General features: G+C 68.2%; 114 protein-coding genes, 1 tRNA gene and 6 pseudogenes (1 of these 121 running past the window's edge). 61 read left to right on the plus strand and 60 right to left on the minus strand.

All coding sequences use genetic code 11. The features are described from left to right. Nucleotides 1-70: 70 nt before the first annotated feature. The 4 genes from Q0653_RS07580 to Q0653_RS07595 are packed head-to-tail and all read right to left on the minus strand — an operon-like array spanning nt 71 to nt 2486. On the minus strand, nt 71-1270 hold the full coding sequence (locus Q0653_RS07580; protein ID WP_298943950.1) for a pyridoxal phosphate-dependent aminotransferase: 1200 nt from the start codon (nt 1268-1270) through the stop codon (nt 71-73). 37 nt (nt 1271-1307) lie between these two features. Next, nucleotides 1308-1487: a hypothetical protein gene (locus Q0653_RS07585; protein WP_298944390.1), complete on the minus strand. Its 180-nt coding sequence runs from the start codon at nt 1485-1487 to the stop codon at nt 1308-1310. Then, nucleotides 1445-1807 (minus strand): alkaline phosphatase family protein, encoded by a 363-nt coding sequence (locus Q0653_RS07590; RefSeq protein ID WP_298943951.1) that lies wholly within the window; start codon nt 1805-1807, stop codon nt 1445-1447. The genes Q0653_RS07585 and Q0653_RS07590 overlap by 43 nt, the downstream gene beginning before the upstream one ends. Further along, complete coding sequence (locus Q0653_RS07595) at nt 1692-2486, minus strand: alkaline phosphatase family protein (RefSeq protein WP_298943952.1); 795 nt, start codon at nt 2484-2486, stop codon at nt 1692-1694. The genes Q0653_RS07590 and Q0653_RS07595 overlap by 116 nt, the downstream gene beginning before the upstream one ends. Before the next feature lie 10 nt (nt 2487-2496). Here Q0653_RS07595 and Q0653_RS07600 point away from each other — a divergent pair, with 10 nt between their 5' ends. After that, nucleotides 2497-2739, plus strand: a complete 243-nt coding sequence (locus Q0653_RS07600; protein WP_298943953.1) for a hypothetical protein — start codon at nt 2497-2499, stop codon at nt 2737-2739. 24 nt (nt 2740-2763) lie between these two features. Then, nucleotides 2764-3069 carry a hypothetical protein gene (locus Q0653_RS07605; protein ID WP_298943954.1) on the plus strand — a complete coding sequence of 102 codons (306 nt, stop codon included), beginning with the start codon at nt 2764-2766 and terminating at the stop codon, nt 3067-3069. On the opposite strand, the gene Q0653_RS07610 is transcribed toward Q0653_RS07605, so the two are convergent. Continuing rightward, complete coding sequence (locus Q0653_RS07610; protein WP_298943955.1) at nt 3062-4657, minus strand: isocitrate lyase; 1596 nt, start codon at nt 4655-4657, stop codon at nt 3062-3064. The two genes, Q0653_RS07605 and Q0653_RS07610, sit on opposite strands and share 8 nt — an antisense overlap. A 45-nt stretch (nt 4658-4702) precedes the next feature. Then, complete coding sequence (aceB, locus tag Q0653_RS07615) at nt 4703-6325, minus strand: malate synthase A (RefSeq protein ID WP_298943956.1); 1623 nt, start codon at nt 6323-6325, stop codon at nt 4703-4705. 144 nt (nt 6326-6469) lie between these two features. Between aceB and Q0653_RS07620 the strand changes: the two genes are divergently transcribed. Next, a complete protein-coding gene (locus Q0653_RS07620; RefSeq protein WP_298744895.1) occupies nt 6470-7930 on the plus strand; it encodes an XRE family transcriptional regulator in 1461 nt (486 codons plus the stop codon). Between the two features lie 100 nt (nt 7931-8030). On the opposite strand, the gene Q0653_RS07625 is transcribed toward Q0653_RS07620, so the two are convergent. After that, entirely contained in the window at nt 8031-9560 is a 1530-nt protein-coding gene (locus Q0653_RS07625; RefSeq protein WP_298943957.1) for a PucR family transcriptional regulator, read from the minus strand. A gap of 100 nt (nt 9561-9660) precedes the next feature. On the opposite strand from Q0653_RS07625, the gene gabT reads away from it, so the two are divergent. The 12 genes from gabT to rplA all read left to right on the plus strand — a co-directional run bounded on the left by gabT (nt 9661) and on the right by rplA (nt 21172). Next, entirely contained in the window at nt 9661-11019 is a 1359-nt protein-coding gene (gabT, locus tag Q0653_RS07630; protein WP_298943958.1) for a 4-aminobutyrate--2-oxoglutarate transaminase, read from the plus strand. Nucleotides 11020-11050: 31 nt separating this feature from the next. Further along, a complete protein-coding gene (locus Q0653_RS07635; RefSeq protein ID WP_298744889.1) occupies nt 11051-12409 on the plus strand; it encodes an NAD(P)/FAD-dependent oxidoreductase in 1359 nt (452 codons plus the stop codon). Then, nucleotides 12406-13305 (plus strand): universal stress protein, encoded by a 900-nt coding sequence (locus tag Q0653_RS07640; protein WP_298744887.1) that lies wholly within the window; start codon nt 12406-12408, stop codon nt 13303-13305. Before Q0653_RS07635 ends, Q0653_RS07640 begins: the two co-directional genes overlap by 4 nt. After that, on the plus strand, nt 13302-14867 hold the full coding sequence (locus tag Q0653_RS07645; RefSeq protein ID WP_298943960.1) for an APC family permease: 1566 nt from the start codon (nt 13302-13304) through the stop codon (nt 14865-14867). Before Q0653_RS07640 ends, Q0653_RS07645 begins: the two co-directional genes overlap by 4 nt. Beyond that, a complete protein-coding gene (locus Q0653_RS07650) occupies nt 14864-16330 on the plus strand; it encodes an NAD-dependent succinate-semialdehyde dehydrogenase (protein ID WP_298943962.1) in 1467 nt (488 codons plus the stop codon). Before Q0653_RS07645 ends, Q0653_RS07650 begins: the two co-directional genes overlap by 4 nt. 23 nt (nt 16331-16353) lie before the next feature. Beyond that, the gene (locus tag Q0653_RS07655) at nt 16354-17721 is read left to right on the plus strand and encodes an NAD-dependent succinate-semialdehyde dehydrogenase (protein ID WP_298744884.1); all 1368 of its coding nucleotides are present in this window, start codon (nt 16354-16356) and stop codon (nt 17719-17721) included. Nucleotides 17722-17792: 71 nt separating this feature from the next. Then, nucleotides 17793-18230, plus strand: coding sequence for a pyridoxamine 5'-phosphate oxidase family protein (locus tag Q0653_RS07660; RefSeq protein ID WP_298744883.1), 438 nt, complete (start codon nt 17793-17795; stop codon nt 18228-18230). Nucleotides 18231-18381: 151 nt separating this feature from the next. Continuing rightward, nucleotides 18382-18454: transfer RNA gene (locus tag Q0653_RS07665), tRNA-Trp, on the plus strand. A 48-nt stretch (nt 18455-18502) separates the two neighbouring features. Continuing rightward, nucleotides 18503-18766: a preprotein translocase subunit SecE gene (gene secE / locus Q0653_RS07670; protein WP_298744881.1), complete on the plus strand. Its 264-nt coding sequence runs from the start codon at nt 18503-18505 to the stop codon at nt 18764-18766. A 66-nt stretch (nt 18767-18832) separates the two neighbouring features. Then, complete coding sequence (gene nusG, locus Q0653_RS07675; protein ID WP_298744879.1) at nt 18833-19846, plus strand: transcription termination/antitermination protein NusG; 1014 nt, start codon at nt 18833-18835, stop codon at nt 19844-19846. Nucleotides 19847-20036: 190 nt separating this feature from the next. Continuing rightward, the gene (gene rplK / locus Q0653_RS07680) at nt 20037-20468 is read left to right on the plus strand and encodes a 50S ribosomal protein L11 (protein WP_298744877.1); all 432 of its coding nucleotides are present in this window, start codon (nt 20037-20039) and stop codon (nt 20466-20468) included. Nucleotides 20469-20482: 14 nt separating this feature from the next. After that, nucleotides 20483-21172, plus strand: coding sequence for a 50S ribosomal protein L1 (rplA, locus tag Q0653_RS07685; protein WP_298744874.1), 690 nt, complete (start codon nt 20483-20485; stop codon nt 21170-21172). A gap of 81 nt (nt 21173-21253) precedes the next feature. Here rplA and lysE read toward each other — a convergent pair whose 3' ends face one another. After that, a complete protein-coding gene (gene lysE, locus Q0653_RS07690; RefSeq protein WP_298744918.1) occupies nt 21254-21907 on the minus strand; it encodes an L-lysine exporter in 654 nt (217 codons plus the stop codon). A gap of 72 nt (nt 21908-21979) precedes the next feature. On the opposite strand from lysE, the gene Q0653_RS07695 reads away from it, so the two are divergent. Then, on the plus strand, nt 21980-22867 hold the full coding sequence (locus Q0653_RS07695; RefSeq protein WP_298943966.1) for a LysR family transcriptional regulator ArgP: 888 nt from the start codon (nt 21980-21982) through the stop codon (nt 22865-22867). 1 nt (nt 22868) lies between these two features. Here the strand turns inward: Q0653_RS07695 and Q0653_RS07700 are convergent, their stop codons facing one another. The 5 genes from Q0653_RS07700 to Q0653_RS07720 all read right to left on the minus strand — a co-directional run bounded on the left by Q0653_RS07700 (nt 22869) and on the right by Q0653_RS07720 (nt 27622). Beyond that, nucleotides 22869-23903, minus strand: a complete 1035-nt coding sequence (locus tag Q0653_RS07700) for an NADP-dependent oxidoreductase (protein WP_298943968.1) — start codon at nt 23901-23903, stop codon at nt 22869-22871. Nucleotides 23904-24087: 184 nt separating this feature from the next. Next, nucleotides 24088-24546, minus strand: coding sequence for a MarR family transcriptional regulator (locus tag Q0653_RS07705; RefSeq protein WP_298943970.1), 459 nt, complete (start codon nt 24544-24546; stop codon nt 24088-24090). Further along, nucleotides 24539-26245 (minus strand): MDR family MFS transporter, encoded by a 1707-nt coding sequence (locus tag Q0653_RS07710; RefSeq protein ID WP_298943972.1) that lies wholly within the window; start codon nt 26243-26245, stop codon nt 24539-24541. Before Q0653_RS07710 ends, Q0653_RS07705 begins: the two co-directional genes overlap by 8 nt. A 147-nt stretch (nt 26246-26392) precedes the next feature. Beyond that, the gene (locus Q0653_RS07715) at nt 26393-27088 is read right to left on the minus strand and encodes a YqaJ viral recombinase family protein (RefSeq protein ID WP_298943974.1); all 696 of its coding nucleotides are present in this window, start codon (nt 27086-27088) and stop codon (nt 26393-26395) included. Between the two features lie 150 nt (nt 27089-27238). Further along, a complete protein-coding gene (locus Q0653_RS07720) occupies nt 27239-27622 on the minus strand; it encodes a hypothetical protein (protein ID WP_298943976.1) in 384 nt (127 codons plus the stop codon). A 71-nt stretch (nt 27623-27693) separates the two neighbouring features. Between Q0653_RS07720 and Q0653_RS07725 the strand changes: the two genes are divergently transcribed. After that, entirely contained in the window at nt 27694-28203 is a 510-nt protein-coding gene (locus Q0653_RS07725) for a sigma-70 family RNA polymerase sigma factor (protein ID WP_298943978.1), read from the plus strand. Between the two features lie 95 nt (nt 28204-28298). On the opposite strand, the gene Q0653_RS07730 is transcribed toward Q0653_RS07725, so the two are convergent. The 4 genes and pseudogenes from Q0653_RS07730 to Q0653_RS07745 form a co-directional block, all read right to left on the minus strand. Further along, complete coding sequence (locus Q0653_RS07730) at nt 28299-28541, minus strand: hypothetical protein (protein ID WP_298943980.1); 243 nt, start codon at nt 28539-28541, stop codon at nt 28299-28301. 113 nt (nt 28542-28654) lie between these two features. Then, nucleotides 28655-29119: pseudogene (locus Q0653_RS07735) on the minus strand (carbon-nitrogen hydrolase family protein); the annotation flags it as partial. 259 nt (nt 29120-29378) lie between these two features. Next, nucleotides 29379-29981, minus strand: coding sequence for a cadmium resistance transporter (locus tag Q0653_RS07740; protein WP_078919667.1), 603 nt, complete (start codon nt 29979-29981; stop codon nt 29379-29381). Further along, complete coding sequence (locus Q0653_RS07745) at nt 29978-30337, minus strand: metalloregulator ArsR/SmtB family transcription factor (RefSeq protein WP_006590980.1); 360 nt, start codon at nt 30335-30337, stop codon at nt 29978-29980. The genes Q0653_RS07740 and Q0653_RS07745 overlap by 4 nt, the downstream gene beginning before the upstream one ends. Nucleotides 30338-30618: 281 nt before the next feature. Here Q0653_RS07745 and Q0653_RS14065 point away from each other — a divergent pair, with 281 nt between their 5' ends. The 3 genes from Q0653_RS14065 (at nt 30619) to rplL (ending at nt 32146) form a co-directional block, all read left to right on the plus strand. Beyond that, on the plus strand, nt 30619-31065 hold the full coding sequence (locus Q0653_RS14065; protein ID WP_366521972.1) for a helix-turn-helix transcriptional regulator: 447 nt from the start codon (nt 30619-30621) through the stop codon (nt 31063-31065). A gap of 159 nt (nt 31066-31224) precedes the next feature. Further along, on the plus strand, nt 31225-31713 hold the full coding sequence (rplJ, locus tag Q0653_RS07750; protein WP_261606698.1) for a 50S ribosomal protein L10: 489 nt from the start codon (nt 31225-31227) through the stop codon (nt 31711-31713). A gap of 49 nt (nt 31714-31762) precedes the next feature. Next, on the plus strand, nt 31763-32146 hold the full coding sequence (gene rplL, locus Q0653_RS07755) for a 50S ribosomal protein L7/L12 (RefSeq protein WP_298744853.1): 384 nt from the start codon (nt 31763-31765) through the stop codon (nt 32144-32146). A 63-nt stretch (nt 32147-32209) separates the two neighbouring features. Here the strand turns inward: rplL and Q0653_RS07760 are convergent, their stop codons facing one another. Beyond that, nucleotides 32210-33220 carry a LacI family DNA-binding transcriptional regulator gene (locus Q0653_RS07760; protein ID WP_298744851.1) on the minus strand — a complete coding sequence of 337 codons (1011 nt, stop codon included), beginning with the start codon at nt 33218-33220 and terminating at the stop codon, nt 32210-32212. A gap of 233 nt (nt 33221-33453) precedes the next feature. Between Q0653_RS07760 and Q0653_RS07765 the strand changes: the two genes are divergently transcribed. The 3 genes from Q0653_RS07765 (at nt 33454) to Q0653_RS07775 (ending at nt 37262) form a co-directional block, all read left to right on the plus strand. Beyond that, nucleotides 33454-34791 carry an extracellular solute-binding protein gene (locus tag Q0653_RS07765; protein WP_298744849.1) on the plus strand — a complete coding sequence of 446 codons (1338 nt, stop codon included), beginning with the start codon at nt 33454-33456 and terminating at the stop codon, nt 34789-34791. A 159-nt stretch (nt 34792-34950) separates the two neighbouring features. Beyond that, on the plus strand, nt 34951-36294 hold the full coding sequence (locus Q0653_RS07770; protein WP_298744847.1) for a sugar ABC transporter permease: 1344 nt from the start codon (nt 34951-34953) through the stop codon (nt 36292-36294). Beyond that, nucleotides 36291-37262 (plus strand): carbohydrate ABC transporter permease, encoded by a 972-nt coding sequence (locus Q0653_RS07775; protein WP_298943989.1) that lies wholly within the window; start codon nt 36291-36293, stop codon nt 37260-37262. The genes Q0653_RS07770 and Q0653_RS07775 overlap by 4 nt, the downstream gene beginning before the upstream one ends. Before the next feature lie 130 nt (nt 37263-37392). Here Q0653_RS07775 and Q0653_RS07780 read toward each other — a convergent pair whose 3' ends face one another. Further along, on the minus strand, nt 37393-38046 hold the full coding sequence (locus tag Q0653_RS07780) for a DUF305 domain-containing protein (protein ID WP_298943990.1): 654 nt from the start codon (nt 38044-38046) through the stop codon (nt 37393-37395). Next, nucleotides 38043-38753, minus strand: coding sequence for a DUF3105 domain-containing protein (locus Q0653_RS07785; protein ID WP_298943991.1), 711 nt, complete (start codon nt 38751-38753; stop codon nt 38043-38045). The genes Q0653_RS07780 and Q0653_RS07785 overlap by 4 nt, the downstream gene beginning before the upstream one ends. A 202-nt stretch (nt 38754-38955) precedes the next feature. Between Q0653_RS07785 and Q0653_RS07790 the strand changes: the two genes are divergently transcribed. The 7 genes from Q0653_RS07790 (at nt 38956) to Q0653_RS07820 (ending at nt 49420) form a co-directional block, all read left to right on the plus strand. After that, the gene (locus Q0653_RS07790) at nt 38956-40290 is read left to right on the plus strand and encodes a multidrug effflux MFS transporter (protein ID WP_298744837.1); all 1335 of its coding nucleotides are present in this window, start codon (nt 38956-38958) and stop codon (nt 40288-40290) included. A 21-nt stretch (nt 40291-40311) separates the two neighbouring features. Further along, the gene (locus Q0653_RS07795; protein WP_298943994.1) at nt 40312-40971 is read left to right on the plus strand and encodes a phosphatase PAP2 family protein; all 660 of its coding nucleotides are present in this window, start codon (nt 40312-40314) and stop codon (nt 40969-40971) included. A gap of 10 nt (nt 40972-40981) precedes the next feature. Continuing rightward, a complete protein-coding gene (locus Q0653_RS07800; RefSeq protein ID WP_298943996.1) occupies nt 40982-42913 on the plus strand; it encodes a helicase HerA-like domain-containing protein in 1932 nt (643 codons plus the stop codon). 78 nt (nt 42914-42991) lie between these two features. After that, complete coding sequence (locus tag Q0653_RS07805; RefSeq protein ID WP_298943998.1) at nt 42992-44611, plus strand: SDR family oxidoreductase; 1620 nt, start codon at nt 42992-42994, stop codon at nt 44609-44611. 9 nt (nt 44612-44620) lie between these two features. Continuing rightward, entirely contained in the window at nt 44621-45745 is a 1125-nt protein-coding gene (locus Q0653_RS07810; protein WP_298744829.1) for a hypothetical protein, read from the plus strand. Further along, complete coding sequence (locus tag Q0653_RS07815) at nt 45742-48369, plus strand: multicopper oxidase domain-containing protein (protein WP_298944000.1); 2628 nt, start codon at nt 45742-45744, stop codon at nt 48367-48369. The genes Q0653_RS07810 and Q0653_RS07815 overlap by 4 nt, the downstream gene beginning before the upstream one ends. A gap of 7 nt (nt 48370-48376) precedes the next feature. Further along, entirely contained in the window at nt 48377-49420 is a 1044-nt protein-coding gene (locus tag Q0653_RS07820; protein WP_298944380.1) for a cytochrome P450, read from the plus strand. A gap of 28 nt (nt 49421-49448) precedes the next feature. Here the strand turns inward: Q0653_RS07820 and narI are convergent, their stop codons facing one another. The 6 genes and pseudogenes from narI to Q0653_RS07850 form a co-directional block, all read right to left on the minus strand. Beyond that, nucleotides 49449-50207, minus strand: a complete 759-nt coding sequence (gene narI, locus Q0653_RS07825; RefSeq protein WP_298944002.1) for a respiratory nitrate reductase subunit gamma — start codon at nt 50205-50207, stop codon at nt 49449-49451. Beyond that, nucleotides 50204-50905: a nitrate reductase molybdenum cofactor assembly chaperone gene (gene narJ / locus Q0653_RS07830; protein ID WP_298944004.1), complete on the minus strand. Its 702-nt coding sequence runs from the start codon at nt 50903-50905 to the stop codon at nt 50204-50206. The genes narI and narJ overlap by 4 nt, the downstream gene beginning before the upstream one ends. Continuing rightward, nucleotides 50902-52572, minus strand: coding sequence for a nitrate reductase subunit beta (gene narH, locus Q0653_RS07835; protein WP_298944006.1), 1671 nt, complete (start codon nt 52570-52572; stop codon nt 50902-50904). The genes narJ and narH overlap by 4 nt, the downstream gene beginning before the upstream one ends. Further along, a pseudogene (locus Q0653_RS07840) lies at nt 52572-53993 on the minus strand (molybdopterin dinucleotide binding domain-containing protein); the annotation flags it as partial. The pseudogene Q0653_RS07840 and the gene narH, both read right to left, overlap by 1 nt. 78 nt (nt 53994-54071) lie before the next feature. Continuing rightward, nucleotides 54072-54365 carry a TraR/DksA C4-type zinc finger protein gene (locus tag Q0653_RS07845; RefSeq protein WP_298944008.1) on the minus strand — a complete coding sequence of 98 codons (294 nt, stop codon included), beginning with the start codon at nt 54363-54365 and terminating at the stop codon, nt 54072-54074. Nucleotides 54366-54376: 11 nt separating this feature from the next. Next, nucleotides 54377-54541: a hypothetical protein gene (locus Q0653_RS07850; protein WP_298944010.1), complete on the minus strand. Its 165-nt coding sequence runs from the start codon at nt 54539-54541 to the stop codon at nt 54377-54379. A 458-nt stretch (nt 54542-54999) separates the two neighbouring features. Between Q0653_RS07850 and Q0653_RS07855 the strand changes: the two genes are divergently transcribed. Then, the gene (locus tag Q0653_RS07855) at nt 55000-55332 is read left to right on the plus strand and encodes a cupin domain-containing protein (RefSeq protein WP_298944012.1); all 333 of its coding nucleotides are present in this window, start codon (nt 55000-55002) and stop codon (nt 55330-55332) included. Between the two features lie 54 nt (nt 55333-55386). Then, nucleotides 55387-55620: pseudogene (locus Q0653_RS07860) on the plus strand (DUF488 domain-containing protein); the annotation flags it as partial. Between the two features lie 37 nt (nt 55621-55657). Here the strand turns inward: Q0653_RS07860 and Q0653_RS07865 are convergent. Then, nucleotides 55658-56275: a winged helix-turn-helix transcriptional regulator gene (locus tag Q0653_RS07865; protein WP_298944014.1), complete on the minus strand. Its 618-nt coding sequence runs from the start codon at nt 56273-56275 to the stop codon at nt 55658-55660. A gap of 138 nt (nt 56276-56413) precedes the next feature. Here Q0653_RS07865 and Q0653_RS07870 point away from each other — a divergent pair, with 138 nt between their 5' ends. After that, on the plus strand, nt 56414-56893 hold the full coding sequence (locus Q0653_RS07870; protein ID WP_298744823.1) for a MogA/MoaB family molybdenum cofactor biosynthesis protein: 480 nt from the start codon (nt 56414-56416) through the stop codon (nt 56891-56893). Continuing rightward, nucleotides 56890-57315, plus strand: a complete 426-nt coding sequence (locus Q0653_RS07875; protein ID WP_298744821.1) for a molybdenum cofactor biosynthesis protein MoaE — start codon at nt 56890-56892, stop codon at nt 57313-57315. The genes Q0653_RS07870 and Q0653_RS07875 overlap by 4 nt, the downstream gene beginning before the upstream one ends. Before the next feature lie 18 nt (nt 57316-57333). Here the strand turns inward: Q0653_RS07875 and Q0653_RS07880 are convergent, their stop codons facing one another. From Q0653_RS07880 to Q0653_RS07905, 6 genes are read right to left on the minus strand one after another with little or no spacing between them, the layout of a single operon-like run. After that, the gene (locus tag Q0653_RS07880; protein WP_298744819.1) at nt 57334-57567 is read right to left on the minus strand and encodes a MoaD/ThiS family protein; all 234 of its coding nucleotides are present in this window, start codon (nt 57565-57567) and stop codon (nt 57334-57336) included. Continuing rightward, complete coding sequence (locus tag Q0653_RS07885; RefSeq protein WP_298744817.1) at nt 57567-57839, minus strand: DUF6457 domain-containing protein; 273 nt, start codon at nt 57837-57839, stop codon at nt 57567-57569. The genes Q0653_RS07880 and Q0653_RS07885 overlap by 1 nt, the downstream gene beginning before the upstream one ends. Further along, the gene (locus Q0653_RS07890; RefSeq protein WP_298744815.1) at nt 57836-58462 is read right to left on the minus strand and encodes an NTP transferase domain-containing protein; all 627 of its coding nucleotides are present in this window, start codon (nt 58460-58462) and stop codon (nt 57836-57838) included. Before Q0653_RS07890 ends, Q0653_RS07885 begins: the two co-directional genes overlap by 4 nt. After that, entirely contained in the window at nt 58459-58929 is a 471-nt protein-coding gene (moaC, locus tag Q0653_RS07895) for a cyclic pyranopterin monophosphate synthase MoaC (protein ID WP_298744813.1), read from the minus strand. Before moaC ends, Q0653_RS07890 begins: the two co-directional genes overlap by 4 nt. Nucleotides 58930-58963: 34 nt before the next feature. Further along, complete coding sequence (gene glp / locus Q0653_RS07900; protein WP_298744916.1) at nt 58964-60220, minus strand: gephyrin-like molybdotransferase Glp; 1257 nt, start codon at nt 60218-60220, stop codon at nt 58964-58966. Further along, on the minus strand, nt 60217-61299 hold the full coding sequence (locus tag Q0653_RS07905; protein WP_298744811.1) for a ThiF family adenylyltransferase: 1083 nt from the start codon (nt 61297-61299) through the stop codon (nt 60217-60219). The genes glp and Q0653_RS07905 overlap by 4 nt, the downstream gene beginning before the upstream one ends. Before the next feature lie 109 nt (nt 61300-61408). Here Q0653_RS07905 and Q0653_RS07910 point away from each other — a divergent pair, with 109 nt between their 5' ends. The 5 genes from Q0653_RS07910 to Q0653_RS07930 are packed head-to-tail and all read left to right on the plus strand — an operon-like array spanning nt 61409 to nt 65131. Then, the gene (locus Q0653_RS07910) at nt 61409-61801 is read left to right on the plus strand and encodes a TOBE domain-containing protein (RefSeq protein WP_298944018.1); all 393 of its coding nucleotides are present in this window, start codon (nt 61409-61411) and stop codon (nt 61799-61801) included. A 3-nt stretch (nt 61802-61804) separates the two neighbouring features. Further along, nucleotides 61805-62602: a molybdate ABC transporter substrate-binding protein gene (gene modA, locus Q0653_RS07915; RefSeq protein ID WP_298744807.1), complete on the plus strand. Its 798-nt coding sequence runs from the start codon at nt 61805-61807 to the stop codon at nt 62600-62602. Nucleotides 62603-62613: 11 nt separating this feature from the next. After that, a complete protein-coding gene (locus Q0653_RS07920; RefSeq protein ID WP_298744914.1) occupies nt 62614-63438 on the plus strand; it encodes an ABC transporter permease in 825 nt (274 codons plus the stop codon). Continuing rightward, complete coding sequence (locus tag Q0653_RS07925) at nt 63435-64490, plus strand: ABC transporter ATP-binding protein (protein WP_298944020.1); 1056 nt, start codon at nt 63435-63437, stop codon at nt 64488-64490. The genes Q0653_RS07920 and Q0653_RS07925 overlap by 4 nt, the downstream gene beginning before the upstream one ends. Nucleotides 64491-64534: 44 nt before the next feature. Further along, entirely contained in the window at nt 64535-65131 is a 597-nt protein-coding gene (locus Q0653_RS07930) for a GNAT family N-acetyltransferase (RefSeq protein WP_298944021.1), read from the plus strand. Between the two features lie 19 nt (nt 65132-65150). Here Q0653_RS07930 and cydC (Q0653_RS07935) read toward each other — a convergent pair whose 3' ends face one another. Together cydC (Q0653_RS07935) and Q0653_RS07940 are read right to left on the minus strand one after the other, a co-directional pair. Then, a complete protein-coding gene (cydC, locus tag Q0653_RS07935) occupies nt 65151-66842 on the minus strand; it encodes a thiol reductant ABC exporter subunit CydC (protein ID WP_298744800.1) in 1692 nt (563 codons plus the stop codon). Then, nucleotides 66839-67846 carry an ATP-binding cassette domain-containing protein gene (locus Q0653_RS07940; RefSeq protein WP_298944023.1) on the minus strand — a complete coding sequence of 336 codons (1008 nt, stop codon included), beginning with the start codon at nt 67844-67846 and terminating at the stop codon, nt 66839-66841. The genes cydC (Q0653_RS07935) and Q0653_RS07940 overlap by 4 nt, the downstream gene beginning before the upstream one ends. Before the next feature lie 339 nt (nt 67847-68185). Here Q0653_RS07940 and moaA point away from each other — a divergent pair, with 339 nt between their 5' ends. Further along, a complete protein-coding gene (gene moaA, locus Q0653_RS07945; RefSeq protein ID WP_298944025.1) occupies nt 68186-69271 on the plus strand; it encodes a GTP 3',8-cyclase MoaA in 1086 nt (361 codons plus the stop codon). A 10-nt stretch (nt 69272-69281) separates the two neighbouring features. Here moaA and Q0653_RS07950 read toward each other — a convergent pair whose 3' ends face one another. Next, a complete protein-coding gene (locus Q0653_RS07950; protein ID WP_366521980.1) occupies nt 69282-69752 on the minus strand; it encodes a cytochrome d ubiquinol oxidase subunit II in 471 nt (156 codons plus the stop codon). Between Q0653_RS07950 and Q0653_RS07955 the strand changes: the two are divergent. Both Q0653_RS07955 and Q0653_RS07960 read left to right on the plus strand, forming a co-directional pair. Continuing rightward, a pseudogene (locus Q0653_RS07955) lies at nt 69751-70413 on the plus strand (DUF2867 domain-containing protein); the annotation flags it as partial. The gene Q0653_RS07950 and the pseudogene Q0653_RS07955 sit on opposite strands and share 2 nt — an antisense overlap. 9 nt (nt 70414-70422) lie before the next feature. Next, a complete protein-coding gene (locus Q0653_RS07960) occupies nt 70423-71019 on the plus strand; it encodes a GNAT family N-acetyltransferase (RefSeq protein WP_298745514.1) in 597 nt (198 codons plus the stop codon). A 1-nt stretch (nt 71020) separates the two neighbouring features. Here the strand turns inward: Q0653_RS07960 and cydC (Q0653_RS07965) are convergent, their stop codons facing one another. The 5 genes from cydC (Q0653_RS07965) to Q0653_RS07985 all read right to left on the minus strand — a co-directional run bounded on the left by cydC (Q0653_RS07965) (nt 71021) and on the right by Q0653_RS07985 (nt 77582). After that, nucleotides 71021-72682, minus strand: coding sequence for a thiol reductant ABC exporter subunit CydC (gene cydC, locus Q0653_RS07965; RefSeq protein WP_298944027.1), 1662 nt, complete (start codon nt 72680-72682; stop codon nt 71021-71023). Next, nucleotides 72679-74343: a thiol reductant ABC exporter subunit CydD gene (gene cydD, locus Q0653_RS07970; RefSeq protein ID WP_298944029.1), complete on the minus strand. Its 1665-nt coding sequence runs from the start codon at nt 74341-74343 to the stop codon at nt 72679-72681. Before cydD ends, cydC (Q0653_RS07965) begins: the two co-directional genes overlap by 4 nt. A 35-nt stretch (nt 74344-74378) precedes the next feature. Continuing rightward, nucleotides 74379-75410, minus strand: a complete 1032-nt coding sequence (gene cydB, locus Q0653_RS07975) for a cytochrome d ubiquinol oxidase subunit II (RefSeq protein ID WP_298944382.1) — start codon at nt 75408-75410, stop codon at nt 74379-74381. Between the two features lie 9 nt (nt 75411-75419). After that, nucleotides 75420-76865 carry a cytochrome ubiquinol oxidase subunit I gene (locus Q0653_RS07980; protein ID WP_298944031.1) on the minus strand — a complete coding sequence of 482 codons (1446 nt, stop codon included), beginning with the start codon at nt 76863-76865 and terminating at the stop codon, nt 75420-75422. A gap of 93 nt (nt 76866-76958) precedes the next feature. Beyond that, entirely contained in the window at nt 76959-77582 is a 624-nt protein-coding gene (locus Q0653_RS07985) for an ArsR family transcriptional regulator (RefSeq protein WP_298744787.1), read from the minus strand. A gap of 166 nt (nt 77583-77748) precedes the next feature. Between Q0653_RS07985 and Q0653_RS07990 the strand changes: the two genes are divergently transcribed. Next, the gene (locus tag Q0653_RS07990) at nt 77749-78099 is read left to right on the plus strand and encodes an ASCH domain-containing protein (RefSeq protein ID WP_298944033.1); all 351 of its coding nucleotides are present in this window, start codon (nt 77749-77751) and stop codon (nt 78097-78099) included. A gap of 15 nt (nt 78100-78114) precedes the next feature. Here Q0653_RS07990 and Q0653_RS07995 read toward each other — a convergent pair. Continuing rightward, nucleotides 78115-78885 (minus strand): annotated as a pseudogene (locus Q0653_RS07995) (LLM class flavin-dependent oxidoreductase); the annotation flags it as partial. Between the two features lie 20 nt (nt 78886-78905). Between Q0653_RS07995 and Q0653_RS08000 the strand changes: the two are divergent. Next, on the plus strand, nt 78906-80576 hold the full coding sequence (locus Q0653_RS08000) for a recombinase family protein (RefSeq protein ID WP_298944034.1): 1671 nt from the start codon (nt 78906-78908) through the stop codon (nt 80574-80576). A 395-nt stretch (nt 80577-80971) separates the two neighbouring features. Here Q0653_RS08000 and Q0653_RS08005 read toward each other — a convergent pair whose 3' ends face one another. The 10 genes and pseudogenes from Q0653_RS08005 to Q0653_RS08050 all read right to left on the minus strand — a co-directional run. Next, the gene (locus Q0653_RS08005; protein ID WP_298944037.1) at nt 80972-81739 is read right to left on the minus strand and encodes a GIY-YIG nuclease family protein; all 768 of its coding nucleotides are present in this window, start codon (nt 81737-81739) and stop codon (nt 80972-80974) included. Between the two features lie 32 nt (nt 81740-81771). Further along, complete coding sequence (locus tag Q0653_RS08010) at nt 81772-82929, minus strand: DNA cytosine methyltransferase (protein WP_298944039.1); 1158 nt, start codon at nt 82927-82929, stop codon at nt 81772-81774. Nucleotides 82930-83597: 668 nt separating this feature from the next. Continuing rightward, nucleotides 83598-84539: a tyrosine-type recombinase/integrase gene (locus Q0653_RS08015; RefSeq protein ID WP_298944041.1), complete on the minus strand. Its 942-nt coding sequence runs from the start codon at nt 84537-84539 to the stop codon at nt 83598-83600. Between the two features lie 238 nt (nt 84540-84777). Continuing rightward, entirely contained in the window at nt 84778-85122 is a 345-nt protein-coding gene (locus Q0653_RS08020) for a hypothetical protein (RefSeq protein ID WP_298944043.1), read from the minus strand. Continuing rightward, entirely contained in the window at nt 85119-85445 is a 327-nt protein-coding gene (locus tag Q0653_RS08025; protein ID WP_298944045.1) for a WhiB family transcriptional regulator, read from the minus strand. The genes Q0653_RS08020 and Q0653_RS08025 overlap by 4 nt, the downstream gene beginning before the upstream one ends. Then, nucleotides 85442-85822, minus strand: coding sequence for a hypothetical protein (locus tag Q0653_RS08030; RefSeq protein ID WP_298944047.1), 381 nt, complete (start codon nt 85820-85822; stop codon nt 85442-85444). The genes Q0653_RS08025 and Q0653_RS08030 overlap by 4 nt, the downstream gene beginning before the upstream one ends. A 3-nt stretch (nt 85823-85825) precedes the next feature. After that, nucleotides 85826-86410, minus strand: coding sequence for a hypothetical protein (locus tag Q0653_RS08035; RefSeq protein ID WP_298944048.1), 585 nt, complete (start codon nt 86408-86410; stop codon nt 85826-85828). After that, entirely contained in the window at nt 86407-87000 is a 594-nt protein-coding gene (locus Q0653_RS08040; RefSeq protein WP_298944050.1) for a hypothetical protein, read from the minus strand. The genes Q0653_RS08035 and Q0653_RS08040 overlap by 4 nt, the downstream gene beginning before the upstream one ends. A 91-nt stretch (nt 87001-87091) precedes the next feature. Then, nucleotides 87092-87970 carry a protein rep gene (locus Q0653_RS08045; protein ID WP_366521973.1) on the minus strand — a complete coding sequence of 293 codons (879 nt, stop codon included), beginning with the start codon at nt 87968-87970 and terminating at the stop codon, nt 87092-87094. Nucleotides 87971-88294: 324 nt separating this feature from the next. Next, nucleotides 88295-88555, minus strand: a pseudogene (locus tag Q0653_RS08050) (LLM class flavin-dependent oxidoreductase); the annotation flags it as partial. Nucleotides 88556-88717: 162 nt separating this feature from the next. On the opposite strand from Q0653_RS08050, the gene Q0653_RS08055 reads away from it, so the two are divergent. Then, nucleotides 88718-89668 (plus strand): aldo/keto reductase, encoded by a 951-nt coding sequence (locus Q0653_RS08055; protein WP_298744783.1) that lies wholly within the window; start codon nt 88718-88720, stop codon nt 89666-89668. Nucleotides 89669-89671: 3 nt separating this feature from the next. On the opposite strand, the gene Q0653_RS08060 is transcribed toward Q0653_RS08055, so the two are convergent. Continuing rightward, on the minus strand, nt 89672-90226 hold the full coding sequence (locus tag Q0653_RS08060; protein ID WP_261606678.1) for a DNA starvation/stationary phase protection protein: 555 nt from the start codon (nt 90224-90226) through the stop codon (nt 89672-89674). 84 nt (nt 90227-90310) lie between these two features. Between Q0653_RS08060 and Q0653_RS08065 the strand changes: the two genes are divergently transcribed. The 3 genes from Q0653_RS08065 to Q0653_RS08075 all read left to right on the plus strand — a co-directional run bounded on the left by Q0653_RS08065 (nt 90311) and on the right by Q0653_RS08075 (nt 93721). Beyond that, nucleotides 90311-91045, plus strand: a complete 735-nt coding sequence (locus Q0653_RS08065; RefSeq protein WP_298744780.1) for a sulfurtransferase — start codon at nt 90311-90313, stop codon at nt 91043-91045. A gap of 73 nt (nt 91046-91118) precedes the next feature. Next, nucleotides 91119-92408: an aminotransferase class I/II-fold pyridoxal phosphate-dependent enzyme gene (locus Q0653_RS08070; RefSeq protein ID WP_298744777.1), complete on the plus strand. Its 1290-nt coding sequence runs from the start codon at nt 91119-91121 to the stop codon at nt 92406-92408. Next, the gene (locus Q0653_RS08075) at nt 92405-93721 is read left to right on the plus strand and encodes an LLM class flavin-dependent oxidoreductase (protein WP_298944056.1); all 1317 of its coding nucleotides are present in this window, start codon (nt 92405-92407) and stop codon (nt 93719-93721) included. The genes Q0653_RS08070 and Q0653_RS08075 overlap by 4 nt, the downstream gene beginning before the upstream one ends. Before the next feature lie 321 nt (nt 93722-94042). Here Q0653_RS08075 and Q0653_RS08080 read toward each other — a convergent pair whose 3' ends face one another. The 4 genes from Q0653_RS08080 to Q0653_RS08095 are packed head-to-tail and all read right to left on the minus strand — an operon-like array spanning nt 94043 to nt 97233. Further along, a complete protein-coding gene (locus Q0653_RS08080; protein WP_298944058.1) occupies nt 94043-94951 on the minus strand; it encodes an ABC transporter substrate-binding protein in 909 nt (302 codons plus the stop codon). A gap of 37 nt (nt 94952-94988) precedes the next feature. After that, the gene (locus tag Q0653_RS08085) at nt 94989-95720 is read right to left on the minus strand and encodes an ABC transporter permease (RefSeq protein WP_298744771.1); all 732 of its coding nucleotides are present in this window, start codon (nt 95718-95720) and stop codon (nt 94989-94991) included. Continuing rightward, on the minus strand, nt 95717-96400 hold the full coding sequence (locus Q0653_RS08090) for an ABC transporter permease subunit (protein WP_298944061.1): 684 nt from the start codon (nt 96398-96400) through the stop codon (nt 95717-95719). The genes Q0653_RS08085 and Q0653_RS08090 overlap by 4 nt, the downstream gene beginning before the upstream one ends. After that, the gene (locus Q0653_RS08095; protein ID WP_298944063.1) at nt 96397-97233 is read right to left on the minus strand and encodes an ATP-binding cassette domain-containing protein; all 837 of its coding nucleotides are present in this window, start codon (nt 97231-97233) and stop codon (nt 96397-96399) included. Before Q0653_RS08095 ends, Q0653_RS08090 begins: the two co-directional genes overlap by 4 nt. Before the next feature lie 95 nt (nt 97234-97328). Between Q0653_RS08095 and Q0653_RS08100 the strand changes: the two genes are divergently transcribed. After that, on the plus strand, nt 97329-98726 hold the full coding sequence (locus Q0653_RS08100; protein WP_298944065.1) for an NAD(P)/FAD-dependent oxidoreductase: 1398 nt from the start codon (nt 97329-97331) through the stop codon (nt 98724-98726). Between the two features lie 3 nt (nt 98727-98729). On the opposite strand, the gene Q0653_RS08105 is transcribed toward Q0653_RS08100, so the two are convergent. Further along, complete coding sequence (locus tag Q0653_RS08105) at nt 98730-98957, minus strand: putative zinc-binding metallopeptidase (protein ID WP_261606669.1); 228 nt, start codon at nt 98955-98957, stop codon at nt 98730-98732. Between Q0653_RS08105 and Q0653_RS08110 the strand changes: the two genes are divergently transcribed. The 7 genes from Q0653_RS08110 (at nt 98952) to Q0653_RS08140 (ending at nt 105967) form a co-directional block, all read left to right on the plus strand. Beyond that, nucleotides 98952-100031: a crosslink repair DNA glycosylase YcaQ family protein gene (locus Q0653_RS08110; protein ID WP_298944068.1), complete on the plus strand. Its 1080-nt coding sequence runs from the start codon at nt 98952-98954 to the stop codon at nt 100029-100031. The genes Q0653_RS08105 and Q0653_RS08110 overlap by 6 nt on opposite strands. Nucleotides 100032-100060: 29 nt before the next feature. After that, entirely contained in the window at nt 100061-100606 is a 546-nt protein-coding gene (locus Q0653_RS08115; protein ID WP_261606667.1) for an NYN domain-containing protein, read from the plus strand. A 16-nt stretch (nt 100607-100622) separates the two neighbouring features. Continuing rightward, the gene (locus tag Q0653_RS08120; protein ID WP_298944070.1) at nt 100623-101900 is read left to right on the plus strand and encodes a M18 family aminopeptidase; all 1278 of its coding nucleotides are present in this window, start codon (nt 100623-100625) and stop codon (nt 101898-101900) included. A gap of 170 nt (nt 101901-102070) precedes the next feature. Further along, entirely contained in the window at nt 102071-102688 is a 618-nt protein-coding gene (locus Q0653_RS08125; protein WP_298944072.1) for a PadR family transcriptional regulator, read from the plus strand. A 4-nt stretch (nt 102689-102692) separates the two neighbouring features. Continuing rightward, nucleotides 102693-104390, plus strand: a complete 1698-nt coding sequence (locus Q0653_RS08130; protein ID WP_298944074.1) for an AarF/UbiB family protein — start codon at nt 102693-102695, stop codon at nt 104388-104390. Nucleotides 104391-104473: 83 nt separating this feature from the next. Further along, nucleotides 104474-105691, plus strand: coding sequence for an MFS transporter (locus Q0653_RS08135; RefSeq protein WP_298944076.1), 1218 nt, complete (start codon nt 104474-104476; stop codon nt 105689-105691). A 96-nt stretch (nt 105692-105787) separates the two neighbouring features. Next, a complete protein-coding gene (locus Q0653_RS08140) occupies nt 105788-105967 on the plus strand; it encodes a hypothetical protein (RefSeq protein ID WP_298744749.1) in 180 nt (59 codons plus the stop codon). A 3-nt stretch (nt 105968-105970) separates the two neighbouring features. On the opposite strand, the gene Q0653_RS08145 is transcribed toward Q0653_RS08140, so the two are convergent. Then, nucleotides 105971-107008, minus strand: a complete 1038-nt coding sequence (locus tag Q0653_RS08145; protein ID WP_298944079.1) for a beta-propeller fold lactonase family protein — start codon at nt 107006-107008, stop codon at nt 105971-105973. An 83-nt stretch (nt 107009-107091) separates the two neighbouring features. Between Q0653_RS08145 and Q0653_RS08150 the strand changes: the two genes are divergently transcribed. The 5 genes from Q0653_RS08150 to Q0653_RS08170 all read left to right on the plus strand — a co-directional run bounded on the left by Q0653_RS08150 (nt 107092) and on the right by Q0653_RS08170 (nt 109570). Further along, nucleotides 107092-107736 (plus strand): NAD(P)H-binding protein, encoded by a 645-nt coding sequence (locus Q0653_RS08150; RefSeq protein ID WP_298944081.1) that lies wholly within the window; start codon nt 107092-107094, stop codon nt 107734-107736. Then, a complete protein-coding gene (locus Q0653_RS08155) occupies nt 107733-108560 on the plus strand; it encodes an SDR family NAD(P)-dependent oxidoreductase (protein ID WP_298944083.1) in 828 nt (275 codons plus the stop codon). Before Q0653_RS08150 ends, Q0653_RS08155 begins: the two co-directional genes overlap by 4 nt. Before the next feature lie 206 nt (nt 108561-108766). Further along, nucleotides 108767-109045, plus strand: a complete 279-nt coding sequence (locus Q0653_RS08160; RefSeq protein WP_298744741.1) for a type II toxin-antitoxin system Phd/YefM family antitoxin — start codon at nt 108767-108769, stop codon at nt 109043-109045. After that, nucleotides 109042-109311, plus strand: a complete 270-nt coding sequence (locus Q0653_RS08165; protein ID WP_298744739.1) for a type II toxin-antitoxin system RelE/ParE family toxin — start codon at nt 109042-109044, stop codon at nt 109309-109311. Before Q0653_RS08160 ends, Q0653_RS08165 begins: the two co-directional genes overlap by 4 nt. A gap of 85 nt (nt 109312-109396) precedes the next feature. Further along, nucleotides 109397-109570, plus strand: a complete 174-nt coding sequence (locus Q0653_RS08170) for a hypothetical protein (protein WP_298944086.1) — start codon at nt 109397-109399, stop codon at nt 109568-109570. Here Q0653_RS08170 and Q0653_RS08175 read toward each other — a convergent pair. Next, on the minus strand, nt 109567-110732 hold the 3' portion of the coding sequence (locus tag Q0653_RS08175) for a plasmid pRiA4b ORF-3 family protein (protein ID WP_298744735.1). Its footprint extends 139 nt past the window's final position; only the last 1166 of its 1305 coding nucleotides appear in the window; its start codon lies beyond the right edge, outside the window — the gene reads right to left on this strand; its stop codon occupies nt 109567-109569. The two genes, Q0653_RS08170 and Q0653_RS08175, sit on opposite strands and share 4 nt — an antisense overlap.

The following is a 110732-nucleotide window of genomic DNA, read 5'->3' on the forward strand; positions in this document are numbered from 1 at the left end:
ATCACAGGCACCACTCCGCAGTCGGAGCCGCACCCATCAGCAGACTCAACAACCTGCCTGGACATCACATCTAGGCGAAGAGGCGCTGCAGCCGCTGCACGCCCTCGAGCAGAGCGTCGTCCCCGAGCGCGTACGAGAGCCGCAGATAGCCTGACGGGCCGAATGCTTCGCCGGGCACAACAGCGACCTCTGCCTGATCCAGGATGAAGTCGGCGAGTTCCAGCGACGTGTTCACGGTCGTGCCGGCCCAGTCCCGGCGGAGGAGGCCGGTGACGTCCGGATAGACGTAGAAGGCCCCCAGCGGGTTTGGAACGACGACGCCGGGGATTTTCGCGAGCTCTTCGACGATGAGTTTGCGACGACGGTCGAAGGCCACGCGCATCTCCTCGGCCTCGCTCTGTGGGCCGGTGAGCGCCGCGAGCGCCGCGCGCTGCGCGATGTTGTTCACGTTCGAGCTCAAGTGAGACTGCAAGTTCGCGGCGACCTTCATGGCATCTGCCGGACCCACCATCCACCCCACGCGCCAGCCTGTCATGGCGTACGTCTTGGCTACGCCGTTGACCAGGATCGTCTGTCCGGCGAGAGCCGGCACCGCCTCGACAATGGAGACCGCGCGGGCGCCTTCATACACAAGGTTCTGATAGATCTCGTCGCTGACGACCCAGATCCCGTGTTCGAGCGCCCACTCGCCGATCGCGCGCGTCTCTTCCGCCGTATACACCGCGCCGGTCGGATTCGACGGTGAGACGAACACGAGAACCGTCGTTCGTTCCGTCCGAGCGGCCTCGAGTTGGTCGACGGTGACCTTGTAGTTCTGGCCGGCGCCGGCAAAGACTTCGACGGGCACGCCATCGGCCAGCGCGATCGCTTCCGGGTAGGTGGTCCAATAGGGAGCCGGCAACAAGACTTCGTCGCCCGGGTTCACCACAGCCTGGAAGGCCTGGTAGACGGACTGCTTTCCGCCGTTGGTGACGATGATCTGCGCGGGGGAGACCTCGAGACCCGAATCGCGGTGGGTCTTCGCCGCGATCGCCTCGCGGAGGACCGGCAGGCCAGCGGCAGGCGTGTACCGGAAGTTCGCCGGATCGTGCAGGGCCTCGGCGGCGGCGTCGACGATGAACTGCGGTGTCGAGAAATCAGGCTCCCCGGCCGCGTACGAAATGACGGGGCGTCCGGCCGCTTGGAGAGCTTTGGCTTTCGCATCGACCTTGAGGGTCGCCGACTCGGCGATGGCGGACAATTTGCGGGAGAGCGGGGCGCGTTCGGTCACGCTTCGAGCGTAGTCGGCTGGGGCCGTGGATGCGCGGTCACGGATCGACCGTGCCGAACAGTCCGTCTCCGTAGTTCACGAGCGCGTCATAGGCGTCGCCGTAGGTCTTCGGCACGGCAGAACCGGGGCTGAAGCGCGAGACCAGGAGACCCAGCAGGCCACGCGCGGGCGAGGTCAACGGCCGTCGTTTGTGCACCGCGGTCGTGTGCTCTGCCACCGCCTCGGCGTTGGCTGGTTTCCACAACGATGTCGGCTGTGGCCACGTGTAGGGCTGTCGCGGTGTCGACTCTCACCCGGCGCGCCCGTTGTGGGCGGTGTCGTCGATGGTGGCGCGACGTGGTCGTACGTGCCGCCGTGCTCATCGAAAGTGATGACGAGCGCCGTGTTCATCGCGTCCGAGCCGTCGAGGGTGAGCGTGCTGTCACGCAGCCCCCCCCACGGCGGGTGCATGTCGTTGTGGTTGAAGACCATGCGCGGTTCGACGAAGGAATATGCCCGAAGCGTCCCGTTTCGCACATCGGCATAGAACTGATCCATGTCGCGAAAGTGGGTCTTCCAGTAACGCTCCAACACCGACGCATGCAGCATGCCGGTCAGCGACACGAGCTGGGTGGGGTCGTAGTAGACCGGCCAAGGAGCGGTTGCAGAACGTCTGCGAGGGCACCCCGGCGAACCAACGGTCGTAGGCACCGAACTCGCGCGCGAGGGTCGACAGGACCGGAAGCATGTCGGGGCTGAACCCGCCCATGGCCACGCTGTACTCCTTCGCCGTCGGTTCCTTCCGCTTGCTGATGCGGTAGTTGACGATGTAGTCCTCGACGAAACCGGCGTTCGTGGGGGCCTGTTCCTCGGCGGGTGAGTTGAACGGGGCCTGGATCGGCCCATCCTCGAGGTGAGCATTGCTCGGCGGATCGATCACGCTGAACAGCTGCGTATTGACGTGCGGGTTTGTCTCGCCGGGGTCGGGCTGCGGTTGCTGCATGATCGCGTCGGTCGAGCCGCCGTAAATATGTGCGGGGATCGGTGTGCCATCCGGCCCAGGGTTCGCGTAGGCGCCCTGCGCGAGCCCGTCGAAATCATCCGCGGACTTCTCCTGCGCGGAATAGAGATGTCCGAGCACGTTGTCGAAGCTACGGTTCTCGAACATCACCACGATGATGTGATCGAAACCGGGTGCGTGGCGTGGGGTCAGCGCAGCGAACTCGGGCGGATGCACCGCTGCCGCGGTGGTCACGGCAGCGGCGGCGGCCGAAGCGCCGATCGTCATTCCGGCGGCACCGATTCCCAGCCGGCGGAGAAACTCGCGCCGGCTGGCGCTGGGCGTCGCGACCGACTTCTCGGCGATCGTGCAGTCCGAGAGCTATGCGGGTGCGATTCGAACGGACGCGCCGCTGCTCAACGTCGTCCAGTTCCTCCTCGTCCTCGCGGCGATGCTGGTCGCTGTCGTGCTGCTACCCACCTCGGGATGACGCGGCCTGGGCGCCTTCACGCTCGTGAGCGTCGTGCTGCTCCTCTGGGGCACGTTCGGCCTACAGCACGCGGCGGGCAACATCGTCCATCCCGTCACGTTCTGGCGGTTCGCCCTCATCCCGGCGTTCATCTCGCCCGTGCTGGCGGACAGCTCCTTCCCCAGCGGGGCGATCGCACTGATCTCTCAGGCGACGGTCGCCCTCGTCGGGCTCGGCGCCGTGTGGCTGGCTGTCTGGATCGACCGTTTCCTCGGTGAGCGCGCACACGAAGAAGGGTCGGATGCCGAAGCATCCGACCCTCTCCCGCAGACCGCCGATCTCGTCAGCTGAACTGATTCATCGTGTTGTCCTTGCCGCCGGCCTTCAGCGCCGCGTCGCCGGCAAAGTACTCCTTGTGGTTGTCGCCGATGTCGCTGCCGGCCATGTTCTGGTGGCGGACGGTGGCGATCCCCTCGCGGATCTCGCGACGCTGCACGCCCTTGACGTAGGCGAGCATGCCGTCGTCGCCGAAATAGCCTTTCGCCAGGTCGTCGGTCGAGAGAGCCGCCGTGTGATAGGTCGGCAACGTGATGAGGTGGTGGAAGATGCCGGCACGCGCGGAGCCGTCCTTCTGGAATGAGCGGATCATGTCGTCAGCGAGACGGCCGAGCTCCGTGTCGTCGTAGGCGATGTTCATGAGGTCCGCTCGGTCGTACGCCGACAGGTCCCGACCCTGCTGGGCGAGCGCGTCGTACGCCTGCTGGCGGAAGTTCAGCGTCCAGTTGAACGACGGACTGTTGTTGTAGACGAGCTTTGCCGTGGGGACGACCTTGCGGATCTCGTCGACCATCCCGGCGATCTGGGCGACGTGCGGCTTCTCGGTCTCGATCCACAGGAGGTCTGCGCCGTTCTGCAGTGACGTGATGCAGTCGAGCACGCAACGCTCCTCGCCCGTCCCGGGACGGAACTGGTACAGATTGCTCGCGAGCCGCTTCGGGCGCAGGAGCTGACCGTCACGCGTGATGACCACGTCGCCGTTGCCGAGCTGATCGGACGAGACCTCCTCGACGTCGAGGAACGCGTTGTACTGGTCGCCGAGGTCGCCGGGCTCGTGTGAGACGGCGAGCTTCTGCGTGAGCCCGGCGCCGAGCGAATCGGTGCGCGCGACGATGATGCCGTTGTCGATCCCCAGTTCGAGGAACGCATAGCGAACGGCGGTGATCTTCGCGAGGAAGTCCTGGTGTGGCACCGTGACCTTGCCGTCCTGGTGACCGCACTGCTTTTCGTCGGACACCTGGTTTTCGATCTGGATGGCACACGCGCCCGCCTCGATCATCTTCTTGGCGAGGAGGTAGGTGGCTTCGGGGTTTCCGAAACCGGCGTCGATGTCGGCGATGATCGGCACCACGTGAGTTTCGTAGGTGTCGATCTGCGACTGGATGAACTCGACGGCCGTCTCGTCCCCGGCGACGCGGGCATCGTCGAGCTTCGTGAACAAGAGGTCGAGTTCGCGGGCATCCGCCTGACGCAGAAACGTGTAGAGCTCGGTGATGAGCGCCGGCACCGATGTCTTCTCGTGCATCGACTGGTCGGGCAGGGGCCCGAACTCGGAGCGAAGGGCGGCGACCATCCACCCCGAGAGGTAGAGGTAACGCTTGTTCGTGGACTTCAGGTGCTTTTTGATCGAGATGAGTTTCTGCTGCCCGATGAAGCCGTGCCAGACCCCGAGCGACTGGGTGTAGACGGAGGAGTCCGCGTCATACTCGGCCATGTCTCGGCGCATGATGTCGGCGGTGTATTGCGCGATCTCGAGGCCCGTGCGGAAACGGTTCTGCGCCCGCATCCGAGCCACGTACTGGGGATCGATGGCGTCCCAGCCGGAGCCGATCTGGGTCTTGAGTTCGTCGATGGATCGGACGTCGTCGTCGTAGGTGGTCATGTCGGTCTCTTTTCGGTGAGTCTCTGATCGGAAGGTCGGGCCGGGTCAGTCGGCGTCGACGAGATAGTTCGCGTAGGCGGTCAGGGTGAGGAACGTGGGGAAGTCGTCGCCGAGCGCGACCTCGCGGAAGATCTCCGCGGCGTCGTCGAACCGGTCGCCGCCGGTGCGTGTCACTTCGCCCAGCACCTGCACGATCAGCCCCTCGATGTACTCGCGGGTGATCCTCGTGCCGTCGTCGGTGGAACGGTCCTGATGGATCCACTGCCACACCTGTGAGCGGGAGATCTCCGCGGTCGCGGCATCCTCCATCAGGTTGTCGATCGCGACGGCGCCCATGCCCCGAAGCCACGCCTCGATGTAGCGGATCGCCACCGACACGTTCCCGTACACGCCGGCGGTCGAGATCGGCAGGCCGATGTGCACGTCGATGAGCTGCGACGCCTGCACCCGCACCTCGGGGCGCTGCCGATCGACCTGGTTGGGCCGGTCTCCCAACACCGCGTCGAACTCGGCCTGGGCCACGGGGATCAGGTCGGGGTGGGCAACCCACGTGCCGTCGAAGCCATCGCCGGCTTCGCGCTTCTTGTCGGCGGCGACCTTCTCGAACGCCTGAGCGGTGACCTCCGGGTCGCGGCGGTTGGGGATGAAGGCGCTCATCCCGCCGATCGCGAACGCGCCGCGCTTGTGGCAGGTCTGTACCAGCAGATCGGTGTAGGCGCGCATGAACGGCACCGTCATGGTGACCTGGCTGCGGTCGGGCAGGACGAACCGGGCGCCGCGACCGCGGTAGTTCTTGATCATCGAGAAGATGTAGTCCCACCGTCCGGCGTTGAGGCCCGCGATGTGGTCGCGCAATTCGAAGAGGATCTCCTCCATCTCGAACGCGGCGGGGAGGGTCTCGATCAGCACGGTCGCGCGGATCGTCCCGTGGGTGATGCCGACGTAGTCCTCACTGAAGGTGAAGACGTCGTCCCAGAGCTTCGCCTCTTCGGCCGATTCGATCTTCGGGAGGTAGAAGTACGGGCCGACACCGTTGTCGATGAGCCGCTGGGCGTTGTGGAAGAAGTACAGGCCGAAGTCGACCAGCGAGCCGGATGCCGCGAGTTCACGACCCGACCGGTCGGTCAGCGTGATGTGCTTCTCGGTGAGGTGCCATCCGCGAGGGCGCATCACGATCGTCGGCGTGCGCTCGGCGGTGACCTCGTAGACCTTGCCCTCGGGGCTCGTGAAGGTCAACTCGCCGCGGATGGCATCGCGGAGCGACAGCTGGCCCTCGATGACGTTGCGCCAGGTCGGGCTGGTCGCATCCTCCTGATCGGCGAGCCAGACCTTCGCGCCCGAGTTGAGCGCGTTGATCGTCATCTTCGGGTCGGTGGGGCCGGTGATCTCGACACGGCGGTCCTCGAGGCCGGGCCCGGGCCCGGCGACACGCCAGTCGGCGTCATCGCGGATGTGCGCGGTGTCGGCGCGGAACTGCGGGTCCTGCCCGTTGCCGATCTCGAAGCGGCGGCGCATACGGTCGGCGAGTCGGTCGTGCCGGCGGCCACCGAAGCGGGTGTGGAGTTCGGCGACGAACGCAAGGGCTTCGGGAGTCAAGATCTCGTCGTAACGAGGGCGCATCGTGCCCGTGATCGTGATGGGCGCGGTGCCGGTGGCGGTGGGAGTCATGGCCCTGTCCTTCTGCGTTGATGGTGGCTGTGGCGTCGACCTTGCGGCCTGTGGCATCCACTCTGAACGAAGATTCATCGCAACCGTGGCCAAATCGGCTGTGAAGTTTTGCCATAATTCGCGTTTCATGACACACTTCCCGTCATGACGAACGACGAAGTCCGGTCGGAGCACGTCGCCGATGCCCTCACGATCGGCCGACGGATCCGTCAGTTGCGCACCGCGAAGTCGATGACGCTCGATGAATTGGCGGCATCCGTGGAACGCGCGCCGAGCCAGCTCTCGATGATCGAGACCGGCAAGCGTGAACCGAAGCTCACCCTGCTCCACGCCATCGCCCGAGCACTCGGAACGACGCTCGATCAGCTTCTTGAGGAGCAGCCGCTCGACCCGCGCGCGATGCGGGAAATCTCTCTGGAGCGCGCCATGAAAGGGCCGACGTTCCAAGCGCTCGGCATCGCGCCGTTCCGTATCGGCAAGTCTCTCCCGGACGACGCGCTGCAGGCCATGCTCACCCTGCAGGCGGAGATCGAGCGGCTCACGGACGAGCGGTCCGCGACCCCGGAAGAAGCGCGCCGCGCCAACGTGGAGCTTCGGCACCTCATGCGTCGCCAGGACAACTATTTCTCCGAGCTCGAGGATCACGCCCGCGCGATCCTCGATGCCGTGGACCACCCGGGCGGCCCGCTGACGCAGCGCACGGCGTCTGATATCGCGGCGCACCTCGGGTTTTCCCTGCACTACGTCGCCGATGTGCCGCAGTCGACCCGCAGCGTCGCCGATCTCAAAAACGGGCGGCTTTACCTGTCGAGCACCGTGCCGGCCAAGGGCGACTCCCGCACGGCGGTGCTGCAGGCGCTGGCCAGCCGGATCCTCGGGCACAGTGAGCCGCGCTCCTACGCGGAGTTCCTGCGTCAGCGTGTCGAGACCAACTACCTCACCGGCGCCCTCCTGATTCCCGAGGCGCACGCCGTGCCGTTTCTCCAGGACGCGAAAGCGCGCCGTGCCATCTCGATCGAAGACCTCCGCGACGCCTATTCCGTCTCCTATGAGACCGCGGCGCACCGGTTCACGAACCTCGCCACGCGACACCTCGGAATTCCGGTGCATTTCCTCAAGGTGCACGAGTCGGGCACGATCACGAAGGCCTATGAGAACGACGACGTGAACTTTCCCGCCGATCGGCTGGGCTCGATCGAGGGGCAACTGTGCTGTCGGCGGTGGACGAGTCGGACGGTCTTCGATGTCCCCGACAAGTTCAACCCGTATTACCAGTACACCGATACCGGGAATGGGACGTTCTGGTGCACGGCCCGTGTCGAGGCATCCAGCGAAGGATCACACTCGGTCAGCGTCGGTGTGCGCTTCGACGACACGAGATGGTTCATCGGTCGCGAAACGCCCCACCGGGGGATCTCGCGACACTCGGTCGACGTGTGCTGCCGTCGCCCGCCGGAGGACCTCGAGGCGGCGTGGCGTGACCAGGCGTGGCCGAATGTCCGGACGCCCCGGACGCTCCTGGCGACCCTCCCGACCGGCGCCTTCCCCGGCGTCGACACGACCGACCTCTACGAGTTCCTGGAGGCGCACTCCCCGGCATCCTGACGGCGCGGACCGTGAGACACCTCCTGTGCACCGAGACACCGGCGGTCAGCGCGTGTCTCGGTGCACAACGCGCGTCTCGCGGAAGGAGCGGCGACGCGGGTCAGGCGGTGGCGACGAGCGCAGCCCAGAGCTCGGCGCGAGCGGGGAAGGTCGACAGGTCTACGCCGAGCAGGCTCTGCGCCTGTGCGACCCGTGCGCGCACCGTGTGGCGATGGATGCCGAGGCTCTGCGCAGCGGCATCGATGCGCGCATCGTGCTCGAGCCAGGCCCGGACGGTGGGCAGCAGTGCGGTGCCGTGCGCCTCGTCGTGGAGGCGGAGCGGGGCGAGATGGGCCGTGGCGATCGCGCGCGTGTCCGGTCCGGTCAGTTGGGCCAGGACGCCCTCCCCCGCGAGGTCGTCGAAGCGGGCGACTCTGCCTGCCGCGCCGCGGCGGTCACGCGCGGTCACTGCTTCTGCATGTGCGTGGGCGAACGCCGAGTACGCGCTCGGCTGGGACACGCCGACGGTCGCGTCGAAGAGAGTCGCGAACTGGTCGAACAGTCCCTGATCGTCGGTGGGGGCGGCAATGACAAGGCCTGCGGAGCCGCGGCCGTGGAAGATCGAGCGATCGGTGGTGCGCAACTCGAGCCAATCCGCCGCGGCGTCGGCACGCGCGGCGGCGACGGTGGCCACGGCCACCACCACCGGTGCGGCCGGGAGTGCGCCCCACACTTCACGGGACACCCGGCGGGCGAGACTCGGGTCGTCTGTCAACAGGCTGTGCACGAGCCCGGCCCGCAACACATCGCGGGCGCGGTTGAGGCCGACGTTCTGTTCGAGCGCAAGGCCCGCCATGGCGATGACCGATGTCACCACCCCGCGGCCCTCCAGGTCGAGCTCACCGCCTGCGATGACGATCGCCCCGCGGAGGTGCCCGCCGCGCCCCAGAGTCTGCAGAGTGAACCGCTCGCCGTCGATCTCGACACTCGATCCCGCGCGCGCGCCACGCCGGAGGACGGCACCGACCTCCGCGGCCACCTCGGTCTGCGTCGCGGAGTCCAGGGCGCCGGACGGATGTTCCCGCACGAGGGTCCCGGTCGCATCGAAAAGCCCTGTCCATGCGCCGAGTTGACGCCCGAGTTCGGCCACCGTGGCTCCCAATCCGTCCGGCCGCAGGGCGGCGAGCGAGATCGCGCGCTGAGCGGCCAATGCCCAGGTGCGGCGAGCGTACGCCTGCGCCGCGACCGCCTCGGCGTTCGCGCGGGCGAGAGCGATGAAAGGAGTGCGGTAAGGGACCTCGAACAGCGGCATCCGTTCGGCTCGGCAGGCCTCGGCGAGAGCGGGCGGGATGCCGTCGCGCGCCACCTCCGTACCGAAACCCAGTCCGTGAACACCGCGCACGCGCAAGCGAGTGACATAGTCACCGTAATCCTGGGCCGCGGCATCCGTGCCGAACTGGGTGCCCGTGGTCAGCAGAAGCAGGTCGTCGGCGAGGAAGGGTGTCGGATCGGCGAGATCCGAACTGTGCACCCATCTCAGGGGGGCGTCGAGCGCATCAGGCCGCAGCGACGATTCGCTCGACGCGAGTCGAAGCCCGAGTTCGCGGCGACCGAGCAGGGCGCGCAGCGTCGGCTGAGGATCTTCGCTCATGCGCACCTCCGTCGGTGATGGACGCGACGTACACCGCTGACTCAAGAATGTACACGAGGGCAGGTGTGGGGGCGGGTCGCCGCGGCCTACGCTCACCGGCATGAGCTTCACCGATGCGACTCTGACCACCCCCCTCGGCGGCCCGACCCTGCCGCAGGAACGCCGCCTCGTCACCGCGCTTCCGGGCCCGCGCTCGCAGGAGCTCCTCGCCCGCAAAGCGGCCGCCGTCGCAGCCGGCGTGGGACACACGGTCCCGATCCATGCTGTCGCGGCCGGAGGGGGCGTCGTCGTCGACGCCGACGGCAACTCGCTCATCGACCTGGGGTCCGGAATCGCCGTGACGACCGTCGGCAGTGCGCATCCGAAAGTCGCCGCCGCGATCGCCGCGCAGGCCGCGCAGTTCACGCACACGTGCTTCATGATTTCGCCGTACGAGGATTACGTGGCCGTGGCCGAGGCGCTGAATCGTCTGACGCCGGGCGACCATGAGAAGAAGACCGCGCTGTTCAACTCGGGGGCCGAGGCGGTCGAGAACGCGGTGAAGATCGCCCGGAAGGCTACCGGCCGCCAGGCGGTCGTCGCTTTCGATCACGCGTACCACGGGCGCACCAACCTCACGATGGGACTCACGGCGAAGGCGATGCCGTACAAAAGCGGATTCGGCCCGTTCGCGGGTGAGATCTACCGGGCCCCGATGTCCTACCCCTACCGCGACGGGCTGACGGGTGCGGATGCCGCCGCGCGTGCGATCTCGATCATGGACAAGCAGATCGGCGCCGAGAACCTCGCCGCCGTCATCATCGAGCCTATTCAGGGCGAGGGCGGGTTCATCGTCCCCGCCGACGGCTTTCTCGAGGCGATCGTGGAGTGGTGTCGTGCGAACGGCGTCGTGTTCATCGCCGACGAGGTGCAGTCCGGTTTCGCGCGTACCGGTGTGATGTTCGCGAGCGAGCTGTTCGGCATCGTTCCCGATCTCGTCACGACGGCCAAGGGGATTGCGGGGGGCATGCCCTTGGCGGCGGTGACGGGCCGCGCCGAGATCATGGATGCGTCGCACAGCGGCGGGCTGGGGGGAACCTACGGAGGAAACCCCGTCGCCTGCGCGGCCGCCTTGGCATCGATCGAGGCATTCGAGAAGGACGGGCTGCTCGAGCGTGCGCGCGAGATCGGGGGAATCCTGCGCGCGCGCCTCGAGAAGATGCAGTCCGTCGACCCGCGAATCGGGGAGATCCGCGGGTCTGGCGCGATGATCGCCGCCGAGTTCGTCGACCCGGCCACGAAGGCGCCGGACGCCGCTCTGACGAAGGCCGTCGCCACAGCGGCGATCGCCGATGGCGTGATCGTCCTCACCTGCGGCACGTACGGCAACGTCGTCCGCTTCCTGCCGCCGCTCTCGATCGGCGACGACCTCCTCCATGAGGGTCTCGACGTCGTCGCCGCAGCTCTTGCCGCCGCCTGACAGCATCCGAACCCGAGAACAGGAATCAGCCATGACCGAGATCACCCGGGACGTCGTCGTCATCGGAGCGGGGGCGGCCGGCCTCACCGCCGCACACGAACTGAAGAAGGCCGGACTGTCGGTCGCGGTGCTGGAAGCGCGCGATCGCGTCGGCGGCAGGCTCTGGACCGATGTCATCGACGGCGCCATGCTCGAGATCGGTGGTCAGTGGGTCTCGCCCGACCAGCAGGCACTGATCGACACGATTGCCGACCTCGGGCTCGAGACCTTCAGCCGCTACCGCGAGGGCGACAGTGTCTATGTCGGGCCCGACGGGGTGGCCCACCGATTCACGGGGGAGATGTTCCCCGTCTCGGCCGAGACGGAGCGGGTGATTGCGGAGATCACCGACCGCCTCGACGCGATGGTTGCCGAGATCGACCCGGATCGGCCGTGGGCGCACGAGAAAGCGGCGGAGTGGGACAGCGTGTCGTGGGATGCGTGGCTCCGGGCTCAGACCGACGACGACGAAGCCGTGCGGAACCTCGCCTTTGCCACCGGGTCGGCGATGCTGACCAAGCCCACTCACAGCTTCTCGCTCCTGCAGTCGTTGCTGATGGCAGCCTCGGCAGGGAGCTACTCGCACCTCGTCGACGCCGATTTCATCCTCGACAAGCGCGTCGTCGGAGGGCTCCAGCAGGTTCCGCTGCTGCTTGCCGAGCGTCTCGGTGATGATGTCTTTCTGAACCAGCCGGTGCGGACGCTCGAGTGGTCGGATGCCGGAGTGACCGCGATCGCCGACGGAATCACTGTGCACGCCCGGCAGGCGGTGCTGGCGCTCGCGCCCGTGCTCTATCACCGCATCTCGTTCGTCCCGCCGATGCCCCGGCTCCAGCATCAGATGCACCAACACCTTTCGATGGGGTTCGTCATCAAGGTCCACGCCGTGTACGACCGGCCGTTCTGGCGGGAGCAGGGGCTCTCGGGCACCGCCTTCAGCCCGTATGAGCTGTCGCACGAGGCTTACGACAACACGAACCACGACGACGAGCGCGGCACGCTTGTCGGCTTCGTCTCGGACCGGTACGCGGACGACGTCTTCCTTCTGAGCGCCGAGGAACGCAAGGAGAGGATCCTCGAATCCCTCTCGCACTACTACGGGGCCGAGGCGAAGAATCCGATCGTCTATTACGAGAGCGACTGGGGCTCGGAAGAGTGGACACGCGGCGCGTATGCGGCGAGCTTCGATCTCGGCGGTCTGCACCGCTACGGCTCCGAGCTGCGCACGCCCGTCGGACCCATCCGCTTCGCCTGCAGTGACCTCGCCGGCGCCGGTTATCAGCATGTCGACGGTGCCATCCGTATGGGCCGTCTGGTCGCACAGCAGATCCTGGAGGAGAACCGCACATGACCGCGCACATCGTCGTCGGCTACACCGCGACCAAGACTGGCCGGGATGCCGTGGCCTTCGCCGCGCGCCTGGCCATCGCGACGGGGTCGGTTCTCGACGTCGCGATCATCCTCCCCGCCGACAGTCGGAGCGTCATCACTCCGCCGGATGCCGGCTACGACCGCCTGCTGCGCGAGCAGGCGCAGGCGTGGATCGCGGCCGCGATCGACAAGACGCCCGCCGAGGTCGTCGCGCACGCCCACGTGCGGTCGGCCGAATCGTTCGCCGAGGGGCTCATCACTCTCGCCGATGATCTGGGTGCCTCGCACATCGTCGTCGGCGCGGCCGACGGCGGCCTGCGCGGTCGGCACCGTCTGGGCACGACGACGACGGAGTTGCTCCACTCCTCCGACGTGCCGGTCGTGCTCGTGCCGCGCGGCGCGCGCAAGGTGGCAGCCGACACGGGGGTAACGCGACTGACGGTCGCCGTCGGCACCCGCCCCGGTGCCGAGGCTCTGATGGTGGATGCAGCGGCGCTCGCGGCATCCACCGGCGCGTCCGTGCGCTTGCTGTCGTTGCTGACCGTGGATCTTCCGCCCACCGCGGACACCGGTGCGATCCGACTCGCCGGGTCGACCGAAGCGGAGGAAGTGCTGGCGGCCGCGCAAACGGCGCTACCGGACGGCCTCGTCGTCGAGGTCGTCGTCGCCGACGGCGACAGCATCGAGGATGCCGTCTCCCACCTCGACTGGCAGCCCGGAGAGGTGCTCCTCGCGGGATCGAGCCGCCTCGCGCAGCCGCGCCGGCTGTTCCTCGGCTCCACCGCCGCCAAGATGCTCCACGAAGTCCCCGTCCCCGTCATCGTGGTTCCTCGGACCCATCGCGGCGGCAGCACCCAGGAAGGATCACAGCGATGAGTGCACCCGAAGCCACACCGCTCGTCTCCGGCGCCACCGAGTCACACGGTAAGGGAGGGCTGTCGACCAAAGGCCTGAGCGCCGGCACGATCGGCCTCCTCGGCGCCGTCGTCATCGGCATTTCCTGCATCGCCCCGGCCTACACCTTCACGGCCGCCGTCGGACCGACGGCCTCCGAGGTCGGCGCGCAGATTCCCGCCGTCATCCTCGTCGGATTCATCCCGATGCTGCTGGTCGCCTTCGGGTACCGCGAACTCAACAACCGCATGCCCGACGCCGGGACCTCCTTCACCTGGGCGTCCCGGGCGTTCGGTCCGTGGGTCGGCTGGATGGCCGGCTGGGGCCTCATCGTCGCGACGATCCTGGTGCTGTCCAATCTCGCCGGCGTTGCCGTCGACTTCCTGTTCCTGCTCATCTCGCAGATCACCGGCAACGCCGCCATCGCGGACCTCGCCGCCGAGACGTGGATCAACATCGTCGTGTGCCTGCTGTTCATGCTGGGGGCGACCTTCGTGTCGTACCGCGACATGCAGACCACGCAGAAGCTCCAGTATGTGCTTGTGACGTTCCAGGTCGCCGTGCTGCTGTTCTTCGCGGTCGCCGCGATCGTCACCGCCGTGGGCGGCAACGGCTTCGACTACCAGCCGTTCGATCTGAACTGGTTCAACCCGTTCGCGATCAGCTCGTTCAGCGCGCTCGCCGCGGGCCTGTCGCTGTCGATCTTCATCTTCTGGGGGTGGGATGTCACCCTCACGATGAACGAGGAGACGAAGGACCCTGAGAAGACGCCGGGGCGCGCCGCGACGCTCACCGTCGTCACGATCGTGTCGCTCTACCTGCTGCTGGCGGTGGCGATGATCATGTTCGCCGGCGTCGGTACCGGCGAGCTGGGCCTCGGCAACGCCGACATCCAGGACAACGTCTTCTTCTTCCTCTCCGGCCCGGTCCTCGGCCCGTTGGCGTTCTTGGTCTCGCTCGCCGTGCTCACGAGCTCGGCCTCGTCGCTGCAGTCGACGTTCGTCGGCCCGGCCCGCACGCTCCTGTCGATGGGACACTACGGTGCCCTGCCGCCGTCGTTCGCGAAGGTGAGCCCGCGGTTCTTCACCCCGGGGTACGCGACGATCGTCTCGGCGATCGTGGCGTCGGCGTTCTACGTCGTCATGCGCATCGTCAGCGAGAACACCCTGTGGGACACGATCCTGACGCTCGGCATGATGATCTGCTTCTACTACGGCATCACCGCATTCGCCTGCGTCTGGTACTTCCGCAAGCAGTGGTTCGATTCGGTCCGCAACGTCTTCTTCACGTTCCTGTTTCCGCTGATCGGCGGAATCATCCTCGCGGTGCTGTTCTTCACGACTCTGATCGACTCCATGGATCCCGCGTACGGGTCGGGTGCCGAGATCGGCGGGGTCGGCATCGTCTTCATCCTCGGGATGCTGATCATCGTCGTGGGTGTCGTCATCATGATCTGGCAGGCGATCAAGCGTCCCGCGTTCTTCCGCGGGGAGACGCTGTCGCTCGATGCCCCCGAGAGCCTGAAGAAGAAGGTGCGCCGATGAGTGTGGAGGCTGAGAAGACCCTGCGGGCGTCCCTGCCCACGCAGCTCCTCATCGGCGGACGGTGGACGGATGCAGCCTCCGGCGCCACGTTCCCGGTCTACGATCCGGCCACGGGTGATGTGCTCGCCGAGATCGCCGATGCGAGCCCGGACGACGGCATCCGTGCCCTGGATGCGGCCGTCGCAGCGCAGGAGGCGTGGGCGTCGACCGCGCCGCGCGAGCGCAGCGATATCCTCCGGCGCGCCTTCGATCTCGTGCAGGAGCGCAAGGAAGACCTGGCGCTGCTGATGACCCTCGAGATGGGAAAGCCCCTCGCCGAGGCGCGGGGAGAAGTCGCGTACGGCGGAGAGTTCCTGCGCTGGTTCAGCGAGGAAGCCGTGCGCATCGCCGGCCGGTACGGGCTCAACCCCGAAGGCACGGGGCGCATGGTCGTCTCGCAGCGGCCGGTGGGCCCCTGCTTCTTCATCACGCCGTGGAACTTTCCCCTCGCGATGGCCACCCGCAAGATCGCTCCCGCGCTCGCCGCCGGGTGCACCGTCGTCGTCAAGCCGCCGGAGCTGACGCCCCTCACAACCCTGCTCTTCGTGCAGCTGCTGCAGGAAGCGGGGTTGCCGGACGGTGTTGTCAACGTGGTGACCACCACACACTCCGGCGACCTGTCGGCGCCGATCATCGCCGACCCGCGACTGCGCAAGCTCTCGTTCACCGGTTCGACGCCGGTCGGCAAGAAGCTCATCGCACAGGCTGCCGAGGGTGTCTTGCGGGTGTCGATGGAACTCGGCGGGAACGCGCCGTTCGTCGTCTTCGACGATGCAGATCTCGACAAAGCGGTCGACGGCGCGCTGGCGGCGAAGTTCCGCAACGTCGGGCAGGCGTGCACGGCCGCGAACCGCTTCATCGTGCACACGTCGATCGCCGACGAGTTCGCGCGGCGGGTGACCGAGCGTGTCTCGGCGATGTCCGTGGGCCGCGGGACGGAAGACGGCGTGCAGATCGGTCCCCTCATCGACGAGAAGGCGGTTGCGAAGGCCGACGAACTCGTGACGGATGCCGTGGACCGCGGGGCGCGGGTGCTCACCGGCGGCGAGATCCTCGATGGTCCCGGCACGTTCTACGCGCCCACGGTCGTCGCCGACGTCGTGGCGGGGAGCGCGATCCTGCGCGAGGAGATCTTCGGCCCGGTACTCGCCATCGCGACGTTCACCGACGAGGATGACGCCGTGCGGCTCGCCAACGACACGGAGTACGGACTGGTGTCCTACGTCTTCACGCAAGACCTCGCCCGCGGCCATCGGATGATCGATCGCCTCGAGACCGGGATGATGGGACTCAACGTCGGCGTCGTCTCGAACGCGGCTGCGCCGTTCGGTGGCGTCAAGCAGTCCGGGGTCGGCCGCGAGGGTGGCCTCGAAGGCATCCACGAATACCTGTCCACCAAGTACACGTTGATCCCCGTCGCGTGACGCGGGACGAGATCGGAGAAGCCATGAGCGACTACGCCGTCGTCAACCCCGCCACGGGCGAGACCCTCGCCACGTACGACACGTTCACCGACGCGCACGTGGACGACGCCGTCGCCGCTGCCGAGGAGGCCTACCGCACGTGGGGGCGCACGGCATCCGTCGCGGAGCGCGCGGCGCTCATCCGACGGGTCGCCGAGCTCTACCGTGAGCGTCGGGAGGAGCTCGCCACCACGATCGTGCGGGAGATGGGCAAGCCCCTTGCGGCGGCACTCGGCGAAGTGGACTTCGCCGCCGACATCACCGAGTTCTACGCGGACAACGCCGAGAAGATCATGGCCGACCAGCCCATCGACATCCTCGGCGAGGGGACCGCGGTCATCCGCAAGGCGCCACTCGGACCCCTCCTCGGGATCATGCCGTGGAACTTCCCGTACTACCAGGTCGCCCGTTTCGCGGCTCCGAACCTGTTGGTCGGCAACACGATCCTGCTCAAGCACGCACCGCAGTGCCCGGAATCGTCGGCAGCGATCGAGCGGCTGCACGTGGATGCCGGTTTCCCCGTCGGGGCCTACGTCAACTTGTATGCGACCAACGACCAGGCGGGCGCCATCATCGCCGACCCTCGTGTGCAGGGCGTCTCGCTGACCGGCTCGGAGCGCGCGGGCGCCGCCGTCGCCGAGATCGCGGGCCGGAACCTCAAGAAGGTGGTGCTGGAGCTCGGCGGATCAGACCCGTTCATCCTGCTCTCCACCGATGACCTCGATGCGGCGGTCGATTCTGCCGTCGAGGCGCGCCTGGACAACACCGGTCAATCCTGCAATGCCGCCAAGCGGTTCATCGTCGCAGACGAGCTGTACGACGATTTCCTGGCCAAGTTCACGGCCGGAATGACGGCGGCGACCGTCGGCGATCCGTTCGCTGACGACACCGACCTCGGCGCACTGTCGTCGCTCGTGGCAGCCGAGCGGCTGCAGGAGCAGGTCGAGCGCGCCGTGGCACAGGGAGCCACGCTGGTGGCCGGCGGCACGCGTGACGGCGCCTTTTTCGGTGGGACAGTGCTCGCCGACGTCACGCCGGAAATGGATGCCTACCGCGAGGAGTTCTTCGGGCCGGTCGGCGTGGTCTACCGCGCGACGGATGAGGACGACGCGGTGGCGATCGCCAACGGGACCCCGTTCGGCCTGGGCTCCTACATCTTCACGACCGATCCCGCTCAGGCTGCCCGGGTGGCCGACCGGATCGAGGCCGGCATGGTCTACGTCAACATCGTCCTCGCCGACAGCCCCGAACTTCCGTTCGGGGGCGTGAAGCGGTCGGGGACGGGACGTGAGATGGGGTTGCTCGCTGCCGACGAGTTCGTCAACAAGAAGCTCATCCGCATCGCCGGCTGAGGTGCCCGCACCGGGCATTTTGTCCGGTGCAGGGCCTGTCGGTGCGGCTCCCCGAGGGCCATGATGAAGACATGGACGAGAACACGGATGCCATCACCTTCCTCTCCGACCGGGAGTGCTGGGATCGGCTCAAGGAGCAGCAGCTCGGTCGGCTCGTGACCCACGTCGGCGACGTGCTCGACATCTTCCCGGTGAACTACACGGTCGACGGGGACAGTGTTGTCTTCCGCACCGCCGAGGGCAGTAAGTTGACCGAGCTCACGGTCAACGACCACGTGCTTTTCGAAGTCGATGAGTACACCGACACCGACGCGTGGAGTGTCGTCATCCGTGGCACGGCAGTGCGCCTGGAGACGGCCGAGGAGGTGCGCGCGGCCGACGACCTTCCTCTGACGCCGTGGATCCCCACGCTGAAGTATCACTACGTGCGGATCGTTGCGGCATCCCTGTCGGGACGCGACGTGCGCCGCGGCGAGGAGCCGGATCGGTACGGCGTGCAGCAGTACTGACGGGCCCCCGTCAATTCGCATGCCGCCGGGGCATGACGTACACTCGAGGGAGCAGTTGAAGTCTGTATTCTTTCGCCGTGCCCGCGGAGCGGGACCCCCTCACCCTCGGTCGTGGTGGACGTGCGGACTTCTCCGAGGTCGGAAGATCTCTAGGGCGGTAGCTCAATTGGCAGAGCAGCGGTCTCCAAAACCGCAGGTTGCAGGTTCGATTCCTGTCCGCCCTGCACGCGTCAGCACTCGCTGACACGGAAGTAAGTCACACAGGTGGGTACATGGTTCAGGAAGAGGCGAACGGCGACGTCGTCGCATCAAGCGGCGTGCCCCGCGAGAAGAAGCTGAACTTCTTCCAGCGGATCGCTCTCTTCATCCGCCAGGTTTTTGCCGAGCTTCGCAAGGTCGTCACCCCGACCCGGCAGGAACTCGTCAAGTTCACGGCGGTCGTGCTGGGCTTCGTCGTTGTCATGATGGCGATCGTGTACGGCCTTGACTTGCTCTTCACCTGGGTGGTGCAGGTCGTCTTCGGCGTCCCGTCCTGAGCGAGGCTGAGCCTCCTCGAATGCGCGGCCCGCGGCCGCACGACCCACACATGGAAGAGAACGCACGTGTCTGAAAAGTATGTCGACGACGCCGACTGGGCGACCGCTGCCGAGCAGTCCAGTGAGGATGACGAAGCCCAGGAGGGCAACATCCTCGCGGAGGAAGAGCTCGCTTCGGCCCCGGCCGAGCACGTCGCTGTCCACATCGTCGAGGACGAAGACGGGGGCGACGACAGCGACCTGGATGACATCGACATCGACGACCCGGAGGCCGACGCCATCGTGAACGACGCACTCGAAATCGACAAGGCCGACGAGGCTGAGGCTGCCGCCGAGGTCCTCACCGACTCGCTCGCCGAAGAAGAGGCCGAGCGGGCCGAGCAGGCTGCTGACGAAGTTCTCCCGTACGACGGTCCCGACGTCAACGGAGACCCCGACGCCGCCGAGGATGCTGCGGAGCAGGACCCGTATGAGGCCTTCCGTGCCGACCTGCGCGCGCTCCCGGGAAAATGGTACGTGCTGCACTCGTACGCCGGTTTCGAGCGCAAGGTGAAGGCCAACATCGAGCAGCGCAAGAACACGCTCGAGGTCGAGGAAGACATCTACCAGGTCGAGGTCCCGATGGAGGACGTCGTCGAGATCAAGAACGGTCAGCGCAAGATGGTCACGCGCGTCCGGATTCCCGGCTACGTGCTCGTCCGCATGGAGCTCAACGAAGACACCTGGTCGGTTGTCCGCCACACGCCCGGTGTCACCGGTTTCGTCGGCAACGCGCACAACCCGATCCCGCTCCGCTTCGAAGAGGCTTTCAACATGTTGAAGTCGCTCGTGCAGGTGACCGAGAGCGCCCCCGCCAAGGGCAGCGGCGCCAAGGGTTCGGCCACGCAGGCGCGCAGCGTCATCACCGAGGTCGACTTCGAGGTCGGCGAGACCATCACGATCAAGGAAGGTTCGTTCGCGGGCCTGCCCGGATCGATCAGCGAGATCAAGCCGGAGAGCGGAAAGCTCACCGTCCTTGTGTCGCTGTTCGAGCGTGAGACCCCGGTCGAGCTCAGCTTCGACCAGGTCACCAAGCAGTGAGTCGAGGCGGATCAATGCTGCGGAGCAGCGTTGATGCGCCTGCGACTCAGGTTGAGTAGCCGCCGTCGGCGGCGTATCGAAACCTCATACAGACTTCTCGGGTTTCGGCCCGGGGGAACCGCGATCCGGAGATGCCGGATGCGCGGGAGAACGGATGCCGCCGGTATCCGCTCGAGGAAAGGAAATGAGAATGGCACCCAAGAAGAAGGTGACCGGCCTGATCAAGCTCCAGATCAAGGCTGGCGCCGCCAACCCGGCGCCGCCGATCGGGCCCGCGCTCGGTCAGCACGGCGTGAACATCATGGAGTTCTGCAAGGCGTACAACGCGGCGACCGAGTCGCAGCGCGGCAACGTCATCCCCGTCGAGATCACCGTCTACGAGGACCGCAGCTTCACGTTCATCCTGAAGACCCCGCCGGCCGCAGAGCTGATCAAGAAGGCCGCTGGTGTGGCCAAGGGTTCGTCCACGCCCCACACCACCAAGGTCGCGAAGCTCACCAAGGACCAGGTCCGCGAGATCGCCGAGGCCAAGATGCCTGACCTGAACGCGAACGACATCGAGGCTGCCTCGCTGATCATCGCCGGCACCGCCCGTTCCATGGGCATCACGGTTGAGGGCTGAGGGAGATAACGAACATGTCCAAGTCCAAGGCTTACGAAGCAGCAGCGGCGAAGATCGACCGCTCCACGTTCTACAACGCCACCGAGGCGGTGCACCTGGCAAAGGAGACCGGCTCGAAGAAGTTCGACTCCACGGTCGAGGTCGCGCTGAAGCTCGCTGTCGACCCGCGCAAGGCGGACCAGATGGTCCGCGGCACGGTCATCCTGCCCCACGGCACGGGCAAGACCGCCCGCGTCATCGTGTTCGCGACGGGTCCGGCCGCCGAGGCTGCCATCGCCGCGGGCGCCGATGAGGTCGGCGGCGCCGAGCTCATCGAGCGCGTCGCCGGAGGGTGGGTCGACTTCGACGCCGCCGTCTCGACGCCCGAGCTCATGGGTCAGGTGGGTCGCCTGGGTAAGGTCCTGGGTCCCCGCAACCTCATGCCGAACCCGAAGACGGGCACCGTCACTCCGAACCCGGCCAAGGCCGTCGAGGATATCAAGGGCGGAAAGATCGCCTTCCGCGTCGACAAGCACGCCAACGTGCACTTCGTCGTCGGCAAGGTCTCGTTCACGGCCGAGCAGCTCGAAGAGAACTTCAGCGCGGCGATCGAGGAGATCATCCGTCTGAAGCCCTCCAGCGCCAAGGGCCGCTACATCCAGAAGGGTGCCGTGTCGACCACGTTCGGCCCCGGCATCCCGCTGGACGTCAACGCCTTCGCCTGATCTCACGATCGCGCGAGACAGAAGGGCCTCACCTCTCAGGTGGGGCCCTTCTGCATGCCTTCATTGTGCCGGTTTGACGTGTCAGTGCGGGAGGACCAGGCTGACCGCGATCGCGAACATCACGACGGCGATGATCGCGTCCAGGATCCGCCATGCTCGGGGCGTCGAAAGCACCCGGCTGAGGAAGCGCGCACCGAGGGCGAGTGAGAAGAACCACACCATCGAAGCCCCGATCGCGCCGAGGGCAAAGAGCCAGCGCGCATCGCCGTAGGTGGCGGCCACCGAGCCGAGCAGAAACACCGTGTCGAGGTAGACATGCGGGTTCAGCCAGGTCAATGCGAGACACGTCGCGAGGACGGGGGCAAGCCGCGAGGTCGAGACCTCGGTTCGAGCGCTCACGCTCGGACCGGTCGGCAGACTGCGTGGCGCGGGGTCGATCGACAGCGTGTCGCCGGAAGGACGTATCGCGCGGCGCGCGGCCAGGACGGCATACCCCGTCAGGAACAGCGCACCGGCCCACCGGACGACCTCGATCACGCGCGGCGCAGCCTCGAGGATCGCTCCGAGACCCGAGACCCCGACGACGATCAGGGCGGCGTCCGAGACGGCGCACACCGCCGCAACCGCGAGAACGTGCTCGCGACGGATCCCCTGGCGCAGCACGAAGAGATTCTGCGCGCCGATCGCGACGATGAGCGAGAGGCCGAGGCCGAAGCCGGCGAGGACGGTGGGGATCACATCTCGAACGCTACGGTCGACGGGAGATGAAGTCCAGTTCAGATATCTTCACCTGCGTAAGCTGAGCTCATGCTCCGTGTCCCGGCCGATCTCGCTCTCACGCTGGCTGCGGTTCTCGATGAAGGCAGCCTGGATGCCGCCGCCCGCCGGCTCCATGTGACCCCGTCGGCGGTGAGTCAGCGGATCAAGACGCTCGAGGAGCACGTCGGGCGCGTGCTCCTGGTCCGTGCGAGGCCGGTGCGCCCGACGACCGCGGCGCATGCCGTGGTCCGCTACGCGCGCCAGATCGCGCTTCTCGAGCATGAGGCTGTCGCGGCACTCGGCGGTGCGGATGGGGCACTGCTCAGCATTCCGCTCGCCGTCAACGCGGACTCGCTGGCCACCTGGTTTCTGGCTCCGCTCGCGCGCGTCGCGGAGCGGCATCCGCTCGTGTTCGATCTGCATCGCGACGATCAGGACTTCACCGCCGAGCTGCTGGAATCCGGGACCGTCATCGGCGCCGTCACATCGCGCGCACAGCCCGTCGCGGGATGCCGGGTGAGCGCGCTCGGTACCCTCCGCTATGAGGCGGTCGCGACCCCGGAGTACTCCGCCCGCTGGTTCGCGGACGGTGTCACGGCGCCCGCATTGACGCATGCGCCGCTGATCGATTTCGACCGTCGTGATGATCTTCAGTCCCGTTGGCTGTCGTCATACGGCGTCGATCCGACGCATCCACCCCGCCACCGCGTGCCCGCCTCCCACGACTTCGCGACGGCCACGACACTCGGATTCGGCTGGGCGCTCCTGCCGCGGTTCCAGTCGCAGGCGCACCTGGATGCTGGTCGACTCATCTCGCTGGGCGGGCCACCCGTTGATGTCCCGCTCTACTGGCAGCAGTGGAACCTCGCCTCCGACGTTCTCGATGCCGTCGCCGGCGAGATCATCACCGAGGGGCGACGCGTCCTGACGCACTGAGTCAGCCTTCGCCGATCGACAGGACGACTTTGCCGCGCGTGTGGCCCTTCTCCAGCTCGCGATGCGCGGCAGCGGCCTCAGCGAGGTCGAAGACGCGGTCGACGTAGACCTGGATCGCGCCGGATTCCAGCAGGCGCCCGAGCGTGGCCAACACGCCACCGTCCGGAGTCACCTTGTATGACGTCGCGCGGACACCCGCCGCGGCGGCGGCCGACGCATAGTCGGGCCAGCCACCCGTGGGTACCAATACGTACAGACCGCCGGGGCGGAGCACGGTGAGTGAGCGCGTGCCGGTGTCATCGTGCACGTTTCCGACCAAGTCGATGACAACGTCGACCTCCCCGACGATGTCTTCGAAGCGGGTGCTCGCATAGTCGATCACGACGTCGGCGCCGAGATCACGGAGCCATGCGAGGTTCGTCGCTGAACCGGTGGCTGTCACGTGCGCGCCGAAATACGCGGCGAGCTGAACGGCGAAATGCCCCACACCACCGGACCCCGCGTGGATCAGCATCCGCTGTCCTTCGTGGGCGTGGGCGGTCTCGACCACGAGCCCCCACGCGGTGAGTGCCGCCAGAGGCACGCCCGCGGCCTCGACGTGGGAGAGTGAGGCGGGCTTGCGCGCCACAGACAGAGTGGGGACGACGGCATAATCCGCATAGGTTCCCCCCGTGCGCGGAAAAGCGACCATCCCGAAGACCTCGGTACCGACCGGCAACGGGTGCGCCTCGAACGGGGTCGCGACCACGATGCCGCTGAAGTCGAACCCCAGTGTGCTCGGGAACGACGCGATCGCGCCGCTCACGCCCGCGCCGCTGCGTGTCTTCACATCGATCGGGTTCACGCCGGCCGCCATGACCCGCACGAGCAACTCGCTGATCACGGGGCGTGGGAGGGGCATCGCCACCTCGTGCAGGACCTCGCTGCCGCCCACCGCGTCGAAGACGACCGCGCGCATCTGCTCGGGCAGGGCTGACACGACCAAGGGTGACGGTGCGTCTGCGGGGGATGTCGCCCGTAGCGGCCGAAATCTCATCCTCGCTCCTTCCGCGTGCGTGTCGACGTCGGCAGCACGTGCTGTGTGTAGACACAAGTCAACCGCGTCATTGTCTCGCCGATGTTACGCGGGTGCTACCGGGGAGAGAAGGATCCGCCGTCAGGCCCGGGCGGTGAGAGCGGACGTCGGAATCCGATCCTCGATGTCATCCGGTCACTGGTAGCTACTCCGTCGGCCGGGTACCCGTCGTGAGCGCGTGCAGGAGAGCCGTGAGCCGATGGATGTCGTCGAGCTCCCATTCGGCGAGTGACTCGTGCAGGCCTCTCTCTTGGGGGCGGCGCGCCGCCTCCAGGCGTTCCAGGCCCTGGGGTGTCGCAGAAAGCAGGCTCGAGCGGCCGTCGGACGGATCCGGCGTGCGCTGGATGAGCCCGAGGGTTTCGAGCTCGCGTACGGTCCGGCTGATCTGACCCTTGTCGAGTATGAGCAGTTCTGCGAGCGCCGATGACGTGATGGACTCGCGGCGGACGATCGTCGTGAACAGCTTGTACGCTCCGGGGAGCATTCCGGGGCTGATCCGGTGTGCGGCATCGGAGATCAGCCGCCGAAACTGACCGATCAGTTCCCCGAACTGCGACTCCAGCGCGCGGACGGCGTCGGCGCGCGCCCCGGCATCCTCAGTCATCCGATCCACGCTCCCGGGCTCCCGTGCGCACCGGGCCGGTCGCCGTGAGGGTCGCCATCGCTTCGGGGACCGAGACGGTCGCGAGATCGGCCTCGCCGGCATGCAGGCGTTCGGCGGTCGTCATGGTCGTCAGCGGCTTGTTCGGGAGGAACACGATGGCCAAGAGTGAGATGACGGCGAACGGGACGGCGATCAGGAACGAGTGCGAGATACCGTTCGCGTAGATGTCCTCGAACACGACGCGCAAGGTTTCGGGCATGGCCGACACCTGGGGGAGCGTGCCGGACTGCAGTTGTTCACCCCAGTACTGCGCATTGTCGCCGAGCGTCGCAAGGGCCGCCGAGATGTCGTCCTTCCGGTCGGCGACGAGGTCGATCACGCGAGCGGCGAGCGCGGCGCCCATGACCGACACACCGATCGTGCCGCCGAGGCTCCGGAAGAATGTGACGCCGGAGCTGGCGACACCGATCTCGTCGGGCCGTGTGGTGTTCTGCACGACGAGCACGAGGTTCTGCATCGTCATGCCGACGCCCGCGCCGAGCAGGAACATGTACACCGAGACGAGGACGAAGTTCGTGTCGTAGTGGATCGTCGACAGCATCGTGGAACCGGCGATGAGCAGCACAGCGCCGACGATCAGGTAGGGCTTCCACTGCCCGTACTTCGTGACGAGCGCGCCGACACCGATGGAGGAGATCAGGAGCCCACCGATCATCGGGATCGTCATGAGACCGGCTTCGGTGGGGGTGGCGCCGCGGGCGAGCTGCATGTACTGGCTGAGGAAGACGGATGCTCCGAACATGGCGATGCCGGTGGCGATCGATGCGATCACCGAGAGCGTGAAGGTACGGTTCCGGAAGAGTGTCAGCGGGATGAGCGGTTCCTTCGAACGCAGCTCGACGACGATGAACAGCACCGCGGCCAGCAGTGCGCCGCCGACCATGAGCACGCTCGACAGGCTCCACCAGTCGTTGTTGGCGAGATCGGCCCAGGCGCCCTGCGTCGCGGTTCCCGCGTTGGTCACCCAGATCAGCAGCAGGGAGACCGCCGCCGACAGCAGCACGATGCCGAGATAGTCGATCGAGGTCTTCTTCTGGGGGCGGGCGGGCACGTGCAGCGTCGCCTGCACGAGAAGCAGCGCGCCGACGGCGAACGGCAGGGCGACGAAGAAGTTCCAGCGCCATCCCCAGGCATCCGTGATCAGGCCGCCGAGGAGCGGGCCACCGATCGTGGCGACGGCCATGACCGCGCCGAACAGACCCATGTAGCGGCCACGCTCACGCGGGCTGATGATGTCGGCCATCAGCACTTGGCTGAGCGCGGCGAGGCCACCCGCGCCGACACCCTGCACGGCGCGGAAGGCGATCATCACCTCGGCGTTCTGCGAGAAGCCGGCGGCCGCCGTCGCGAGGACGAAGATCACGATCGCGATCTGGAAGAGGAGCTTGCGGTTCGTGAGATCGGCAAGCTTTCCCCAGATGGGGGTCGAGATCGCGGTCGTCAGGAGGGTCGCCGTGACGACCCAGGTGAAGGCCGTCTGGTTGCCGTCGAGGTCGTGAATGATGACCGGGAGCGATGTTGAGACGACAGTCGAGGCAAGCATCGAGACGAACATGCCGAGGAGGAGGCCGGAGAGAGCCTCGAGCACCTGGCGCTGAGTCATGCGCGGCTTCGGGAGCGCTTCGGAGGATGAAGACATGAAGGGTCCTCTGACAGGAGGGGGGCGGTGATGCGCGACGGTACGCGAGAAGGTTGAGATAGATCAACCGTTGAGACCGGTCAACTATATTCCTGTCGTTGATCCATGTCAACTATCGGGCGATACGTCGAGGGTCGGAGGGAGCGATCAGTCTGCGAGCGCCAGCGCGCGATACGGCTCGCGCGATCGGCGAGGTGCCGCATCCGCCCGTACCGGACGCGGCGGCAGCGGCCGCTGGGTCGTGCGGCGATAGAGCTCATCGATGAGGTCGGTGGCGAGGCCGACGAGCGTGTCGATCTCGGCCTCGTCGCGATCGATCCACGCGCATCGCGGTTCGTCGCCCACGGGGACGAACCCGTCGTGTTCCTCCCACACGACGAGCGTGCGCTCGGCGCCCAGGACGTGCTGCTGCCACCAGATCTGGCGCAAGTAGGTGCGGGGGATCGACCGCCACGTCTTGTTCGTGGTCTTGATCTCGCAGAGCGTCACGCGGCCGTCGGCGTCGACGGCGAGTCCGTCCGGTGTCGCGAGATGACGCTTCTCCACGACGGCGTGAAAGAGGGCGGACGACGGATGGATGCCGTGGGTCGCCGCCACCCACGCGGCGATCTCCGGCTCGCGCCGGCGGCCGTGGTCGGTGTAGGCGTTTCCCGAGAATCCGGATCCGCCGCCGAGCTTCGCGTCGGCGGCGCGAGCGATCGCGGCGGGGCTCGTGAGTCCGGCGACATCGGTCGCGGTGATGCCGCGCGCACGTGCCCGCATCCACCCCACGCGGTCGCGCGAATCGGCGACGACACGTGCCGCGAGGTCCGGGGCTATGCGCGCGATGCCTTCCGGAGTCATGTCTTCGAGGCTAACCCGGGCCCGACCCACCGAAGGACCCGACACTCTGCGCCACGAGCATCTCGCCCGCCCTTCCCCTGCCCGCATACCCACCTCCCGCGGCACTCGTCCGGATCCCATGATTCGGTCGAAACAGGGGACGGGGTGGGGTCAGCCGCGGCGGGTGAGGGAGGCGGGATCGCGGGGCAGATAGCCGTTCTGGATGCGTTGCACGCCTCCGAACTGGCCGATGCACACGGCGATGAACACGATCGACCAGCACGTCCAGAGCACGATCTCCCACGCATCCTGGCCGATCGCGATGCCGCGGACGACGCCGGTGACCGTGAAGATCGCGGCCAGGCCGGCGAGCGCTGAGGTGATCAGGCGGAGGAAGAGGTCGGAGGAGAAGCCGAGGAATCGCACGGCGAACCAGTCACCGCGGGTCGGGGAGCGGCGGCCCTGTCGGTAGGGGAGGCCGGCCCAGAACCCGGCTGCACGCGCCAGACGCCTCCCCGAGCGGTGCAGGCCGAGCAGGAGCCACACCGAGGGCACGCCGCAGCACAGGGAGCCTCGCGAGGCGAGGTCATGGTGTGGGACTCGGTGCGGTGCGATGCGGTGACCGAGTGAGCAGCCGAAAGGAGAAGGCGCTCACAGCCGCGGTCGTCGAAGCATCACCCGCCCTCCTCGGCTACTTCCAGCGCAGGGTTGCGGTCGACGATGCGCCGGACCTCCTAGGCGAGACGATGGTCACAGCGTGGCGTCGGGTCGGAGACGCACCGTCGCGCCCCGAAGAAGTGCGCATGTGGCTCTTCGGCATCGCTCGGGGCGTACCGCTCAATTACGGGCGGGGGGAGCGTCGTCGGTGGGCGCTGATCGACCGGCTACGGGGTGCCGTCCCAACTCGCGACAGTCACGCTGGTGCCGATGACGGGCTTGAAGCCAGAGACGCGATCGCGCGTCTCCCGGCCGGGGGACGCGAGCTGATCGAGTTGGTCTATTGGGAGGGGCTCACCCTCGCCCAAGCGGCAGCGGTTGTCGGCATACCGGCCTCGACTGCGCGTAGCCGGTACGCCAAAGCGAAGGAACGCCTCAGAGACGCGCTTCTTACTGGTGAGCCGACACGCGGGTTCTAGTCGGCCCGCCGAAAACGATCGTTTTTGACCGCCTCGCGCGTCAGGCGCGAAGAAGCCCGCCGGAAAGCCGTATCGGAACCCCGTTTCGGCGGACGTTAGCGGCGGGGAATGCGGCGATGTCGGGAGTGGTGTTCGTACTCGCCGAGGCCCGCTCGGCGATCAGCCCACATGCGCTGCTCCGAGCGGATCCGGGACACGAGGTCGGGATCTATGTCAGCTATGGCCATGCCCTCGGCGGTGGGAACGTGAGCGATACGTTGACCAAGCGGGTTAAACACGGCGGATCCGCCGATGAACTGATGGGTGCCTCCGATGAGGCCACTGAATACGACGTACATGCCGTTGTCGAGTGCTCGGGCGGCATAGTGCACAAGTCGCGTCGGTGTTCGCCTCCAGGGAAGTACGCGCCGCTGTTGATGTACACGATCGCACCGTTGACGGCAGCCTCGGCCGCATGCTCCGGGAAATTCGCGTCGTAACAGACGGACAACCCCAACTTCAAGTCACCCGCGGATAGCGAGCACCCATGATCGCCGGCAGTGAACCAGCGGCGTTCGCTGTCATAGAGGTGCTGCTTGTCGTACGCCAGGACCGGGCCGCTACCGGGTGCGAGAACGATGTCCGTCAATGTCGACGATCCGCCCCGGTCAAGGGCGGTGTTGAGAACTACAAGCATTCCCGTCTCGTCGACGGCTTGCTGCACCGGATCGAGCCAGTCGAGGTCCTTTGATGCAGGCAACGGTCCGGTGAAAGCTGCGTCGTCGTAGCCCGTTACGAAAGCCTCGGGGAACACTATGACGTCGACCTTTTCCGCGGAGGCTCGCTGGATGAAGTCGACGGCCTTTGCGATGTTGTGGTCGACCCCACCCGTGGAGGCTTCGGCCTGAACGGCCGCTATGCGGAGAATCACCTTCACACTTTCGCACCTGGCGTGGTTGTAGGTTTCCGCAACCGGCCGAAACTGATCGTTTACGGCGCGGCCGGCGCCGACGTCGAACGGCGCACGACACGCCGACGAACAACGCTGTGGCTTCGTTCGCTTGGTGGCGGGGTTTTTGCAGCGCTCCGTGGCGGTCTTGTTGCCGCGATCACGCAGGACTGGCTGCAGGTAGGTGTCGCGGTCTGAACCGAGAGGGGTGCGCCCGGTCGGGGCCGTTTGGATCGCTGCCGCTACGTCAGAGTCCGAAGGCTCCGCCGCTGACGAGGATCACGATGCCGAGGCCGATGAGAACGATGGGGAAGAGGATGTGCTCCCAGCGTTCGAGCACTTCGGCGATCGGGGGGCGGGTGGCGACGAACTTTGCCAGGGCCACCAGGACCGCGACGAGCGCGAGGAAGACGATGCAGTAGGCGACTACTGCGAGAGGTTCCACGCTGAGGAAGACAGGGGTGTAGACGCCGATGTTGTCGCCGCCGTTGGCAAGGGTGACGCCTGCGACTGTCCACACGCCGACCTTCTTGCCGGCAACCTTGGCCTCGTCGTCATCGTCGTCATCGTCTCCGCGCCAGGCCTGCCATCCGGCCCAGAGGCCGAGGCCCAGAGGGATGAGACCGAAGTATGGGATGGCTGCCGAGGGCAGGAATGCTCCGGCACCGATGGTCACCAGGACCGCGGCACCGAGGATGCCGGCGAATCCGAGGTACTGGCCGGCCAGAATGCGGGCGGTAGTGCCGCGCTGGCCTGCCCCTCGCGCGAAGAAGAGGGAGAGCACGATGATGTCGTCGATGTTGGTCGCTGCGAACAGGCCCATCGCCTGCAAGACCGAGGTGAGGATCATGCGCCCTCCCCAGCTGCGTCGCATCCGGGAAGCGAGCAGGCGGGATCGATGCACGGGGCGTCTTCGTCCACTGCCAGGGTGGCATCGACCAGTGCCGTCAGCGCCTGCGCCAGGTGCGAATCGGCGATCTCATATCGTGTCCGACGACCCTCGGGCTCGGAGACGACGATCCCGCAATCGCGCAGGCATGCCAGGTGGTTGGACACGTTCGGGCGTGTCAGGTCCAGATCTCGGGCCAGTTCCGCCGGGTAAGCGGGATGGTCGAGCAGGGTCAAGATGATCCGGGATCGAGTGGGGTCGGCCAGAGCACGACCCAGGCGGTTCATCACGTCGAGACGCGAAGCAATAGTCAGCATGGACTGAACTATACAGCACGCACTGAACACTCGGTCACAGGCGTCAGCCCAGATCGCATGCCCGTAAGGGGATCGTTCAGCGATGTAGTCAACGAGCCAGCCTCGGGGGCCGGGAAGCCGGGATGCTGGCGGGTGATCCAGGTGAAACTGCAGAAGTCGCGAGCGTGCCGTGCATCGAGCCGCTGGCATCATTATCAGCCTTTTGGTGGATATCGGAGTACTTGGGGCGTGGTGTCTACTAAGAAGTGGTTCTCGTCTGCCCCTGCGGGAGGAGGTCCTGAGTGGATGAGCGACGGCATGCGCAGCGACGTCACGAAGCCGCATTGCAAATCGGAGAAGCTTTCCGGTCGATTCGACTCGCGCGGCATCTTTCGCAGGAACAGGTCGCCCTTGATGCCGGGCTATCGGTCGACACCTACGCGTATCTTGAACGAGGACAGATGCCTCTAGGAGGCGACGCGAATCCTCGGCTGGACACGTTGTTGCGCATTTTCGATGTCTTAGATGTGGAACCACCGCGATTGCCGCAACTGCCGTCTACGGCCGGTGTCCACCCTCAGATCGACCATGTGTCCTCCTCTTCCCAGGTCCACGGTGCGGCGGACGGGCGCGTGGCGCAGTGGGGAGAAGTGCCCATGGGCGGATTTGGCAGGCGCCGTGAGCCGTCGTACACTGGGAGTAAGCCAAAGACCGCTGGTCTCGGTGTGCGCGAAAGCGGATGCCGATGAAACTCTGCAACGCAGGGGCCCGCGCAGGTGTATAGATCTCCTCCGGGGAAACCCGAGTGAAGCTCCGTGCGCATGCGCCGGAGCTTTTTTTGTTGTGAGGGTGGTCGTCTAGCTGGCGTCCCGCCACCGCGAGACGTCTCGTACATACAAGGAGTGACCATGGCGCAGAAGGATGCATCGGTCGCCGAGCTCACGAAGAACTTCGAGAACTCGAACGCCGTACTGCTGACCGAGTACCGCGGTCTGACGGTTGCCCAGCTCAAGCAGCTGCGTAACAGCATTCGTCAGGACGCCGACTACGCCGTGGTGAAGAACACGCTGACCAAGATCGCGGCCAACAAGGCCGGGATCTCTGCGCTGGATGACGACCTCAAGGGGCCGTCCGCCGTCGCATTCGTGCATGGTGACTTCGTCGCCACTGCGAAGGCTCTGCGTGACTTCGCCAAGGCCAACCCGCTTCTGGTGATCAAGGGCGGCGTGTTCGAGGGCAACTCCCTCACCGCCGACGAGGTCAACAAGTACGCCTCGCTCGAGAGCCGTGAGGTTCTGTTGGCGAAGGCGGCGGGCATGATGAAGGCGACGATGGGCAAGGCTGCCGCGACCATCGACGCGCTTCGCGAAAAGCTGGAGACCGCCGAGGCCGCGTAAGCGACCGGCGTTCTCACCCCCACAACCCCATCAATCTAGGAGATACATCATGGCAAAGCTCACCACTGAGGAGCTGCTGGAGCAGTTCGCGGGTCTGACCCTCGTCGAGCTCAACGACTTCGTCAAGGCGTTCGAGGAGAAGTTCGAGGTCACCGCTGCGGCTCCCGTCGCCGTTGCCGGCGCGGCCGGTGGCGCAGGCGCCGCCGAGGCCGAGGAAGAGAAGGACTCGTTCGACGTCATCCTCGAGGCTGCCGGCGACAAGAAGATCCAGGTCATCAAGACCGTCCGCGAGCTCACCTCGCTGGGCCTCGGCGAGGCCAAGGCTGTCGTCGACGGTGCTCCCAAGGCCGTCCTCGAAGGCGCCAACAAGGAAGCTGCCGAGAAGGCCAAGGCCGCTCTCGAAGAGGCTGGCGCGACCGTCACCCTGAAGTAATCCCGCTCGCGCGAATGCGCGAACACACGAAAGCCCCCGGTTCGCCGGGGGCTTTCGTCGTTGTCAGGAGTTCGGCGCGGCAGTTGAGGTGCGCACGATCATGCGCGCGTGCATGAGGTCGCGCGTGGGAGGCCGCGTCGGATCGGCGATCTCGGCCAGCAGCAGCTGCACCGCGGCGGCGCCCTGCTCGCGAGGGATCTGCTGGAGAGTCGTGAGGGAGAATATCTCGGCGAACTCGTGGTCATCGATCCCGACGATGCTGAGATCCGACGGCACGTGGACGCCGAGGCGCCGCGCGGCGATGATCGCGCCGATCGCGACTTCGTCGCACACCGCGACGATCGCCGTCGGGCGTCCGCGCTCATCGGCCAGCAGGTCGGCGGCGACTGCGTAGCCGCCGGGCAAAGTCACGTCCGAGGTGATGTGTCGTTCAGATGCCGCGAGCCCCGCGTCGCGCATCGCGTGCCGGTACCCCGCGAGGCGCTGCTGATCCACGTGCGCCCACTGCATGCCGCCGCGGTCACCGCCGCCGAGGAAGGCGATGTCGGTGTGGCCGAGCGTGATCAGGTGCTGCGTTGCGCGCCAGGCGGCCGAGTCGTCGTCGACGGCGACGACACTCGTCTGGTCGCCCGCGCCGACGACGCTCACGATCGGGCGCCCGATCTGGGTCAATTGATCGAGCTCATGATCGGCGGGGTCAAGCCCCACGGCGATCAGTCCGTCGAAGCGCTTGCGCGCGAGGAAGTCGTTGAAGATGCGCGCGCGGCCGGCCGTGCCCGGCTTCGCGTCGTACAGCGTCAGGTCGAGGCCGTGTGAGAGCAGCGATTGCTGGATTCCCTCGAGGACTTCGGCGAAGAACCAGCGGTTGACGTAGGGCATGACCACGCCGATGTTCTGGGTCTTGCCCGTCGCGAGCCCGACGGCGCCGGCCGACGGAACGTAGCCGAGGTCGGCCGCTGCGGCACGCACCGTCTCGCGCGTCGCGTCGGACACATACCCGCCGCCGCTGAGCGCGCGGCTCGCGGTGGCTTTCGAGACACCGGCGCGCGCGGCAACCTCCGCAATCCCTGCCATTCTGCTCCTCCTCGAGTCTGAAGAGCACACTAACGGATTGCAACCATTTATGGAACCGGTTGCAGGCGTATGGGAGCGGTCCCATCCGGGTTGACCCGCCGTTATCGGGTTGTGACCCTGCGCGCATTGCCCGGGCGGTATTGCTCCTATAGCGTGGTCTGGAACCGGTTCCCGAAATTGTGAACCGATCAACGCGCTCTTTCCGCGCGCGTGACTCGAAGAGGAGACAACACATGAATGGATTTCGGTCGGCCGCTCGGCCCCGTATCTTCCTGGGGCTTGGAGTGGTCACCATCGCCACGCTCGCTCTGGCCGGATGCGCCGAAGGGGAGGCAACTCCCGAAAGCTCTGGCGGTGCTGGCGAGACGGTCCGCATCTCCGGTGGCATCACCGGCACGGAAGCGGACGCGCTGAACGAAACGTTCGCGCAGTTCACCGAGGACACCGGCATCGAGGTCGTCTACACGGGTGACAAGAGCTTCGAAGGAAACATCGTCACGAAGGTGGCCGGTGGCGACGCTCCCGACATCGCGATCGTCCCGCAGCCGGGTCTGCTGAAGACGCTCGTCGAGACGGGCGAGGTGCAGCCGGCATCTGAGGCCACAAACGCGAACGTCGACGAGTTCTGGGGTGCCGACTGGAAGTCGTACGGCACGTTCGACGACACGTTCTACGCGGCGCCGATGCTCGCAAACCTCAAGGGCTATATCTGGTACTCGCCGGCGCAGTTCGCTGAGTGGGGCGTCGAGGCGCCCGCAACGTGGGACGACATGCTCGCGCTGACCAAGACGATCCAGGAGAAGACGGGCACGGCACCGTGGTGCGCCGGTTTCGCTTCGGATGCCGCCTCGGGCTGGCCGGGCACCGACTGGGTGGAGGACCTCGTCCTGCGCCAGGCCGGTCCGGACGTCTACGACCAGTGGGTCGCCGGTGACGTGAAGTTCACCGACCAGCCCATCAAGGACGCGTTCGACGCGGTCGGTGAGATTCTTCTCAACCCCGACTACGTCAACGCCGGTTTCGGTGACGTCAAGAGCATCAACTCGACGGCATTCGCTGACGTCGCCGCCAAGGTGGCCGACGGCACGTGTGCGCTGACGCACCAGGCATCGTTCCTGTCGGCGAACTTCCTCACGGTGACCAACGCAGATGGCGAGACCCCGACGGTCGCCCCCGACGGTGACGTCTACGCGTTCATCATGCCGGGCGTCACGGCCGGTGAGCTCTCGGTCGAAGGTGGCGGCGAGTTCGTCGCCGCGTTCTCCGACTCGGAGGCCGTGCAGAAGGTCGTGGAGTACATGTCGACTCCGGAGTGGGCAGACGCACGCGTCTCGCTCGGCGGTGTCATCTCGGCCAACAAGGGCGCTGACCCCTCGAAGGCGTCGAGCCCCTTCCTGACTGAGGCGATGGAAGTTCTGCAGGACCCGACCACGACCCTCCGCTTCGACGCGTCCGACCTGATGCCGGCGACTGTCGGTGCGGGCTCGTTCTGGAAGGGCATGGTCAACTGGATCGACGGCAAGGCTACCGACGAGGTGCTCAGCGACATCCAGGCCGGCTACGAGAACTGACGGTTCTCAAGGTCTGATCGACGAAGGCGGGGCTGCTCCTTCGGGGCAGCCCCGCCCGTCACACTTATCGCATCACCGGCGACTCACCGGTCTTGCCTTCCGCGCGACGGAGGGCCACGATGAACCACAGAGTCCGCTGTCGTACTCGAAAGGGTTTCCATGTCCGATACCACCGACACTGCCGCTCCACCGGCGGTCCGCTCCACCGACGCACCGCCGAGCCGTCGCCCCACGGGGGGCCGCTCGACCTCCGCGATCATCGTCGCGGTTGGGCTGATCGTCGTCGTCGCGCTCTTCCTGTTCATGATCACGCGCGCACCCGTGGAGGGAGCGCGCCCGGTCTCGCTGGGCTTCTCGCTGAACAGCTTCTTCACCTGGTTGGGTGGTCTCAGCCCCATCATTCAGATCCCGATCATCCTGGTGGTCTTCGGTGCGGTCGTCGGGCTCATCCTCCTGCTGATCGAGTACGCGCCGCGGCCCGGGCGCTTCTACTTCTGGCTGCGCCTGGTCGCGTGCTTCGCGATTCCCACGCTGGCATTCATGCTGTTGCGCCCGTATCAGAACGCCGTCGTGTGGGTCGTCGGCATCGCGGTGATCCTCGGCGCTGTCCTCTTCTACGCCGACTACCGTTCGCGTCAGGGCGCCGGATACCTGTTCCAGCTGATTCTGTTCGCCGCTCCCGCCTCGATCCTCCTGCTGATCGGTCTCATCTACCCGGCGATCGCAACCGTCATCCAGTCGTTCTTCGACAAAACCGGCGATGAGTTCGTGGGGCTGGAGAACTACCAGTGGGTGTTCACGAACCCCGAGGGCTTCTGGTCGGTCATCAACACGCTCGTCTGGGTGCTCCTGGCCCCCACATTCGCGACAGTGATCGGGCTCGCCTACGCCGTCTTCATCGACAAGGCCCGCGGCGAGAAGTACCTCAAGGTGCTGATCTTCATGCCGTTCGCGATTTCGTTCGTCGGCGCCGGCATCATCTGGAAGTTCGTCTACGACTACCGCCAGGGCGATCAGGTCGGCATCCTGAACGCGATCGTCACGGCGTTCGGCGGGGCACCGGTGTCGTGGCTCGATGCGCAGCCGCTCATCAACACCTTCCTGCTGCTGGTCGTCTTCATCTGGAGCCAGACTGGCCTCGCGATGATGATCCTGTCGGCCGCGATCAAGGCCGTGCCTGCCGAGCAGATGGAGGCGGCGCAACTCGACGGGACGAACGCCTGGGAGCGCTTCACGAATGTGACGGTCCCCGGAATCCGCTCCTCCCTGATCGTCGTGTTCACGACGATCGCCATCGGCGCACTCAAGGTCTACGACGTCGTCGCGGTCATGACCGGCGGTCGCGCGAACACGACCGTGCTCGCATTCGAGATGGTCAACCAGCAGCAGCGGTTCCAGAGCTACGGACACTCCGCAGCGCTGGCCGTCGTGCTGTTCCTGTTCGTCACGCCGTTGATCGTCTTCAACGTGTACCAGCTGCGGAAGCAGAGGGAGATCCGATGACCATCCAAGCCATCGAGCCTGTCGTGGACAGCCGCTCGGCCCGCCAGGTGGCGCGCGACACGCGCCGCACCGAAGCCATGGCCCGAAAGCGCATGACTTCGCGCGGGGCGACGATCGCCGCCCTCGTGATCGCGTTCGTCTGGACGATCCCGACCTTCGGCCTGTTCGTCACGTCGTTCCGTCCTGGCAGCGAAACGCAGTCCACCGGCTGGTGGACCGTGTTCGTCGACCCGAACTTCACGCTGGAGAACTACGGCCTCGCGCTCACGTCAGGCGGCACCGCGCTGACGCTCGGCGCCTCGTTCCTGAACTCGCTGGCGATCACGATCCCCGTCGTGATGTTCGCTCTGGCGGTCGCCGCGCTCATCGCGTACGCGTTCGCCTGGATCGATTTCAAGGGCCGCAACTTTTTCTTCGTCTTCATCTTCGCGTTGCAGATCGTCCCCCTGCAGATGGCTCTCGTGCCGCTGCTGAGTCTGTTCTCGCGTGGACTGGAGATCAACGGAGTGGGGATCTTCCCGGGCTTCGAGCTGCGCGGAATCGAGCACTCGTTCGCGACGGTGTGGATCGCGCACACGATCTTCGCGATGCCGCTTGCGATCTTCCTGCTGCACAACTTCATCTCCGAGATCCCGCACGAGGTCATCGAAGCTGCGCGCGTGGACGGCGCCGGACACGGTCAGATCTTCTTCCGGCTGATCCTGCCGCTGTCGGCGCCGGCGCTCGCATCGTTCGCGGTGCTGGAGTTCATCTGGGTGTGGAACGACCTCCTCGTGGCGACGATTTTCGCGCCATCGTCGTCGCTGCCCCTGACGCAATCGTTGAACTCGCTGTCGGGAACGTGGGGAAGCCAGTGGTTCCTGCAGGCGGCGGGTACCTTCATCTCGATCATGGTGCCGCTGGTCGTGTTCTTCGCGCTGCAGCGATTCTTCGTTCGCGGTCTGCTCGCCGGCGCCACGAAGGGCTGAGCGTCACCACGACGACGGGCGGTGCGGCACTGTTCGCACCGCCCGTCGGTGTGTGCCGGCTCTAGGGTGATCCATGGAACACAAGAGCAACGCGTATCGGGCCGAGACGAGTCGGGGCGCCGGCAGCTGATCAGGACGCGCAGGCGAGGCCGCGCTGGAGCGTGGCCATGAGGTCGATCTCGGCGGACTGTGTCGCGATGACGCCTTCAGCGACCTGGAGGGCCCGGGGTTCGCTGCCGAGCTGGAGGAGTGCCTGCGCCATCGGCAGGGCTCCCTCGTGGTGACGGGTCATGAGCGAGAGGAACAGGCAGTCGGCCTCGGTTCCGCTCGCGGCGCGCAGGGCGACGAGCTCCTCGGCCGTCGCCATCCCCATCTCTGCGAGCAGGTCCTTCTCGGATGCCGCGGGGTCACCGTGGGCATGGGACGAACCGGCCATCCACGACATGAGGGGGGCTCCCGCCTGCGGCAGATCCCACTTCACGAGCCAGTCGTAGAACTCGCCCTTCTGTCCGGACTGCGTCGTCGCGATGTCGTACGCGAGGACACGGATGTCCGGGTTGTCCGTTGCCCGGTAGGAGTGCATCGCCATCTCGACGGCTTGCCCGTGGTGGACTTGCATGTCGCGGGCGAAGCCGGCCTCGGCTGAGTCGCTACCCGGCGCGCTCGCGGCCGCACCGAAGGTCGAAAACCGGCCGATCGCGAACGCGAGCCCGGTGACCGCGATCGCCACCAGCAGCACGGCCCACCACGGCGGGAGCGTGCGCGGTGTCGCGTCGTCGGTCACGACTGCTTGCCGGGCCCGTCGATCGCACCCGAGCAGACGGCGGTCGGCTCGGGGACGTTCTGGTTGCGCCAGAACTCCTCGAAGAACGTCGGGATGCGGGTATCCGTCGCGCTGTCGAGCTGGAGTTGCGCGTTCCACGAGCTCAACACGATCGGCGAGGGGAGCCCCTCGAAAGGTGAGAGAAGGGTGTACGTCGACGGCAACTGGGCCTTGAGGGCATCCAGGTCCTCCGCCGTGATCGCCTCGGCGTCGTAGGTGACCCACACGGCACCGTGCTCGAGGGAGTGGACGGCGTTCTCGTTGGCCTGCGGCTGGTCGTATATTCCGCAGTTGAGCCAGTACTGGTTGTGCGGGCCGCCGGCGGGCGGCGTCTGCGGGTAGTCGACCGTGCCCTCGACGTGCTGCGTCTCGTTCGAGAACGTCTCGACGCCCTCGATCTGTGCGCCGTCACCGCCGATCGAGTAGGTGGGCGCGGCCTTCGGGCCGAAGACCAGCGAGGCGACGATCAGCCCGACGACGACCACACCGGCCGTGCCGCCCACGATCCACCACATGAGCCCGGTCCGCCGGCGGCGGGCAACCTGTCGCTGATATTCCGCCAGCTTCTCGCGCTTCTGCTGCTCACGCTGTTGCTTGACGGTGAGTTCGATCTTCGCCTGAGTCGCGGGGTTTCCGCTCTGACGCTTGTTCGAGGTCGTTGGGGTCATGGGAGTGATCTCGGCCTTGTCTTCGCCGGATCGAGCGTCCGGACACCGACAATCCTATTCGCCGGAGTGGGGTCCAGGGCGGGGAGGCGGCTAAGCTGGGGGGACCTTCGAATCGTTTCGAGACGATCGCCTGTGGTTCCGCGCCGCGAACTCCCGACCCGCGAACTGCCCGTATTTCCGCTTCCTTCCCCGTCTGGACACTGTGCTCGACACCGGCTCGCTCCCCATTGCGAACAATTTCCCCCGTGCGGGCTCGCCCGCCGGCGCGATCCGCACGATCGGCGCGAATCCGGCCACGGCGCCCATCGTGCTGCATCCCGGTGATGCGATCTCGACCCCGCGGCGCGTCGTCTACATCATCTTGCTCGGCGCGCTCACGGCCCTCGGACCGTTCACGATCGACCTCTATCTCCCCGCCTTCCCGGTGCTGCAGGAAGACTTTCGCACGAGCGCCGCGGCGATCCAGTTGACCCTCACCGGCACGATGATCGGCTTCGCCCTCGGGCAGCTCGTCGTCGGGCCGCTGAGTGACAAGGTCGGCCGCCGCCTTCCGCTGCTCGTCGTGACGGCACTGCACGTGCTGGCGAGCATCGCTGCGGCGCTCGCTCCGAGCCTCGAGCTGCTGAGCATCGCGCGCGTCGCGATGGGGATGGGCGCCGCCGCGGGTGGCGTCGTGGCGATGGCGATCGTCCGCGACCTGTTCGGCGGACGGCGCTTGGTCGTCATGCTGAGCCGCCTCGCGCTGGTCTCGGGTGTCGCGCCCGTCGTCGCACCGCTCATCGGATCGGCGCTGTTGTCCGTGATGTCCTGGCGGGGGATCTTCGTCGTCTTGGCGATCTACGGTGCCGTCATGCTCGTCTCGGCGATCGTCCTGGTGCCCGAGACGCTGCCACGCGCGCGCCGGCAAGACCGGGGGGCCGACACCGTGCTCCAGCGCTACAAGAGCGTGTTCAGCGACCGCGTGTTCGTCGGCGTCCTGATCATCGGTGGGATGACCTTCAGCGGGCTCTTCTCCTACCTCTCGGCATCGTCCTTCCTCTTCCAAGAGACCTACGCGTTCGACGCGCAGCAGTACGGGTTGCTGTTCGCGGTGAACTCCATCGGACTCGTCATCGGTGTCCAGACGGCGTCGCGGCTGGCCGCACGGTTCGGGCCGCAATGGGTGCTCGCCTTCTCGACCGCGACCCTCTTGGTTGCGGCGACCGCGATCATCGTGACCGACCAGATGGGTCTCGGTCTCTGGGGCACCATCGTGCCGCTGTTCTTCTTCATGACAGCGTGCGGTTTCACGTTCCCGTGCACCCAGGTGCTCGCCCTCGACCGGCACGGCAAGGCCGCCGGGACGGCGGCATCCATTCTCGGAGCCTGCAACTTCGGCATTGCCGGGCTGATCTCGCCGGTCGTCGGGTGGCTCGCGAAGGATGCCGGGATCACCGCGACCACGATGGCTTCCGTCATGGTGGGGTGCTCCGTGATCGGCCTGCTCTCGCTCTGGCTGATCGTGCGCCCCCGGACTGTCGAACGCCTCGCGCCGTAGGTCGTCGGGCACAATGGGGCGATGACTGAGCAACGCCCCGCCGAGCGGATCACCGATCTCGAGATCACGTTTCGACTGCAGTGGCTCCTGATCGGGCTCACGCTGATCGCCGCGACCGCGGTCCTCGGCATCCTCGTGGTCGTCGATGTCGAGCTCGTGGACGTGGATGCCTGGTGGAACAGCTACGTGGCAGCGATCGCGCCGGCCTTCCTCGGCGTGTCGATGGCGCTCAATGTCATCGGCGGCGGGTGGGTCGCCGCCCTTGCGATTCCTCTGGGACTCGCCCTCGTGCTGGTGATCGCGCGCCGTCCGTGGTCGGCGGTGTACTTCCTGGCGGCGTCGCTCGCGAGCGCGCTGCTCGTGCAGATCTTCAAGGTCGTCTTCGGGCGTGTGCGTCCGGAAGACATCCTGGTGCTCTCCGACCAGGGCTCCTTCCCCTCGGGACACACCGCGAACGCCGCGACGATCGCCGCCGTTGCGGTGGTGCTGTTTCCGCGGGTGTGGGTGCTCCTCGTCGGTGCAGCGTGGGTGCTGCTGATGGCGCTCGGGCGCACGATCGTGCATGCGCACTGGATGACCGACACCATCGGGGGCACCCTGGTCGGAATCGGTGCGGCGCTCGTGGTGGCCGCCGCTCTTGCGCCCCACATCCTGCGCGAACGCGAACGCTCCGCTCACTAGGCTGAGCGGCATGAGCACGCCCGACGCCGCCGCTGCCGAAATCCACCGTCTGCAAGCCGAAGCGGATGCCGCTGAAGCCGCCCTGAGGCTCGCGCAGGCGAAGGCGGCGCTCGCCGCCGCGCAGGCCGAGGCCGCGCGCGCTGCGGCCGGCATCAGTGAGGGGGCCCCCGCATCCGTGCCGCTTGCTGAGGAGATGTCGGATGCTGAGGAGCTGCAACCCGCATCCACTCCTCAGGACGCCACATCTCCTCAGCAACCGACGGCGGAGAGTCCCGCCGGACCGCTCGCCGCCGACGAGATCGCAGCGATCGTGAAGGGTTACACGTTCGAGGCGGCGACGCTCGACGTCGGAGCGCTCGTGAACACCGACCCGGTGCCGAGTGCGCAGATCCGCATCCCGCTCGCCATGATGAACCGGCATGGCCTCGTCGCCGGCGCGACCGGTACCGGCAAGACCCGCACGCTCCAGGGGCTTGCGGAGCAACTCGCCGCGAAGGGCGTGCCGGTGTTCGCCGCGGACATCAAGGGAGACCTCTCCGGCGTGGCAACCCCCGGTACGGCGAGTGAAAAGCTCCTCGATCGCACGCGGGGGATCGGGCAGGAGTGGGAACCGACGGCATCCGTCACCGAGTATTTCGCGCTCGGCGGGATCGGCAAGGGCGTGCCGGTGCGGGCGACCGTCTCGGGATTCGGCCCCCTGCTGCTCAGCAAGGTCCTCGGGCTGAATGAGACCCAGCAGTCAAGCCTCGGGCTCGTCTTCCACTACGCCGATGCACACGGGCTCGCACTCGTCGATCTGTCGGATCTGCGCGCCGTGCTCAGCTGGCTCACCAGCGACGAGGGCAAGCCAGAGCTCAAGGCGCTCGGTGGACTGTCGAGTGCGACAGCGGGTGTCATTCTTCGTGAGCTGATCACCTTCGCCGATGACGGCGCCGATGTCTTCTTCGGCGAGCCGGAGTTCGATGTCCGTGACTTCCTGCGCACCGCGGTCGATGGGCGCGGGGTCATTTCGCTCCTCGAGGTGCCGGGGGTCGCCGATAAGCCCGCGCTCTTCTCGACGTTCCTGATGTACCTCTTGGCTGAGTTGTTCGAGATCCTCCCGGAAGTCGGCGATGCCGACAAGCCCAAGCTCGTGTTCTTCTTCGATGAGGCGCACCTGCTCTTCAGCGGCGCCTCGAAGTCGTTCCTTGCCGCGATCACCCAGACTGTTCGCCTCATCCGGTCGAAGGGCGTCGGCGTGTTCTTCGTCACCCAGACGCCGAAGGACGTGCCCTCGGATGTGCTGGCGCAGTTGGGCTCGCGCATCCAACACGCTCTGCGCGCGTTCACGCCGGATGATGCCAAGGCACTGCGCGCGACCGTGGGCACCTACCCGAACAGCGGCTACGACCTCGAGCGGGTGCTGCAGGAGCTCGGTACGGGTGAGGCGATCGTCACCGTGATGAGCGAGAAGGGTGCCCCGACCCCGGTCGCGTGGACCCGGTTGCGCGCGCCGGAAGGGCTGATGTCACCCACCCCCGATCCAGATATCGAACGCGCAGTGCACGCGTCGCCGCTCCTCGCGAAGTACGGCACGCCTATCGACCGGGAGTCGGCGCGAGAGATTCTCACCGCCAAGATGAATGCCGCCGCAGAGGTGGAGGCTGCCGCCGAAGCCGCCGCGCAGGCAGAGAAGGATCGGATCGCTGCAGAGAAAGCGCAGGCAGCCGCCGACAAGGAACTGGCACGACAGACGGCGGCGATCGCGAAGGCCGACGCCGCGGCCGAAAAGGAACGCCAACGCGAGTACGACCGGCTGATGAAATCGACCGGGGTCACAAAGACCCGGACACGCCGGACGGCACCCCCGAAGAGCCCGCTCGAAGAAGTGCTGGGCTCCCAGACCACGCGGACGATCCTGAACGGTGTGATCCGCGGGATCTTCGGGACCGGTCGGCGCTGACGCGCTGGCGTTCGCACGCGCGGTGGCTCGGGCGCAAGGGGATGGGCGTGGAGCCCGCACACGCGTAGCGTCAGAAGCATGACCTCACTGCCGTATCCGTCCGGGCAAGAAGAGACACTCCGCGCGATGCCGCGCGCCGATGGATCGGAGCCGCGGGCGCTCGTCCTCGGAGCGACGGGCTACTTGGGCGGTCGCCTCGTGCCGCGTCTGGTCGCCGGCGGCTATCGGGTCCGGGTGCTCGCCCGCGATCCCGCCCGCTTGGCGGCATTCGCGTGGGGCGATCAGGTCGAGGTCGTCGCCGGCTCGGCGACGGATGCTGCCGCGATGGCCGAAGCCGCGTCGGACGTCGATGTGCTCTACTACCTCATCCACTCGATGGGACAAGGGGGCGACTTCGAGCAGACCGATCTCGAGGCTGCTCGCACGGTCGCCGCAGCTGCGTCGGCAGCATCCGTCCGACGGATCGTCTACCTCGGGGGTCTGCATCCGAACGGCGTCGATTTGAGCCCGCACCTGCGCTCGCGGGTCGAGGTCGGAGATACCCTGCTCGCCAGCGGCGTTCCCACCCTGGTGCTCCAAGCGGGCGTCGTCATCGGGTCGGGATCGGCCTCGTTTGAGATGATCCGGCACCTCACCGACGTCCTGCCGTATATGCCCGCTCCGCGGTGGGTGCGCAACTTCATCCAGCCGATCGCCGTCCGCGATGTGCTCTACTACCTCTTGGCCGCGGCTCGCGTGCCGTCCGAGGTCACACGCGCGGTCGACATCGGCGGTCCCGACCTGTTGCGCTACGGCCAGATGATGAACGGGTACGCCGTTGAGGCAGGCCTCCCACAGCGGGCGATCGCTCCGTTGCCGGTGCTCACTCCGGGACTCGCGTCGCACTGGGTGAACCTCGTCACGCCCGTGCCGCGCTCGATCGCGCGACCCCTCATCGCCTCGCTCGTGCACGACTGCGTCATGGACGATCACGACATCGATGACCTGATTCCGCCGCCCGAAGACGGGTTGACCCCGTACCGCCGCGCCGTGGCGCTCGCGCTCGGCCGCGTCGAGGCCGACACGGTCGAAACGAGTTGGCAGGATGCCGAGGTCACCGGCCTCCCGTCCGATCCGCTGCCGAGCGACCCGGAGTGGGCCGGTCGTACGGTCTACACCGATCATCAGTCCATGCACACGACCGCGTCGCCTGAGCGGTTGTGGGCGGTGATCGCCGGGATCGGCGGCGAGAACGGGTGGTATTCCGCACCACTGCTCTGGGCCGTCCGCGGGTGGATGGATCGCCTCGTCGGTGGCGTCGGGCTCGCCCGCGGGCGCCGCAGTCGAACGACGGTCTCGGTCGGAGACGTGATCGATTTCTGGCGCGTCGAGGTCGTCGACCCCGGACGTCTCCTGCGTCTCCGGGCAGAGATGAAGGTGCCCGGGTTGGCCTGGCTCGATCTCGAGTGCGAACCGCACGGCGCCGGTGCCCGCTACCGCCAGCGCGCGGTGTTCTTCCCCACCGGGCTCGCGGGCCGGTTGTATTGGCTGGCCGTGCTCCCGTTCCACGGATTCATCTTCCGAGGCATGGCCGAGCGGATCACGGCGACAGCCGAGGCCGACGCAGCCGAGGCGGCGCTGAGCGTGCCTGTGCGGGCACGAAGCGGCGCCGCGAATAAACACGGCACATCCGCGCCACCGGTGGGCGAACCCACCTAGTCTGAAGGGGTGGATGCGTCGCTGCGCCGCGGTGCCGGACCTCGACTCCTCCTCGTCCTCCCTGCCGCCGCGCTCATGCTCACGGGCCTGTATGCCGGTCTCGTGCTCATTGGCATGCCCCTGCCTGTCATCCTCAGCGCGCGTCTCGCCGACCTGCATTCGACACTTCTCGTGTTCGGCTTCGTCGGCGCGCTCATCAGTCTCGAGCGTGCCGTCGCGCTGCGCGCGCGCTGGCCGTACGCCGCGCCCACGCTGCTGGCGCTCGGGTCGGTGCTCACCCTGTCCCCTGTTCCACTCACCGCCGGCGCGGCTGTCGTCACCGCCGGTCTCGTCGTCCACCTGCTGCAGTACCGGGCGATCTGGCAGCGGCAGCCGATGACCGCGACGACGATCCAGGCGATCGGCGCGGCGGTCGCTGTCGCGGCGGGCATCGCGTGGACGGGCGGCATCCCCGCGCCGCCCCTCGTCCCCCTGATGGCAGTGTTCCTCGTCCTGACGATCGCGGGGGAGCGCCTCGAGTTGGCGCGGATGCTGGCCCCCGGCCTCGCTGCCGAGCGCGTGCTGTTTGCGCTCGCGCTCGCGCTCGGGGGTGCCGCCGTCCTGTCGCTCGTCCTGCCGGTCGTCGCGGTCCCGGCGTCGGGCGCGCTCCTTGTCGCGATCGTCGTGTGGCTTGTGCGTCACGACGTCGTCCGTGGCACGGTCCGCCAGCGCGGGTTGCCTCGCTTCGTCGCGGTCTGCGTGTTCACCGGCTACGGGTGGCTCGCGTTTGCGGGCCTGGCGTGGATCGGCGGCGGCGCGCAGACGGACGGACCGGTTTATGACGCGGCGACCCACGCAATCTTCCTCGGGTTCGTGATCACGATGATCATGGCCCACGCTCCGTTGATCCTCCCCGCCGTGCTGCGCGTGCGCATCCCATACAGCCCGGCCTTGTACGTTCCTGTTGCGCTGCTGCAACTCGCGCTCGCTGTGCGCGTCGTCGCGGGCGACGCGTGGGGATGGGTGCCCGCTCTCCAAGCCGGGGGCATCGGCGGCGTCCTGGCGATACTCCTGTTCGCCGGCACCGTCGTGGTTTCGTCCGCGCGGGACCAGCACACTGTCACGACCGCCGAGCGACGGGAGGTGCCGTCATGAGTCGGCGCAACTGGTACCTACTGACCAACTCGGTGATCCTGCTGTGGATCGTCCTGACGATCGTGGCGGTCACCATCCACCGCTTCGTGGATCAGCCGCTGTGGCTCATGGTGCACGTGCCGCTTCTGGGAGCGGCGACCGCGGCCATCCTCGTATGGTCGCAGCACTTCTCCGACACGCTGCTGCGGCTGCCGGCGCCGGCGGGACGGGCAGGTCTCGCGGTGCGGCTCGCGCTCCACAGCATCGGTGCAAGCGCCGTCATTGCCGGCATGCTCACCGGCGCCGTCGCGCTCGTCATCATCGGCGCCGTCATCGTGGGCGCGGCGATCCTTGCGCACGGGCTCATCCTCACGTTGCAGATGCGGCGCGCCCTTCCAGCGCGGTTCGCGCCCCTCGTCCGCTACTACGTCGCCGCTGCCGCCGTGTTCCTCGGCGGTATCGCTCTGGGCGGGGTGATGCCCGCCCTCGGAGATCCTGACGCGACCGACCGGCTCGTCACAGCCCATCTCGTGCTGAACGCCTACGGGTGGATCGGACTCACCGCGCTCGGCACCCTCGTGCTGCTGTTCCCGACGGTCCTGCATGCGCGCATGGCGCCCTCGGTGGATGCCGCGGCCCGCCACGCCCTTCCGATCCTGGTCGGCGGACTGCTCGTCGCGACGGCAGGTCCGCTCCTCGGCATCCGAGCGCTCGTGACCGTCGGCATGCTCGTCTGGGTCGCCGGTGCCGTGCGGCTCGGCGTCGAAGGCAGACGGCAGGCGCGGAGCATGCCGCCCGGAACATTCGCCGGGTGGAGCCTCGCCTGCGCGTTCGCATGGGTCGTCATCGCAGCGCTCACTCTCGCTGTCCTGGCCGCCTTCGCCGCGGACTGGACGACACTACGCGAGGATTACCTCATCGTCCTCGGTCCGCTGGTGGCAGGTTTCGCGGTCCAGCTGCTCACCGGCGCGATGAGCTATCTGCTCCCGGTGGTGGCCCTCGGCAGCCCGGCCGCCGCAAAGGCCGGCGCCGACATCCTCGATCGGGGCGCCGCCTTCCGCGTCGTCGCGTTCAACGGGGCGATCGTGTTGTACCTGTTGCCGATGCCGTCGGTTGCCCGTGTGCTGCTGTCGTTGGTCGCCGCCGGCGTCGTGATTGCGTTCGTCGTCCTGGGGGTGCGGGCGATCGTGGCCGGTCGTCGCGTGCGGCGGTCCGAGGGGGACACGCCTGACCGTAGCGGCCGGGTGGGCATCGGGATGCCGGTGGCTGCTGCCCCGGTCGCACCACCGCGTCGTGTCGGCGCGGTGACCGCGGCGTTCACCGTTCTCGTGTTGTGCGTGGCCGGCGGGGTGGCCGCCGACCCCGCGGCGGTCGGCATTTCGACGACCGCGTCGAGCGCCGACGTCGTCGCCAGCGGGCAGACGACGAAACTCACGGTCGAGGTCTCGGGCATGCGGTTCACCCCCGCCGAGATCGAGGTGCCGTACGGCGACGAACTCATCATCACGTTCCGCAACACCGGCGCCGACGTGCACGACCTGACCTTCGCCAACGGGGTGCGCACGCAGCGTCTTGCCCCCGGCGGGGAAGAGACGATCGACGTCGGCATCATCGGCACGGATCTGGCCGGCTGGTGCTCCATCGCCGGGCACCGGCAGATGGGTATGGAACTCACCGTCGTCGTCACGGGCGCCCCGGCGAGCGGCGGCGACGCGGCGCACGATCACGACGGTCAGGACAGCGGCGACAGCACCGCTGCCCCCTCGGCGGCCGACGACATCGACCTCGAGGCCGAGCCCGCCGCGGACTTCGACGCCTGGCCGGCCCAGCTCGCCCCGGCATCCACCGATCGGATCCACCGGATCACGCTCGAGGTCACCGAGGCGGTGGTCGATGTCGCCCCGGGCGTCACGCAGACCCGGTGGATGTTCGGCGGGAGCGCGCCTGGACCGGTGATCCGTGGAAAGGTCGGCGACACATTCGAGATCACGCTCGCGAACGACGGATCGATCGGGCACTCGATCGACTTCCACGCCGGTGCGCTGGCACCGGATGTCCCCATGCGGACGATCCAGCCCGGCGAGACGCTGACCTACACGTTCACGGCGACCCAGTCGGGGATCTGGATGTATCACTGCTCGACGATGCCCATGTCGATGCACATTGCCAACGGTATGTTCGGCGCGGTCATCATCGATCCGCCCGACCTCGCCCCCGTCGACCGGGAGTACCTGCTGGTGCAGAGCGAGCTGTACCTGGGCGCGCAGAGCGGCACGGCGGATGCCGCCAAGATCGCCGCGCAGCAGCCGGACCTCGTCGTCTTCAATGGATACGCGAATCAGTACGCGTACCGCCCCTTGCCGGCGTCCGTCGGGGAGCGGGTGCGGGTCTGGACGCTGGATGCCGGGCCGAACACGGCGTCGTCGTTCCACGTCGTCGGCGGACAGTTCGACACCGTCTTCTTCGAAGGCGCGTACACGCTACGGCCCTCGGATATCGGCGGCTCGCAAGCTCTCGCGATGCAGCCGGCACAGGGCGGCTTCGTGGAACTGGTGTTCCCAGAGGCTGGCCACTATCCTCTGGTCACGCATATTATGAGCGATGCCGAGAAGGGCGCGATGGGAATCTTCCATGTCGTCGAATGAGACCGTGATGATCGATCAGAACGGGCGTGTGATCGTCCGCTCCCACGCTGAGGTGGTGCGTCTCGCACATGACCCGGAGGCCTTCTCCAGTGCGGTCTCTCGCCATCTACAGGTCCCGAACGGCCTAGACGGCGCGGCACACGCGGAGATGCGTCGGCTGCTTGACCCGTTCATGGATGCCGACGCGGTCGCGGCCCTGCTGCCCACACTGGAGGAGCTCGCCACGGAGCTCGTCACTGCGCTTGTCGCGGCTGGTGCGCCGTTCGGCGCGGTGGCCGATCTGGGAGCGCGCTACGCGGTGCGCGCACAGTCGGCGTGGCTGGGCTGGCTGCCGGAGTGGGAGGAGCCGCTCCTGGAATGGGTGGCCGAGAACCGGGTCGCCTCGCGCACGGGGCACCCGAGAGCGACAGCGGAGGCGGCACACCGCTTCGATGCGATCATCCGGGAGTTGCTGCGGCGTCGGAGAGAGCACCCGCGCAACGACGTCACGACGCGGCTCACCGCACTGCGCCGCGAGGATGGGACCGCGCTGCGCGACGAAGAGCTGGTGTCGATCCTGCGCAACGTCACCGGCGGGGACCTCGGCTCGCTCGCGCTGTGCACCGGCGTCGTGGTGCACTGGCTGGCCGTGCATCCGGAGCGCCAGGACGGGATGGCTGCGGCATCCGACCATGATCTTGACGCGGCCATCGATGAGATCCTGCGCCTCGACGACCCGTTCGTCTCCAACCGGCGACGCGCGACACGGGACACCTCGGTGGCAGGATGCCCCGTGCATGCCGGGCAGACGATCGTGCTGGACTGGCGTGCCGCCAACCGCGACCAGGAGATCTTCGCCGATCGTTTCGACCCCACGGCACATGCCGCGGCCAATCTCGTCTACGGCACCGGCGCGCACGTGTGCCCGGGACGCCTGCTGGCCACGACCGAGCTGCGCGTGCTGACACGCGCGGTGCTCGCAGCGGGCCGGATCGAACTGGCGGGAGAACCGGAGCGGGAGGAAGATCCCGTCGCCGGCTTCCGCGCGGTTCCGGTGCGCCTGGTCCGCTGAGGCTCTCGCTCGGTCGACGAGCGGTGGCTCAGAGTCTCCGCAGGCGCTCGGGGTCGGGGGCCTTCACGGGGTCCCAGCCGCGGCGCGGCGCGCGGGCGCCGCCGGCAGCATCCCGTGAGCGGTACACCACGTAGGGACGGAACAGGTAGCCCACCGGCGCCGAGAAGACATGCACCAGTCGGGTGAATGGCCACAGTGCGAACAGTGCAAATGCGCTCAGCACGTGCAGTTGGAACAGGAGCGGCACGTGCTGCATGAGCTCCACCTGCGGCTGGAAGATGAAGATGCTGCGTATCCAGGGTGAGATCGTCTCGCGGTAGTGGAACCCGCCGCCGAAGACCTGGTAAACGAAGGTCGCGAGCGTGCCGAAGCCGAGGGCCGCCGCGAGGAAGACGTACATGACCTTGTCCATGACGGTCGTCGCGAGGAACACCGGACCCACCGTCCGACGGCGGTAGATGAGGATCGCGAGGCCGACCAAGGTCAGTACCGCGGCGAACGAGCCCATCACGGTCGCACCGAGGTGGTAGATCTCTTCCGTGATCCCGATCGCGTACAGCCACTCGCGCGGGATGAACAGTCCCACGACGTGTCCCGCGATCACCATCAGGATGCCGAAGTGGAACATGGGTGATCCCCACCGCAGCAGCCGGTTCTCGTAGGTCTGGCTGGAACGGGTCGTCCAGCCGAACTTGTCGTACCGGTAGCGCCAGATGTGCCCGACGATGAAGACGGCGATCGATGCGTAAGGAATGGCGACCCAGAGGATCACCTCGAGCGGAGTCATGATGCCTCCTGCGAGACGGGACGGAAGGGCGGAAGCTGCCCCAGGAAGCTGAGGCCCACCGTTTCGGTGGGCGGACCCTCGTTGACGAGATTGAGGTACCGTTCGCGCGTCGCGGCGTCAATCGGCGGGAGCGACTGAGTGATCGTCCTCACCACGAGTGCCCACGGGCTGGACATGCCCTCCAGAGCCGCTCGCAGCACTTCGATGCCCTCTCGGTGTGAGGCCAGGAGCGCGCCGGCGATCTCGGAGTCGGCGCGGGCTGAGAACTCCAGCACCGCCGGGAGATAGTCGGGCAGGTCGTCGGCTGCGAACTCCCACCCCGCGGCGCGGTAGGCCTCCAGGAACGTCACGAGTGCCACCCCGCGGCGGCGCGTGTCGCCGGTGGCGTAGTAGCTGAGATACAGGCTGCACTTGCGTTTGAGGTCGAACGTCACGACGTAGCGCCGCTGCCACTCCGCCTCGCCGGCGGCTTCTGCCTGGTCCACGAAGGATGTCAGGGGTTCGGCGATCGCGTCCGGTAATGCAGAGGCGTGCGTGCGGAGGTCCCGCAGCCGGGCGAACCAGCCGGCATCGGGGTAATCCAGCAGCAGGGAAGCGAGCATGTGCGCACGCGCTCGATGGGCCGCCGACAGGCGCAGCGCCGGGAGTTCCTCCGGCAGCGCACGACGCGGAGTGACCCTGGGGAGCACGGAACTCATCGGGGGTCCTCGCCGGTTCCGGCCTCGTCGGTGTCGGTCAACGCGGTCGGCGGGAAGAGCCCGTCGGCGCGGCCGTTGCCGTCCCAGTTGAGGAGGTTGACTCGTCCCGGGCTGGAGGGCCGGTCCGCGGTCTGCCGGTCGGCAAGCATGTGGAAGTTCTCCACCGCGACCGGGACGCTCGGTCCGCTCGACGAGCCAAAGGGCCCGGCGCCGCCCATCCCCGGGCCGCCGTCGAAGTCGAGCGAGCACGCCATCTCCTCGAGGGCATGCGCTTGCTCGGTGTGGGCAGACGGGATGACGTAACGCTCCTCGTACTTCGCGATCGCGAGCAGTCGGTACATCTCCTCGATCTGCGTGCCGGTCATGCCGACGGCGTGCGCAATGCGCTCGTCGCGCTCGTCGTCGAGGTTCACGCCGCGCATGTACGACCGCATGGCCGCCAGGCGCCGAAGCGCCAGGTCGACCGGGGCGACCTCGCCGGCGGTGAACAGCTCCGCCAGGTAGGAAATCGGGATGCGGAGCTTGTCGATCGCGGCGAACAGCGTCCGCGCGTCCTCTCCGTCGTTGCCGGAGCCGGTCACGACGTCGACAACGGGCGAGAGCGGCGGGATGTACCAGACCATCGGCATCGTGCGATATTCCGGGTGCAACGGCAGGGCCACCTCGTACTGCATGAGCTTCCAGATCGGGCTACGCTGGGCCGCCTCGATCCAGTCCTCGGGGATGTCACCTCGACGTGCGCCCTCGATGACGGCCGGGTCGAACGGATCGAGGATGATGTCGCGCTGGGCCTGCAGGAGTGCCTTGTCATCGGCAACGGAGGCCGCCTCGGCCACTCGGTCCGCGTCGTACAGCACGATGCCGAGGTAGCGCAGGCGCCCGACGCAAGTCTCGGAGCAGACCGTGGGAAGGCCCACCTCGATGCGCGGATAGCACATCGTGCACTTCTCGGCCTTGCCAGTGCGGTGATTGAAGTACACCTTCTTGTACGGGCAACCCGACACGCACATGCGCCAGCCGCGGCACTGGTCCTGGTCGACGAGCACGATGCCGTCCTCGGCGCGCTTGTACATGGCCCCCGACGGACACGATGCCACGCACGAGGGATTCAGGCAGTGCTCGCAGATGCGCGGCAAATAGAACATGAAGGCCTGCTCGAACTCTGCCTTGACCTCCTCGCTCATCTTCTTGAGGATCGGGTCGTCCTGCATCGTCTCCAGCGAGCCGCCGAGATCGTCGTCCCAGTTCGCCGACCACGAGATCTTCATATTCTCGCCGGTGAGCAGGCTCTTGGGGCGGGCGACGGGCACCTGCTGCCCCTTGGGGGCGTTCAGCAGCATGTCGTAGTCGTATGTCCACGGCTCGTAGTAGTCGTGGATCTCGGGGAGCTTGGGGTTGGAGAAGATGCGCGCGAGCTTCGACAGTCGGCCACCGCTGCGGAGCTTCAGCCGGCCGCTTTTGGTGCGCACCCAGCCGCCGCCCCACTTCTCCTGATCCTCGTAGCCGCGCGGATACCCCACGCCGGGACGCGTCTCGACATTGTTGAACCAGACGTACTCGACACCGGTGCGGTTGGTCCACGCCTGTTTGCACGTGACGGAGCACGTGTGACATCCGATGCACTTGTCGAGATTCATGATCATCGACATCTGCGCCATGACTCGCATCAGTACTCGACCTCCTGGTTGCGGCGACGAATCGAGGTGATCTCGTCGCGCTGGTTTCCCGTCGGACCGAGGTAGTTGAACGCCCAGGCCAGTTGTGCGTAGCCGCCGATGAGGTGGCTGGGTTTAAGGAGGATTCGGGTGAGCGAGTTGTGGATGCCGCCGCGCTGTCCGCTCGTCTCGGCGATCGGCACGTCCACCGTGCGATCCTTCGCGTGATACATGTACACCGTGCCCTCGGGCATGCGGTGCGAGACGATCGCGCGGGCGACGACGACGCCGTTGCGGTTGTACGACTCGATCCACTCGTTATCGCGGACGCCGATCTTCGCGGCATCCTGCGGACTCATCCAGATTGTCGGGCCGCCGCGGCTCAGCGACAGCATGAAGAGGTTGTCCTGGTACTCGGAGTGGATCGACCACTTCGAGTGGGGTGTCAGGTATCGCACGGTCACCTCGGTCTGTCCGGCAGAGCCCGGTCCGCCGGCTTGCCGGGTCGTCCCGACCTTGTCGGAGTCGAACAGTCGATGCATGTCCAGCGGCGGCCGGAACACCGGCAGGCTCTCGCCCAGCTCGCTCATCCAGTCGTGGTCGAGGTAGAAGTGCTGGCGACCGGTGAGCGTGTGCCACGGCTTCAGATGTTCGACGTTGATCGCGAACGCCGTATACCGACGACCACCGTGTTCGGAACCCGACCACTCCGGCGAGGTGATGACGCTGCGCGGCTGAACCTGCACGTCCTGGAACGTGATGCGCGTGCCCTCATGGTCTTCGGCCAGCTGCGCGATGCGCTGACCCGTCCTTTTCTCGAGCTCACGGAACCCCTGCACCGCGAGACGGCCGTTGCTCGTTCCCGAGAAAGCGAGGATCAGCTCGCACACCCGCTCATCGGTGTCCAGCCGCACGGAACCGGCGTATGGACCGCTTCGGACCGTACCGTTCTTGTGTTTGAGTTGCTCGATCTCCTGGTCCGGATGGTAGGTGATCGCCTTGGTGGTCATCCCGAGCTTCGCCGCCAGCGGACCGAGGCTCTTCCACTGCTCGAAGAGGTTGGGGTAGTCGCGTTCGACGACGATGAGCTTGGCCATCGTGACGCCCGGCACGAGCGGCGTGTCCTCCGGCACGATCCCGTGCGGAGTCGACATAACGTCTGCCGTGTCGTGCTGGAGCGGCGAGGCGACGAGATCCTTCCGGACGCCGAGGTGCGTGCGCGCGTACTCGCTGAACTTCTCGGCGAGCGCACCGAACAGGTCGAAATCGGTGCGCGTCTGCCACGGCGGCTTGATCGCCGGGCTGAACGCGTGGATGAAGGGATGCATGTCGGTCGACGAGAGGTCGTACTTCTCGTACCACGTCGCCGCCGGGAGCACGAGGTCGCTGAACAGCGTCGTCGAGGTCATGCGGAAATCCGCCGTCATAAGCAGGAACCGAAAAGCTCCGGAAGTAGCGGCAGCGGGGGAGCCGTCCGCAGAGGACGGCGTGTCGGGAAATCACCGGAGGTCTTACACGGCGTCAGCATGATTTTGACAGTCGATACACGCGGCTGCGTGGGGTACGACTTCGAGACGGCCAGCGGTGATCTGATTGCCGCAACGGATGCAGCGACCATAGGTGCCCGCGTGCAGTCGGTCCAGCGCGTCGGTGATCTGCTCGACGACGCGGAGACTGGATACCGCGGTCTGGTAGGCGACCGGGTCGACGCTCGGCAGAGTGCGAGGCTCCAGTTCGCGAAGGAGGTTCTGTCGCTCCTGAAGAAGCTGCTCGAGGTGTGTTCTGACCGTGACGGTATCGATCACGTCGGATGGGTCTACGGGGGCGCGGCGCGGGAGATGGCTCGGCACAGCAGGCCACCCCCGATGACCCGGCGAGGCGGAAGAACCTCGTGTCGCGCACCGGCGATGCCCACCGCGCTCGTCACCACGGAGGCGTCCGCAGGACGCGTCGTGCGAACGAAGGAGGGCAGGATGGTCATGGCCAACACCATAGCCGTACCCACAGAATGGGCACGTCGTCGACCCCTTTCACGCGAGCCCCAAGCCGCGCTGACGATCATTGCAGGGAGCATCAGGCGGACCCACCCTTTCGCGGCTTGATGAAGGCAGCCGGTTCCTGCTTCGCGCGCTTCGCCGCTCGCTTTTCCTTGATCGATGACTGGGCGATCTTCTTCGCCCCATGCGCCTGCGGTGACTTACCTGACATGAGAACTTGCTTCCCCTCGTTGGCTGGCGGTGAACCCCCGACCATTGCGACCTTCCAGCGGAAGTCAACGCGCGGTGAATCTGGGTCGGCGACGGTGCCCCGGGAGGCGTCGCTGTTCGCGACTGCTCCCTGGCGTCGAACTCGGGCGTAGACTCGCTCTCTCGTCTCGACGAGCACGCGTTCGCCACACGGGATCCCCTCCGACGATTGTCCCAGGACGGAGCAACACGCATGCAGAAGACTTCACTCATCGCCCTCGCTCGGCACGAACTCGCCCATGCGCTGGCAGCGTCCAGTGGGAGGAGTTCCCGGACGGTGTTCGGTGGGCACGAGCACCAACTTCGCCAAACGGTGATCGCCCTTCGCGCCGGCGAGGAACTGTCCGAGCACACCAATCCGGGAGAGGCGACGCTGCACGTTCTTCAGGGTCGGGTGCTCCTCAAAGCCGGCGAGGTGTTCTGGTACGGATCCGTTGGGGACCTCATGACGGTTCCTGAGGGGCTCCATTCCCTGGACGCCGTCGAGGACTCCGTCGTCCTTCTCACGGTCGTGAAGACCCGCTGAAGTGAGTTCGACGATCGGTGCACCTGCGGAGCGGATGTCGGTCATGCATTTCTCGCCGGTCTCGACGAGCTGATCGGACTCGCCGCCGACTCTTCGCCCGCCATCATGTGCAGCGAAGCAGTCCCGTGGCGATGCCATCGACGACTGATCACGGATGCCGTGCTCGTTCGCGGTGTTTCGGTGTCCAACATCATGTCGTCCACGGTCACGCAGCCTGCTGCGCTCACGCCGTTCGCTCACGTGGCAGACGGACACCTCACCTACCCGCCCGTGGAAGGTGACGCATGAGACGACAACATCCCGCCGAACACGGTCGATCGGGTCGTCAGCGCGACCGATTCAGATTTTGTTTCAGGAGCAGCTCGCAACGGTGTTCGTTCACGAGAGGCAGCAGCCGGTCTATCTCGATGGGGCCGCCGGTGCGGCTCAGCACCTCGCGAATCAGGCCTTCGTGCACGCGGCACAGGACCTCGCGGTGGCCCGCCACGAGATTGTGGAACGCGCACGGCCGCAGCGCGACCTCGAGGTCGTTCTCGGCCAGTTGCGGTTGCAGACCGACCTCGTCGAGGTGTTCGTACAGCGCGTCGATCTGGTGCACGGCATCCTGGCCCAGATCGTGGGTGACCGGCTCTGCGCCCGGTGCGACGCGGCGGAGCAGATCGCCGTGCCGCCGGGCGTCGTCGATTCGCCGCTGTGCCGCGTCGCTGACCGTCCCGGCATCGACGGGGAAGTACAGCGCCCGTGGTCGTCCCCGCGACGCGCGGTGTTCGACCTCGCTGCGGATGATGCCTTCGGCTTCGAGTACCCGAACGTGATCGCGCAGGGTGTTGGCGTGCAGACCGAGCTGTTCCGACAGGCCGGCGAGCGAGATGCCGGGCTGCACCATCACCAGCCCGGCGACCTGCAGCCGACTGGGTTGACCCAGCCCGCGGTGAGCGTGCATTCGACCGGACATCCTTCGATTATCCGTCGAATCGGGCCGGTCGGGGTCACGTCGGTCGCGCGGGGGTGTTGCTCGATGTGCGCGGCGGCCGGAGAGTGTCATCACCGCCCGCGAAACGACGCGGCGTAGGCTGGCGATGTGCTGACGAATTCCTCCGTGATCACCGTGTCGGACCGGTCGGCGGCCGGCGTCCGCGCCGATGCGAGCGGCCCGGTCGCCGTCGCTGCCTTGCGCGCGGCGGGGTTCGCGTGCTCCGCAGCGACGATCGTCCCGGACGGCGCCGATGCCGTCGAGCAGGCGTTGCGCGCGGCGATCGCCACCGGTGCGCGACTGATCGTGACCACCGGCGGCACGGGCGTTTCACCGCGCGACGAGACTCCCGAGGGCACGGCGCGTGTGCTCGATCGCCTCCTCCCCGGCATCGCGGAAGAGTTGCGGCGTTGCGGCGCCGCCGACACCCCGGCGGCGCTCCTGTCCCGGGGGCTCGCCGGCGTCAGCGGTGACGCCCTGATCGTCAACCTGCCGGGCTCGCCGCGCGCCGTCGCCACCGGCATCCCTGTCGTCACGACCGTCGCGGCCCACGTGCTCGGCCAGCTCGAAGGAGAAGACCACGCATGACGGTTCGCATCGCCCGGATCAGTGACACTGCGCTCGAGCCCACCGCCCATCTCTCGGCGGTGGAGGAACCGTGGGTGGGTGCCGTGACGAGCTTCATCGGCACCGTTCGCGCACAGGACCCCGATGCCCGGACCTCGGTCGTGGCGCTCGAATACTCCGCGCACCCTGATGCGGAGGCCACTCTGCACGAGATCGCGACCCGCGCGATCGGCGAGCACCGCGCGGTCGTCGCGCTCAGCCACCGCATCGGCCGGCTGACGGTCGGCGAGGCCGCCGTGGTGGTCGCGGTCGGTACGGCCCACCGGGATGCCGCCTTCGCGATCTGCCGAGAGATCATCGAGGAGATCAAACGATCACTGCCGGTGTGGAAGAAGCAATGGACCGACGACGGCGAAGCCGCCTGGAAGGGCATCGGCGGCTGAGAAGGCCACCGACCGCGCTCAGCCGCCGGCGAAGGGTGGGAGGACGTCGATGACGGTGTCGGCGGTGAGCGCCGTGTCGTCGGCGTTGCGGCGTCCGTCGACGAGCACGGCACACCGGGGGAGGATCGCGCCGAGCGCAGGATATGCCGCCGTCAGCGCCTCGAGCAGCGCGCCGAGGGTGGGTTCTCCGCGGTGCTCGGCGGCACGCCCGGCGAACTCCTCCGCAGCGGCGAAATAGCGGATGTGCGCCATCAGCGGGTCTCGCCCTTCCATGACCCGGCGAGTTCGACGACAGCCGCGATCGCCGCGCGGACGTCCTCCGGGCTGCCGCCGGCGCGCCCCGCGACGAGCCCCGCGGCGAAGGCGCTGAAGGGCGCGGCGGGGCGTGCGACGCCGTTCGCGACGTCGCGCGCGAGGTCGAGGACGAGTCTGATCGGCAGGTCGTCTGCGGCGAGACCGAAGCGCTCCCGCAGGGCCGCGGCCCACTCATCCAGGGCTTCGGGGGGAAGGGTGCGACCGCTCATGTGCTCGTCTCCTCAGTGGGGTGGGTGCGCGGGGGGAGGCGGGCGCCGGCCCGTTCCGCGTCGTTCCACGTGTCGATGTCGATTGTCTCTCGTCCGGTCGCCGCAATCACCTGCAGCGACAGCCTCGCGGTCAGCGCCCGGACGGGGGCGTTCGCCCCGACACCGGGAAGCGCGTCCGCCGCGCGGCGCAGCGGCGCCGTCCGGTAGAGGCCAGTCAGCCACTGCGGCCGGCTCTCGCCGTCGGCCAGGCACAGCCCGTCGACGTCGGCGGATATGGCCTCCCGCCCGGCCGCCAGAGCTGCGACGGCCGCGACGGGATCGACGAGGTCGCACGCCAGGACGTACATCCACGCCGGGGCGTCCGGCCACGCCGCCAACGCGGCAACGATCGCGGCCGCCGGTCCGGTGAACGGCGGATCCTCGCGCACCCACGCCGCGCTGCCCGCGAGCGCGGTGCGCTCGGGCCCGGCGATGATCACGCCGTCACAGCGCGCGACGGCATCCCACGCCCGTTGCAGCAGGGAGCGGCCGTCGATCTCGAGGAGCGGTTTGTCAATGCCGCCCAGACGCGATGCGCGACCCCCGGCGAGGAGGATGGCGCCCGTGTCGGCGCCGTCGGTCATTCCGGTCGCACCCAGTCGCCGCTCTTGCCGCCGGTCTTGCGGACAAGACGCACGTCCTCGATCGCGGTCGATTTGTCCATGCCCTTGACCATGTCGACGACGGCGAGGGCGGCGACGGCGACCGCCGTGAGCGCCTCCATCTCAACGCCGGTACGGTCGGCGGTGCGGACGGTGGCCTGGATCTCGACGCCGTCGTCGGTCACCTCGAGGTCGACGGCGGCGCCATGCACGCCGATGACATGCGCCAGCGGCAGGAGGTCGGCCGTGCGTTTGGCGGCCTGGATGCCGCTGATGCGCGCGACCGCCAACACATCGCCCTTCGGCGTCGAGCCGTCCCGCAGCGCGGCGACGACGTGTGATGCGCAGCGGACGAAACCGCGCGCGGTGGCAGCCCGGACGGTCGGCTGCTTCTCGGTCACATCGACCATCCGGGCGTGACCGGCGGCATCCAGGTGGGTGAAGCTCATGATGTCCTCTCGAACTCTCTTCGCGTCGGATGATTCAGTCCAGCAGCAGCACGTCGACGAGGTCGCCAGCCGAGACGGCCGCAATCTCTGCGGCGACGACCGCGTACGCCTCGGCGCTGCCGAGCCGCCCGGCCAGGTGCGATCCGCCGGATGACGCCGGGGTCACCGTCCACCCGCCCGGATTGGCGCGGTCGATCGTGACGGGGAGATACTGTCGGCGAGCGACGGGCGTGCGCCAGCCTGTCGCGGCAGACAGCCGCAGGACGGGCCGGTGGAGGTGCGCGCGCCCCTGCAGCGCGAGCAGCGCCGGGCGAACGAACGCCTCGAACGACACGGCGGCACTCACCGGATTGCCGGGCAGTCCGAACAGGAGCGTCGTGCCGTCCGGACGGCCGATGACGCCGAAGCCCTGCGGTTTACCGGGCTGCATGGCGACGGCGCCGAAGCGCATCGGCGTGACGGTCTGGCGGACCACCTCATATGCGCCGGCGCTGACGCCCCCGGTGAAGACAACGACATCGACCGCTCCGGCCTCGCTCGTCACCGCCTCCAGGAGCGCCGCCAGCGCGGTGCCCTCGTCGTCGACGACGGCGCGGCGGACGACGAGGGCGCCCGTCTCGGCGATGAGGGCGGCGAGGAGGATGCCGTTCGACTCGGGGATCTGTCCCCGCTCGAGCGGGGCGCCCGGGCCGACCAGCTCGCTGCCGGTGGAGACGACGGCGACGCGGGGGCGGGAGGCGACGCGGACGTTCGCGATGCCGGCGGCGGCGAGGGCGCCCAGCTGCAGCGGACCGAGCACAGCGCCGGCGGGCAGTACCGGGTCACCGGCGCGGGTGTCCTCGCCGCGGCGGCGGATGTGTACGCCGACGGCGCGGGGCGCACGAGTGACCGCGATCTCATCGAGCGAATCTGCGAGACCACCCGCGGTGTCCTCGAACGGGACGATGGCATCGGCCGCCGTCGGCAGCGCGGACCCGGTCATGATGCGCACGGCTTCGCCGGCTGCGAACGGCGGGTCATCGGCGGTGCCGGCGGGAAGATCGGCGACGACGCGCAGGCGGGCAGGTGCCTCCGCGGTCGCGTTCGCGACATCGGCGAAGCGCACCGCGAACCCGTCCATCGCCGAGTTGTCGAACGGCGGCAGGTCGATGGCGGCGCAGGCGGGCGCCGCGAGGGTCGACCCGGCAGCGTCCGCGGTCGGGACGGTGAGCGGCGCCACGGGGCGCACGGCGGCCAGGATCGCAGCGAGGTGCTCGTCGACGCTGACCATGGCGGGCTCGCCGTCGTTCATGTCCACGGCGCCAAGCCGCCGGCGAGCACGCGTGCGTCGATCCCGCGCGCGTGCAGAACCTCCGCCGCCTGTTGCGCGCGGATGCCGTGCGCACAGATCACGACGACGGGGCCGTCGGCGTCGAGCTGCGACGGATCGGCGAGGAAGCTTCCGAGGGGGATCAGCACGGAATCCCCGATGCTGCCGGTATCCGTCTCCCACGGCTCGCGGACGTCGAGGAGGATGGCGCCCTCGTCGCTCTGCGCTGTGAGCATTTCGGCGGCGGTGATCTGGGGGATGGGGAGGGGCACGGAGGTGGGGGCGGCGGGCACGGTCGCGGGGAGCAGCGGCACCTCGGTGACCCGGCCCTGGAGGCCGTCGATCAGCATCACCCTCCCGAGCAGCGGCTCGCCGATGCCGGCGACGAGCTTGAGAGCCTCGACGGCCATGACCGAGCCGACCTGAAGGGTCAGCGCGCCGAGCACGCCGACCTCGGCGCAGCTGGGTGCTTCGCCGACTCGGTCGATCGGGTGCAGGTCGGAGAGTACGACCGGGTTGCGCCCGGCCGGCGGAGTCGACCAGAACACGGTCACCTGTGCGTGGAATTCCTGCACGACGCCCCACACGAGCGGGAGTCCGAGGCGCTCGCAGGCGGCTGCCACGACCGCACGCGTCGCGAAGGTGTCCGAGCCGTCGAGGACCACGTCGGCGCCGCGGAGTATCTCCTCGGCGTTGCCGGCATCCACTCGCCGCGGCACCGCGTGGACGATGGTCGACGGACTCAGATCGGCGGCGGCCCGCACGGCGGAGTCGACCTTTCGCAGGCCCACGTCGGACAGCCGGTGCAGCACCTGCCGCTGCAGGTTCGCGATGTCGACCCGGTCGTCGTCGATGACGGTGAGTGTGCCGACGCCGGCGGCAGCGAGGGCGAGCACCGCGGGTGAGCCGAGGCCGCCGGCGCCGACGATCGCGACGTGCGCACCGGCCACACGGCGCTGGGAGATCTCGCCGAAACCACGCAGGACAGCGTGACGGTGCGTGCGTGCGCGCTCGTCATCATCGAGCGCGCCGACCGGGTCGACCAGCGGCGGCAGGGGCATGCGTCCAGGCTAATCCCCGTGGCCCGCCCGCTTCACGGTGATCACCGTGAAAACCGCTGCTGCGGAGTTTTGGTGTGCAAAAGACCTTGAATACGGGATAATCAGACCCATGGCCAGCTACCGTATCTCCGACGCAGCCCGCCTACTGGGCGTGAGCGATGACACCGTCCGCCGATGGGTAGATCAGGGGATCCTGCCGACGACGGGTTCGTCCCCGGTCGAGATCCCTGGGCGGGAGTTGGCCGCGAAAGCCGCCGACCTCGCTCGCGGACCGGGAGATCCCACCGATGTCCTCTCAAGCGCGCGCAACCGTTTCCCGGGTCTTGTCACCCGCGTGCAGATGGATGGGGTGATGGCACAGGTCGACATTCAATCCGGTGCCCACCGCGTCGTCTCACTCATGTCGGCCGAAGCCGTCCGCGAACTGGGTCTGGAGCCCGGCTCGCTCGCCGTCGCGGTCGTGAAAGCCACCACCGTCATCGTCGAGACACCGAAGGGCTGACCCGTGCACCGCACCATCGCCGGCACTCTGGCGGCCCTCGCAGCCCTCACCCTCGCCCTCACCGGATGCGCCGGCGCGGGCGCCGCGGATAGCACCGTGTCCACGCCCTCGGCGACCGGGGAGAGCGTCACCGGGTCGCTCACGATCGTCGCCGCTGCATCGCTGCGTGCGGGCTTTGACAAACTCGCGACCGCGTTCGAGGCCACTCACCCCGGGGTCGACATTCGACCGATCAGCTATGACGGCTCGTCGACGCTGGCTACGCAAATCATCGAGGGTGCCGCGGTGGACGTCTTCGCCTCCGCCGACGAGACCAACATGCAGAAAGTGGTCGATGCCGGGCTCGCCGCTGATCCGCAGCCGTTCGCCACCAATGTGCTCACGATCGTCACTTCTGCAGGAAACCCCGGCGGAGTGACCGGTTTGTCCGACCTGGCCGATCCCGACCTGGTCGTCGTGCTGTGCGCCGCCGTGGTGCCCTGCGGCGCGGCGGCCACGACCCTCCTCTCCCGGGGAGAAGTGGTGGCATCGGTCGACAGCTTTGAGCAGAACGTCACCGCGGTGCTCACGAAAGTGGCGAGCGCCGAAGCGGATGCCGGACTCGTCTATGTCACGGATGCAGCCACGACCCCCGACGTCGAGACGGTGGAAACAGTCGGGGCCGACGCCGTCGTGAACACCTACCCTGTCGTGGCGCTGACCGGCGCCGCAGACCCGGCCCTCGCACAGACGTTCGTCGACTTCGTGCTCTCCGATGCTGGCCGGGCGGTGCTGGACAGGCTCGGGTTCGGCGCGCCGTGAGCGGACGCCGGATACGGCATCCGGATGCCGCAGACCTCCGCCACGGTTTCGCGCCGCGCCTGCTGCTCGTGCCCGCGGTGCTGGGGCTGGCGCTCCTGATCGTGCCGCTGACGGCGCTCGTCGGACGAGTGGACTGGTCGACGCTGTGGGCCGACATCACCTCACCGGAGGCGCTTTCGGCGCTGGGGCTGTCGGTGCTGACCGGCGCGATCGCGACGTGCGTGTGCATCGTGCTCGGGGTGCCGCTGGCACTGCTGATCGCTCGGGCGGAGCACCGTCTGGCGGCCGTTCTTCGCGCTGTCGTGATCGTCCCGCTCGTGCTCCCGCCGATGGTCGGTGGCGTGGCACTGTTGTTTCTGCTCGGCCGCAACGGGTGGCTCGGCAGGCTCCTCGCCGACGTCGGAGTCACGCTGCCCTTCACAACGGCCGCGGTCGTGATCGCGCAGACTTTCGTGGCACTGCCGTTCCTCGTGCTTGCGCTGGAGGGCTCGCTGCGCGGGGCCGGCACTGGCTACGAGCACGCCGCGGCTGCCCTCGGCGCCGGACGCTGGCGGATCCTCTGGCGGGTGACACTGCCGCTCGTGGCGCCCGGGCTGCTGGCCGGCATCGTGCTGTGCTTCGCGCGGGCGATCGGCGAGTTCGGTGCGACGGCGTTGTTCGCCGGCAACGCGCCCGGCGTCACGCAGACCATGCCGCTCGCGATCTACACCGCGTTCAACGGGGCGGGGATCGGGCAGAGCACGGCCGTGGCGCTGTCGCTGTTGCTGCTGGGCACGGCGATCGCGGTGCTGTTGCTCGTGCGGGCCTGGCGTCCGGCGGCAGAGGTTGCGGCATGACCGGTCCCGCCCTCGAAGCGCGCGCCGTGGCGCGCCGGGGCGCGTTCGTACTGGATGTGGCACTACACGTGGACGCGGGGGAGACCGTCGCGATCATGGGGCCGAGCGGCGCGGGCAAGTCGACGCTGCTCGCGGTGCTATCGGGGCTCGTCCGCACGCACGAGGGATACGTGCGCGTCGGCGGTCGCGAGATGTCCGCGCCGGCTGTGCACGTTCCGCCGCAGCGGCGCGGCACCGTGCTGCTGAGTCAGGATGCGCATCTCTTCCCGCACCTGTCGGCCAGGGACAACGTCGCGTTCGGGCTGCATCGCCACGGCATCCGCCGTGCGGACGCCCGGAGGGAGTCGGAGCGCTGGCTCGAGCGTGTCGGCCTGCCCGGGGTCGGCGCACGCTTTCCCCGGCAACTGTCCGGCGGACAGCAGCAACGCGTCGCACTCGCGCGGGCGCTCGCCACCGAGCCGGACGTCCTGCTCCTGGACGAGCCGCTGATCGGACTGGATCCGGAAACGGCGGCGGAGATCCGCGCGATGCTCGGCGATCAGTTGCCGGCTGCAGGCGCGGCGACCGTGCTCGTCACACACGACGTGGTCGACGCCGCCGCGCTGGCAGACCGGCTGCTGCTGCTCGAGGACGGCCGCCGCTCCCAGCACGGCCCGGTCCGCGACGTGCTGGCGACGCCCGCGACGGCGTTCGGCGCGGCGATTGCCGGCGTGAGCCGCGTGCCCGGACGCGTCGGCGGGGGAATGTGGCGTGCGGGGCGTCTCGCGCTGCCCGCGCCGTCACTCGCCGACGGCGCGGCTGTGGCACTCGTGCCGACCGGTGCGGTGCGGCTGGCCCCGCGGGAGAGGGCAGCATCCGATACTCTCGCTGTCTGGACGGCGACGGTCACGCGGCTCGATGCGACCGTCGGCGGAGTCCGTGCGCGCACGGCCGATCCCGCCCTCGGCGTCGACCTGCCCGTCTCCGCCGTCACCGACGGCGCCCTGAGAATCGGTGGCGACGTGCGTTTCGAGGTCGATCCGGCCCACGTGCGGCTCGTCGCCGGGGTGTGAGCCGTCGGAGGGCGACGCGGCGGTCACTGTGGCAGGATCCTGGGATGGCCCGCATCCGCCCCTTCCGCGCCGGCGACGAGCCCGCTCTCGCCGAGATCTGCCTGCGAACGGCCGACGCCGGCGCCGACGCCAGCGGACTGTTCGCCGACGACGATCTGTGGGCGGAAGTGTTCGTGCTGCCCTACGTAGAGAGGCATCCCGATCTGGCATTCGTCGTCGAGACCGACGACGGACGCGTGGCCGGGTACGTCGTCGGCACCGACGACACGCCGGCGTTCGAGGACTGGTTCGCCGGGCACTGGTGGCCGCGGTTCGCGCAGCGCTGGCCGCAGCCCGACGTGGAGCGCACGCGGCAGGACGGATCGCTGATCTACGCGTATGGCCGCCGCGCGGGTGCGGAGCCGTACGGCGAGGCATATCCCGCGCACCTGCACATCGACCTGCTGCCGGAGGTGCAGGGACAGGGGTGGGGGAGACGGCTGATCCAGACGCTCGGCGATGCGCTGGGCGAGCGCGGCGTCTCGGGGATGCACCTGGCAACCGATGCCCGCAACACCGGTGCGGCCGCGTTCTACACGCGGTTGGGCTTCACGCGCCTGGACTCCCATCCGGGTGTGCAGGCATTCGGCCGGTACGCGTGACGTTCGGGCGGCGCGCGGGTCAGTCGCAGACGCGCCCGGCATCCAGGCGCACTGTGCGGTCGACGAGCCCCGCCGGGACCTGCACATGGGAAATCAGCACGACGGCCTGATCTTCGCCGACGGCGCCGAGCAGATCGCTCAGCAGCGCGTCGGATGCCGCCGGATCGACGCCCGCGGTCGGCTCGTCGAGGACCAGGACGGGGAAGGCGCGCAGGATGCCGCGGGCCAGCGCGATGCGCTGCGCCTGACCGCCGGACACGAGGGCACCGCGCTCGCCGACGCGCGCGCCCAGCCCCCCGCGTTCGCGTAGCCACGCGCCGAGGCCGACACGGTCCAGGACAGCTTCGAGTTCGGTGTCGGTCGCCGTGTCCCGGGCGAACAGGAGATTCTGGCGGATGTCTTCGTCGAAGAGCATCGGCTGCTGCTCGCAGAGGCCCACGGTGCGGCGGACGGCATCGGCCGCCGTCGTCGTCACGTCCGTTCCGCCCAGCGTGTAGGTGCCGGCTGCCGGCTCGAGGAACCGGACGAGCACGTGGGCGAGCGTCGTCTTGCCCGCGCCGCTGGACCCCACGACGAGCACGCGCTCACCGGGCCGCACGTCGAGGTCCACCCCGTGCAGTGCCGCCGCGGCGGCACCCGGCCACCGGGCGGACACGCCGCGCAGGCGCAACCCGTCGCCGAGGGGCGCCGGCTCGGCGGCGGGCGCGGATGCCTCGGCGGGCAGCTCGACAGGCACGGAGTCGGGGACGGATGCGGCGATCCTCGTTGCCGCGGCGCGCACCTGCCGCCACGACGAGGCTGCCAGAGGAACAGCCGTGAACACCTCGAAGACGGCCATCGGCACGAGCACCGCGACGGCGAGCGCGGGTCCGGTGATGGTGGCTGCGCCCACCGCGGGCGCCGCCACCATCACCGCGAGCACCGATGCGGCTCCGGCCAGCACCGACACAATCGCCGTCGTTGCCGCCTGCGCGCCGGCGCGACGGGTGACCGCGCGGCGCAGATGTGCGTCGGCGGCATGGATGCGCTCGCGCGACGCGTGCTCGGCGCCGTAGGCGACGAGCACGTCGAGGCTCCCCAGATGATCGAGCACCGCGTCGGCCAGGCGCGCGCGCAGGGGCGCGATCGACCGTTCGGCGCGCGATCCAGACGCCCATCCCCAGCCCGTCGCGACCAGTGCAGCGACAACGAGGCATCCGAGCAGGGTCAATGCCGCCGGCCACCAGACGAACGCGACCAGGACGACCGCGCCGATGGCGACCGCTGTCGAGGACACGAGCGGCAGCACCACCCGAAGGGGGAGGTTCTGCAGTTCGTCGACGTCGTCGACGAGCGCCCCGAGCACCGAGCCGCGCCGCGTACGGGTCAGTCCGTCGGGCGCGAGCGGGATGAGCCGGCGGACGAGGTCGGTGCGCGTTGCCGCGAGCTGGTGCAGTGCGGCATCGTGACTGGCCAGCCGCTCGGTGTAGCGGAAGGCGGCTCGGCTCAGCGCGAACGCGCGCACCCCGACGACCGCGGCGCCGAGGTGGAGCACCGGCGGCTGCTCGCTCGCGAAGACGATGAGCCACGCGCTGCAGGCCAGCAGCGCCACGGCAGACGCTTCGGAGAGAAAACCGCTCGCCGCCCCCGGCAAAAAGCGCCGCAACGGTGGCATCGCGCGGCGGAGGATCGCCCTCGCGGTGGTGGATGTCGGCTTCTCGCGCGCGCTCACACGACCACCTCCATGCCGTGCAGCGTGACGACGGTGTCGGCGATGGCGCGCGCCGTCGACCGGTGCGAGACGAGCAGCACGATCGCACCGGCGTCTGCGAGGGAGCGCAACGCGCGCCAGAGCCCGGCTTCGGTGTCGGCATCCAGAGCGGCGCTGGGCTCGTCGAGCGCGATGACCGGGGCAAGACCGCTCAGATGGCGGTAGATCGCGCGGGCGACGGCGACGCGCTGCGCTTGTCCGCCGGACAGGCCAGCCCCCTGGACGCCGAGCTCCTGGTCGGCGTCGAGGTCCGGCGCCTGCGCGAGCGCGAGCGCCCGGCGCACGCGCTCGGAGGTGGACTCGGTGTCCGGATCGGCATCTGCAGCGGATGCCGGCGGCTCGCCGAGCCGGATGTTCTGCGCGATCGTTCCGCTGACGAGCCCGGGCTGCTGGCCGGCCCACGCCAACCATCTCGAGGGCGCGAGGGTCCGCACGTCATGACCGTCGAACTCGACGGCTCCCTCGGCGTCGGCTGCACCGCGCAGCACGGCAAGGATGCTCGTCTTGCCGCTCCCGCTCGATCCCTCCAGGAGCGTGACCGTACCGGCGTCGGCGGTGAAACCCACCGGGGCCAGTAGCTGCTGCCCCCGCTTCACCCGCAGGTCACGGACGACCAGCGCGAGCGCTCGGCCGCCGGGGGACGTAGAGTGCACTCGCGGCGAGACGGGCGCGGCGCGCCGGTCTGCGGCGGCGTCGAGGACGCCGAAGACATCGTCCGTGGCGGCGACACCTTCGGCTGCCGCGTGAAACTGTACACCGACCTGCCGCAGCGGCAGGTATGCCTCGGGCGCCAGCAGCAGCACGAACAGTCCCACCGCGAGGGCCAGTGAGCCGTCGATCAGGCGGAAGCCGACCGAGACGGCGACGATCGCGACCGAGATCGACGCGAGCAGCTCCAACGCGAAGCCGGAGAGGAAGGAGACCCGCAGCACCCGCATGGTCTCGCGGCGGTACGCGGCGGTCACGGCCGCGATCGACGACACGGCGCGGAACTGGCGCCCGAAGATCTTGAGCGTCGATCGCTCCCGTGATCGCCCGGGTGAGCAGCGCGGCGAAGAGGACGATGACGAGCGTCTGAGCCAGGCTGATCGCCGCAATCGCGACGAAAAATCCGCGCGATGCCGTCGCGTACCGCAGCAGCCGGGGATCGACCGGCCGCGCGCGTGTGCGCGCGGGTGAGGGATCGGTAGCCGGCATCCCTCGACCCTCTCAGATCACACCGGTGGGGCCGACTCCCCGTCGCGCCGGGAATACCCACGGCAAACCACCTGGGCGATGCCGACCCCGAAAGGTAGTCTCGGACAATGGTCGCCGTCCCCGTCATCCGCACCCGGCCCCGCCGTGGTGATGAACGAGCGCGGTCCGTGGCCACCGGTGGCCCCGGCGATCCCCTGGTCGATCGGTTCGGGCGCGTGCACCGGGATTTGCGCATCTCGCTGACGGACCGTTGCTCGCTGCGCTGCACCTACTGCATGCCCGAGCAGGGCAACGAGTGGCTGGCACGTACCAGCATCCTCACCGTCGACGAGATCGAACGCGTCGCGCGCGTGGCGGCAGCCTCCGGCATCACGACCTTCCGGTTGACCGGCGGCGAGCCCTTGCTGCGCCCGGATATCGTCGAGGTCGTGCGGCGTCTGTCCGCGATCCGGACGCCCGGCGGCGCGGCGATCGACCTGGCGATGACGACAAACGGCATCCGCCTCGCCGAGCTCTTGGAACCGTTGCGCGCGGCCGGACTCGGGCGCCTCAACATCTCGATCGACACGCTCGACCCTGTCAGGTTCCGCGAACTCACTCGGCGCGACCGTCTGGATGAGGTGCTGGCCGGCATCGCGGCAGCCGCCGCGTCCGACCTCCGGCCGCTCAAACTCAACGCGGTCGCGATGCGCGGTGTCAACGACGACGCGCTCATCGACCTTGTCGACTTCGCGCTCGCGCACGACGCGCAACTGCGGTTCATCGAGCAGATGCCCCTCGACGCCGGGCACACGTGGGACCGCGCGTCGATGGTGACCCGGTCGGAGATCCTGGACGCACTGTCGACGAGATGGCGCTTGACGCCGGTGCCCGGGCGGGGCGGCGCGCCCGCCGAGAAGTGGGCCCTGGACGGAGGACCGGCGACCGTCGGGGTGATCGCGTCGGTGACGGCGCCGTTCTGTGGCGACTGCGACCGACTGCGCCTGACGGCCGACGGGCAGTTGCGCAACTGCCTGTTCTCCCCCGGAGAGTACGACCTCGTGCCGGCGCTGCGCGGTGCAGACCGCACCGCGACGGACACGTCGGTGGATGCCGTGCTCCGCGCGTGCATCGCAGGAAAGCTCCCCGGACACGCGATCGATGATCCGTCGTTCCTGCAGCCGACGCGCGGCATGAACGCCATCGGCGGCTGACCGCGCGAGGTCAGTGCACGAGCGCGGCGGCCTTCTCGATCGTCGTGCGGCTCACGCGCTTACGGAAGATCCAGTAGGTCCACCCCTGGTAGAGCAGCACGAGCGGCAGGAAGATCACGGCAGCCCAGGTCATGATCGTCAGCGTGTAGTCCGTGCTCGACGCATTCTCGATCGTCAGGGTGAACGCCGGATCGGTCGAGGAGGGCATGACGTTCGGGAAGAGCGCGAACCAGAGCGTCAGAACGGCAAAGGCGACAGTTCCGGCGCCGAAGCCGAAAGCCCAGCCCTCGCGGTCTCGCGTATTGGCCAGCACCGACGCGATCAGCAGCGCGGCGGCGACGGCGGCGCACAGCACGACGAGCCCGACGAGCGGAGCGGCGTTGCCGAAGGCGGCCGCGACGGTCCACGCGAGGAAGATCGCGGCGACGACGACCGTGAGAAGTCCGGATCGCAGCGCGAGCTTCCGGGCATCCAGCCGTATCGGCGGTCCCGACGTGTTGCGCTACGGCCAGATGATGAACGGGTACGCCGTTGAGGCAGGCCTCCCACAGCGGGCGATCGCTCCGTTGCCGGTGCTCACTCCGGGACTCGCGTCGCACTGGGTGAACCTCGTCACGCCCGTGCCGCGCTCGATCGCGCGACCCCTCATCGCCTCGCTCGTGCACGACTGCGTCATGGACGATCACGACATCGATGACCTGATTCTTCCGCCCGAAGACGGGTTGACCCCGTACCGCCGCGCCGTGGCGCTCGCGCTCGGCCGCGTCGAGGCCGACACGGTCGAGACGAGTTGGCAGGATGCCGAGGTCACCGGCCTCCCGTCCGATCCGCTGCCGAGCGACCCGGAGTGGGCCGGTCGTACGGTCTACACCGATCATCAGTCCATGCACACGACCGCGTCGCCTGAGCGGTTGTGGGCGGTGATCGCCGGGATCGGCGGCGAGAACGGGTGGTATTCCGCACCACTGCTCTGGGCCGTCCGCGGGTGGATGGATCGCCTCGTCGGTGGCGTCGGGCTCGCGGGCCGGTTGTATTGGCTGGCCGTGCTCCCGTTCCACGGATTCATCTTCCGAGGCATGGCCGAGCGGATCACGGCGACAGCCGAGGCGGATGAGGCCGAGGCGGGTGAGGCCGGATCGTAGACTCGCCGGATGGCACACATCCGTCCCTTCCGCCCCGGCGACGAGCCCGCGCTCGCCGGCATCTGCCTGAAGACGGCGGATGCCGGCGCCGACGCGACGGGCATCTTCGCCGACGATGATCTCTGGGCGGAGGTCTTCGTTCTCCCGTATGTGGCGCGGCATCCCGATTTCGCGTTCGTCGTCGAAACGGACGATGGGCGGGTCGCCGGCTATGTCGTCGGCGCTCCCGACACTCGAGCTTTCGAAGACTGGTTCGCAGCCGAATGGTGGCCCCGGTGGGCTGAGCGGTGGCCACGGCCCGACGTCGAGACCACCCGCCAAGACGGCACCCTGGTGTACGCCTACAGCCGGCGTGCCGGAGCGGAGCCGTACGGTGACACGTATCCCGCGCACCTTCACATCGACCTGCTTCCCGAGTTGCAGGGCCAGGGGTGGGGGAGGCGGTTGATCGACACGCTCGCCGAGGTTCTGCGCGCGGAGGGCGTGCGCGGGCTGCATCTGGCGACGGGCATCGAGAATACGGGCGCGATCGCGTTCTACACGCGTCTCGGATTCACCCCGCTCGTCTCCCACCCGGGAGTGCAGGCGTTCGGGCGCGAACTGTAGGTCAGGAGACCAGCTGCCCCGCCTCGAGGCGGACGACCCGATCGATCAGCTGTTCCGGTACCGTCACGTGCGAAATCAGGACGACGGCCTGATCGGGACCCACGGCCGAAAGGAGGTCGCTCAGCAGAGCATCGGATGCCGCGGGATCGACCCCCGCGGTCGGCTCGTCGAGGACGAGCACGGGGAATCCGTGGAGGAGTGCGCGGGCGAGCGCGATGCGCTGTGCTTGACCGCCCGACACCAGTGCGCCGCGTTCACCGACGCGAGCGTCGAGACCACCGCGGTCGCGCAGCCAGGGCCCGAGGCCGACGCGCTCGAGCACGTGCTCGAGGTCGTCGTCGGTCGCGTCGTCGCGCGCGAAGAGGAGATTCTGGCGGATGTCCTCGTCGAACAGCATCGGGCGCTGCTCGCAGAGGCCCACCGTGCGGCGGACATCGTCGGCGGCGCACGCGTGCACGTCGACGCCGCCGATCGTGTAGGCGCCGGTGGCATCGAGGAAGCGCACGAGCACGTGCGCGAGGGTGCTCTTTCCCGCGCCGCTGGAACCGATGACGAGCAGCCGTTCTCCGGGTGCGACGTCGAGATCGATGTCGTGGAGTGCGGGGGATGCCGCACCCGGCCACGTAGCGGAAACGCCGCGCAGGCGGAGCCCCTCGCCGAGGAGGGGGCCGGTGCCGGTGGGTGTTCCCTGGTCGCGCACGAGGCCGGCGGGGACGACGTCGGGGGTAGCGGCGGCGATGCGCGTGGCCGCAGCGCGCACCCCGCGCCACGAGGATGCCGCGAGCGGAACGGAGGTGAAGACCTCGAACACGGCCATCGGGATCAGGACCGCAACGGCGAAGGCGGGTCCGGTGAGGCCACCGGAGGCGAGCTCCGGGGCCGCGACGAGCACCGCGCGAACGGACGCGATTGCGGCCAGGAGCGACACCAACGCGGTCGCTCCGGCCTGCGCACCCGCGCGACGGACGACGGCTCGCCGCACGTCGGCGTCGGCCGCGGCGATGCGGTCGCGGCTGGACTCCTCGGCACCGCAGGCGACGAGGACATCGAAACTGCCCAGGTGATCGAGCACGGCGTCGGCGAGGCGTCCCCGCAACGGGGCGATGGAGCGTTCGGCCCGCGCGCCCGCGATCCAGCCCCACCCCGCGGCGATGAGCCCCGCGGCGATCAGGCAGGCCAGGAGCGTGAGCCCGGCCGGCGGGTGAATGATCGCCACGAGGATCACGGCACCGACCGCGACGGCGGCGGAGCCGAGGAGGGGCTGAACCACCCGGAGGGGCAGGTTCTGCAGCTCGTCGACGTCGTCGACGAGCGACCCGAGAATCGAGCCGCGGCTCGTGCGGGTGAGTCCATCCGGGGCGAGTGGGATGAGCCTGCGCACCAAATCGGTGCGGGTGGAGGCCAGTTGGCGGAGTGCCGCATCGTGGCCCGCCAGGCGTTCGACATAACGGAAGACCGCGCGACTGAGGGCGAAGGCCCGCACCCCGACGACGGCCATCGAGATGTACAGAACCGCCGGCTGCTCGGACGCGCGGACGATCAGCCACGCGCTCACCGCGAGGAGTGCCACGGCCGACGCTTCCGACAGGAATCCTGCCATCGCCCCCGGCCAGAAACGGCGCGCGGGTGGCATCGCCCCGCGGAGGACCTCGGCGGCGGTCATGCGGGCACCGTCGCAGCGGCAAGGGTGATGACCTGGTCTGCGATGGATCGGGCGGACGTCCGGTGCGAGACCACGAGGACGATCGCACCTCGATCGGCGACGTCGCGGATCGAGGCCCACAGCGCAGCTTCGGTCCGTTCGTCGAGGGCGGCGCTCGGTTCGTCGAGCGCGACCACGGTGCCCCACCCGCGTGCGCGGCGGTAGAACGCGCGGGCCACCGACACACGCTGCGCCTGCCCGCCGGAGAGCCCCGAGCCCTGCACGCCGAGTGTTCGGGCGGGATCCAGTGCGCTCGCGCATGCCTGGTGGAGGCTCCGCGCGACGAGATCGGCGTCCGGCGCCGGGTCGCCCAGAGTGATGTTCTCGGCGATGGTTCCGGCGGTGAGCCCCGGATTCTGCCCCGCCCACGCGAACCACGCCGATGGCGTGTGGGTGGCAGCATCCGCACCGCCGAGCGTGATGGCACCGTCGAACTCCGCTGCACCGCGGAGCGCCGCCAGCAGGCTGGATTTGCCCGCACCGCTCGGGCCGTCGATCAGGGTCACGGTGCCGGGAGTCGCGCGCAACGACACCCGGGGCAACACGCGGTCGCCGCGGCGGACGCGCACCCCGTCGAGCAGCAGTGGCCCGTGTGCGGGTGTGGTCGCCGGTTCGGTCGTCATGGATGCCGGCGTCGCCGTGCGTGCCGCGTCGAGAACCGCGAACACATCCTCGGTGGCGGCGACGCCTTCGGCCGCCGCGTGGAACTGCACCCCGACTTGACGGATCGGAAGGTAGGCCTCGGGAGCCAGCAACAACACGAAGAGCCCGACGCTGAGCGCCAGTGACCCGTCGATCAGGCGGAATCCGATCGTCACCGCCACGATCGCGACCGCGACCGAGGCCATGAATTCGAGGGCGAATCCGGACAAGAACGACACACGCAACACACGCATCGTCTCGGTGCGGTAGGTGCCCGTGACGCGTTCGATCGAGGTGGCGGCCCGGTGTTGCCGGCCGAACACCGTGAGGGTCGACAGTCCCTGGACCGTGTCGGCGAAGCGTGCGGCGAGCGTCTGCAGCGTGGCCCACTGCTTCTGCTGTACGGCGCGGGTCGCCAGGCCGATCAGCACCATGAACAGCGGGATCAGGGGGAGGGTGAGCACCACGATGAGCCCGGAGATCCAGTCCTGCCACCACATCACGGCGATGAGGATCGGTGTCGCGATGACCGTTTGGACGAGCTGGGGAAGATAGCGACCGAAGTAGGCGTCGAGCGCGTCGAGGCCGCGGCCGGCGGTCACGGCGAGGCGCGCGGTATTGGCGGTGCCGAGCCAGCCTGCGCCGAGCCGAGAGACGGCGGCGAGCAGATGCCCGCGCAACTGCAGCTCGACGCGCGCGGCGGCACGCGCGGAGACGACTTCGCGCGCCCAGAGGAGGAGGGCGCGGAGAGCGGCGACGCCGGCGAGCCATCCGAGGAGAGCGCCGACGTCGTCGCCCGCGATGGCCCCGACGATGACCTGGGTCAGTAGCCACGCGAACGCGACGATCACGAGCGTCTGGGCGAAACCGATCGCGCCGATCGCGACGAAGAAGAGACGGGATGCCGCCGCGTAGCGCAGGAGTCGGGGATCGACCGGGCGCCCTCGCGTCGGGGCGGGCTGCTTCTCGGGTTCCGGCATCCTTCGATCCTGCCCTACGTGGCCGTGACAGCGGGTCAGTGCCCGGCGGCGGCGGCCTTCTCGATCGTCGTGCGGCTCACGCGCTTGCGGAAGATCCAGTACGTCCACCCCTGGTAGAGCAGCACGAGGGGGAGGAAGATCACGGCGGCCCAGGTCATGATCGTCAGCGTGTAGTCGGTACTCGATGCGTTCTCGATCGTCAGATGGAATGCCGGGTCCGTCGAGGAAGGCATGACGTTCGGGAAGAGCGCGAACCACAGTGTCAGAACGGCAAAGGCCACGGTTCCGGCGCCGAAGCCGAAAGCCCAGCCCTCTCGGTCGCGCGTATTGGCCAGCACCGACGCGATCAGGAGCGCGGCGGCCACGGCCGCGCACAGCACGACGAGCCCGACGAGCGGAGCGGCGTTGCCGAAGGCGGCCGCGACGGTCCACGCGAGGAAGATCGCGGCGACGACGACCGTGAGAAGTCCGGATCGCAGCGCGAGCTTCCGGGCATCCAGCCGTACCTGGCCGTCGGTCTTGAGCGCGACGAAGTACACGCCGTGCGTGAAGAACAACAAGAGCGTCGTGAGGCCGCCGAGCAGCCCATACGGGTTCAGGAGCGTCAAGAGAGACCCGGTGAACTCATGATCGACATCGAGCGGGACACCCTGCACGATGTTGGCGACGGCAACACCCCAGAGGAACGCGGGGACGGCGGAGCCGATCACGATCATGCGGTCGAAGCCCGCCTTCCAGCGCAGACTGTCGCGCTGGTGCCGGTATTCGAAAGACACACCACGCAGGATCAGGGCGAGCAGGATGAGCAGCAGCGCGAGGTAGAAGCCGCTGAACAGCGTCGCATACCACTCGGGGAATGCAGCGAAGAGGCAGGCACCGGCGACGATGACCCACGTTTCGTTGAGATCCCAGACCGGCCCGATCGTGTTGATGATCTGGCGACGCGAGACGTCGTCCTTGCCGAGGAACGGGAGAGACATGCCGACACCGAAGTCGAAGCCGTCGAGGACGAAGTACCCGACGAAGAGCACTCCGACGATGAAGAACCAGACATATGCGAGATCCATCATGCGCTCCTAGTAGACCGTCGTCGGCGTGTTCTCGACCGAGGGCTCTTCGGCCTCGGGGCTCCCCGGTTCGGGCAGCGGATCGGGTCCCTTGTGAGAGGTCTTCATGATGAGACCGACTTCGACGACCGCGAGCACCGCATAGATCACGGTGAACGACACGAGTGAGATGAGAACGGTCCATCCGGGCACACTCGGTGAGACACCGTCCTCGGTGAGCATGAGCCCGAACACGATCCAGGGCTGCCGGCCCATCTCGGTGAAGACCCAGCCGACGAGGATGGCGACCAGCGAGGCCGGCCAAGCCCAGATCGCGAGCTTCCATGCCCAGGCCGGAACATCACGCTTCGCCTTCTTGCGGGTGAGCCAGAGACCCACGACCGCCGTCAGGGCTGCGATGCCACCGAGGCCGATCATCCAACGGAACGACCAGTACGTGACCCAGAGGATCGGTGCGAAGTTGCCGTCGACCTGATCGGCGAACTGGGGGAACAGCTCGTTCGTATACAGCAGGTTGAGGTCGTTGATCCCCTCGACGCAGCCGTCGAGCGACTGCGTCGACAGGAACGCCAGAAGATAGGGGACGCGGATCGAGAAGAGCTCACTCGTTCCGTCGGGGGTGCCGAGCGTGAAGATCGAGAACGACGCATCCGCGCTGCAGGCGGAGTCGAACATTGCCTCCGCAGCCGCCATCTTCATCGGCTGGGTCTGCACCATGACGAGACTCAGCTGGTCGCCGGACAGGGCGACCCCCGCGAAAGCGATGATCATGCCCCAGAGGCCATAGCGAAGGGACGTGCGCATCATGTCGATGTTCTGCCCCCGGATCAGATGCCAGGCCGAGATCGAGATGATCACGCCCATCGTCATCATGAACGCCGAGAACAGGGTGTGGGGGAGGGCTGCCAGTGCCACGGGATTCGTGAGGACCGCGAAGAAGTCGTTCATCTCGGCGCGGCCGCCGTCTTGCGCCATCTGGTAGCCGACCGGGTTCTGCATGAAGGCGTTGGCGGCGAGGATGAAGTAGGCGGAGAACCACGCACCGATCGTCGCGATCCAGATGCTGGCGAGATGCAGACCCTTCGGGAGCTTGTCCCAGCCGAAGATCCAGAGGCCGATGAAGGTCGCTTCGAAGAAGAAGGCCATCAGGCCTTCGAATGCGAGCGGCGCGCCGAAGACGTCACCGACGAAGCGGGAGTAGGACGACCAGTTCATGCCGAACTGGAACTCCTGCACGATTCCCGTCACGACGCCCATGGCGAAGTTGATGAGGAAGATCTTCCCGAAGAACCGGGTGAGGTGCAGCCACTTCAGGTTTCCGGTTCGGTACCAGGCGCTCTGGAAGATCGCGACCGTCAGTGCCATGCCGAGAGTCAGCGGCACGAACAAGAAGTGGTACAGCGTCGTCAAACCGAACTGCCACCGCGCGAGCAGCAGCGGATCAAGAAAATCCATCCCACGTCCTCCCCAAGTCCGGGTCTTCCCTGTAACTGAAGGTACTCAGCGGGCACTCAGGTTTGAAGAGGACCGCGCCGTGAATAATCGCCGTCAATTGCGGCCACCGGCGTGGAGAAGCTGCACGACGCACCCGCGAGGATCGCACGACGAGCGCATTCCGTCGACGGAGAGCGGCCCCCCCGCTTCGTTCAGCACGCCCTGCATGAGACTGAGGTGCACGCTGCACAACACGTCGCGATGCTCTGCCTGCGCCGTCGCCTGTGCGCACGGAGTCAGGTCGATGGTCAGTTCGCTCTCATCCACGAGCGGATCGAAGCCGGCATCGATCAGATCGTCGACGAGGGCATCGACCTGGTGGAGGGCAGCGGTGTCGAGTTCGGGCGCGAGCCCGGGGATGACCCGGCGCATCAGATCGCCGCGCTCTGCGGCCGCACGCACCTTGCGCTGCTGGACGGCGCTGGACGATGCCGCGCCGTCGGCCGCGCTGTAGAGCACGCGCGGACGCCCGCGGGTCTTGCGGTCCTCGGCGGCGGAGATCACATAGCCGTCTTCGATCAGGCGCTGCAGGTGCTCGCGTACTGTGTTCGCGTGCAGGCGCGTGGACTCCACGATCTCAGCGACCGTGCGCCGCGGTTGCTCCTGGATGAGGTGGAGGATTTCGACGCGCGAGTAGCTCGAGATTGCACTGTACCCCGCGGGGCGCCCTGTGGTCATACCTCATATTATTCACGGCTTTGCGCCCACGCGCGACCGTTTCCCGAATGTTTTTTCACACCGGCGGCATCGGATTCGGACAGATGCACCGGATTCGGGTCAGAAGGGACTTTCCCGGCCGATTCTGCGGCATCCATCCGATTCTGATCTCGCCTACCATCGAGCGGTGGATACTCACCCGACCATCAGCAGGTTCTGGGAGCAGTGCCGTGGCGCCGTCGAAGGGTTGCCGAGCACAGTTCCGGATGCCTGGGCTTTCGGCGCGACGCCCGCGCACGCCGATGAGCTGCTGGCGCTGGTGCTCGACGGGGTGAAGACGGCCACTGCGTCCTCCCTGTGGGATTACGAGGCGACCGGGGAGCCCGTCCCCGCGGTCGACAGCTACAGCATCCTGCTCGAGTCCCACGAACGCTACTGGCGGGCGCACTCGGAGAACGCCCGCGGATTCGAGCCGGATATGCCGGTCGTGTGTGAGGGCTTTCGGCTGATGTACGCCGCGTCGTCTCCGCTCGCGTGAGGATGTTCGCCCGCGTCAGCTCAGCGTGGACTTCCAGCCGAGCGCCGGTGCGACGTGGGTCGCAAACGCCTCGATGATCCGCAGGTTGAACTCGACACCCAGTTGGCTCGGGATCGTCAGCATGAGGGTGTCGGCGGCGGCGATCGCGGCATCCTGCTGCAACTGCTCGATCAGGACGTCCGGCGCCGCGGCGTATGTCTTGCCGAACGTCGAGCGGAACCCGTCGATGTAGCCGATGCCGTCGCCCTCGTTCGAGTGGCCGAAGTACAGCTCGTCTTCGGCGGTCGTGATCGGGAAGATCGAGCGGCTGACGGAGGTGCGGGCGGTTCCCGGATGCCCGGCTGCCCGCCAGGCCGCGTGGAACTGTTCGATCTGCTCGGCCTGGAGGATGTCGAACGGCCGGCCATCGGCCTCGGTCAACAGGGTCGAGGACATGAGGTTGACGCCCTTCCGCCCAGCCCACTCGGCGGTGTCGCGCGTGCCGGCACCCCACCAGATGCGCGAGCGCAGACCCTCGGAGTGCGGTTCGATCCGGTGCATCCCGGTGCTGCCGCCGAAGGGGCTCTGTGCATCGCGCTCGGCGAGGCCTTCGCCCTCGATGGCCCGCAGGAACAGATCGAAGTGGTCGCGTGCCAGGTCGGCGCCGCGCGGGTCTTCTCCGGAGTAGCCGAATGTCTCGTAGCCGCGGATGACGGTCTCGGGTGACCCGCGGCTCACGCCGAGCGCGAGCCGGCCGCCCGAGATCAAATCGACCGCCGCGGCTTCTTCGGCGAGGTAGAGCGGGTTGCCGGTGTTACATTAGGGCAATGAAGACGAACGCCCGGAAAGCCGCGATCTACGCCCGTATTTCGGTCGAGGATGAGAACGTGCCCAAGGTCGAGCACCAAGTCGCCGCGTGCCGAGCGCTCGCCGGGGATGACTACACGATCGCCGAGGCGCATGTGTTCACCGATCCCGGCATTCCGGCGACGGGCAAGAGCATCCGCGAAGGTACGCGCGCCAAGCGTCCCGGCTTCGACGCCCTGCTCTACGCCGCCGAGCGGGGCGAGTTTGACGCCATCATCGCCGTTGCCGGTGACCGTCTCGCGCGCAACTATCCCGATGGGCTCGACATCGTGGACGCATGCGCGGCGGGCGACGTCGTGCTCTTGCTCGATGACGACGGCGTGCTCGATCCCCGCACACCGGGCGGCGAAGAGCGGGCTATGTCCCTGTTCACGGGCGGACGTCGCGAGATCCGCACGCGCTCGGCCAAGCAACGCCGCCGATACGATGCCGAGACGCTCCAGGGCATGCCCCTGTGGGGTCGTCGCCCGTTCGGCTTCGATTGGGTCGAAGAGGTCAACCGACACGGCAAGGTGTCCCGACGCGCGACGATCCACAACGAACGCGAGGCCGAGGCGATCCGCTGGGCGGTCGAATGGTTCCCGACGCCCGAGGGGTCGCTCTACGGCATCATCGCCGAGTGGAAGCGGCGCGGCCTCACGACGACGGCGGCGGGTTATGCGCGGCGTAAGCCGGTCGCGGGTGACGTCGCATTCTCGGGGGATTGGACGAACGCGAGCGTTCGGAGCATCCTCACCAATCCCCGTATCGCGGGACTCGTGAAGCGGGGCGGGGAGATCGTGACCGGCGATGACGGCCAGCCGATCAAGGCCGCGTGGGAGCCAATCGTGGGCCGCGAGGCGTGGCAAGCGGTCCTAGACAAACTCGCCGATCCGACGCGCCACACGGCCAAGGGGCGCAAGCCGCACAGCGTCGGGTCGGGCATCGCGCTGTGCGTGTGCGGTCTGCCCCTGCGGGCAACGACGATCAAGGGCAAGCCTCGGGATGAGCGCGGCGTGATCATCGCCGAGGCCGAGCCGGTCAAGCTCCCCGGCTTGCGCTGTGACGTGTCGCGCAACCAATGGCGCGAGCGTATGGACGTGCCCCGGCATGTGAGCGTGCGCGACGACGTGCTCAATCCGCTCATCGCGGATGCCGTAGCGGCGGCGTTCCTCTTCGGTCCCGCCGATCTCATCCCGAGTGGGGCCGTCGATCTGCGGCCCGTCGAGGCCGAGCTAGCCGAGTTGCGCGAGGCCGAGGCGAACGCCGCCGCGCTCGCGTTGCTTGGGGGCGTGGCGGGCGGCATCGCGACGGCGCGCATTGTCGAGATTCACGCCCGCGTCGCCGAGCTACAGGCCGCACGAGTCGAGGCCGTGAGCGCGAGCGCGCACGCCGCCATGGTCGTTGATCTGCGCGCCGAGCTGTGGGGCGGCGAGCGCGTGAACATCGCGGATGCCGCCGAGGCTAAGCGCGCCCTACGCGAGCGTTTCGAGTCGCTCCCGCTCGGACAGCGCCGCGAGCTTGTGCGCGTCCTGCTCGCCGTGCGCGTGCTCCCCGGCCAGGGCGTGAAGCTCGCGCCCGAGCGCCGGGTGAGGATCGTTCACAAGGTCGTGACGTCGCTGAACGATGCCGAGGCGGCAGACGTGGCCTGACGGCCCGCTGAGCGCCTTAGAGCGGCCCTGGATGACCCGGGGCCGTCGTGCGTCTACAGGGGCGCTCGCAGTGCCCGACCAAGGCGCCTTACGCTGGATGCATGAGACGAAACGGGGAGCCGATCAGCGCTGACGATCCCCGTCATGGAACGGCAAACGGTTACGGCAACCTCGGATGCCGTTGCGCGCCTTGCCGTGCCGCGCACGCGGCGAATCACAGCGCCTACATCAAGCGTCAGCGCGAGGCTGGGCGAGTCATTGGCTCGCACGGGTCGAGCGTCGCCTACGACACTGGGTGTCGTTGCGACAAGTGCCGCGTGGCGCATAACGCCCGATCCGTCGAGAAGAAGCGCCGCATCCGAGCTCGCGGACGTACGGACGTCTAGCGTCGGTCGTCAGTCTCCACTGCCCTCATCCTCGGTCGGATACAGAACGGAACCGATCAGCCCTTCGACTGAGATCGCGCTAGGGTCCGGCGCGGCCTCACCCTCGGCATGCTTGAACCGCTCGGCGGCCTTATAGGCGAGGCGAACTGCTTGGATGACAAGCACTCGGCGAAGCCCGGCGGAAACTTCGCCACGCTCATATGCCACGGCGGCAAGCCGTGAGATCGTCTCTGCTCGGCGGGCAATCCTGACGTCTGGATGGCCGCGATCAGCACGCGTCTTGTCGGAGATGAGCGTGAACCGATAGGACTCGGGCAAGTCGATTGGCTTCGACACTGGAGGGATCTTCTCGTTCAAGATCGCGCCGAACTTGCTGTTCTCGATCGCCTGGAGGTAGGCCGAGTACTCGTGCTTGTCGAGATTGGTTTGCGCGGCGTCGAAAGCGGCTTTGTCATCTCTCTTGCTCGGCGTATCTTGCAGGTCCCAGAGGGGCCAGACCTCCAACTCTGCGACCTCGAACACGTCGAGAATACGCATAGCCACCGCGTCAGTTCGCTGGTTGGTGAGGTGCCGATTCAGCCGCGTCGCGAGGCTTTCCTTTGTCTGACCAACGTAGATCGGCTCGCCGTCGTAGTCGTAGAAAGCGTAGACGCCCCATTTCGCCCCGGTGACGCGCCGCCCCTGCTTGTCGGTGGCCTTCTTGGCATCGTCAAAGAGTGAGCGAAACTCTCTCACGATCTCGGCAGGAAGGTCTTTCTTCTTTGGCTTCTTCCCCACCTCGGTCGTGCGGGGACGGCTAGTGCTCCCCATCAGACAGCATGCCGAGATTCGACGGCGCTCGCGTGGAACGGGCCCTTCACGAGCGGCATGAGGTAGTGCTCGCCGAGCCACGCGACGGCGGGCACGGCCACGGCGTCACCAAAGCCGAACAATGCCTGATTGTTTCGCGCCGTGCTGAGGTCGTAGTCGCCCGCTCCCATGAGTCGGGCGTACTCACGGGGCGTCATCCAGCGCACCTGGAGCCGCTTGCTACCCATGCGCACGACGGCCTGTTTCGATGATCCACCGCGCGCGGTGCGCAGGCATCCCGAGATGTCGTCGGGTCGAACCTCCCACACGGCGACGCCGCCACGGGTGCGGCGGTACGCCGTGCGGTACTTGACGCCCGACTCGCGGCGCATCGTGGCCACGCGCTCGCGTTGCATGGGCGATAGCGAAGAGACGAACGCCTCGGTGCGCTCTCGATCCCACCAGCGCTCATCGTCCAGCGGCATCTCTTCGATCATCGACCCGAGGCCCGTGTGCATGGGCGCAGGGGGCGCGGGGAGCGCCGCGCGGTGCGTCCTGAGCGTCTCGTCGCCGTAGACCCACTGGAGCCAGTCAGGGCGAAGCTCAGAGTTGGGCTCGGCGATGTCCTCAGGCGGGTTCTGAGCGCCGACGAGGAACAGTCGGGGGCGCGACTGGGGGACGAAGCGGCGCGCGTCGAGTGCGAGCACATCGACCGAGTAGCCGAGATCGTTGAACGCGCGGATAGCGGCGGCGAGGTCGTCGCCCCCGTGTGAGGTTGCCAGTCCGGTCACGTTCTCCAGTACGGCAACCTCGGGCCGGTCGTCGCCAAGCTCGCGCAGGAGCCGGATGAAGTGCCAGAAGGTGCCCGACTGAGCGCCCGCGAGGCCAGCTCGGCCACCCGCGAGCGAGAGGTCGGTGCACGGAGAAGACGCCCAGGCGAGTGAGACATCGCGCGGGAGGTCGGACACGAGCACGCGCCCGATGTCGCCCAGCGCAAAAGCGTGGCCGTCAGTCTCGCCGAACTGGGCGTCGTACATCGCTTTCTTGTCCGGCTCGTAGTCGTTCGCCCACGCCACACGGAAGCCTGCCGCCTCCATGCCCATGCGGGCCAGACCGATCCCAGCGAAGAACTCCAGCGCCCTCGGGCGCGCGGCATCCAGTGGCGTTACATCTCCCATGAGGCCAGCGTAACGACCGCCACCCGCATCCGGTCGGACCGGCGCGCACAGGGAGATGGGTCGTTGTCCGAGAGGTCTAGGCGACCCGTACAGCGCCGCACTCCGGGCAGAGCCAATACGGGCGCGGGGCCGTACCCGCCGGACTCATCCGATGAAGAGAGCCGCACGCATCGCACAGGGGTGCGAGGGGCAGGTCGCGCGCGTCGGCGTCGTCGGCATCCATGGCCGCAACGCTACGCCGAGGATGCGGCCCTGATTCCCGACTATCCGACGCGACTTTCCAGAAACGGCGAACGCTCGCCGATAGAGTCCCCGCTATGGGCATTCCTGGGCGTCGGACTGTCTCACGGGCCGAGTATCGCGCCTACATCGCGTCGCCCGCGTGGCGGCGGACACGAGAGCGCTACTGGGCATCGAAAATGCCCACGGCTTGCTACGTCTGCGATGCGCCGCGACGGCCAGGGATGCACTTGCATCACCGCACCTACAAGAATCTAGGCGCTGAGCGGCTCATGGATCTTGTGCCCCTCTGCCCGTCGTGTCACGACGAGGTGCACGCGCTCTACGACTCCGACCCCGGCGCGCATCGTCGCGGCCTGTGGGAGACGACGAAGCGGGCACGCGCGGCCCGTCAGCGCCGATAGGACGGCGCTCGCGGCGGCGTCGAGCTAGCCGAGCACCGAGGCGACGGCGTAGGCGCTGGAGCGCTCCAGACGCCCGCGCGCGCGGTCGTAGCGCCGTGTCGTGCGGGGGTCAGCGTGCCCCATCGAGTCCTGTAGGTCGGCCAGCGCCACGCCGTGCGCGAGCGCGATAGTCGCGTGCGTGTGGCGCAGGCTGTGGGGCGACACCGCCCCGTCGATCCCGGCGCGGCGGGCGATGCGCTGAACGGTCCGGAACGCCTCGGATGCCGCCCAGCGCTTGCCGGTCGCGGTCGTGAAGAGGGGAGCGTCATCGCTCGCCGTGTCGGCGGCGACGATCTCGGCCCCGTGGGCGGCGGATGCGCCGAGGTACTCGCCCAGCGCATCGACGGCCCGAGGCGGCAAGGGGAGCTTGGCGCGCTTGCCGCCCTTGCGCGTGACGACGAGCACGCGGTGCCCCGTGTCGTGCTGGAGATCGGAGACGTCCGCCCCGAGTACCTCGGAGATCCGCGCGCCCGTCGTGAGCAAGAGCGCCACGAGCGCGTACGAGCGCGCCCCGTCCTGGCGGGCGGCGTCGAGGTAGGCGTGCGCCTCGGCCTCGCTCAGGCCGCGTGTGTCGCTGTGGTCGGCATCGACGCGGGGGCGAACGACGCGGCTCACGGGGTGCGACTCGGCGCGGGGCATCGCGCCCTCGGCGCTGGCGTAGCTGTAGAACGACGACGCGGCGGCGAGCTTGCGCGCCACGGTCGAGGGTGCGCCCGTCAGCGTGAGCCGGTAGGCGTCGATGTGGCGGCGCTCAGCGTCGAGCGCGTCGAGGTCGCCCGCGTCGAGGAATGCGAACAGGCCGAGGATGTCGCCCCGGTACGCCCGGCGCGTGTGCTCGGAGCCAAGCGACATGAGCCACGCCCCGGCGAGGGCGGCGTGCCGCTCGGCGTTGGTCGTGTGAGCGGGGCGAGTCTGGAGCGTCGTCATGTACACATGATAACTGACATTATCGTGTGCCATCTAGTGGCATTTCGGAGCCGTCCGGCTCGACATTCCGGCGCGTTCGCCCTGCGCCCCGAAAAGCGACCGCCCCCGGCGTCGATGCCACTCAATCGACCGGGGGCGGTCGCGGTGTCGGCGGCGAAGATCGCGCCCAGGAAGCGCCCGCCGACGATGGGGCCGCGCGCGCCGCCGAGATCCCAGGCCACGCGGCGCGCGCGGCGGTCTAGGAATCCGGGAAGTACTTTCGTTTGGCGGCGGCGAGGATCTCGGGCGAGAGTCCGACCAACTCGCCGGACTCGCACAAGACGTGCACGATGCCCCAGAGGTCGAGCACGTAACAGAGGGCGTGATCCTCGGCGTGCACGGGTCGATACCCGCGCGGCAGGCCGTAGCTCGCGACTCCGACGTCAACACGGCGCGCGACGCCTGAGAATGTCGGCGACACGATGCGCGCTTGCGGCTGTGCGGCGGCGATCTCGTGCGCCCTCTGAGACGGTCCAGCCGTTGGCGTCGAGGGCGTGCCGAGCACGCCGACAAGTGACGGCCCGTCAGGTGTGTAAGTGCTCATGCCGCGCCCCTTGCTCTCTGCCTCGGCCCGCTCGCGCGGGCGGGTGTGCCCCGCTTCATCCCTGCCCAGAATCCCGACATCGACCAACGGGGCGAGGCGTCGGCGAACGCCGCGCACTCGGCCAGGATCGGGCACGACGCGCACACGCCGCGCATGTGCGCGACGTCGGCGGCTGACGGCAGGTCAGCCACAAACCGGGCGTCACTGTCACACGCGGGCGTCGAGGTCGTGAGAGCGTCGCTCAGCGCATCCCAGGCGGCTCGGGCGGCGGCGGGAAGCTCAAAGCGTGGGCCGAGCGGCACATCTTGCCGGGCGCGCGTCATGGCGTCCCCTTGGCCGTCAGACGGGCGCACAGCGCCGCGAACGATGCGAGGGAGAGCACGACATACGCGCCCGACGTCTCCCGCCCTACGCGGCGTTGCACGACGACGCCCCGCGAACCGTCGCCACGGTCTACGGCGAGCATGTCGGCATGGTCGAGAGACTCCGAGAGCCGCCCCGCTCTGCCGTAGCTCGTGCGGAAGGTCAGACCGTCGAGGCCGAGCACGTCGCCGCGCACGTCGCCGATCTCTTCCGAGATCAGCCGGTGCGGATGCCGGGGCCGGATCGGCTGGCGAAGCTCGGCGGCGAGGTATCCCGCGACGGACTCGCGCCACGCGGCGGCGAGGCGTCGGTCGTTGTGCTCGGCGGTGCGGCTCATGGGTCAGCGCGTCCCGTCTGCGATCCCTTGGCGACGGCGCTCGGCCTGAGCGGCGGCGGCGCGCTCGGTCGGGTGCTCGCCGGGGCGATAGACGGCGGTCGTCTTCGAGGTCGAGCCAGCGGGGCCGTAGATGCGCTCAACCTCGGCGAGCGCCTCGGCGCGCTCGGCCTCGGACGGCAGAGCGTAGGCGCGGCGGCGGGCCGTGTCGCGGGCGCGCATCCATTCCGGCGTGCCGTACTCCCAGGGTCGGAGATCCGAGGGTGCGGGGCCGGGGCGGACCATGACGGCCCCGTAGCGCTTGACCTGCCGCTCTTCGTCGTAGACGACGCCGACCCATGACGTCGCGAGCGATCCGTTACGGTCGCGGGCCGCTTCGATCATCTCCGACGTGACCGTGAACGTCTGCCCCCGCTCCAGCACGACGGCGCGCCCGGTGATCATCGAGCCGCCGCCGAGGTTGACCGTCAGGCCGGATCGGAGACAGTGCAACGTGTCGCCGGGCGAGGGGATGCGCGGCGCGCTCGCCGCCGTCGCTGTGTTGGCCGCGAGGATCGCGTCGAGGTCGTCGGGGGTAGTCGTGTCACTCATGTGAGCGCCTCCAGTCGTGTGGGTGTCGTTTCCAGAATCGTGAGGGCGCGAGCTTTCGCGCCCTGTGCCCGGATCTCGTCGGCGAGGTCGCCCCGGTCATCGCGGTCGAATGCGTCGGCGAGCGCCTCGGCGATCCCTGGCAAGGTCCGTGCGACGTCGCCGAGCACGCGGGCGATGCTGGCCGCGTCGCGGGCATCGCTGGCCGCGTCGTCATGTTCGATCCCGAGCCGGTCGGCGAGCGCGACAAGTGCGCGCATCTCGGCCTCTCCCAGTCGCGCACCCAGCCATGCGTTACCCGAGGCGTAGGCCGAGAGACGCGCGTCTCGGGCGTCGTTGGCAATCGAGGCGATGCGTTCCACGAGAGCGGCGGGCCGGACCTCGGGTGAGCGCTTGACGGCCTCGGCGAGCGCGGGGCGTAGGTGCCAGGTCGTGTGTCGGTAGATGGAATCGCGAGAGACGTCGAAGCGCCGCGATAGGTCGGCCACGGATGCGCCCCCGGCGATCAGGGCGTCGAGGGTGTCAGCCTCGGAATGCGAGCACACGTTACAGCTACGCCCGTAGGCGTTGCGGGTGCTCAGCGGCGTGCTCATGACGCACACGGTACGCGGGTTCTGGACTTATGTCCAACTATAGGCATGTCATCGTAGCACGTAACGTAGAACGTGTGTACTACGTTATGCGCTACGTTTCGAGGGTCGCCCGTAGCTCGTGACGTGCGCCCCTGAGCATCCCGCCGAGGGCGAATAGCTTTCGACCCCGGCTCGCCCGGTCGATCTCGGCGAGCATCGCGTCGGCGGTCGCGTCGCCCCGTGCCGCACGCTGTAGGAGCATGGCGGGGGTGAGTGTGCCCGGCGTGCTCGTGGGGCCGGTCGTCATGTGGCTCTTGGTCACGTATCCCACGGCGGCGGAGAGGCCGAACGGGCGCACGTCCTGCCCTGAGGCGTCGGCGGCGATCCCGAGGCGGTCGGCGGCGTCAAGGTAGCGGGCGACGATGCGCTCGCCGGTCCGCGCCGCCTCGGAGCGGGGCACGTCGTTTCCGAAAACGAGCAACGTGTGCGCGTGAACGTGCCAGCCCTCGGCGGTGTGCTCGATCTCGATCAGGCGGGCGTAGCCGCCTACGTTACGTGTCAACCATTGCCGGTGTGCCACGGCACCGAGTAGGGCGTCGAGCGCGGCCCACACGTCGCCGAGCGCCCGGTCGGGCGTGTGGCTGACTGTGGCTGTCCACACGAGAGCCGGGCCGATCTCAGGGGCGGCGCGGAGCGCCTCGGCCAGGCGGGCGCGCACGTCAGCGGCTCGGCGGTGCGAGCAACGGGCGCAACGCGCCGAACGGCACATCCTGCCGCGAACGCCGCACATGCGAACGCCGCGACTTGGCGCGTTCCTGTCCTGATACTTGCGAAGCTCGCTCACAGAGAGCCACACGTCGAGGGGTGCGCGTTGTAGTTCTGATACGTCTTGTGATGAATCAAGGGAGGTGTGGGGCGCGCGCGGTATCCCGAGGTAGCGGGCCGTCTCGGGCGCGATCTTCACGCGGCGGGGTCGCGCGGTTGTGCTCATGGGCTGTCGTCTCTCGCGGTGCCCCGTCGTCTGCCGTGACGGGGCCGGATGACGCCGACTGTACACGCTGACGGAAGAGGCGGCGAGCGCGAGGAATGCCCGGTCAGCCTTCGTTTTCAGAAACGAACCGAGAGCGGCAAGAGAATGCCCCCGGCGCTATGTGCCTGGCAGGGCGCGCCGGGGGCGAGAGGCGATGACGATCAACCGAGCGACACGGTACACGGTCCCGGCGCGGGATGCCCGACACGGGGGCAATGGGGCATACGTGACCGCTACAGGCGGCACACGTGACCGCTACGCCGCGAGTTGCCCAATAGCGTGATTAGGGTTCTCGTAGCGCATGTCGATCACGCCGGTCCCCATCTCGATGCGCTCGGTCTTCGCAGCGATCGCGGCGAGCAGCGGCATGGGCGCAGCCTGCTGGCGGGCGAAGTGGTGGACGCGGAACGAAATGCCGTTGACACCGAGGTCGTCCATGCCCTGGGCGAGATCGATCGCCTGGAGCATCGAGTCGGCCGCGGTCAGCTGCCTCCCGCCGCCGAGAGGTCCGTAGTGGCCGAACGAAAGGGTTCCGAAGCTCTGCATGATGCGGATAACGCTACGCCTCCGGCATCCATTCCGATGAATGGACGCCGGAGGCAACGAGACTGCGTCTCCGCGACGAGACGGCGTGTGTACCCCGCAGTCTCGTCGCGCACGCGCAGTCTCGCGAGGAACGCCCGGGTGTCGGCGTGATTGGATCGAGGTATGGCCCGCATCGGCAGCAGTGACCTCGACGTCTTCCCCCTCGCCCTCGGCGGCAATGTCTTCGGCTGGACGGCCGACCGTGACGCCTCGTTCCAGATCCTGGATGCGTTCCACGCCGGTGGTGGCACCTTCATCGACACGGCGGATTCGTACAGCGCCTGGGTTCCCGGCCATACGGGTGGTGAGAGCGAGACGATCATCGGCTCCTGGCTCGCCGCGCGCCGGCCCGAGGGGATCACGGTCGCCACGAAGGTCAGCCAGCATCCGGACTTCACCGGCCTCAGTGCCGACAATGTGCGCGCGGCCGCCGAGGCGTCGTTGCGGCGACTGGGCGTCTCGCAGATCGACCTGTACTACGCGCACTTCGACGACGCCGACACGCCGCTCGAAGAGACTGTTGCCGCGTTCGGCCAGCTCGTCACCGACGGCCTCGTGCGCTACACCGCGGTCTCCAACTACTCGGCCGAGCGGATCGCGGAGTGGGTGCGTATCGCGCGGGAGCTCGGCGTCGCCGAGCCGGTCGCGATCCAGCCGCACTACAACCTCGTCCACCGTGAGATCGAGCAGGACATCGTGCCGCTCGCGGTCCGCGAGAACCTCAGCCTCGTCCCCTACTTCGCCCTCGCCAAGGGATTCCTGACCGGCAAATATCGGTCGACGGATGCCGAGGGGCAGTCTTCGCCGCGTGCCGCGGCAGCATCCACCTACGCGACGCCGCAGGGTCTGCAGATCCTCGATGAGCTCGACCGGATCGGCCGGGGACACGGGGTCTCGATCGCCGCGACGGCGCTCGCCTGGCTCCGCGCGAAGCCCGGTGTGGTCGCGCCCATCGCCTCCGCGTCGAAGCTCGCCCAGGTCACCGACCTGCTCGACGGCGCTCGCACGAACCTGACGACGGATGAGGTCGCGGCCCTCGACAACATCTCGGAGTGGACGCCTGCCGATATGTGAGCGTCAGCGCTTCTTCGGCGTGCGGTTCTCGGCGCTCACCATCCACGACAACTGTTCGAGGCGCTCGAGCACCGCGTGCAGGATGTCGGCGCTCGTCGGGTCTTCCTCGTCGACCGCGTCGTGCACGTCACGACACGTGCCGCAGACGTCGTCGAGGCGTTCGGTGATGAGATCGATGACCTCTGTCGTTGCGATCTCGCCCTGCGGAAACTCGGGGAGGGTCGTCGTCTCGGCGACCTGGTCGCTGCGGCCGTCCGGCAGGGCGTGCAGCGCACGCATGCGCTCGGCGATCGTGTCGGCGAACTCGCGGGCGGCGTCGATGATCTCATCGAGCTGAAGGTGGGTGTCGCGGAAGTTCGTGCCGACGACGTTCCAGTGCGCCTGCTTGCCCTGGAGGGACAGCTCGATCAGGTCGACGAGGACTTTCTGCAGATTCGCACTCAGGTCGGCGGATGCGGTGAACCCCTTCTCGGCGTTCTCGCCGGCGGTGAGCTTGGCGCCCGAGCCTCCGGCTGCGCGACGACGATTGCGGGTGGGGGACTTCGTGGGAGTGGCCATGTCCCGAATCTACGACCGGGGCGCGGCCGAGGGAACGCCCTTGCCGGGCCTCGACGGCCGTGCTATCGACCGTAGGCTTGTCGCATGCCCGCCGTCCTCAACGTCTCCGCGTACCTGTTCACGCACATCGCCGATCCGGCGGCTCTGCGTCCGGTGTTGCGGGACCGGGCGGTCACGGCAGGGTTGAAGGGCACGATCCTCCTGGCCGAGGAGGGCATCAACCTGTTCCTCGCGGGCGACCCCGACGCCGTGCGTGGTTTTCTCGAGAACCTTCGCACCGAGCGGCGGTTCGCCGATCTGTCCGCCAAGGAGAGCTGGTCCGACGCGCAGCCGTTCGGAAAGATGCTGGTCAAACACAAGCGCGAGATCATCCGGATGGACCGTCCGACGATCCGTCCCGAGTCCGGGCGGGCGCCGTCCGTCGCCCCCGAGACGCTGCGCCGATGGCTCGATCAGGGGCACGATGACGCTGGCCGCGAGGTCGTGCTGCTCGATACCCGCAACGCGTTCGAGGTCGACTACGGCGCGTTCGAGGATGCCGCGGACTGGCGCATCGAGCGGTTCACGCAGTTTCCCGACGCTGTCGCTGCCCATCGTGCGGAGCTGGCAGGCAAGACCGTCGTCAGCTACTGCACCGGGGGCATCCGCTGCGAAAAGGCGGCCATCCATCTTCGCGAAGAGGGGATCGACGCCTGGCAGTTGGACGGTGGCATCCTCGGCTACTTCGAGAAGGTGGGCGGGGCGCATTTCACCGGCGACTGCTTCGTCTTCGACGAGCGTGAAGCCGTCGGCGCAGACCTCTCTCCGCGCGCGTCGTAACACGGCGACACCGCAAATAGGCGGGTCGATGTCGCGGACCCCACAATGGGCTGTCACGCGAAGGAGGACGGCAATGGGCCGCAAGGGATTCACGACGCGCCAGGTGCAGGGCTCCGGTCAGACGGGCGCGACACCTCGCGCCACGCCGATCTACCTCACCGCCGGTTTCACCTTCGACGAGTTCGGAGCGGCAGGAGCGCACTTCGACACGGGCGAGGGCTACGCCTACACCCGCATCGGAAACCCCACGATCGAGGCCGTGGAGTCCACGATCGCCGGGCTCGAAGGCGGTGCCGGCGCGCTGCTGGTGGCCAGCGGTCAAGCCGCCACGTCAGTCGCCCTCATGACCCTCGCGTCAGCCGGTGACCACGTCGTCGTCTCGAATCACATCTACGAGGGCACGCGCGGTCTTCTGCTCGACAGCCTGTCGCGGTTCGGCATCGACGTCTCGTTCGTCCACGACATCCACGAACCGTCAGCGTGGGAGGCGGCGATCCGTCCCGAGACCCGGGTGCTGTTCGCTGAGTCGATTTCGAATGCCACCAACCGGCTCCTCGACGTCGCCGAGATCTCCGCCGTCGCGCACGCGCACGGCCTTCCACTCGTCATCGACAACACCTTCGCGACGCCGTACCTGTTTCGGCCGATCGAGCACGGCGCGGATGTCGTGGTGCACTCGGCGAGCAAGTTCCTCGCCGGGCACGGCGCCGTCATCGGCGGCGCGATCGTCGACGCCGCCACGTTCGACGTGACCTCGCCCCTCTTTCCCCAGCTGACGGAGCGCGATCGCAGCGGCACGCCGAGCCCCGCCGAGCGCGCGGGCGCCGGCGCCCGGCTCGCCTACGCACGCGACAGCGTCGGTCCGCGCCTCGGGCCCACGCCGTCGCCGCTCAACGCCTTCCTCATCGGGCAGGGCATCGAGACCCTGAGCCTGCGCGTCGAGCGCCAGTCCGCGAATGCTCTCACCGTGGCGCGCTGGCTCGCCGCGCACGATGCCGTCGAATCGGTCGACTACGTGGGCCTCGAGGGGCACGCTGACCACGCGCTCGCCGAGCGCCTCCTCCCGGACGGTTTCGGTTCGGTGTTCACCGTGACTCTCCGCGGAGGCGCGGCCGCTGCGGAGAGCGTCATCGAGGCGGTCCGCACGTTCACGCACATGACCCACTTGGGTGATGTGCGCTCGCTCGTCTTGCACCCGGCATCCACCAGTCACATCCACCTGAGCGACGCCGAACGCGCGGCGCTCGGTGTCTTCCCGGGAACGCTGCGGCTCTCGGTCGGCATCGAGGACGCCGATGATCTCATCGACGACCTCACCGAGGCTCTGGCCGTGATCGCCGCCCGCGACGACCTCCTGGTATGAGCAGGCTCCAGCACTTCGGGTGGTTCTTGGCGCGCGGATTCGGGCCGCACGGCTGGGGGCACCCGTACCTCGACTGGGACTACCGGTGGACATCGCCGGAGCTCTATCAGCAGTCCGCGCGCGAGCTCGACCAGGCCGGTTTCGATTTCCTTCTGATCGAGGATGCGCCGTCGCTCGGCTCGGCCTCGACGATCGATCTGCGGGTGCGCCACGCGTTCGGCGGGCCCAAGCACGACCCGTTGCTGCTCGCGCCGTACCTGTTCGCCGCGACGCAGCGGCTCGGGGTGATCCCGACGGTCAATCCCGCCGCGTACCTGCCGTACACCGCGGCGCGGCAGTTCGCGACGCTGCAGCATCTGAGCGGACACCGGCTCGGACTCAACGTCGTCACCGACACCGGCAGCGCACGCCACTTCGGCGATGCGCCGCAACTGGGTCACGACGCGGCATACGACCGCGCCGAGGAATGGCTGGGCGCGGTGCGCGCGCTCTGGCGCTCGTGGGGTGCGGGCGCGCTCGTCGCCGACCCCGCGTCGGGCGTCTATGCCGACGGCTCGAAGCTGGATGCCGTCCGCCACCGCGGGGAGTATTACGCGTTCGACGGCCCGCTGAACGCCGTGCCGTTCACGCACGGGGAGCCGGTCATCGCGTCGCCGGGCGGTTCGGGCCGGGGGCTCGGGTTCGCCGGGGCGAACTCCGACATCCAACTGGCACTCGCCCCATTGACAGAGAAGAGCGTGCGCGACTACCGCGCGAAGATTCACACGGCGGCCGCCGAGCGCGGCCGTGCGGCCTCGGACATCTCGATCATGTTCGCCATTCAGCCGGTGATCGTCTCGAGCGCGGAAGAAGCCGACCGGGTGGTCGCGGCATCCGCGTCGCCGTCGGATGAGACGCTTCGCGTGATCGCGCAGCGCCAGTCCAGCGATCTGGAGACCGACCTCACGCGCCTCGACCTCGACCGGCCGCTGGACCTGGCGGTCTTCGGCGACCACGTGTCACAGGGGTCGATCCGTCGGCTCACCGGCGATCGGGATCCGGCATCCACCCCGCTGCGCGCGCACCTGGCCGCGCTCGCGAAGCTCGGCCGCATGTCGGACCGCTCCGGGCTCGTCGGCACCGCGGACGAGTTCGCCGATCTGATCGAGGAACTCGGTGAGTGGGGCAACGACGGCGTGCTGCTGTGGGGCGATCTGCATCCCGTCACGGTGCACCGCGTGCTGGACGACCTCGTGCCGATCCTGCGCCGCCGCGGAATCCTGCGTCGCGAGCTCCTGAACGGCGGCCTGCACGCCAATCTCCGCGCCTTCTGAGCGCGAGGCTCGCTGTCTGGCTCACCTCCGCTGGGCCGCCCGACCGGTCCCTTTTCTCGGCGCTCCCCGACCCGTGATCCCGGCGCCCGCTGACCGTATTCAGTCTGCACGGCGGCCGTGCGGCGGAATCGGGGGTATCTGGGCACCTTCCGGTCTGCGCAGACTGAATACGGACAGGGTGGAGGGGACAGAGGCCGGTCCGGCGGTCTGAATCCCGACGCGGCGGTCCGACGTCGGACGCGACGGCCAGGCAATCCGGGCTGACATGCGAGAGCCCCGGTATCCCGCGTGAGGCGGGATGCCGGGGCTCTCGGCTAAGGATCAGCTCAGGTCGTTGGCCGCGAGCCACTCGGTCGCGATGTCCTCTTTGGACATCTGGTCGACCGTGGACTGGACGTTCAGAGCCACCAGGCCCTCGGGCGTCAGCGCGGCGCTGACCGCGTTGATGACGTCGGCGATCTCATCGGCCACCGTCGTGCTCACGACCGGCACCACGTTGGAGGCGAGGAACAGTCCGTCCGGGTCTTCCAGAGTGACGAGGTTCTCGGTCTGGATGCGCGGGTCGGCGCTGTAGACGTTCGCGATCTGGATGTTGCCGGCCACCAGCTCATCGACCGTCGTGTCGGCCGTGCCGCTGAAGCTGACATCGACGCCATAGACCGACTTCAGGCCCTCGGGGCCGTAGGGACGCTGCTCGAGCTCGGGCGCTCCGCCGAGGACGAGGTTCGGAAGTCCCGCGAGGTCGGCGATCGAGGTGAGGCTGTTCTCCTCCGCGAACGCCGCCGTCACGTTGTACGAGTCCTGGTCGGTCGCCGAGGACTGGTCGAGCACCGTGAGGCCCTCGGGCAGGGCTTCCTGCAGCGCGGCGAAGACGTCGTCCGAGCTCGTGGCGGTCGTCTCGGGGTCGAAGAACTGCAGCAGGTTGCCGGTGTACTCCGGGAACAGCTGGATCGAACCGTCCTCGAGCGAGGGGATGTACGCGTCGCGCTGGCCGATGCTGAACTTGCGGTCGACCGTGAAGCCGGCGCCCTCGAGGGCCTGGGCGTAGATCTCGGCGATGATCTCGTTCGAGTAGTAGGCCTGCGAGCCGATCGTGATTGTGTCGGATGCCGGTGCTGCCGAGCTCTCGCCGCCGGTGAGCGGGTCGGAGGACGCGCAGCCGGCGAGCGCGAGGGCCGCGACGGCCGAGCCGGCGAGTGCGACGGTCAAACGGGTGCGGATACGGGACATGGTGTGCCTTTCGTAGGGATGCTGTGGACAGAGGGAATCAGGTGGCGTCAGCACGGTCAACCGCGGTGACGCGCGCGGTGTTCCCCGTGGGTCGGGCAGCTCGGCCACTCACACCGCGGGGGACGACGACGCGCTCAAGAAGTGCGAACAGTCCGTCGAGGGCGAGCGCGAGCACCACGACGACGAGCGACGCACCCAAGATGACGTCGAACTGGCGGAGTTGGATGCCTTGGATGATGAAGAATCCGAGGCCGCCGAGGCCGACGTAGGCCGCGATCGTCACGGTCGCAACGACCTGCAACGTCGCTGCGCGGATGCCGCCGATCAGGAGCGGAAGCCCGAGCGGGACTTCGATCTTCCAGAGCACCTGCCACGGCGTCATGCCCACTGCGCGGCCGGCTTCGATGACCGTACGGTCGATGGCCTGGACCCCGGTGTAGGCGCCCGCGAGGATCGACGGGATCGCCAGCAGGACGAAGGCGAACACCGCCGCTTCGGTTTTGTGGACGACGCCGATCACCAGTACGAGCAGCAGCACCAGGCCGAGAGAGGGGAGCGCGCGCGCTGCGCCGGACAAGGCGACGGCGATTTCGCGTCCGCGCCCGGTGTGGCCGATCAGCCATCCGAGCGGAATCGCGATCAGCGCCGCGATCGCGACCGAGCCGAACGTGAACGCAAGGTGCTGCCAGATCGCTTCGGGAAGCGGGAGCGAACCCGTCAGACGGTCGGGCGAGAAGATCCAGGCGAAGGCATCGAAGAAGACGTTCATGTGGCGCCCCCGACAGCGAGCGCGCGACGTTCACGGCGCGTCGGCGAACGGCGCGGGAGCCAGGGCATTGCGACCCTGCCGATGAGCACCAGGAGGAGGTCGACGATCAGGGCGATCACGACGACTGCCACGACCCCGGCGAGCACTTCCGGGATGATGCGACGCTGGAACCCGTTCGTGAACAGGTAGCCGAGGTTCTGCACCCCGATCAAGATGCCGACCGTCGCGAGGGAAATCGTCGAGGTCGCGGTCACCCGCAGTCCCGCCAGCAGAACGGGGCCGGACAGCGGGAGATCGACGGTCCAAAATCGGCGCCACGGACCGAAGCCCACCGCGATCGCCGCGCTCCGCGTCGTGGCGTCGACCGAATCGAGACCGTCGGCGACCGAGCGCGTCATGATGGCGATCCCATAGATCGTCAGCGCGACAATCAGATTCAGTTCCGACAGGTAGGGGATGCCGAACCCGGCCGCGAGGAGGGCGAAAAGGCCGAGCGAGGGGATCGTGTACAGCAACCCGACGGTGGTGAGCACGGGACCTCGCAACGATGTGTACCGCCAGGCCGCCCAGCCGATCGGCAACGCGATGAGGAACCCGAGTGCGATCGGAAGAAGGCTCTGACGCAGATGATCCAGCGTCAGGCTTCCGATCAGGTCGAGGTTGTCGAAAATCCAGTTCACAGACCCGCCTCGGGTCCGTTGCCGGTGAGCACACCCTGCGTGCGACCGGCGGCATCCACCAACACCGTTCCGTGCGCCGTCTGCTTCAGGGACAGCGCGCGCGACCCGCGGTCGACGCCGACGAACTCCGTCACGAAGTCCGTGGCCGGGTTCTCCATGATCTCGCTCGGGCTTCCGACCTGCGCAATGCGGGCGCCCTTCTCGAGGATCACGACCTGGTCGCCCAGCAGGAAGGCTTCGTCGATGTCGTGCGTGACGAAGACGACGGTCTTGTCGAGGTCGCGTTGCAGACGGATCGTCTCGGCCTGCAGTTCTTTTCGCACGATGGGGTCAACGGCGCCGAACGGTTCATCCATCAGCAGGATGTCGGGGTCGGCGGCGAGTCCCCGCGCGACGCCGACGCGCTGCTGTTGCCCGCCGGAGAGTTGCCGCGGATACCGATCGGCGAGTGCGCGATCGAGGCCGACGATATCGAGCAGCTCGAGCGCGCGTGCTCGCGCCTGTTTCTTGGGCGTGCCGCCCAGCACCGGCACCGTCGCGACGTTGTCGGCGACGGTGAAGTGCGGGAGCAGCCCCGCGTTCTGCAGGACGTACCCGATGCCGCGGCGGAGTTTCACCGGGTCGCGGCCCTGGATCGGCTCGCCGTCGATCGTGATCTCGCCGCTCGTGGGCTCGATGAGCCGGTTGATCATCCGCAGCAGGGTTGTCTTGCCACATCCGGAGGACCCGACGAACACGGTCGTCTTGTGCGCGGGCAGGACGAGGCTGAAATCAGCCACGGCCACGGTGCCGTCGGCGAATTTCTTCGTCACGGAGCGGAATTCGATCGCCATGCTGCTCTTCCGTTCGGGTGTTCCACCCAACCACATGCGGCCGACATCGGCGCAAGGGCTGGCATACGGCGTCACAGTCGGGTATGCGTGAAGGTATGGATGCCGCAGAGTTCGACCTGATCGTGATCGGCGCCGGCCCCGTCGGCGAGAACGTTGCAGACCGGGCGGTGCAGGGCGGCCTTTCGGTCGCCATCGTCGAGAGCGAACTCGTCGGCGGCGAGTGCTCGTACTGGGCCTGCATGCCCTCCAAAGTCCTGCTGCGCGCCGGCGCCGCCCTGCGGGCAGCGAACGATGCTCCCGGAACAGGCACGACCGGTGGCGTCGACGTTGCCGCGGTCCTGCGCCGCCGTGACGAGATCGTCCACGAGTGGAACGACGCCGGGCAGGTCGAGTGGCTCCAGGGCGCCGGCATCGACCTCATCCGCGGCCACGGCACGATCACCGGTGAGCGCGAAGTCACCGTCGACGGCGACCGGGTCCTGCGTGCTCGGCACGCCGTCGCCGTATGCACGGGATCGGCCGCCCTCCTCCCCGACATCCCCGGGCTGGCCGATGCCGCGCCGTGGATCTCGCGAGAGGCCACCGCCGTGCGCGAGATCCCGGAGTCGCTCGTGATCCTCGGCGGCGGCGTCGTCGCGTGCGAGCTCGCCACGGCCTACGCCTCCTTCGGGTGCGCAGTGACCGTCCTTGCCCGATCGCGGCTCCTCGGTGGGATGGAGCCGTTCGCCGGCGACCGGGTCGCCACTGCGTTACGCACAGCCGGCGTGGACGTGCGTACGGGCGTCGATGCCCAGCGGGTAACGCGGTCCGGGAGCCGCGTCACGGTGGAACTCGGCGACGGTACGCGGGTCGCGGCATCCGAAATTCTCGTCGCGACCGGACGCACGCCGCGCACCGGCGACGTCGGTCTGGATGCCGTGGGCCTCGAGCCCGGCGCCTGGATCGACGTCGACGACACGATGCGGGTGCGGGGGAGCGAGTGGCTCTATGCGGTGGGTGATGTCACCCACCGCGCGCTGCTGACCCATCAGGGCAAGTACCAGGCGCGTGCCGCCGGTGACGTGATCGCCGCCCGCGCACAGGGGGTCGCCGTCGACGACGCGCCGTGGGGCCGCCACGTCGCCACCGCAGACCACGCGGCCGTCCCGCAGGTCACCTTCACCGACCCCGAAGTCGCGTCGGTCGGACTCACCGAGGCCGCAGCGCGGAAAGCCGGCATCGCGGTGCGTGTGCTCGATTACAACCTCTCGTGGGTCGCGGGGGCCAGCACCCACTCCGCGCGATACGACGGCACCGCGCGCGCGATCGTGGACGAGGACCGCGGCGTGCTCGTGGGGGCGACCTTCGTCGGGCCGGACGTGGCCGAGCTCCTCCACTCCGCGACGATCGCGATCGTGGGCGAAGTCCCGCTCCGTCGGCTGTGGCACGCGGTGCCGCCGTATCCGACGCTCAGCGAGGTGTGGCTGCGCTGGCTGGAGGAGTACGGTCGCTGACCTTCACGCGCGCTCCTCCGGCGTGGCCAATGCGAGCGCGCGCTGTTCCTCGGTCGTCAGTGGCGCCCGCGTGACGATGTCGTGGACGAAGGCCAGCTTGCGCTGGACGGGCGCGGTGATCGTGAACGGGTAGAGGTCGGAGAGACCCATGGCGCGGTTGATGCGGTTGAATCCGCGCGACAGCCATCCTCCAGGGCGTCGCCACCCCTGCCTACACTGGCCGACATGCACCAGCTCTCCCGCGATGAGGCGCGCCGACTGGTCGTGCGTGCGCAACTTCTCGATGCCGATCGACCGGGCGACGTCGTCGAAGTCGCCGAACAGCTCGCCGCGATCAAAATCGATCCGACCGCGACGATCGCCACGTCCGAGCAGACGATCCTGTGGTCGCGCATCGGCTGGTCGTACGAGCCGGGACAGCTCCGCAAAGCCGTCGAAGGCGACCACCTCCTCTTCGAGCACGATGGGCACTTCCACGCGGGTTCGTTGCTGGCCGCACGCGTCGCGCGCATGCGCGGCCGAGTCTTGCGGGCCCAAGCGACGCAGTGGTTGGCGGCGAACGCACGCTTCCGTGCTGATGTCTTGGCTGCGTTGCGCGCCGAAGGGCCCCTGCTGGCGGCGCAGATCGCCGATACCAGCCAGGTCGCTCACGCGAGCGAGTCGGGCTGGTACGGATCCAATCAGGTCCCGCGGATGCTGGAGCTCCTGTCGTTCATCGGGGAGGTCTCGATCGTCGGGCGGGAGGGCCGCCTGCGCCGCTGGGACATCGCCGAGCGCTCGTTTCCGGCAGACATGCCCGTACTCGACTACGACGACGCGGGCCGCATCCTGGATGAGCGCCGGCTGCAGGCGGCCGGTCTCGCGCGGCAGAAGTCCCCGTGGACTCCGGTGGGCGACGCGGGGGAGCCGGCGACGGTCGAGGGATCGACGTGGAAGTGGCGCGTCGACCCGGTCGCGGCCGCGGGGCTGTCCGACGATGCGGGCGGCCGGGTCGCGATCCTCAATCCCTACGACGGGATGCTGTATGACCGCCCGCGCCTGAAGGAGTTGTTCGATTTCGAGTTCGTCCTCGAGCAATTCAAACCGAAAGGGCAGCGCGTGTTCGGGTACTTCGTGCACCCGATCTTGGCCGGTGACCGCTTCATCGGTCTGCTCGACGCGCAGCTCGACAAGAAGAGAGAGACGCTGGTGGTCGGCGCCATTCATGAACTCGTCGGCTTCGACGCGGACGAGCGAGACATGGTCCACGCCGAAATCCGCGACCTGGCCGAGTGGCTGGGCGTGGCGGTCGTGGGGCTGGGCTGACCTCCTACACTGAAGCGCAAGGAGGTCCTGTGGACACGACGTGGGTGCTGGTCGACGGTGAGAACATCGATGCGACGCTGGGGGGCTCGATCCTCGGTCGCCGTCCGCAACCCGATGAGCGTCCGCGGTGGGATCGCATCCTCACTTTTCTGCAGGATCGGTGGAATCAGCCCACCCGCGGCCTCTTCTTCCTGAACGCCAGCACGAACCTGCCGATGTCGTTCGTGCAGGCGCTGCTGGCGCTCGGATACCAGCCCATTCCGCTGTCGGGGGAGACGGACGAAAAGGTCGTCGACATCGCCATCCAGCGAACGCTCACGGCGCTCGCCGAGCGCGACGGCGACGTCGTCCTGGTCAGCCACGACCGGGACTTCGTCACCGAGGTGGCTGCGCTCACCGGCACGCGCCGGGTCGGCATCCTCGGGTTCGAAGAGTTCCGCAGCTCCGAATACAGCCACCTTCCGGGGCTGGAGTTCTTCGACCTCGAATACGACGCCGGCGCATTCGACGCAGCGTTGCCGCGCGTCCGCGTCATCCCGATCGACGAGTTCGACCCCGCGCAGTTCCTGCGCTGACGATCTGAGGAGACCCGTGCCTGATACCGACCGTGCCCGCGCCCACGCCGAAGACCTTGCCGACTTCGTCGCCGCATCGCCGTCGAGCTTCCACGCCGCCGCCGAGGTCGCCCGTCGCCTGGTGGATGCCGGGTTCGCCGCTCTCGACGAGACCGAGGCCTGGCCGGCACAGCCCGGATCGAAGCACCTTGTCGTTCGGGACGGCGCCGTGATCGCATGGGTCGTTCCTGCAGGCGCCTCCGCGGATACCGGGTTCCAGATCTTCGGCGCGCACAGCGATTCGCCCGCGCTCAAGCTCAAGCCGCAGCCCACGACGGGCCGGTTCGGCTGGCTGCAGGCGGGTGTCGAAATCTACGGCGGCCCACTCCTGAACTCGTGGCTCGACCGTGAGCTCCGCCTCGCCGGACGCCTCGTGCTCGAGGACGGCACCGCGGTTCTCGCTTCGACAGGGCCGCTGCTGCGGCTGCCGCAGCTGGCGATCCACCTCGACCGCGAGGCGAACGACCACCTGGCACTGCACAAGCAGACCCAGACGCAGCCGGTGTGGGGGCTGGGTGAGACCGCATCCGCCGACCTGCTCGGCGAGCTCGCGGGCGCGGCCGGGGTGGATGCTGCCCGCATTCGCGGCTACGACATCGTCACCGCCGATGCCGCGCGCGGCGCGGTTTTCGGCAAGGACGACGTCTTCTTCGCGAGTGGCCGCCTCGACGATCTCGCCTCCGTGCACGCGGGTGTGGTGGCGCTGCTCGCCCACGAGGCCACCGATCGGATCGCGATGCTGGCGGTATTCGATCACGAGGAGGTCGGCTCAGCCACGCGATCGGGCGCGGCCGGGCCGTTCTTGTCCGACGTGATCGAGCGCGTACAGCTCTCGCTCGGCGCCGACCGTGAGCAGCAGTTGCGCGCGCTCGCCGCATCCTGGTGCGTCTCGAGCGACGTTGGGCACTCCGTGCATCCGAACTACGCCGACAAGCACGACCCGGTCGTCCAGCCGATTCTCGGCAGCGGCCCGATCCTGAAGATCAATGCGAACCAGCGTTATGCGACCGACGGGGCCGGTGCCGCCGCCTGGCACCGCTGGTGTGCGGATGCCGGGGTCACCTCGCAGGAGTTCGTCTCGAACAACGCGGTCCCGTGCGGCTCGACCATCGGGCCGATCACCGCGACCCGGAGCGGCATCCGGACGGTCGATGTCGGCATCCCGATCCTGTCGATGCACTCGGCTCGCGAGCTCGCCGGCACGAGCGATCTCCTCGACCTCACCCGCGCCGCGGGAGCCTTCTTCGCCGGCTGACGCGCGCTGGCGGGGCGGGTCGTGCCGCATCGCGCGGTGGATGCGGCAACAAATGCCCCCCGAGCCGTCGCGGCAGGCTCCGCGTTGGCTGTGAGTCGCTCAGCATCCGCCCGATGCCGCATCGATCGACGTATCGTTGAGTATCGCTCGATATATCGTTGGAGGATTTCATGGGTACTTCATTCACAGACGGACGGTTCCCGGGCAAGGGTTTCGGACAGGCATTCGGCGGCGCATCGGCCGATGACCTCTGGAACACCCTGGGCCAGATCAAGGACGGTCTCGAGCAGAGTTTCGGCGACACCTTCAGCCAGTTCGGCCAGAAGGTCGGCACCCGCGCCCCGCGCGGCGACGTGCGTGCCGCGATCCTCTCGCTCCTCATCGAGCAGCCGATGCACGGCTACCAGCTCATCCAGCAGATCGAGGAGCGTAGCGGCGGCGCGTGGAAGCCGAGCCCCGGCTCAGTCTACCCGACCCTGCAGATGCTCACCGATGAAGGCCTGATCGACGTCGAAGAATCCGGCGGACGCAAGACCTACTCGCTGACGGCCGCCGGACGCACCGAGGCCGACAGTGCCGATCGCTCGTGGGCGACTTCCGACGCGTCTTCCTCCACCGGCGGCCCCCGCACGCACCGGAGCGGCGCCCCGCTGACGAAGTCGGGCGCGAACCTCGCTCAGGCGGCGATGCAGGTGGGCCGCACCGGCACGCCCGAGCAGATCGCCGAAGCGGTGGCCGTGCTCGACGACGCCCGGCGCAAGCTCTACGCGATCCTTGCCCAGGACTGAGCGGATGCCGGCGGAGCGCGCGCGCTACCGCCGGATCACCCGCTTCGCCCTGCGCTACATGGTGCAGGCGTGGTGGTACGAGCTCTTCCTTCCGCGCTTCGGGTTGCGCCGGATCGCCGAACGCACCCGGGCGCGACGGCTTCGGAACATCTCGAAACGGTTCCACACCCTCGCCGTCGACCTCGGCGGGCTGATGATCAAGGTCGGGCAGTTCCTGTCGTCGCGGCTCGACATCCTGCCCCCCGAAGTCACGGCAGAACTCGAGAAGCTGCAAGACGAAGTGCCCGCGGTCCCGTTTGCACTCATTCGCGCTTCGGCCGAGGCCGAGCTCGGCCTCCCGCTCGAGCGGGCGTTCGCGGCGGTGGATGAGACCCCGGTTGCGGCCGCCTCCCTCGGACAGGTGCACCGTGCGCGCCTCACGACGGAGGACGCGGAACTCACCGGGTTGGATGCCGTGGTCCTCAAGGTCCAGCGTCCCGGCATCGATCGCATCGTCGACGTCGACCTCGCTGCCCTCCGCCGCGTCGCGGAATGGCTGAGCCGCGTGCGCCTGGTCTCGGACCGGGTCGACATGCCGTTGCTCGTCGAGGAATTCGCGACGACGACCCTGGAGGAGATCGACTACCTGCAGGAGGCGGCCAACGCCGAGCGATTCACCGCGAACGTTGCCGACGGTGCGCGGGTGTCGGCCCCCGCGATCGTCTGGGAGCGCTCGACGCGGCGCGTGCTGACCCTTCAAGACGTCGCGGCGATCAAGGTCAACGATGTCGATGCGCTTCGCGCCGCGGGGATCGATCCGTCCGCCGTCGCATCGGAATTCGCGGCGGTGATGTTCGACCAGCTGTTCGCGGACGGGTTCTTCCACGCCGATCCGCACCCGGGCAACGTGTTCGTCACTCCGCACGCTCCGGATGCCGCCGGCCGCACGTGGACGCTCACCTTCATCGACTTCGGGATGATGGGGCAGATCCCGGCCGGTCTCCGCGCGGGCCTGCGGAAGCTCGTGATCGCCGTCGCCTCGCAAGACGGCGCCGGAATGGTGGCCGGGTTCGAGCAGGTCGGCGTGCTCTTGCCCTCCGCCGACAACAGCGAGCTCGAGCGCGCGCTCACCGCCCTGTTCCAGCGGTTCGGCGGCATGGGGTTTGCCGAACTGCAGGACGTCGACCCGCGCGAGTTCCGTGGGTTCGCCGATGAATTCGGCGAGACGATGCGCGCGCTGCCATTCCAGCTGCCGGAGAACTTCCTCCTGATCGTCCGTGCGATGTCGCTCGTCTCGGGGCTCTGCAGCGCGCTCAACCCGCAGTTCAACATCTGGGAAGCGGTCGAGCCCTACGCGCAGAAGTTGTTGCGCGAAGAAACCGGCAACGTTGTGGCGGACATCGCCGCTCGAGCGGTGGATGCCGCCGGCACCGCGATCCGTCTCCCTGGGCGTATCGACCGCACCCTCACGAAGCTCGACGCGGGACTTATCCAGGTCGCGAATCCGGGTGTCGAACGTCGTCTGGAGCGGCTCGAACAGACAGTGCGTCGACTGATCTCCGCCGTCCTGTTCGTCGGACTGCTGATCGGCGGCATCCTTCTCCTGGCGCCGGCATCCGTGATCGGTGTCGTGCTGGTCGTGATCTCGGTCGTCCCTCTCCTGCATGCCCTGGGAGTCGGCTCCTCTCGGTGGCGCCCTGCGCCGGTGCGGCGTTCGCGGTAGAATCGATCCCGATATTGGTGCAACTACCTGCTTGCGGAGCAAGGCGGCATGTGAAAACGAGCTGACTACTCCGGAGGTACCGCGTGAGCGAACCATCACTGATCCGCCATACCGGCTGGGGCTATTTCCCGATCGCCGCGCTCGCGCGCTTGCCGTTCGCGATGATGGTCGTCGGGGTCTTGACCCTGGTCACCAGCGCCACCGGGTCGATCGCACTCGCGGGGCTCACGTCGGCAGCGACCGGCGTCGGGGTCGTCGTGGCCGGGCCGCTGATCGGCGACCTGGTCGACCGTTTCGGGCAACGCGCTGTGGTGCTCCCCGTGGGGCTGGCCAACAGCATCCTGCTCGCGCTCTTCCCCTTCGTCGTCATGGCGGGCCTCCCCGGCGGCGTGATCCTCGTGGCCGCCGTGCTCGTGGGGCTCACGGCGCCGCAGGCGGCCGCGCTCTCGCGCACACGGCTGGTGGGGCTCACCCGTGATCGCGTGTCCGATGAGCGCCGCGAGCGCACGATGTCGCGCGTGATGTCGTACGAGTCCGCTGTCGACGAGACTGCGTTCATCATCGGGCCGGTGCTCGTCGGGGTGCTGGCATCGTTCGTGGCGCCGTGGGCACCGATCGCGATGGCGGCGTTGCTCAGCTTCGCGTTCGTCACGGCGTTCGCCGTCCACCCGACGGCCACGATGACGACGACGGATGCCGAGGCCACCCGCGCGCCGATTCGCGCCGTGCTGTCGGCCCCCATCCTGGTGGTGGTCGGCGCCACGTTCGGTGTCGGTCTGTTCTTCGGGGCGACACTGACCTCGCTCACCGCCTTCGCGCAATCGGTCGGACACGGCGAGCAATCGGGCCTTCTCTATGGGCTGATGGGAATCGGCTCGGCCGTCCTGGCTCTCCTGGTCATGCTGCTGCCCGCACGGTTCCCGCTGACACTGCGCTGGCTCGTCTTCAGCGGCATCCTCGTATTCGCCGCATGGGGCTATGCCACCGCCGGTGACCTCGGAACCGTGATCCTCATGCTCTGCCTCATGGGGCTCGGCGTCGGACCGACCCTCGTCACCCTCTTCAGCCTGGCGGGGGATCGGAGCCCCGAGGGGCGTTCAGCGACGACGATGACCCTCGTGGGGTCGGCGCTGACGCTGGCGCAGGCGATCGCCTCGGCGGTGACCGGCGCCCTCGCCGAGGCGACCTCGGCATCGGTCGCGATGCTCCTGCCCGTGGGGGCTACGCTGCTGGTGCTCGCTCTCGGCGTGGTCAATGCGGTCGCCTCTCGCCGCGCGCTCGCGAGCCTCGCCACGGTCTGACCCTGTTCGCGGGGCAGGTGGTGTCGCATCGGGCGGGGGATGCGGCAACAACTGCCCCCTGAACCAGGTGCTCCCGCGCTCGCTTAGGCTGGATGCGTGAACAAAAGCAGCCTCTGGACCATCGTCGGCGTCATCGTCGCCATCGTCATCGCGTGGGTGCTCGTGAACGTGCTGTTCAGCGTGCTCGCCTTCTTCTTCAAGGCGCTGGTGGTGCTCGTCGTCGCCGTCATCGTCTTCTTCGCGCTGCGCGCGGTCTTCGCCGGCTCCGACGAGTAGACCTCAGGCGAAGCGCACCCAGTTCGCCCCGCGACCAGTCTCGGCGCGCTGGCGCAGGTCGAGGCTCGCGCCGGATACCGCGTAGAGCGACACGTCGGTCGACTGCTCGCCCGCGGCGACGAGCCACGCGCCATCGGGGCTGACGGCGAAGCCGCGCGGCTGGGTCTCGGTCACGACGAATGTCTGCGCATCGGCGAGTGAACCGTCGGGGGCGACCGCTACCGGCGCGAGCGTCGATGCACTGCGCTCGGAGGCCCAGACCACGTCGTCGCCACTGAAGTGCAGGTCGGCGCCCCAGATGAGGTGCTCGGCGCGCGGGTCGGCGCCGAAGCGGCTGTGCGTGAGGCCCGCGGTGGGATCCACAGCGCTGGCCGCACCCACCGCGGCGAGGGTGCCGGCATCCGTGTCGCGCGAGAAGTGCAGCACCTCGCCGGAGTATTCGGTGAGGACGTAGGCGGCATCCTCCGTGCGGTTCAGAACGATGTGACGTGCGCCGGAGCCGGTCGGGGCCGCGACCGTCGCGGGCGAAAGCGGGTCGAGTGTCAGATCGTCGGTAATCGCGTACTGCGCGATCAGATCGTCGCCGAGCGAGACGAAGTAGGCGAACCGGCCGTCGGCGCTCGTGATGACCGAATGCAGATTCGGGAACGTGATCTGCGCGGTCGGCTCTCCCACGACGCCGTCGGTCACGGGGGCGATGAATCCGTATCCGGCGCCGTAGGCGGCGCCCAGCAGTGCCGTGCCGCCGCGTGTGAGTGTCAGATAGTTCATGGCGCCCTGCGGGAGATCCCGGCGCGAGAGCGGGGTCAGCTCACCGGTCTCCCGGTCGAACGACAGGGTCAGGATGCCGGACTCGCCGCTGGTGCCGTCGGCCTTGACCGACGCGTGGATGAGCGCACGCTCGACATCGACCGCGAAGTTCGAGCAGCCGGTCACGCCGCCAGTGACGGCGAGCCGCTCGAGGGCGCCGTCGCGCAGACGGAACGTGCTGATGCTGCTGTCGCCCGAGTTGGCGACGAAGACGAGAGAAGAGCCGGTCATCCTTCGATCGTAGGTGCGGGAGGCGGCGGCGGGTCCCGGCATCCGTGCACCACGTAGTCTCGAAGGGACGGAAGGAGCCACCCATGGCCCACATCCTGCTCATCGGCGGTCACGGAAAGGTCGCACTCCTCCTGGAGCCGCTTCTGGCCGAGGCCGATCATCACGTGACGGCGGTGATCCGCAACCCGGATCACGCGGCCGAGGTCGCGGCGACCGGCGCGACACCACTCGTCGCCGACATCGAGACCTTCGACCTCGATCAGTTCACGAACCTCGTGAGCGGCAACAACGTCGTCATCTGGTCGGCCGGCGCCGGCGGGGGAGCCCCCGAACGCACCTACGCGGTCGATCGGGATGCCGCCATCCGCTCGATCGACGCGGCCGCTGCCACCGGCGTCGCGCGGTACCTGATGGTGTCGTACTTCGGTGCGGGCCCCGACCACGGTGTCGATCCGGGCACCGCGTTCTTCGCCTATGCCGAAGCGAAGGCCGCCGCCGACGCGCACTTGCGCTCGAGTGGGCTGGACTGGACGATCCTCGCGCCGTCCGCGCTCACGCTCGACGAGCCGACCGGCGCGATCGACGTCGACGCGGCAGAGTCTGGCTCGGTGTCACGCGCCGACGTCGCCGCGGTGATCGCGGCATCCCTCGCCGAACCCGCGACGATCCGCCGCACCATCCGATTCAACGAAGGTGCGACCCCGATCGCCCAGGCTCTTCAGGCATGACGCGCACGATCGTCATCACCGGTGCGAGCGACGGCATCGGTGCGGCCGCAGCGCGGCAACTGCACGCAGCGGGAGCGCGCGTCGTCGTCGTCGGGCGCGATCCCGGCAAGACCCGCGCCGTCGCCGAGAGCATCGGCGCCGACGCGCACGTGGCCGATTTCGCCGACCTCGCGCAGGTGCGCTCGCTCGCCGCGACCCTCCTCGAGCGCTACCCGCGGATCGACGTGTTGGCGAACAACGCCGGCGGGATCTTCGGTGACCGTACCGTCACGACCGATGGATTCGAGCTGACCTTCCAGGTCGACCATCTCGCGCCGTTCCTGCTCACCCAGCTGCTTACCGAGCGGCTGATCGAGAGTCGTGCGTCGGTGATTCAGACGTCCAGCGCCGCCGCGCAGCGCTTCTCGCGTTTCGACATCGACGACCTGCAGGGCGAGCGCGACTATTCGGCCAGCGCGGCCTACGGCAACGCGAAACTCGCGAATGTGTTGTTCACGAAAGAACTGCAGCGTCGCTTCGGCGCCCAGGGACTGTCCGCCGTCGCGTTCCATCCGGGCGTGATCGCGTCGAGCTTCGCTTCGGCCTCGACCGGAATGTGGCGCTGGATGTACACGAATCCGCTCGTGAGCCGGCTCCTTACCGGCACCGAGGTCGGTGGCGGACGCCTCGCCTGGCTCGCGCTCGGAACACCGGGCGTCGACTGGATGCCCGGGGAGTACTACGCGAAGAACAAGGTCGCCAAGACGTCGCCGCTCGCGGACGATGAGCATCTCGCGCGGGACCTCTGGAACCGCAGCGAGCGGATGCTGGGGATCGGCGCGTAGCGAGAGAACCGCCGCCCGGCGAGGTGGTGTCGCGGGTGCGCGATACGGTCGACAGTGACGCCCGATCGCACACGGGCTACGTGCTCGGCATGCTGTTTTGCCGGTTCATCTCCGAGAACCTGACGGCCTACCTCAACCAGCAGGAGGCCTCGTGATTCCTGACGAAGGGTCGACGCCGCCCGGCTCGGTTGGCTAGAATTCTGTACATGAGCACACTCTCCGTCGCTGACGCTCGGGCACAGTTTTCGAAGCTCGTCGAATCCGCCGCAAGCACGCATGAACGCTTCGACGTGACCCGCAACGGTGACCGCGTTGCTGTCCTGATGGGCGCTGACGACTACGACGCGCTGCTGGACACTCTGGACGTGCTGAGCGATTCAGAGGCCATGGCCGACCTGCGCGAGGCGCAAGAGTCGCTCGCTCGCGGCGAATCGTTTTCCGAAGCCGAGGTGCGCGCTGCCGTGAAGCGCAGGCTCTCAGCTTGAGTCGATACGAGGTCACGTTAGCGCCGCCCGCACATCGCGCTCTCGAGCGCGACCTCCCCGAGAAGATCGCCGCCGCAGTTGTGGAGTTCATCTTCGGGGCGCTAGCCGAGAATCCCCACCGCGTAGGCAAAGCCCTGCGCGCACCGCTCGACGGGATGTGGTCGGCGCGACGCGGCGAGTATCGCGTGATCTATACGGTCGACGACCACCGCATCACCATTCACGTCCTCAGCATCCGGCACCGGAGAGACGCATACCGCACATGACTGACGCTATGCCCCGCGCCTACGACCCCGTCGCGATCGAATCATCGCGTCGGAAGGTCTTCGTCCCGACCTGACGCGTGGGTTCATGCGGATCGCGATGCGCGACGGGGTGCTGCGCTCGAGCGGCACCGCGATTGCCGAAATTCTGCCGCCCGTCTCGCGGTTTGCGCAGGGTGGCGGGCACCTCGAGAAGCGGCGGACCGTGATCGCCCGGCTGACCGAGTACTTCGATCGGTATTTCGGGCTCGGCGCTGCCTAGCGGGGCGTGAAGAGCGCCTCCTGCGCGAACGCTGCATCGACCGGGTCGATACCGGCCGCGTCGAGGAGCGCGCGCAGGTCGTCGAGAACCCATCGCACGGTGTCGGCGTCGATCGGGCCGCCCGAGTGCGTGAGGTAGCCCAGAATCTCGAGACCCTCCGCGACGCGCGTGCCGCGGACGGCGTGTGGTGTTGCGCGCAGGATCTCGATGAGCAGCAAGATCGTGGCATCTCGTTCGACCGGCGCCCGGCCGAGCGTCGTGACCGATGCCGCCACCGCGCGGCGGAGCGCCCTGGGGCTTTTACGTGCGGCGTTGCCCGCGCGGGTCAGGAGTAGGCGCCCCTTGAGCTTGCGCAGGAGCTTCAATCGCATCGCACTTTCGCGGAGCACCGCCACGGGGGCGGTGAGGTCCTCGCGATTTCCCTTGCCGATCCAGTCCTTCGACCAGCCGGTTTCGGCCATGATCCGCTCGACGAGCGCGGGGCGCAGCCATCCGGCATCCGTCAACTCGAGACCGGGATCGTGGGCGAGGTCGAGCAGTGTGCCCAGCGGCGTGTGGGGCGTTTCGGTCTCGGTGGCGGCGGTGATGCCCGACAGTGCACCGCGGATGTCACGTGCAACCGGCGGCGGCACGCGGCCGAGGAAGTCCGCAAGCGCGGAATTCAGGGGGATCCCGCTCGAGGTGCGGTCGAACCGTAGGGCCAGCTCGCGGTTCACGTGCTCGACGTCGAACGTCGTGGGGTCGAACTGCCGCCAGGGGCCGGCGGCGCCATCCGCCCACGCGGCCAGGTGTACCCGGTCGGGATGACCGGGCTCGGCGAGGACGCCGAGCAACTCGTCGTATCCGAAGGGCCCACCGGAATCGTCGAGAGGCCCGCGCCGCTCTCCGCGGATGACGATCGCCGGGGGCGCACCTGGGTCGTCCTCGATGTCCTCGATCAGATCGATGCGGTGCCACCAGCTGTCCCCGAAGTCGTAGTGGTACCGCAAAGGGCCCGCGAGGGAGTCGATGACATCGCCGATCGCATGATCCGACTCGTCGAGCATCTCGAACCACTCGTCGTGCATGTCGTCGGGATGCGGAAGACGCCAGAGGCGCGATGCGCGGCCGACGAGCGGCATGCTACGAGCCTCAGGGTCATGCTCGGCGAATTCGTGCAGGT

The organism is uncultured Microbacterium sp., assembly GCF_947488465.1.
Classification (GTDB): Bacteria; Actinomycetota; Actinomycetes; order Actinomycetales; family Microbacteriaceae; genus Microbacterium.

Coding starts and splice junctions, on each gene's coding strand:
- Q0653_RS07590 (WP_298943951.1), bottom strand. CDS start 1,807: ATGGATCAGTTCTATGCCGATGTGCGAAACGGGACGCTTCGGGCATAT.
- Q0653_RS07610 (WP_298943955.1), bottom strand. CDS start 4,657: ATGACCACCTACGACGACGACGTCCGATCCATCGACGAACTCAAGACC.
- aceB (WP_298943956.1), bottom strand. CDS start 6,325: ATGACTCCCACCGCCACCGGCACCGCGCCCATCACGATCACGGGCACG.
- Q0653_RS07620 (WP_298744895.1), top strand. CDS start 6,470: ATGACGAACGACGAAGTCCGGTCGGAGCACGTCGCCGATGCCCTCACG.
- Q0653_RS07625 (WP_298943957.1), bottom strand. CDS start 9,560: ATGAGCGAAGATCCTCAGCCGACGCTGCGCGCCCTGCTCGGTCGCCGC.
- gabT (WP_298943958.1), top strand. CDS start 9,661: ATGAGCTTCACCGATGCGACTCTGACCACCCCCCTCGGCGGCCCGACC.
- Q0653_RS07635 (WP_298744889.1), top strand. CDS start 11,051: ATGACCGAGATCACCCGGGACGTCGTCGTCATCGGAGCGGGGGCGGCC.
- Q0653_RS07640 (WP_298744887.1), top strand. CDS start 12,406: ATGACCGCGCACATCGTCGTCGGCTACACCGCGACCAAGACTGGCCGG.
- Q0653_RS07645 (WP_298943960.1), top strand. CDS start 13,302: ATGAGTGCACCCGAAGCCACACCGCTCGTCTCCGGCGCCACCGAGTCA.
- Q0653_RS07650 (WP_298943962.1), top strand. CDS start 14,864: ATGAGTGTGGAGGCTGAGAAGACCCTGCGGGCGTCCCTGCCCACGCAG.
- Q0653_RS07655 (WP_298744884.1), top strand. CDS start 16,354: ATGAGCGACTACGCCGTCGTCAACCCCGCCACGGGCGAGACCCTCGCC.
- Q0653_RS07660 (WP_298744883.1), top strand. CDS start 17,793: ATGGACGAGAACACGGATGCCATCACCTTCCTCTCCGACCGGGAGTGC.
- secE (WP_298744881.1), top strand. CDS start 18,503: ATGGTTCAGGAAGAGGCGAACGGCGACGTCGTCGCATCAAGCGGCGTG.
- rplK (WP_298744877.1), top strand. CDS start 20,037: ATGGCACCCAAGAAGAAGGTGACCGGCCTGATCAAGCTCCAGATCAAG.
- rplA (WP_298744874.1), top strand. CDS start 20,483: ATGTCCAAGTCCAAGGCTTACGAAGCAGCAGCGGCGAAGATCGACCGC.
- Q0653_RS07695 (WP_298943966.1), top strand. CDS start 21,980: ATGCTCCGTGTCCCGGCCGATCTCGCTCTCACGCTGGCTGCGGTTCTC.
- Q0653_RS07700 (WP_298943968.1), bottom strand. CDS start 23,903: ATGAGATTTCGGCCGCTACGGGCGACATCCCCCGCAGACGCACCGTCA.
- Q0653_RS07705 (WP_298943970.1), bottom strand. CDS start 24,546: ATGACTGAGGATGCCGGGGCGCGCGCCGACGCCGTCCGCGCGCTGGAG.
- Q0653_RS07710 (WP_298943972.1), bottom strand. CDS start 26,245: ATGTCTTCATCCTCCGAAGCGCTCCCGAAGCCGCGCATGACTCAGCGC.
- Q0653_RS07715 (WP_298943974.1), bottom strand. CDS start 27,088: ATGACTCCGGAAGGCATCGCGCGCATAGCCCCGGACCTCGCGGCACGT.
- Q0653_RS07730 (WP_298943980.1), bottom strand. CDS start 28,541: ATGTACGTCGTATTCAGTGGCCTCATCGGAGGCACCCATCAGTTCATC.
- Q0653_RS07740 (WP_078919667.1), bottom strand. CDS start 29,981: ATGATCCTCACCTCGGTCTTGCAGGCGATGGGCCTGTTCGCAGCGACC.
- Q0653_RS07745 (WP_006590980.1), bottom strand. CDS start 30,337: ATGCTGACTATTGCTTCGCGTCTCGACGTGATGAACCGCCTGGGTCGT.
- rplJ (WP_261606698.1), top strand. CDS start 31,225: ATGGCGCAGAAGGATGCATCGGTCGCCGAGCTCACGAAGAACTTCGAG.
- rplL (WP_298744853.1), top strand. CDS start 31,763: ATGGCAAAGCTCACCACTGAGGAGCTGCTGGAGCAGTTCGCGGGTCTG.
- Q0653_RS07760 (WP_298744851.1), bottom strand. CDS start 33,220: ATGGCAGGGATTGCGGAGGTTGCCGCGCGCGCCGGTGTCTCGAAAGCC.
- Q0653_RS07765 (WP_298744849.1), top strand. CDS start 33,454: ATGAATGGATTTCGGTCGGCCGCTCGGCCCCGTATCTTCCTGGGGCTT.
- Q0653_RS07770 (WP_298744847.1), top strand. CDS start 34,951: ATGTCCGATACCACCGACACTGCCGCTCCACCGGCGGTCCGCTCCACC.
- Q0653_RS07775 (WP_298943989.1), top strand. CDS start 36,291: ATGACCATCCAAGCCATCGAGCCTGTCGTGGACAGCCGCTCGGCCCGC.
- Q0653_RS07785 (WP_298943991.1), bottom strand. CDS start 38,753: ATGACCCCAACGACCTCGAACAAGCGTCAGAGCGGAAACCCCGCGACT.
- Q0653_RS07795 (WP_298943994.1), top strand. CDS start 40,312: ATGACTGAGCAACGCCCCGCCGAGCGGATCACCGATCTCGAGATCACG.
- Q0653_RS07800 (WP_298943996.1), top strand. CDS start 40,982: ATGAGCACGCCCGACGCCGCCGCTGCCGAAATCCACCGTCTGCAAGCC.
- Q0653_RS07805 (WP_298943998.1), top strand. CDS start 42,992: ATGACCTCACTGCCGTATCCGTCCGGGCAAGAAGAGACACTCCGCGCG.
- Q0653_RS07815 (WP_298944000.1), top strand. CDS start 45,742: ATGAGTCGGCGCAACTGGTACCTACTGACCAACTCGGTGATCCTGCTG.
- Q0653_RS07820 (WP_298944380.1), top strand. CDS start 48,377: ATGATCGATCAGAACGGGCGTGTGATCGTCCGCTCCCACGCTGAGGTG.
- narI (WP_298944002.1), bottom strand. CDS start 50,207: ATGACTCCGCTCGAGGTGATCCTCTGGGTCGCCATTCCTTACGCATCG.
- narJ (WP_298944004.1), bottom strand. CDS start 50,905: ATGAGTTCCGTGCTCCCCAGGGTCACTCCGCGTCGTGCGCTGCCGGAG.
- narH (WP_298944006.1), bottom strand. CDS start 52,572: ATGCGAGTCATGGCGCAGATGTCGATGATCATGAATCTCGACAAGTGC.
- Q0653_RS07850 (WP_298944010.1), bottom strand. CDS start 54,541: ATGACCATCCTGCCCTCCTTCGTTCGCACGACGCGTCCTGCGGACGCC.
- Q0653_RS07855 (WP_298944012.1), top strand. CDS start 55,000: ATGCAGAAGACTTCACTCATCGCCCTCGCTCGGCACGAACTCGCCCAT.
- Q0653_RS07865 (WP_298944014.1), bottom strand. CDS start 56,275: ATGCACGCTCACCGCGGGCTGGGTCAACCCAGTCGGCTGCAGGTCGCC.
- Q0653_RS07875 (WP_298744821.1), top strand. CDS start 56,890: ATGACGGTTCGCATCGCCCGGATCAGTGACACTGCGCTCGAGCCCACC.
- Q0653_RS07880 (WP_298744819.1), bottom strand. CDS start 57,567: ATGGCGCACATCCGCTATTTCGCCGCTGCGGAGGAGTTCGCCGGGCGT.
- Q0653_RS07885 (WP_298744817.1), bottom strand. CDS start 57,839: ATGAGCGGTCGCACCCTTCCCCCCGAAGCCCTGGATGAGTGGGCCGCG.
- Q0653_RS07890 (WP_298744815.1), bottom strand. CDS start 58,462: ATGACCGACGGCGCCGACACGGGCGCCATCCTCCTCGCCGGGGGTCGC.
- moaC (WP_298744813.1), bottom strand. CDS start 58,929: ATGAGCTTCACCCACCTGGATGCCGCCGGTCACGCCCGGATGGTCGAT.
- glp (WP_298744916.1), bottom strand. CDS start 60,220: ATGAACGACGGCGAGCCCGCCATGGTCAGCGTCGACGAGCACCTCGCT.
- Q0653_RS07905 (WP_298744811.1), bottom strand. CDS start 61,299: ATGCCCCTGCCGCCGCTGGTCGACCCGGTCGGCGCGCTCGATGATGAC.
- Q0653_RS07910 (WP_298944018.1), top strand. CDS start 61,409: ATGGCCAGCTACCGTATCTCCGACGCAGCCCGCCTACTGGGCGTGAGC.
- Q0653_RS07925 (WP_298944020.1), top strand. CDS start 63,435: ATGACCGGTCCCGCCCTCGAAGCGCGCGCCGTGGCGCGCCGGGGCGCG.
- Q0653_RS07930 (WP_298944021.1), top strand. CDS start 64,535: ATGGCCCGCATCCGCCCCTTCCGCGCCGGCGACGAGCCCGCTCTCGCC.
- moaA (WP_298944025.1), top strand. CDS start 68,186: ATGGTCGCCGTCCCCGTCATCCGCACCCGGCCCCGCCGTGGTGATGAA.
- Q0653_RS07960 (WP_298745514.1), top strand. CDS start 70,423: ATGGCACACATCCGTCCCTTCCGCCCCGGCGACGAGCCCGCGCTCGCC.
- cydC (WP_298944027.1), bottom strand. CDS start 72,682: ATGACCGCCGCCGAGGTCCTCCGCGGGGCGATGCCACCCGCGCGCCGT.
- cydD (WP_298944029.1), bottom strand. CDS start 74,343: ATGCCGGAACCCGAGAAGCAGCCCGCCCCGACGCGAGGGCGCCCGGTC.
- cydB (WP_298944382.1), bottom strand. CDS start 75,410: ATGGATCTCGCATATGTCTGGTTCTTCATCGTCGGAGTGCTCTTCGTC.
- Q0653_RS07980 (WP_298944031.1), bottom strand. CDS start 76,865: ATGGATTTTCTTGATCCGCTGCTGCTCGCGCGGTGGCAGTTCGGTTTG.
- Q0653_RS07985 (WP_298744787.1), bottom strand. CDS start 77,582: ATGACCACAGGGCGCCCCGCGGGGTACAGTGCAATCTCGAGCTACTCG.
- Q0653_RS08000 (WP_298944034.1), top strand. CDS start 78,906: ATGAAGACGAACGCCCGGAAAGCCGCGATCTACGCCCGTATTTCGGTC.
- Q0653_RS08010 (WP_298944039.1), bottom strand. CDS start 82,929: ATGGGAGATGTAACGCCACTGGATGCCGCGCGCCCGAGGGCGCTGGAG.
- Q0653_RS08015 (WP_298944041.1), bottom strand. CDS start 84,539: ATGACGACGCTCCAGACTCGCCCCGCTCACACGACCAACGCCGAGCGG.
- Q0653_RS08020 (WP_298944043.1), bottom strand. CDS start 85,122: ATGAGCACTTACACACCTGACGGGCCGTCACTTGTCGGCGTGCTCGGC.
- Q0653_RS08025 (WP_298944045.1), bottom strand. CDS start 85,445: ATGACGCGCGCCCGGCAAGATGTGCCGCTCGGCCCACGCTTTGAGCTT.
- Q0653_RS08030 (WP_298944047.1), bottom strand. CDS start 85,822: ATGAGCCGCACCGCCGAGCACAACGACCGACGCCTCGCCGCCGCGTGG.
- Q0653_RS08035 (WP_298944048.1), bottom strand. CDS start 86,410: ATGAGTGACACGACTACCCCCGACGACCTCGACGCGATCCTCGCGGCC.
- Q0653_RS08040 (WP_298944050.1), bottom strand. CDS start 87,000: ATGAGCACGCCGCTGAGCACCCGCAACGCCTACGGGCGTAGCTGTAAC.
- Q0653_RS08045 (WP_366521973.1), bottom strand. CDS start 87,970: ATGAGCACAACCGCGCGACCCCGCCGCGTGAAGATCGCGCCCGAGACG.
- Q0653_RS08055 (WP_298744783.1), top strand. CDS start 88,718: ATGGCCCGCATCGGCAGCAGTGACCTCGACGTCTTCCCCCTCGCCCTC.
- Q0653_RS08060 (WP_261606678.1), bottom strand. CDS start 90,226: ATGGCCACTCCCACGAAGTCCCCCACCCGCAATCGTCGTCGCGCAGCC.
- Q0653_RS08065 (WP_298744780.1), top strand. CDS start 90,311: ATGCCCGCCGTCCTCAACGTCTCCGCGTACCTGTTCACGCACATCGCC.
- Q0653_RS08070 (WP_298744777.1), top strand. CDS start 91,119: ATGGGCCGCAAGGGATTCACGACGCGCCAGGTGCAGGGCTCCGGTCAG.
- Q0653_RS08075 (WP_298944056.1), top strand. CDS start 92,405: ATGAGCAGGCTCCAGCACTTCGGGTGGTTCTTGGCGCGCGGATTCGGG.
- Q0653_RS08080 (WP_298944058.1), bottom strand. CDS start 94,951: ATGTCCCGTATCCGCACCCGTTTGACCGTCGCACTCGCCGGCTCGGCC.
- Q0653_RS08085 (WP_298744771.1), bottom strand. CDS start 95,720: ATGAACGTCTTCTTCGATGCCTTCGCCTGGATCTTCTCGCCCGACCGT.
- Q0653_RS08095 (WP_298944063.1), bottom strand. CDS start 97,233: ATGGCGATCGAATTCCGCTCCGTGACGAAGAAATTCGCCGACGGCACC.
- Q0653_RS08100 (WP_298944065.1), top strand. CDS start 97,329: ATGGATGCCGCAGAGTTCGACCTGATCGTGATCGGCGCCGGCCCCGTC.
- Q0653_RS08110 (WP_298944068.1), top strand. CDS start 98,952: ATGCACCAGCTCTCCCGCGATGAGGCGCGCCGACTGGTCGTGCGTGCG.
- Q0653_RS08125 (WP_298944072.1), top strand. CDS start 102,071: ATGGGTACTTCATTCACAGACGGACGGTTCCCGGGCAAGGGTTTCGGA.
- Q0653_RS08130 (WP_298944074.1), top strand. CDS start 102,693: ATGCCGGCGGAGCGCGCGCGCTACCGCCGGATCACCCGCTTCGCCCTG.
- Q0653_RS08145 (WP_298944079.1), bottom strand. CDS start 107,008: ATGACCGGCTCTTCTCTCGTCTTCGTCGCCAACTCGGGCGACAGCAGC.
- Q0653_RS08150 (WP_298944081.1), top strand. CDS start 107,092: ATGGCCCACATCCTGCTCATCGGCGGTCACGGAAAGGTCGCACTCCTC.
- Q0653_RS08155 (WP_298944083.1), top strand. CDS start 107,733: ATGACGCGCACGATCGTCATCACCGGTGCGAGCGACGGCATCGGTGCG.
- Q0653_RS08160 (WP_298744741.1), top strand. CDS start 108,767: ATGAGCACACTCTCCGTCGCTGACGCTCGGGCACAGTTTTCGAAGCTC.
- Q0653_RS08170 (WP_298944086.1), top strand. CDS start 109,397: ATGCGGATCGCGATGCGCGACGGGGTGCTGCGCTCGAGCGGCACCGCG.